Genomic DNA, 95242 nt, shown 5'->3' on the forward strand with positions numbered 1-95242 from the left:
AAGTCTCTTCACCGACATCAATCAGCTCATTCCCATCGTCAACCATTGGCTTCATCTTCTCTCCGCCGTCATCTGGATCGGCGGGCTGGCCTTTCTCGTCATGGCCGTGACGCCGGGCCTGCAGAAGACCGTCCCCAAGGAATACATCAAACCCATCACCGACACGTTCTATAAGCAGTACAAGAAGGTCGCCGGCGCGCTGTTGGTCGTCCTGTTGTTCACCGGCGGCATCAACCTGCACTACGTCAACCAATTGCTGCTGTCGCAGACCGGCCAGGCCGTCAATCACCACGCGAAATATCTCGCGGTCTTCTTCATCAAGCTCTTCCTCGTCCTCTGCCTCCTGACCCTCTTCCTTTACACCGTCATCTTCCAGTCCAACCCGGGCGCCGAAGCCGAGGAAGAAGACAAGGAAGAGGGCTACGAAGCGATCCCTTACCAACGGGCGGCCCTGTGGATCGGCTTCTTCATCATCCTCTGCGCCGCCGCCATGAAGCATCTGCACCAGTAAGCGGGGGACGCATCGGCCTTGCTTGCCTTGAGTTTTCGCCGGCGGCCTGATGCGCTCCCTCTCGGGCTCGCACTCTGATCCGAGGCGTCCATGTCCTCTCAAGCACGTCCGGTCAAACTCACCGTCGAAGACTACATGCTGTTGCCCGACGACGGGAAGCGCCATGAACTGATTGACGGAGACCATTACGCGACCCCTTCGCCGAATACCAAACACCAGATTACATCGTCGAACCTGCGTCGGATGTTGAGCGCTTTCGTACAGGAAAAGAAAATGGGGCGGGTCTTTACCGCTCCGTTCGACGTCATCTTGTCGGATGTCGATGTCGTCCAACCGGACCTGCTGTTCATCTCATCGGCCCGGGCTTCGATCTTGACCGAAGCCAATGCTCAAGGCGCGCCCGATCTAGCAGGTTGTTGAAAAACTATTTCGGCGCCATCGAACCGCAGGACTTCGGCAGATTACAAACAGGATCAGAATAACCAGCAGGATGTTCAAAAAGACCGTCCAGCACGGCCGCAGCGAGCGAAGAGGCGAGGCGTACTCTTCGCGGTACGTTGAGCCTCTGAGCGATTTGAGAACAAAGCTGGCGGACTTTTTCAACATCCTGCCGGTCATAGAGATCGTCTCCGACAGCACAAGGAAGGTCGATGAGATCACCAAGCGGAAGAGCGACGAACACTTCGGCGTTCAGGAATACTGGGTCGTCGACCCGGTGTTGGAGACGGTCAAAGTCTATCGGATGACCGACAAGGGCTATGCGCGGGCGGCCGAGCTGACCAACGAATCCAAGGATTGCCTCACGACGCCCCTCTTGCCCGGACTGCAACTGTCTCTGGCCGAGATCTTCGGATAACGAAGCCGGATCCCGCAGCATCTTTCCTTTAAGCCACCGGCTTTCAGCTCTCAGCTCCCCACTTCCCTTGCCCCTTGCCTCATGCCCCTCGCCCAGCCATTTTTCAGCCTGCAAGAGAAGCCGAAGGCTCACTGGGACTGTATCTATCTAGATAACCCCGGTTATTGGATTCGATACGGTTCACCGGCCCGCTAGGTCTGATCACTCACCGCCGCTGTCCCTCCCGAACGAACCCATCCTTTTGCAAAATCAACGCATTCTTACCCGACGGCAAAATGTCAGGCTTTTGCTGACGCGATGGCACGGTGGTTGCTCAATCCCAAGTGAGTGAGTCGGCGAGAAGATAAGAGCTGACAGCTATTCGCTACCCGCTATGAGCTGCCAGTTCGTCAAACCAGGAGGGACACCACCATGGACATCGCGTGGGGAATCGCAATGGCAGGGTTCTCGTTGTTCGGGATGCTGGCGGTCTGGATCGCGGTCGAAACAATGGAGGACGGCACCTCCGAGACCGCCTCGATGCAGAGACCCCAGGCTCCGGCAGGCATCGCCGAGCGACCGGTCGAACTCAAGAAAGCGGCATAACGTGGAGTCCCTCCGGCGGGGCGCGGAGCCGGCCGATTGCTCGTCGGTTGCAGGCAGACAGCCGCGAGCCCAAGAGAGATCTCTGGACCTGTGCCCATCCAGAGCGACACGACCGCCTCAACGCTCACGCCATCGGGCCGCGACCCTCCCATCACGAGGGCCGCGGCCCACTCTCTTCTGGGGAGATGAAAGCGAATAGCAACCCTCTCCCCCATGTGGGAGAGGGTCAAGGTGGGGAGGGGACTACTCCCGCTCAGAACGAACGGACGCTTCGCACGCAGGGCCGACGCACGAACCGTCCCCGCGAGTCAACACCGGCTCGCCGGCGGGACCGATCAGAATCCGAGAAGTCTCCGTGGATGAGAGACCGTTTGAGGCCGCCAAGGGGCGCCCGTTTCGCAGCCATAGCCGACCCTCCGGGTCCTTCGAAAGCGACAGCCGGTCGCCATAGAAGAAGGTGGCCTCCGGCAGGACGGTCAGGAGCACGCCGCTCGGCTCGGCAGGCGGCGAGGCCGTGTCCGACAGGGCGGTGCATCCCGACGCGAAAGCGACGATCAACAAAACGAGCAAGAACAGAGGGTTACGCCACATACGGATCCTCCTGAAAATGGGTGCTGGTCTCCTATCGGTTCAACTGTCGGGAGACGAAAGAGGGAGCCACGTAAGTAAGTGTAGCAGGCGGTAAAAAATGCGCCGGCAGAAGGAACCGGGAGGGAAACCAAGAGGCCAGGGGAAGAGCGAGGGCAGGGTGAGGAGAGAAACGGCGGGGAGAGCCGACGCCGACGACAGCAGGCCGGTCCAGCCGGTACCCACGAAGCTGACCGGGAAGGCCAAGAGGGAGATTCTCAAGGCGCTGAACGCGGACACCCTCCCTCCGCCGGACGTCATTCACCTGCTGTTGTACCGGAAGACCGGAGGGACAACGGGGACCGCCGTCCCTTCTGCCCAAGAGAAAGCAGATCGTCTGTCTGGTCTGCCTGGTTCGAGCAAGTAGCTCACAGGCCGAGGCGGCGAGAGACCTCATCGAGTGGCAGGAACCGATCCTCTTTGAGGGACTTGGTCAGCAAGACGCTGGAAGTCATCGTACCCCAGGATGACAGCCGTGGGACGCCGCTTTTTCTTCATCACGCGTTTGGTGGAGAAAAAGGATTTGAGACCCGGTTTGGCTCTGGGCTGCTTCATGCGGCGTGACGTCTCTTGAGTCCGTCAGGGAGCGCGAGATGACAATGTCGGGCACCTTTTGTTGCACGCTACCGGTGATGGCGGTGCGTTCGCCAATAGGTTATGGAGGCCCCGATCACGGCAACGATGGCAAGGATGAAGAGATTCCATTCAAACGGAGTCATGGTCATTGCCTCCATCAAGCCAGAAGGCCCAGAAAAAAAGCCCGCAGGTGAAGGCACGGCCACTGTAACACAGGTTGAGGAAGAAACGCGAAAAGCGACCCGGTTTATCCGCTACCGGCTATTCGCTATTCGCTCTGAGCTTTCCCTTCTCCCCTCGGCGGGCGAGGGAAGGCCTCTCTCTTTCCCCTCGCTCCGGGGACCCGTTGCTCTTCAGATGCAATGGGGCAAAGCAACGGGTGATGGAGAGAAAAGGATCTTCATTCATTGAGCCCTCTCCCCTGGAGGGAGAGGGGAAGGGTGAGGGGGAATCCGGTCCTCCCGAACCTGCGGCTGATAGCTGATGGCTCTTGCACCATGCCCAGCGCGGCACCAGAGAACCAGCAACGCGTGGGTCGATGTGAATCATTCAAGCGCGGCGAGACGAGTGCGAGAGAACCGAGGCGGGATGCGGAAAGGCGGAACGCGGGTTGCGGGAAGCGGGCAAATCAATGCCGCACTCTGCCACAGCACGCCGGCGAAAACAAGACCGAGCGCGGGTTGTCTACTGCAACCCCAGAACTCGCTGAATACCGGCTTCGATGTATTCCCAGGATTGAGCAGGAAGAACCCCGATGTGTTTCTTCAATCGCGACTTATGAATAGGCCCCAGCGACTCGCACTTAGCATAGCTGGTCGTTCGCAAGCCGGTGACCTCCGGTTGATCCGGAAGCGGGATGCGGAGCGGACCAGGTTGCGAGGTAATAGGAATCACCAGCACATCGGGACAGAGATCGTTGATGGCATTGATACTGACCACGAGCGCAGGTCTGGGTTTGGGATGGCTTAGGAGCTCGACCGTCCAGATGTCCCCGCGGTTGATTCGTTCCATTGATCCTGCTCCATCGTGCGGAGCCACGCCTCGTGTTCCTCACGGGCCGAAGGAGAGTCGCGATGCCGGGCCAACGCTCGGCGAAGATTCAGGTCCTCTGAAACAGTCTGGAATCGCCGCAAGATCTTTTCCAGTTTCTCTGAGCGAGAACGCCCGGGGAGCGAGTCCAGAAATCGAACCAGCGGCCGGTCGACCGTCACCGACAGTTTCTCTTTCATACAACACCTCCATCGGGAGGATTCACGGTAGGATACCGTATAGGATATGTGAGGAGATTGTCAAGGGCGAAGCCGTTGGGACAGGACACACCAATGCTCCTCGCCACTCTCGCAAGAGAGGAAATGTCTATCTCTCTTCTCCTCCTCGCCTCTGTGGGAGAGGAAAAGGTCTTCATTTTTCGGTCCCTTTCCTCTCGTGGGAGAGGGCAGATCTCTATTTCATCTTCATCCCTCGCCACCATTGAGGGAAGGGTCTTCATTTCTTGAGCCCTCTCCCTTTGTGGGAGAGGAAAAGGTCTTCATTTCAAGTGACCCTCTCCCCTGGAGGGAGAGGGGGAGGGTGAGGGGGAATCCGGTCCTCCCGAACCTGCGGCTGATAGCTGATAACTCTCTTGCTATGCCCAACGCGGCACCAGAACGCGTGGGTCGATGTGAATCATTCAAGCGCGGCGAGACGAGTGCGAGAGAACCGAGGCGGGATGCGGAAAGGCGGAACGCGGGTTGCGGGAAGCGGGCAAATCAACGCCGCACTCTGCCACAGCGCGCCGGCGAAAACAAGACCGAATCGCCATTCGGCCCTGACATATACCCCTAAAGTGGTATTGCTAAAAATCTTACAGAAGCCTAGCTAAGGGGCGTCCGGCGGGAGGAGTTGGGTCATCGTCGCGATCCTGACAAAGGGAATCGCACTGAGAGGAGCCGCAAAGCGGTTAGCATGTATGGCTCATCACGCTTCCCGAAAGAGTCACCGTCCTCATCTTGATCCTCTTCCATCGGCTTCCGAAGCAGAGATGGAAAATACTGCCGGGGCAAAGGTCCTCTCCCCCGCCCATGAGCCTCAGCCGAAATTCGCCGTAACCGTAAACCGAACGAACACATTTCTTTTCACGGCGTGTCTCTTTCTGGCCGGAGCAGACTCCGGATGCAGTTTTCTCCAATGGCCTGCGGAAGAAGAGAAGCTAGATGCTAACCAGGCCTATTGGTTTCACTACGAAGCGTCCAGGCGCGGCGGCTTTCTCGTCATGGCCGACAATAGTACGAGCGGGCCGAAAGTAAAGATGTGCGCGGAACCCCCGCCGGATGTAGCCCTGTCAAGAACGGCCGACCTCGTGGCGAAAGTCGCATACCAGGGAGCATCCGGAGAACTTCAGGGCAAGCTTGCGGAACAACTGGCTCAGCTCGCGGGACGATCGGAAAACGTTCTCATCCTGCGTGAATCTCTGTTTCGACTCTGTGAGTTGTCCATAAATTCCGGCCTGAGCCCTCAAGAGCTTCAGAACCTCTACACAACGGTAATAAATGCGATAGTAGCTCTCACGACAACTGAGGCCACTCGAGCACGCACGGAGCTGAGCAAGGCGCAGACCGAACGCATGATGATTTTTCAGACACTTCCCGAACAATACAAGCAACAATTTGCTCCACCGTAGAAGGTTGCAAACCTTTTGCTGGTGGCAGGAGTTACGCTCTGCAGAAATCGCTCCTGCCTGGAAAATACAAGACAATTATGCAGCCTCGAATAAACAAGGAAATTGATCTCTCTGGCAGCACATTAACGCCAATGCCTCTCACCTTTCAACATAGGCCAAGAACCCCATCGCTTGTGCTTCTCTACATTATTGTTTTGCTGCTGCCGTTCAGTTTCTTCGGTTTCGACTGGTTGTTCAAATGGCCTGATTTGTTTCCGTTCGGCGGGGATATCGTCAGTTTTTACAATACCTGTAATTGTTCAGGTGCGGAAAAGGGGCTCCTGGTCGACGGACAGCGGAACGATGGCCCTTCATTGAACGATGCAATCTACAGGACTACATCTGGCTCAGGCCTTCGGGTTGGCAATTTCATCGCCCCCCCACCCACCCCCGCATTGGGAGAGATTATTGCCTTTGCTGAAGGACACCCTCCGGCGCTCCTTGCACCCCAATCAAGTGATCCGTTTTGGACCTCATCCACAGATAGGAAGAAGATTGTGTTCGAATGCCCCTACCACCTCCCTGTACATGTTTGGATTATTGTGCAGCCTACATTTCCACCTGAAGAATATAAGCGGAGAACTCTGCAAATTTGGGAAAGCGAATACCAGGGAATCGATTTCCTATACTTTAAAACTGATGACCGAACTGATCGAACAACACATCCAGTCGACAACATTGCAATCAACAGTTTTCGATGCGACGGTGCAGCCAATTATGTCAGCGATCTGACAACTGTTGGGTACGACCAAACTGCGTTGAATATTTACTTTGTTAGTGCGGTCATCGATGAAGGGGGTGGTGGCTATCAAACATCAAACGGTATTTGGTGCTATGCACCGGAGGGCTCTCCGAAAAAAGTGATCGTCATGGGGAGAGAGACTGACCCTGGCCTCCTGGCACACGAAATCGGTCACACCTTGGGTCTCGACCATGTCGAGACTGATGCCTTACGGGACAAGTTCAACGGTGAGAACGTCATGCATTCGTACCCTCCGCCTGAGCAGTCTAGGCAATATTTGACGGAAGGGCAGACTTTCCGGGCAGTGTTCGCCCATTTCTCAGCGATCAATCCAAATGTCCTGCCCAATATTCGCTCTGGGCCCATGCGAAATTGCGGGAATGACCTGGTGGATCCCACACGAGATTGGACGTGCCCACCATTGAATTGGAGGATTTGGGCTGATGGAGAGGCGTTTCCTCCCAGCGATGCAACACCGTAAGCGTTAACCGAGGAACGGTCTCATGACAATCAGGACACCGGCTCTCCTGCTTTTTGCCGTGTCACTCATAGGAATCGTGCTGCAGGGAACCCATTCTCTTGCGCAGCACGCGGGAACTTCCCAAGGAGCAACGGCACCAAGCGCGCTACAGCGATATCTGGATATGGACTGCGGCGTAAGAACAGAAGAGGGAAAATCGGCCATCAAAGAGGTCTTAGCGTTTCAGACTGATCTGCTCCCAGAGTTCATTAGAATTCTTTCACAAGGTCCCGACAAGCAAACTATCGAGAATTTAGCGCAACGTTTAGAACGCGAGTGGGCAGAGCGTGAAGAGTTCATAAAAAAGAATCCAAGAAATGTGCTCACGACAGAAGACCTGGCTGCACTACATGCCCTCACAAAAAAAGAATACTTCGAGCGTCATCGTAGACGGCTAGACCGCAAGTATCGAGAAAAAGCGGCCTTTGCGTTGGCGGCCTTCGGTTCTGCTCAGGCCCGCCAAGCCCTGGAAGCGGCGAGGAAAGCGACCGAGGACACCGAACTAAAAAGAATCTTCAACGCTGCGCTCGAACTTATGGGACAGGCTCAGTAGAAAGGAGCGCTCTTACGACTTCTTGAAGGGCGATGCATGAAGCATCTTTCCCAAATTCCTACAAGCTGCGGTGGGCATGGCCCGGACAATTCGAGGTCCGGGCACAACCAACGAGGAGGTATCACAATGAAGCCACGGCTGCTCATTCTTCTGGCACTCGTTTTAACGTGTTCGCCCGGTATAGCTCTGTCTCAAATGCCACCAGCAGCCAGCACGATCAAGGCTGATGTCAATGGAACGCTGAAATCCAACAGCGACCAGCAGTGGCATGTCGAGCTCGCTCCGCAGAACGATACAGGCATCTACTACCCTCCAGGATGTACCGTAAATAGCACCTGTCAGTTTCTTATTAAGCGTGCCACCGGCTGTGCTGATGGTCGCGTTCAAGTCACGGATTCCGGCTCCGATGATCTCCTGGAGTTCAAGTGTCTCATTATTAAAGGCGATAAGGCCAACTTGACGGCTGTGATCCCCTTTTGGACAGAACACGTGTCCGGTCCGGATTCGCCCGCTAATTACGAGGTGCGAATGGAAGGGAAGTTTATCCGGGGAATAGGCGCGGCTAAGGATGACTGGATACGGTTCACAGGCTTTCTCCAATATCCGCCGGCCCAATCTCCTTCGGATGGAATATATGGCACTTGGCTACAACTGGGAGAATTGTACTACTCCGTGCCGGGCACGAGCTTGAGCTATGCTGACTTCAGTCAGATGACAAGCCACCAGCCGTCGAATCTTACTGGGAACCGAATTCTTAAGGGATATTTGGAATTCTATATGAAGAATAGAAATGACGAACTCAGATTACCTGTCGGCTTAAAAGTCCTTGGCGCCTCGCAGGGCGGAGGAAACGGTGGGCCTGTTGGCCCCGTAGACCCGAAGGCTTTAAAGGATCTTTTGGAGGGAATCAAAAATTCCCTAAGAGCAGAGGCGTTAAGAGAACTTCTGAAAGAACTCAACTTGCCTCCGGTTCCGCCCAAACCACAGAATCCACAGTAAAGTGGCGAGATGGATGAGCGTCTTCAGAAGCGTTGGCGAAATCGACCACAGAGGTGCTGGGATGAACGTACCATTGGGATCAAGAGGTGAACGAGCGAGAGCAGTGCTTGCTCGTTGTGCCCTTAGGAGAACAAGGTTTCTGTTTGTCGCTTGCCTTGTAGCCTCCACGACCCTGCACGATATTACTCGAGCGCAGGTTGCAACGAATATTACACCCAGCGGCCTCAACACCGTCGTTACGCCGAACGGCAACGTGTACGAAATCACCGGAGGAACCCGACCAGGAAACGGACCGAACTTGTTTCACAGTTTCGGCGAATTCAGCGTCGGTGCAACGGACATCGCGCGCTTCCAACCAACGCCCTCCACGCTAGGACCAATTTCTCTGGACGCGACGATCGGCAACATCCTCGGGCGGGTCACCGGTGTGAACGGGAATCCGCCTAACATCTCCAGCATCTTCGGCACCATCGACAGCGCCACTTTTTATCCTAAAGCAAATCTGTTTCTGATGAATCCCGCCGGGATCATCTTCGGCCCTAACGCCAGCTTGAATGTGGGCGGCTCGGTCACCTTCACCACGGCCAACTACATTCGCCTCTTTGACGGAGTGAACAGCGCAAACTTCTACGCAGATCCAGCACATGACACGCTGGCGAACAGCATGTTCGCCGTTTCGCCCTTAGTGGACTTTGGGTTTGTGACGCCGGCGGCCTTGGGGTTTCTGAGCGACTCCCCAGCCGGCATGACAGTTCAGGGCAGTACTCTTTCGGTTCCTCTTGCGCAAGCGATCACCTTGGTCGGCGGGGATATTACGATTACGACCGATTCGGAGTCAGGCGCATCAGCCAACCTCTTGGCGCCGAGCGGGGAAATCCGTATCGCCAGTATTGCTTCAGCCGGTGAAGTGTTACTCCCTACGCTCGAGACAGGTTTGAATATCAGCGACCATTCGGTGACGGCATTCGGATCTGTTCGCATAGAGGAAGGAGCCTTTCTCGACGTCACCGACAATGATTTCTCAGGTGACGGACGTGGCGGAGCAATTCGTATCCGTGGCGGACAGTTCATCATGGACAGCGCGACGCTTTCGGCCAATACCCTTGGTGATGTTGATGGCCCATCGCTTGCGATCAGTGTGGACATCACGGGAGGCATCACGCTCGATAATTTCAGCGCGATTTCGGCGGCAACCGTAGGAGCGGGACGGACCGGAGATGTGGAACTTAGGGCTGCTGATGTGCAAGTGCGAGGAGGCTCCGGTATTGGAACCTTTAGTCTAGGGAGCGGTCATGCAGGTGATGTTCGGATAACCGGATCGAATTCTGTCACCATTAGTGGAGAATTCACCAGCGTCACAAGCGACGCCTTCGACATCGGGAACGGCGGCACGATCTCTCTCAACTCCAATACGGTGTTGATCGATGATCTTGCCGAGATCAAGACCGGAACTGATACGGTTGGCCGCGCCGGCGACATCATTCTGGATGTCGGGAACCTGATGGTTTTGCGCGGAGGCAGTATACAGACATTGGCAGGGGTCAGTGGGTCATCAGGTTCCATTGCGATAACAGCTCAAGATACGGTGACCCTGTCAGGCCAAACGAGCACAGGCCTCAATCGCATGACTGACGTGGGAATCACTAGCATCCGCAATCTAAGCAACAGCGATGGCGATAACGGCGGCATCGCAATCAATGCGGATAGGCTTGTTCTCACGAACGACGCGAGCATTAAGAGTGAAACGTTTACCGGAGAGGCCGCCCCGGTGACGATTTCCGCAAACACTGCCGTCACGATTGCGAGCGGAAGTCAAATCATCAGCGAGGGAACGTCGAGCGCGATTGCGCCCATCCACATCTCTGCCCCAACAATTATGCTCGACCAGGGAAGCGTAAGAACCACAACAGTGGGAAGCGGTAACGCAGGGGCCATTACGCTAAACACCACCATAGGCAATCTCATTCTGTCGAACGGCTCGGAGGTTATCAGCTCGACTCAGCAAGGAAGCGGCTTGGGCGGAGCCATCACCCTTTCTTCGGCAGACTCGATCCTGGTATCCGGCAACTCCGTGGTCCAGGCGAGTAGCGGAGTTGATACAGTCGCTGGGCCTCGAGGCAGTGGCGATGCTGGTCCTATCACAGCGACTGCGCAGGATCTCGTGTCACTGTTGGGGGTGGGATCAGGGTTCTTTAGCGAGACCAAAGCGTCCGGTAATGCCGGTGCCATCACCGTCCGGGCCAACGACGTCCAGATCACCGACGGCGCGGTGGTGTCGGCGAAGAGTACCGGATCCGGCGCGGCGGGAAGTGTGACCATCGAAGGCACGGCGAGTCCGGCGCAATCGGTTCTCATCGGCGGGATCGGCAGCGGCGTCTTCACGGAGACTCAAAGCTCCGGGGCGGGTGGCAACATCACTGTGGAATCCCAGCAAGTGCAGTTGGAGGACTCGGCCACGATATCGTCCAAGACCACCGGCTCCGGCAATGCGGGGAATATTTTGGTGAAGACCGACACGTTCAGCATGACCGGAGGTGCGACGATCACCGCCGAAAGCACCGGATCGGGTCAGGCCGGGACGGTCACAATCCAAGGCCTAGACAGTCCGGCTGAATCCATCTTGATCAGCGGCGCGGGCAGCGGCGTTTTCACCACCACTTCGGGCACCGGCGCGGGCGGCGACATCTTCCTCAATGCCAATTCCGTCACGCTCCAGAACGGTGGCACGCTCTCGGCGGCTACGTCCGGCACTGCCGCCTCCGCCATCGGCGGGACGATCACAGTGCACGCGAACACGATCGAGGTCCTGTCCGGAGCCACGATGACCGCGCAATCCACTGGGGCAGGCAGCGCCGGCAGCATTACGGTGCAGGGGTTGGCGAGTCCGGCGCAATCCATCGTGATTGACGGCCCCGGCAGCGGCCTCTTGACCGAGGCGCACGGCACGGGTGATGGCGGGAGCATCACCGTCTCGGCCCACCAGGTGCAACTCACCAATCAGGCGAAACTCTCGGCGACCACCACCGGCGCCGGCGATGCCGGGGATGTTCTCGTCCAGGGCGACACCGTCAGCCTCTTGAGCGGCGCCCGGCTCGAGAGCGGCAGCATCAAGCGAACGCCCACCTCTCCGGCCCCCACAGGCCAAGGCGGCACCGTGACCGTCGAAGGGATTGCCAGCCCGGCTACTTCGATCGTGCTCAGCGGCCCGGGCAGCGGCATCTTCACGACGGCGGAGGGATCCGGCACAGGCGGGAATATCACGATGACCGCGAGCCAGTCCGTCACGCTGACCGACGGGGCAAGCGTCGCCGCCAGCAGCACCGGGCCGGCGAATGCCGGCAACATCGCCATCGACGCCGGCAACTCGTTCTTCGTGCAGGACAGTTCGGTCACAACCAGTGCCACGCAGGCCAGCGGCGGGGATATCTCGGTCCAGGCCAGTTCGATTTTCCGGATGATCAACAGCCAGATGACGGCCTCAGTCCAGCAGGGCTCCAACACCTTTGGCGGGAACATCACCATCGATCCGCAGTTCGTGATCCTCCAGAACCAGAGCCAGATCCTCGCCACCGCCGTGGAGGGCACAGGCGGCAATATCCTGATCGTGACCCCGGTCTTTCTCGCGGATCAGACGAGCATCGTGGACGCCTCTTCGCAGTTCGGCCGGAGCGGGACGGTGACGATCCAGTCACCGACCTCGCAGTTGGCCGGGACCTTGGCGACGCTCCCGCAGTCGGTGCGGCAGGCGGCGGCCCTCAACACGGTGCGCTGTGCCGCGCAGATGGGGGGCCAAGCGAGCAGCTTCATCGTGGCGGGGCGGGATACGCTGCCGGCGGAGCCGGGCGGGTGGATGATGAGTGCCCTCACCCCTCCCCTCTCTCCAGCAGGGAGAGGGGAAACAGTTGAAAGCGCGGGCGCGGGGCAAGAGGCGCGGCGCGACACCCTCACCCCATCCTTCTCCCAGGGGGAGAGGGAGCAGGCCGTGTCATTGCGGCGGATGACGCCGGGCGGGTTCTTGACGCAGGCATTTGCAATTGAGGGGTCGCCAGGCTGCGGCTCGTGACCATCGCGGAGTGAAACCCCGTCGTGAAAACGACGACTGCGAATGATCCGGCGCCTCTTGATTCGACGAGAGAAGTATGCCGATTGAGTGAGTCGAGAGAGTGGCCCATGCGCGGGCGGTCCGCTTTGGTGTTCTTCGTGATCACACTGGCAACCGGAGGGTGCGCCACGATCGATCCGCGGGAATTGGTTGACTGCGTCACGTACGGGCTCGAGGGATTTCGGCCGGTTGCGGCTCAACGCACCGAACGATTTCTAGGCAAGGTGGACAAAGACACCGCTCGCTGTCGGGGCGGGAACAAAGCCGTGGCGGGTCGCGACTTTCCCTGGGTGGACTGGCAGAACTACTGGGCTGCGGGAGATGCCGGTTCCAAGTCGTGGGGCTCCGCGGACGGGAGCGGGCACTTCCCCCCGAATGGACGCGGCATCGACGGGGCCTTGCTCGACCTCGAGTTCCAACGCATGGAGCTGATCAGGTTCAACCTGTTCGACAACAGCGGGACCTACGAGGACTATGTCAAGGGTCGGACGGAGGACGGCAAGCCACAAGACGGACCGACCCTGAAGGTCTGGCAAGAGATGCGGCTTCCGCGCGGGCATCCGCAGTACGAAGTCGTGGGCGGTGATGATCACCAGACCTGCCGCGGCGAGTTGATCCGCTTCCGCACTCTCACCGGCATCTGCAACGACATCCGCAATCCCCTTATGGGCTCCACCGGCCAGCCTTTCGCGCGCAACGTGGAGTTCGAGACCACCTTCCCGGACTTAGGCAAGAACGACATCGTCAAGAACCGCCACGCTGACCGACTGGAGTTGCTCAAGCCCGACCCGCAGATGATCAGTCGCACGCTCTTCATCCGAACACAATCGCAACCCCACACATGCCACGCGGGGCTCGGGTTGCCGGGTAACTCGCCCGAGGCCACCTGCGACTATAAGAAGGCCCCGTTCTTCAACGTCCTGGCCGCCTTCTGGATCCAATTCATGACGCACGATTGGTTCTCTCACCTGGAGGAAGGACACAACCGGGAAGTGAACGGGAAGCCCGACCTCATGCCCGTCGGATGCATGGCTGAGGCCGCCGGCAAGCTCGGATGCCGCCCCGATGACCGGATGGACCGAGCCTCCATCGCGGAGCAGAACGATCCGCCGACCTTCACCCACCAAGGCAAGACCTATCTCACCCGGGCCTATAAGACCACGCGGAATACCGTCACGGCCTGGTGGGATGCGTCGCAGATCTACGGCTATGACGAGCGGTCGCACCAGCGGGTCAAGCGAGATCCGAAAGACCCGGCCAAGCTCCAGATGATCACCGTGGGCCGGCGCGCGGGAGAGGGCGAGAAGCAAGGCTACCTGCCCCAGTTCGATTCAACCGATCCCATCAACCCCGCCTGGGCTGATCAGGAGGCGACGGCGTTCCCGGATAACTGGTCCGTCGGCCTGAGCTTCTTCCACAACGTCTTCGCCCGCGAGCACAACCAGTTTGTGGAGGCGTTCCGCGACCGGCAGCAGAAGACGCCGAACGCCGACAGCGGACTCCGCCATCCCGCCCGGCCCGACGAGGAGATCCCATACAAGAATGTGAGCGACGAAGAACTGTTCCAGATCGCGCGGCTCGTCGTCTCGGCGGAGATCGCCAAGATTCACACCATCGAGTGGACCACGCAACTGCTCTACGACGAGCCGCTCTATCTGGGCATGAACGCCAACTGGCACGGGCTCCTGCGTGGAGAGGGCCCGGTGTCGAGAGCCCTCGAAAAGATCGTGGTGCAATCCTTCGGCAAGTCCCGGGACGCGAAGACAGCCAATCAGTGGTATTCGGTCTTTGCCGCCGGACCGGGGATCTTCGGATTAGGCAGCCGCGTGTATGCCGACGATGCCATCTTCTCCCTCTACGATCCGAAGAAGACAGACATCTGGAGCCTGAAGAATCCCGACCACGTCAACGGGGGCACCAACCACTTCGGCTCGCCGTTCAACTTTCCAGAAGAGTTCATCACCGTCTATCGCCTGCACCCGATGGTACCCGATCTGCTCGAATACCGCGAGCTCAAGAATCCCAACGGCATCGTGGAGAAGATTCCGGTGGTCGAGACGTTCCGCGGCAAAGCCACGCCCGCGATGAGAGACCGGGGCTTGGCCAACTGGGCGCTATCGATGGGACGCCAACGGCTCGGACTGCTCGCGCTCCAGAACCACCCGCAGTTCCTGCAAAACTTGCCGATGCCCGCGTCGCGCACGGGGACCGGCAAACTCGACGTCGCGGCGCTTGACCTCATTCGGGACCGGGAACGTGGCGTGCCGCGATTCAACGAGTTTCGGCGACAGTATGGGCTGAAGACCCTCATGAGCTTTGACGATTTCGTGGACCAGCGGCCTCCCAAGGAGTCGGAAGCACGCAAGGAACAGGAAAAATTAGCGCAGCTTCTGCGCGAGGTCTACGGCCGGCACACTTGCGACGCGTCCAAAATCATCACCACAGCCCAAGTGAACGACGACGGGACGCCGATCAACGACTGCCTCGGACACCCCGACGGCAGCATGGTGGACAATGTCGAAGACGTGGACACCGTCGTGGGCTGGCTGGCGGAGCCAGTCCGGCCCCACGGCTTCGCCATCTCCGAGACCCAGTTCCAGGTCTTTATCCTCAACGCCTCGCGGCGCCTCTTCAGCGACCGGTTCTTCACGTCGAGCTTTCGGCCGGAGTTCTACACGCATCTGGGAGTGGAGTGGGTCACGAACAATGGTCCGGACGGCAAGAAAATGGAACCAAACAAGTCGAACGGCCATGAAGTGGAAGTATCGCCGCTCAAGCGCGTGCTCCAGCGGACCATCCCGGAACTCAAGCCGGAACTCGAACACGTGATCAACGTCTTCGACCCCTGGGCCCGCGACCGTGGGGAATATTACAGCCTGCAGTGGAAGCCGAGGCCAGGTGCGGAGGCGGACGAGGCGTTCAGGTAGCTAGCCTGCGAGGCACAGAAGATTTACTGAAAACTTGCACCCTAGGTCACATTCCAGGGAAATGCCAAGGCATTACTCGCCGCCAAACCAAAGAGGCGGTCAGACGCCCATCAAGTCAGGCAATCGAAGGGCTGCACGGAAATCAGATTCGAACAGGAGGTAGCGGTATGCGTACTCAACACTTTACAAGACTTAGATGGCTTGTTATCGCGGGCGCAACAGTTCTGTTGAGCGGATGTCTGCCTGAGGGCTTTCCCAAGTGTCCTCCTCCTGGCGGGATAGTGAGCACTACGTGTTATTACAAGCTCAAGATTATTGAAAAAGAAACGCCGGAGGCAGGTTTGGTAATAGGCAAGATCTCCGATGACGTCATACAAAAGAACGCAGAGAGACGAAAGCACTGGTTTTCGAGTGGGTTGCTTAGGGAGCTTGTACAGAACGATTACGATCCTAAGGATTATCCCTCCTTTCAATATGCCATCCATGTGAAAGATACAAGCACGATAGAGAAAGGCAACGACTACTATTTTGTGAACGAGCCCAATAGTTACTATCTCAAGCTCTGCGATGCGAAGTGTTTGGAGGATGGGAGGAAAAAGTCGAATGTGGGATCTTAGAGAGGAGGTGCTGTTATGCGCAGGCTCATGGTCGTTCAGGTTCTTACACTGTTGACACTTTGTGGAGGTGGGATCCTATTCGCGGCTGCTCCGGCCCACGCTGAAGAAGTAATCTGCTGTATGTGCAACAGATGCTACTCCTGGTGTGTCTGCCCTGGCGACCACCCGGACTGCGAAACTTGTGCTGTATCAGACCCTAACGTTTCCCAAATCAGCAATGTCGCTCACACGGGAACGCTTGGCATAAGACGGATACACGAGCCGTTGCCTTCCCTTTTCGCCATTGCAAGTGACCCTAATCGACTGACAAGGCTTGCCAGCGCCAAGCCATGTGGCCAGGCTATGGGGAGATTGAAACTATTGAAGGACACTGGCGCTGTTCTGAGCTACGAACACGCTGTCTTGGAAAGCACGGCGGAACAAGACAACGCTGTGGCTTTCCAGGCTACAACCTACAGGAACAGGAAATAGGAACAGACCCGACGCGGAATCAAGGCGTTCGGCCGTGTTCATCCTGGAGGCGGAGGTTATTCACTTCAGGTACAACCGTCGCGACATCAGACCCAAAGGTGAAGGGCAGGCGTCCTCTCATCGAGACACAGGGAGGATGAATCATGAGACGCACATTCCTGTTTCATGACTGGATAACAAGGATACCCGCTGTCTATCAGTACGTTGTGATTCCAGTCCTCAGTGCGGTGTCGTTGTCGCTCCCCTGCCTGTTAGCCTCTGGCCACGCCCAAACACCTATCACGTCGTCCGGACTCAACACGAAGGTCAACTTAAGCACATCAGAGACAGTTCCCGTAGGCAAAGTCCAATACGACATCACTGGCGGGACCAGAGAGGGGACGAACCTGTTTCATAGCTTCGGCGAGTTCAGTGTCCCGACCAACAACATCGCGAATTTTCTCAACACAGGTTCGGTTGATCTGAACGGTAGCCTACTCGCTCCCAATCTACCCACCTCCAACATTCTCGGCCGCGTCACCGGCGGCAACCCCTCCAGCATCTTCGGAACGATTCGGACTACCGACTTCGGCAATGCAAACCTCTTCCTCATGAACCCAGCCGGGATTGTCTTCGGCCCCAACGCCAGTTTGAACGTCGGTGGGTCGGTGACCTTCACCACCGCGAACTATCTACGGCTGGCAGAGGCTGGCGGAACGAATGCGGGAATATTTCACGCCGACCAGGCAATGATGAATAGCGTGCTGACCAGCGCCCCTGTGGCGGCGTTTGGATTCCTGGGGTCAAATCCCGCAGCGATTTCTGTCCAAGGCAGCACCTTGGCGGTTCAACCTGGCCAGTCAATTTCCCTTGTAGGAGGGCACCAAGGATTCTCCTATTCCAACCCGGACACCGGCGTTATGGCTTCCGTGTCAAACGGCATGACCGTCATTGGTGGCAAACTCTCGGCTCCGCGAGGTCAGGTCAACCTAGCCGGCACCGCCTCGCCTGGAGAATTTCTGGCAGGAACCTGGGAGCACGCCGCCAATACCAGTGGCGAATCGTTCGGATCGCTGGGTGCGATCGAGGTCACGCAAAAATCGGCCATCGATGTGAGCGGCGCCGGTGGGGGCACCGTTCGTATTCGCGGCGGCCGCTTCGTGTTGAACGATTCAACGATCTTCGCCAACATCACTGGTCCCGAGGTGGCCGCTCCGGGGGGCGGCATTGACATTGACGTGGCTCAAGATGCGGTGATTCAGAACGGCGCAGTCCTTCAAACCAATGTATCCGGCAATGCCACACCCGGTGTCCAATACGGCGGCGTGACCCTCAAGGCCGATCGCATCGAAATCTTGGGATCCCAGGATTTTCAGAGGCGACCCTCTACAGGAATTGCGTCCGAAGTGGCCCTACGCAGTACGGGAGGCAGCAGTGGTGATATCAACTTGGAAGCCGACTCGATCCTCATCAAAGACTTTGGAACATTCTCGACGCGGATAACTACGCGAACGCGCGGTGTCGGCAACTCGGGCGACATTACGCTGAAGACCACGGGCAACCTCGAAATCGACGGCGTCGTTTTTATTACGACAAACTCATCGTCATCCCCCTCTGGAAATGCCGGGTCCATCGAGTTGATCAGTACCCAGGGAAGTATCTCCATGACGAACGCACCGTTCGTGAGTTCCCAAGCTCTAGCAAGTAGTACTGGAACCGTCGGAAGTATCACGGTTAGCGCACCAGCCGGTGATATTCTCTTGGCTGATGGAGTTCTTTTTACACGCATCGACGGGACCGGGGCGAATGCGGGAAAGGGCGGGATTCAGCTTACCGCACAGAATCTCACCATAGAAAATGCCGGCATCCAAATCGACAATTTTACGCCCTTCCAGCCGGGAGATATGACCGTGAACCTTACCGGCCGCTTGAGCCTGAGCGGCACGTTGTTCCCCTCTACCCTTCTGACGACCACACGGCGATCGGCACGTTCTGCCGATCTCAACATCACGGCTCATGACGTTCTTCTTACCGACGGCAGCCTGGTCGCCACGGAAACGTTCCGAGACGGGGATGCGGGGACTCTCAATTTCTTTACTCAGAACCTCGAGATCACTAACGGCGCGCAAATCAGAAGCAGCAGCCGATTCAATCCGTTTCCTCCTCCGGGCCAGCCACCTGAAATTCCATCCGGTGCAGGGGGAACTATCACCATCCAGGGATTGGCAAGCCCGGCGGAATCTATCCTGATCGACGGTCCCGGCAGCGGCATCTTCACCAACACGGAGGGAAGCGGCGCAGGCGGGAGCATCAGCCTCTTCGCCAATTCCGTCACGGTTCAGAATGGTGGAAAGGTGTCGGCCGCCACCTCGGGTTCGGCGACTTCGGCGACCGGTGGCACAATCACCGTGGAGGGTAGTCAGGTACAACTGGATACCGGCGCGGTCGTCACCGCCGAAACCAGCGGCCCGGCGGACGCGGGCAATATCCTCATCAAGGCCGACACTTTCAGCATGACCGGCGGCGCGACGGTGACGGCGAACTCGACCGGCTCAGGCGCCGCCGGCACCGTGACCATCGAAGGCACGGCGAGCCCGGCGCAGTCGATCGTGATCGACGGAACGGGCAGCGGGATCTTTACTACCACCTCGGGCACCGGCGCGGGCGGCGACATGGACCTGTTCGCCGACACGGTCACACTCCAGAACGGCGGCACGCTGTCGGCCACAAGCACAGGCACCGCGGCGACTGCTGTCGGCGGCACGATCGGCATCACCGCCACGGAGTCGGTGAGCCTGACCGGCGGCGCGTCCATCGCGGCGAGCAGCAGCGGGCCGGCCGACGCGGGGAACATCGCCATCGACGCCGGCAACTCGTTCTTCATGCAGGACAGCTCGGTCACGACCAGTGCCACGCAGGCCAGCGGCGGGGATATCTCGGTCCAGGCCAGTTCGATTTTCCGGATGATCAACAGCCAGATGACGGCCTCAGTCCAGCAGGGCTCCAACACCTTTGGCGGGAACATCACGATCGATCCGCAGTTCGTGATCCTCCAGAACCAGAGCCAGATCCTCGCCACCGCCGTGGAGGGCACAGGCGGCAATATCCTGATCGTGACCCCGGTCTTTCTCGCGGATCAGACGAGCCTGGTGGACGCCTCTTCGCAGTTCGGCCGGAGCGGGACGGTGACGATCCAGTCGCCGACCTCGCAGTTGGCCGGGACCTTGGCGACGCTCCCGCAGTCGGTGCGGCAGGCGGCGGCCCTCAACACGGTGCGCTGTGCCGCGCAGATGGGGGGCCAAGCGAGCAGCTTCATCGTGGCGGGGCGGGATACGCTGCCGGCGGAGCCGGGCGGGTGGATGATGAGTGCCCTCACCCTCACCCCTCCCCTCTCCCTAGCAGGGAGAGGGGAAACAGTTGAAAGCGCGGGCGCGGGGCGAGAGGCGAGGGGCGACACCCTCACCCCATCCCTCTCCCAGGGGGAGAGGGAGCAGACCGTGTCATTGCGGCGGATGACGCCGGGCGGGTTCTTGACGCAGGCATTTGCAATTGAGGGGTCGCCAGGCTGCGGCTCGTAATGACTGTATCGAGGTAGATACGCGGCGTATCTAGGTCGATACGATTAGGCGGCGTGGCAGGCTGGCCTGCTTACCTGCCCCAACAGGAATAGGACGTTTTTCTACGCAGAAGCGCGGAGTTATCCTTCGTGCCCGGTCGAGGGGTCTGGGCTGCTGGTGGGCACGGCAGTTGCGCTCTTCATCGTAGCGGTGAATGGAGCCTATGACCGGTCCGGCGGGCGAGAGGGGGGAGGGAGCGGTTGCTCGGGAGGAGAAAACCCCCTCAATCCACCCCTCACCCTGGCCCTCTCCCGCACGGGGGAGAGGGGATAGAGATCAGGAGGAGGGAAAAAGAGATCGCCCTCGCCCCTTTGGGGAGAGGGGTGGGGTGAGGGGAATTCTCAGGCTTTTTATTTTTATGATGATGGCCACACTGACAGCCTCGCCGGTCTTTACGCAGGTGCTGCCGCCGATCTTTGACCCGACGGGCCGGTCCGGCGAGCCGCCGGCGCCCTTGAAAAAAGAATTCAAGCCGCCGACGCCGCCGCCCAAACCCGCCTTGCCGCCCGTGCCGGTCCCGCCGGAGGGCGGCATTGAAAAACAGATGCCCAAGATCCGCGTCTTCGTCCATGACATCCATGTCGTCGGCAGCACGGTGTTCTCGGACGCCGAGATCGATGAAGTCGTCGCCCCGTTCCGCCAGCGGATGCTCACGACGGAAGATCTGGAGCGCCTGCGCCTCGCGCTCACCTTGATGTACGTGAACAAGGGCTACATCACGTCCGGCGCGATCATTCCAGACCAGGACGTGACGTTCGGCGTGATCACCTACCAGATCATCGAAGGGACATTGACGCGCATCGACGTCGAAGGTAACCGGTGGTTCCGGACGTCCTATCTCCGCGATCGGGTCGCGCGCGGCGTGACGACGCCGGTGACCCTGGCGCCGATCCAGGAGCGCCTGCAACTGCTCCAGCAGGACCCGCGCATCCAGCGGATCAACGCGGAACTGCGGCCCGGCGACCAACGCGGCGAGAGCGTGTTGAATCTGCGCGTGACGGAAGCGAGCCCCTTCAAGGCCTGGCTGGAGTTCAACAACTTTCAGACGCCGGTGGTGGGCGCGGAGCGCGGGCTGGGCACCGTCGCGCATCAAAATCTGACGGGCAACGGCGATCCGTTCAGCTTCACGTACGGGCGGTCGCGCGGGGTCGATCCGATCATCGACACGTTTTACACCTTGCCGCTGAACCGGTATGACACGACGTTCACGGCCTCCTATCGGCGCAACGATTTCCTCGTCATCGAAGCGCCGTTCCGGCCGTTGGACCTGCGGGTGCAGGCGGAGATCATCGGCTTCACCTTGCGGCATCCGGTGGTCCGGACGCTGTCCGACGAATTCGCCGTCGCGATCGTCGGCGAGCGCTTGTACAACAAGGTCACGTCGATCTTCGACGTTCCCGGCGTCGCCTCGCTCTTCATCCCCGGCTCGTCGCCGACCGGCGTGAACACGGTGAGCGCGTTGCGCTTCGTCCAGGAATGGACGCACCGCACGACGAATTCCGTCTTTGCCGCGCGGTCGCGGTTTACGGTCGGCATCGACGTGCTGGAAGCGACCATCAATCACGGGCCGTTGCCCGACAGCCAGTACTTCGCCTGGCTCGGCCAGATGCAGGGCGTGCGGCGCTTCGACGACTGGTGGGGCTTGCAGCTCCTCGGCCGCATGGACCTCCAGGTGGCGAACGACCGGCTGTTTCCCTTGGAGCAGGTGCCGGTGGGCGGTCGGTTCAGCGTACGGGGCTACCGCGAGAATACCCTCGTGCGCGACAACGCGTACCTGGCCTCGATCGAAGCGCGCTGGCCGTTGTGGCGTTCGGCGGCCGGCGAGGACCGCCTCCAGTTCGCGCAGTTCATCGACCTGGGGCGCGCCTGGAACGCGAAGGGCGGGACGCCGGATCCGGAGACGTTGGCCAGCGTGGGCCTCGGCGTCCGGTGGATGGTTCTGCCGCAGGACCGCGCGCGGTTCGAGGTCTATTGGGGCGTGCCGTTGAATCACGTGGAGACGCCGGGGGGCAATTTGCAGGATCACGGGATTCATCTGCAGTTCGTGGTGCAGGCGTTGTGAAAGCCCCTCACCCTTGCCCTCTCCCCGGATAGGGAGAGGGGAGAGAAAATAGACCCCCTCCCTGGAAAATGGAGGGAGAGAGAAAATGGCCCTCTCCCCGGTAGGGAGGGGGAGAGTTTTTTGAATCACCCTCGCCCCTTTGGGGAGAGGGGAGGGTGAGGGGGGATGGAGATGGTTCCTATGCCGCATAGAACGCTTGTCGCCATCATCTTCGTTTGCATCACCCTCGCCTTCGCCTTCCCTGCGTTGGCCGCGGGCTCTGAGCCCGCGCCGCCGGAGGGCCTGATGCAGCAGGGGGCGCAGGCGTTTGCGCGCGGGGCGTTCGATCAGGCGCTCTCGCTCTGGAAACAGGCGGCGCAGGAGTACGAACGGGCCGGGAAGGTGCGGGAACGGAGTGAGGCGCTGGTCCGCGCGGCGCAGGCGGCACACTCGCTCGGCCAGCTCAAACAGGCGTTGCAATCGCTGGAGTTGGCGCTGAACCTGGCTCAGCAGATCGGCGATCCCGTCTGGACGGCGGTCGTGCAGGACGGGATCGGGAAAGTCTACTTTGCGAACCGGCAACCCGAAGCCGCCGCGCACCATTTGTCCGAGGCCCTGGAGATCGCGAAGGCGCAGGAGGCGCGCGGGCTGACCGCCGCGATCCTCAACGACCTGGGCATCGTTCGGTCGTTCCATCAGCAGTACCTCGACGCGCTGGCGGCCTTTACCGAGAGCGATCTATTGGCTCAGGGCGCTGATCAACCGGCGCTGGCGATCCGGGCGCGGCTCAATGCGGCGCGCGTCGCGCTCCGCTTGAAACGCCACCAGGATGCGCGCCTGTGGTTGGACCAGGTGTACGATCAACTGAAGGACCTCCCGGCCTCGCACGACAAGGCGACCGCCCTCATCGCGCTCGGCTTGCTGTACCACGAGCTGCGCGGCGCGTTTCCGGACCTCAGCGATCCGCTCGTGCTGCGCGCCGCGGCGGTCTTGCAGGACGCTGCGGCGACGGCGGAACAGATGGGCGACATCCGCACGTTGTCCTACGCCTGGGGCTACCTTGGTCGTCTTTACGAGACGGACCATCGCTACGACGACGCGCTGACCCTGACGCGCCAGGCGGTCTTCGCGGCCCAGTCGGCGAGCGCCCCGGAATCGCTCTATCGCTGGCAATGGCAGACCGGCCGCATTCTCGCCGCGCAGGGCCGACTCGACGAGGCCATCTCGGCCTACCGCAGCGCCACGGCCACCCTGCAGCCGATCCGTCCGGAGGTGGCGACCGCCTCGCAGGATGCCGGGTCGCCCGGTCAGGGCACCGTGCGCCCGCTCTATTTCGAGTTCGCCGATCTGCTGCTGCAACGCGCCGCGCTGACGGAGGAGGGCCCCGCGTCCCAAGGCTATCTGAGGGCCGCGCGGGACGCGATCGAGGCCTCCAAGGCCGCCGAGCTCCGCGATTATTTCCGCGACGAGTGCGTCGACGCGTTGCAGGCGCACACGACCACGCTGGATGCCATTTCCACGACCACTGCGGTGCTATACCCGATCATTTTCGCCGATCGGACCGAGTTGCTGGTGAGCCTGCCGACCGGGTTGAAGCGGGTGACCGTCCCGGTTCCGTCGACGACGCTGACACAAGAGGTCCGGACCTTCCGGCGCCTGTTGGAGAAGCGGACGACGCGCGAGTACCTGCCCCACGCGCAGCAGCTCTATGAATGGTTGCTGCGACCGCTCGACGCGGACCTGAAGGCTTTCGCCATCGACACGCTGGTGGTGGTGCCGGACGGTCCGCTCCGGACGATCCCCCTCGCCGCCCTGCACGACGGCGCCGAGTTCGTGATCCAGCGCTACGCCATCGCCACTACGCCGGGCCTCAATTTGACCGATCCGCGCCCCCTCAACCGCGAGCGGCTGAAGATGCTGGCCGGCGGCCTCACGCAAGCCGCGCAGGGCTTTCCGCCCCTGCCGCACGTGACCATCGAGCTGCAGGCGATCCGCGCGTTGTACGGCGGCAAGCAACTGGTCAATAAGCAGTTCCTCGTGGCCGGCCTGGAAAAGGAGCTGAAGGAGAAGCCGCTGTCCGTCCTGCACATCGCGTCGCACGGCCGCTTCGAGAAAGACGTGGCGCACTCGTTCGTCCTGACTTACGACGACAAGCTGACGATGGCCAAGCTGGACCAGTACGTGGGGCTCTTCCGGTTCCGGCAGGACCCCCTGGAGCTGCTCACATTGAGCGCCTGCGAGACCGCGGCCGGCGACGATCGCGCCGCGTTGGGCTTGGCCGGCGTGGCGATCAAGGCCGGCGCGCGCAGCGCGCTCGCCACGCTGTGGTCCATCAACGACGAGGCCTCGTCCACGTTGGTGGCCGAGTTCTACAAGCAACTCCGCGATCCGGCCGCGTCCAAGGCCGTGGCGCTCCAGCGCGCCCAACTGAAACTGCTGAGCGATCCCGTGTATCGGCATCCGGCGTATTGGTCGCCGTTCTTGTTATTGAACAACTGGCTGTGACCAGGATGTTGAAAAAACTTTTCGGGACTCGTGTGGGCAGTTCTTCCCCCTCTCCCTTGAGGGGAGAGGGTGCGGGTGAGGGTGGAGGAATCGGGGCTTGGTACGGGGGCGAGGGATATTTCGAAGTCGGGTGCGACGACCTTTTTGAACATCCCGGTTGAGCACCCATAGCCCTGAGCGTAGGAACCATGCTAGACTCTCGGCGTTCCCACCCCATGACATGGCCGGTTCTCGGAGGATCTATGCGCTTCCTCCTGATCCTGACGGCCGCCGCTCTCGCCCTCGGTTTCGGTGCTTCGCCGCCGGGACTCGCCGCCGAGCCCTCCCCGCAGGCCCCGATTGAACAGGTGCAAAACGCCCCCAAGTTCATCGAGCCGACCGTGCCGGTCTACAAACCGCGCAAAGGCAGCGCGCTCCGCGGCCGGGTGGACGGCGGGTTCCGCGGAGGAGACAAAGGCGAGCCCGTCGTCAAGGTCCTCGCGCCCGCCGACCATATCGGCTTCACCATTCGCAAGGCGCCGGCCCTGTATTGGTACCTGTCCCAGGCAACCACCTATCCGATCGAATTCACGCTGGTGGACAACCGGCACTATCAGCCGGAGCTGCAGGTGTCGCTCAAACCTCCCCCCTGCCCCGGCATTCAGATGGTCGGGCTCGCCGAGTACAACAAGACGCTGGAGGAGGAGGTGCAGTATTGGTGGCACATCGCCGTGATCGTCGACCCCGAATCCCGGTCGAAAGACATTCACTCGGCGGGCGCCATCGAACGCATTCCCTACCTGGATGCCCTCGTCGAGGGCAGGACCGCCTGTAAGGACCCGCTGGACGTCTTCTGCCTGTATGTGGAGTCCGGACTCTGGTACGACGCCATCCAGGTGATCTCCGACTTGATTACGGCGCATCCGAAGGATCGGGTTCTGCGCCTGATGCGCGCGTCCCTGTTGGACCAGGTGGGGCTGAACGACGTGGCCGACTATGACCGGATGCAGAACGGCACGCCGTGTCCGGCGCGCAAGGTGGAGGCGGACTCAGCGACCGCGTCCGCGCAACGGTAACCCTATGAACTCTCGAAGGCCGGTCATACGGTGGCTGGCGGTCTGCAGCCTGAGCCTCTCCGGCGGAGTCTTCGCCGCCGTCGCCCCGGCGACGGAATTCCAGCTTGCCCGAGAGGCGGATTCGCCGGCTCCGCTCTACAAACCCCGCGAGCGCGCCACGCCGCGCGCCCGCGTGTTCGGGCCGACCCGCGGGATCGAGGCCGACGCGCCGCAGGCGCTGGCTCTGGTTCCGGATCACATCGGCTTCACCGTGTCCGCGCAACCGACCCTCTACTGGTACCTGTCGAAGACGACCTCCCTGCCCGTCACCTTCACCCTGATCGACACGCGGGTCATCAAGCCGCTGTTTCACGTGACGCTCGCGCCTCCCCGCCGCGCGGGGCTGCAGGCGATCCGGCTGAAGGATTACGGGATCACGCTGGAAGAGCACGTGCAGTATCGCTGGTTCGTCTCTCTGGTCCCCGATCCGAATTCGCCGGCGCGCGATATCGTCACGGGCGGGGTGATCGAGCGTGTGGTGGCCAATGAAGCCGGCTGCGGCCTATCGGTCGCGGCCTCGCTGGATGCGGCCCGGTGTTACGCGGAAGATGGGTTGTGGTACGACATGTTCGCCGCCATCTCCGACCTCATCGCGGCGTCGCCCCAGGACCGGGCCCTTCGCCGAATCCGCGCCTCGTTCCTGCAGCAGGCCGGCTTGCCGGACGTCGCCGCCTGGGACTTGCGCCAAGGTGGGAGTGAGTAGTTTGAAAATACGGGTCCTGTCACCGCCCGGCCGGGTACCCGTTGCTCCGCTCCGGTTGCAACGGGTGAAAGCTCGCACCCCGCCCGGTGTAAGGACCCCGCTGCGCGCGGACGGGCTCCCAGGGCGGTGCCACCCGCATTAGTTGCACCCTCTCCCCTGGAGGGAGAGGGTTAGGGTGATGGGGCGCGTTTTCATACTGCTCGGGTGCGTCAAGAGCACATGGTGACTCACAAGAAGAACGAGGCCTTCCCTCTTCTCCTTCTCCTCAGCGCGGCTCTCCTGGTCGGCGGGTTTGTCGCCGGTGTGCCCGGTGTCGTCGCGGCTCCTGCGCCGGCGGAGCCGGCCGCCGCTCAGATCCGCGAGCCCGCGGCGGCTCCCGACCGGCCGTTGCCAGCGTACAAGCCTCGGAAAGACAGCGTTCCGCGGGCGAGAATCGGCGGGCCGGCGCGTGGCGGCGAGCCCGGTGATCCGGCGCTGGTCGCGTTGGTTCCCGACCATGTGGGCCTGACCTTGAAAAGCGACCCTTCGCTCTGCTGGTTCCTCTCGCGACCGACGACGCAGCCCTTGACCCTCACGATTCTGGATTCCCGCGCGATCAAGCCGATCCTCGAAGCGACGTTGCCGTCGCCCGCCCGTCCGGGCTTGCAGTGCGTGCATCTCAGAGACCACGGCATTACGTTGAAGGAACGGGAACAATACCGGTGGTTCGTCACGCTGGTGCTCGATCCGGACAAACCCTCGCGCGATATCGTGAGCGGCGGCATGATCGAACGGATCCCGTTCAGCGAAGGATGCGCCTTGGGACTCCCCTGTTCCTGGACCTGCGAGTTGGACGCGGTCTATCAGTACGCGGAGAACGGGCTCTGGTACGACGCGATCGCCTGCCTGCTTGAATTGATCAAGGCGGCTCCCGATGATCCGTTACTGCTGAGGGTGCTTGATCACCTGCTGAAGCAATCCGACATTCATCTGCCTCCCGTTCGCCGCGCCGGATAATCACCGCATTGTTTGTGTCCGTTATCGTTTTGGATACGCCCCGCATCGCTTTCGATACACTGTGCCGGCCGTCATCGGCCGGGCTGTCTTCGCTCGGCCTTCCTGTTTTCCTACATGCGGTTGAAAAACTAGGAAGTCCATGGTGGCGCGGTATTACGTGCTTTTCAGAGACACATGGCATGGGTGTTGCTGACTTCATGCTGTGAAAACAGCGAGCAGCGAATAGCTGGTAGCTCATAGCTCTGAGTTGTCGGCGTTTGGCTATTCGCTACCAGCTACTCGCTACTTTCTAGACACAGAGAGTCTGGGTGAGGGGGATTTCAAAGGAGAACCATACCATGGACTGGGACATCGTCACGTGGGGATTGCTCATCGGGATGGCCGGTATGGTGTGGCTGATGGTTCTCGCCACGTGGGGTGCAGATCGACCCCCCGACCGTGCGGCTGAAGCTCATCCTGACGAGTCCGAGGGTTCCGTTGCGCAAGAACCGAGGACCGGCCGCCGACTGGTCGAACGACGCTCCCACGCGGCCTGATCCGCCATGACAAGAGCGAGTAGCTGGTAGCGCACAGCAAACAGACGGGCAGAGAATAGCCGGGAGTTCGTCGCTGTTCGCTATAAGCTGTTCGCTATTCGCCGTGAGCAAATTTGTGATGCGCGAGTGAGCCGAACGCTCATGAAGACTCCAGAACGATCACTCGCCGTGAGATGAAGAGTAACGCCATGCAGCCCGATGTGACCAACCATGGGACGCCTCGAACCGGCCGGGTGAGGAGAGCCAGGCTGTCCGTGAAGCCGGAGAAACGCCGGCTGACCTTGAACTTACCCGCGGATTTGCTGGAGCGATTGCGCAACACGGTCTATTGGAACCCCGGCCTGACGATGGCGAAACTCGTGACAGAAGCCGTCAGCGATGCGCTGGACCGCTTGGAACGCCGCAACGGAGAACCGTTCCCCCAGCGCATGGAGGAACTCAAGCCCGGTCGTCCGCGCACGTGGAAGCCTGTATCTGAACCAATACGCCCCCGTATCCAGACAGATAACCCCGCCGCACGTCTCTAAACGAGTCTGCCCAGGCCCTCTCGGTTCCCTTCCGCAAGTTCTTGGTTTTTCAGTCGTTCCTTCACCAACGTCACGCGCTCGCCATCTGAAAAATAAGCATGCATTTTGCGTTGAGTCACGACCGCTTGCTCCCCTTTCCCCCACGCCTGCCAAAGCCCTTGCGCCTCACCTTTTCCCCTGCGGGAGGGAAGGCCGGGATGGTTGGGAAATTGGGAATGTGGAATGTGGAGTCAGAAGCGAGGATTCAGCGTTTTCGGTCTTGGTAATACTCGACAAGCTTCAGCACCCCAACGGCTGCGATGGCAAAGACACCGAGCGAGATGATCCAAAGGAGGAGGGGATCCATGACTCAGTTCCTTTCCTCGGGTGTGACGACCACCGCGACGGCCAGAAGCACAAAGGCCACAGCGGAACCCGTGAGCGCCGTCCAGCCGGCGATCTTGCTATCGGGCAAAATCGCTCCTACACCGACTACGGTCAACAAATACTTCGCAAGGTCGAACAGCAAACTCGAAACTTTCTCCCGTTTGTTGTGGTGTGCGCCCTTCACTGGAAAGCATTCTATATCCACCGAATGGTCAAGTAAAGCCGGACTCTGGGGCGATGCGTTTGCACTCCCCTGCCGACGACACGGGGAAGCGGAGGTCGCGGTCTCCGCGTTCAACGCGCTGAACGACAAGCACAAGGAGCATCCCCTGGGGGATGAGATCGGCAGCCGCGTGCGGGGATGGGTGACCCTGAAATTTTGAATGAGGAATGTGGAATGTGGAATGAGGAATTCCCCTCACCCTGCCCCTCTCGGGGCGCCCGTTGCTCTTCCAATGCAACGGGCCAAGGGGGAGAGGGGAACGGAGAGGAGAGGTGCGCTTACAGGTCTTCCAACATTTTTTGAAACGCCTCAGGCGTGAGGTCTATCTCGCGCAGAATTTCCCGGATCAAAGGCCAGGCCAGATCACTGCCGGAGGGGTGAGGAACGGTGGTCGTCCGCCCGTCGGGGTGTCGGTAGAATTTATGGCTGCCTTTTTGGCGCGTCACGGAAAAGCCCAAGCGGAGCAGCGCCTTTTCCATCGTCTTGGCGTCAACGATGGGCAGACGGCTCAAACCGAGACCTCAATTTGTTGGAGGCCGACAAATCGAGGGGGATTCTCCGCGAGGTCCCGGTGCTCTTCCAGACAGAGTTCCAGAACCTCCTTGAGGTTTCTCTGCAGCTCATCGAGTGACTTTCCTTGGGTATGGGCGCCCGGGATCCCAGGCACAAAGCCGACATACAGTTTGGTTTCCGGATCCCATTCCAGATACGCGGTGAATGTCTTCACTGGGCACCTCCGTTTCCAGATGTATCCACTACAGAGAAGCGAGCGAAAAGTCAATGCGCGATCGGCAGCCGGGTGCGGGGATGGGTGACACTGAAATTTTGAATGAGGAATGAGGAATTCCCCTCACCCTTCCCCTCTCCCCGATGGGGAGAGGAGACAGAAGAGGGGAACGGGAGAGTCACCCTGAAATTCTGAATGAGGAATGAAGAATGTGGAATGAGGAATGCGGAATGAGAAATGCCCTGACGAACCTACACGACATTTGGGATGAGGAGGCGATGACGAGAAAAAACGTTGTTCAAGAGAAGAGTTTCGCTTTTGCCTTACAGATCGTCAAGCTGAGCCGACGCCTCCGGCTTGACCGGAGAGAATTGATTCCGTCCGGGCAACTCATTCGCTCCGGCATTTCGATCGGGGCGAACATTGAGGAAGCCATAGCCGCACAAAGCAAAAGAGATTTTCTTGCGAAGATGTCCATTGCCATGAAAGAGGCGCGCGAAACCCTTTACTGGTTACGGATCTTCCACGAATCCGGCCTGGCGAATAGTCCGGAAGTCACCATGTTGCTTCAGGAGTGCCGGGAGCTTACGAATCTCCCCAGCAGTATCACGTTGACGACCCGTCAAAACCTCCAGGCGAACAAGCGTGTTTCTTCTCCCGATGCTATGAATTCCTCATTCCACATTCCTCATTCCACATTGGGATAGTGGAGGCAGCTATGACCACCGCAACGGCTGAACACAGCGTGCTCATTGTCGACGATGAAGAGGATATCGTCTTGACGCTGCGGGACCTGCTGGAGCACGACGGGTACCGGGTCGATTTCGCCGGCACCTGCGCCGAGGCCATCGCCCGCGCCGCCGAACGCCATTACAACGCGGTGCTGCTCGACCTGACTCTGCCCGACGGCGACGGGCTCACCGTGTTGAAGGCGCTGCAGGAGCGCGACCCGACGCTGCCGGTCATCGTCCTGACCGCCGACGTCTCGACGGACCGGCGGGTCGATTTGCGGACCCAAGGCGCCTTCGATTATCTGACCAAGCCCTATAACCGCGACGATCTGCGCGCCACGCTGCGCAAGGCGGTCGGGGTCAAAGCCCTTGCCGTGAAGGCGGCCCGGGTGGAACACGCCTTGACCGAGAGCCAGGAACGGTTCCGCTCACTGGTCGAGTCGGCGACGGACGCCATCGTCGTCGCCGACCACCGCGGCCGCATCCTCTCCTGGAACCGGGCGGCCTCGACCTTGTTCGGCTATGCCGAGGCCGAGATTCTGGGCCGGCCGCTGACCGCGCTGATGCCGGCCCGTTACCGGGAGGCGCACCAGAATGGCCTGCAACGCCTCCGCGCCGGCGGCGAGACCCGCCTCATCGGCAGAGTGGTCGAGCTGGAAGGGCTCCGGAAGGACGGCAGCGAGTTTCCGCTGGAACTCTCGCTGGCCACGTGGCGGACGCGGACCGAGACGTTCTTCAGCGGGATCATCCGCGACATCTCCGAACGGAAACGGGTCCAGGCGGCGCTCGGGGTGAGCGAAGAGCGCTTCCGTTCTCTGGTGTCGAACATTCCCGGCGCCGTCTATCGCTGCGCCTGCGATCCCCACTGGACGATGGAGTTCCTGACCGACGGCGTCCAGGATCTCTGCGGGTATCCCGCGTCGGACTTTCTCGGCAACCGCGTCCGGTCGTACGCCAGCGTCATCCATCCGGACGATCGGGCGACGGTCGAGCGACAGGTCCATGAGGCGGTAGCGCAGCGACGGCCGTACGTCATCGAGTATCGGCTGTTGCACAGCAACGGCGACGTCCGATGGGTGTACGAGAAGGGGCAAGGAGTCTTCGAGGACGGCCGGGTGCGCTGGCTCGACGGGGTCATCGTGGACATTACGGACCGCAAGCGGGCCGAAGCGGCGCTCCAGGACAGCGAAGAGCGGTATCGCGCGCTCTACGAAGACAACCCGTCCATGTACTTCATGGTCGATCCCGACGGGAGGATCCTCTCGGTCAATCCTTTCGGCGCCGAACAACTCGGCTACACCGTCGCGGAGCTCCTCGGCCGGCCGGTCCTGTCGGTGTTTCACGCCGAGGACCGCCAGGCCGTGGCCCGGGAACTCGAGATGTGCCTGGAACACTTCGGCCGGGCGATCAGTTGGGAATTGCGTAAGGTCCGGAAGGACGGGGTCGTGATTTGGGTCCGCGAAACGGCCCGGGCGGTGCAAACCGCCGCCCACGGGCCGGTCGTGTTGATCGTCTGCGAGGACATCACCGACCGCAAACGGGCCGAAGATGCGGAGCGGGAAAGCGAAGAGCGGTTCCGCCAGTTGGCCGAACAGATCAGAGAAGTCTTTTGGCTCAGCGATGCCGAGAAAAATCGGATCTATTATGTCAGTCCTGCGTACGAGCAGATCTGGGGCCGCCCCTGCGACGCGCTCTACGCCTCGCCTCGGTCGTGGTTGGACGCCATTCATCCCGACGACCGGCCCCGCGTGCTCGAGGCGGCGCTCACCAAGCAAGTCGGCGGAGAGTACGACGAAGAGTATCGGATCGTGCGGCCGGACGGATCGGAGCGGTGGATTCGGGACCGCGCCTTCCCTGTCCGTGACGCGACCGGCCGAGTGTATCGGATCGCCGGGCTCGCCGAGGACATCACCGACCGCAAACGGATCGAAGCAGCCCTGCGCGACAGCAACGAGCGCCTGGACCTCGCGGTGCGGGGGTCCACCGACGGGCTATGGGACGGCCGCGTCATCCCCGGCGAGCACTGGTCCTCCCCGCGGACGCCGGTCTGGTGGTCGCCCCGCCTCAAAGAGCTGTTGGGGTTTGCCGACGACGAGTTCCCGGACGTGCTGGAGAGTTGGTCCTCCCGCCTCCATCCCGACGATAAGGACCGGGTCTTTGCCGCGCTGACGGCGCACATCGAGCGGAAGGAGCCGTATGACGTGGAATATCGGTTGCTGAACAAGGCGGGCGAATACCGGTGGTTCCGCGCCAGAGGGCAGGCCGTCTGGGACGACCAGGGTCGGCTGGTCCGAATGGCCGGCTCCCTGCAATGCGTCACCGACCGGAAGCGCGCGGAGGAAGCCCTGCGCGCGAGCGAGGAGCGGTTGCGGCTGGCGCTTCGCGCCGCCGACTTGGGGGTGTGGGATTGGGACCTCCGCTCGGGCCGCGTGTATTGGTCCGAGACCGTCGAAGCGTTCTTCGGCCTCCCTTCCGGTTCGTTCCCCGGGACGCATGCCGCGTACCTCGATCTCATTTACCTCGAGGATCGCGGCCTCGTGCTGCAGGCCGTTCAGGACGCCGTCGAGGGACGAGCGGCGTTCGAGATCGAGCATCGGGTGGTCCGGCCGGACGGCACGCTGCATTGGCTGGCCTGGTCGGGCCGGGTCATGCGGGAGACGGACGGAACGGCGATCCGGATCCTCGGCACGGTGCGGGACGTGACGACAGCCAAACAACGCGCGTGAAGGGGAAGAGCAGCTATCAGCTACACCCCTCACCCTCCCCTCTCCCACCACCGGGGGAGAGGAGCAAGGTGAGGGGGATTTTCGACCGGGGCATGAGGAGCCCGACTTGGTGAGGAGACGGTCGTTCGCCACCACCCTGTTCTTCATCTGCCTGCCGATGATGATCGGCGAGGCCGCCGGTTTATTCCCCGCCGCCGCCGCCGAGTTCGCCATTCTCAAATCCTCCAACATCAAGGCGTACAACGACGCCGTCGACGGCTTCAAAGCGGCGGCGCCCAACGGCTCGACCTTCGGGGAATACGATCTGGACGGCGACCTGGACCGGGGCCGCAAGCTCGCGCGCAAGATCCGCGCGTCGGACGCCGCGTTGGTCCTGGCCGTGGGCTTGAAGGCGGCGATAGCCGCCAAACTGGAGATCGTCGATACCCCGGTCATCTACGTGATGGTGCTCGACCCCTCGAAGCATGATCTGACGGCGCCCAACATGACCGGCATCCTTCTGGAGGTGCCGCTCGACCGGCAGCTCGGCACGATCCGGTCGCTCCTGCCCGGCCAACGGCGCGTCGGCGTCATCTACGACCCGAGCAAGACCTCGGCCGTCGTGGAGGAGGCGCGCCGCCAGGCCAAGGCCTACGGCTTGGAACTCGTGGCCGCTCAAGTGTCGAGCGAAAAGGACGTGCCGGCCTCGCTGCGGACTCTGCTGCCGACCGTCGGGGCGCTGTGGCTGGTCCCGGATTCGACGGTCTTGACCGATGAGTCGCTCAGGTACATCCTAAACACGGCCTTGGACCAGAAAGTCCCGGTCATCGGCTTTTCGCCGGAATTCGTCCGGAGCGGCGCGCTGCTCAGTCTCTCGGTGAACTACAGAGACATCGGCCGCCAGGCGGGCGGTCTGGCCCGTCGGATTCTGGACGGCCACGTCAGCCTGCCGCTCAAGGCGGTTCCGGCCGACCGGATCAAGATGACCCTGAATTTGAAAACGGCGCGGTTCCTGGGCATCGACATTCCCAAGGAGATCGAAGCCCGCGCCGATGAAACGTATTGAGCCCCGAACTCTGAGGCAGCCGATGGATCGCCATCCGCATCAACGTTTCGTCAGTCTGCGGACGAAGTTCGTGGCGCTCTCCGGCCTGATCATCGTGGCGACCACCTCGAGCGTGAGTTGGTATTTCGTCCAGGACAAGCGCGCGGCGATGACCGAGCGGTTGACCGGTCTGGGCTCCGTGCTGGTCAAAAATCTGGAACATACGGCCCATTATTCCATCATCAGCGAGGACCGGCCGACGCTGGCGACGTACACGGACGGCGTCATGGAAGTGGACGAAGTCGTGTACGTGGTGATCACGGGCTCGGACGGCACCGTCCTGGCGGCCAAGAGCAAGGGCCATCTCACCGGGCGGCCGGATTTTTCCCGCTCTGCCGACCAGCCGCTGTATCCGGATCCGTCCTTGGCGCGCCGCCTGATCGAGACGCCCTCGCCCGAGCCGCGGATCATGCATCTGCGGGACCCGGACGGAGAATCGTTCTACGATTTCGCCCTGCCGGTCGTGCAGTCCAGCCGGGAAAAGTTGCGCTCCCAAGCGTTGGCGCTGCAGTTGGAGGAAAGCTTCAAGGAGCAGGGTGCGCCGAAGGAGCCGGTCTACGGCGTGATCCAGATCGGCCTGACCGAGGCGAAACTCCAGCGCGCCCTGACCGACATCGTCAAGAACATCGTGCTGATCACGTCGGCGATTATCGCGGCCGGCATTCTGGGGACGCTTCTGCTCACCGCGCGGATCATCACGCCGCTGCGCAGCCTGGCGGCGATGGCGCGGCGGGTAGCCGAGGGGGATCTGGCCGCCTCGGCGACGCCCACGACCCGGGACGAAGTCGGCCAGCTCACGCTGTTGTTCAACCAGATGACGGAATCGCTGAAAGAGCGCGACCAGGCGATCTCCGCCAATCTGGAAACCATCCGGCGGCAGGTGAACCAGTTGACCACCCTGAACCAAGCCAGCGCGGCCATCACCTCGACGCTCGATCTCGACAAACTGCTGACGACCGTCCTTCATCTGCTGCTCGACAACCTGGGCTTCGCCCGGACGATCCTGATCCTCTACGACAGCGAGCGGGGAATCGCCTACACGGGTCGCGTCGCGGGCGTTCCGCCCGACGTGGAACGGAAAGCCCGGTCGCTGGAAATTCCGGTGCAGGACGACGGAAGCCTCGACGCGGATCTGCTGCTTCACGGCAAGCCGGTGCTCGCGCTCAACATCGAGACGGTGGCGCAGCGCATGCATCCCGACATGAAGTCACTCGCCATGGAGGTCGGCATCATCTCGTTCGTCGCCGTGCCCCTCCGCAGCAAGCAGCGCGTCCTTGGCTACCTGGCGGCGGACCGGGGCAGCCCCCGCTGCACGCAAGAGGACCTCGAACTGCTGATGACGGTCGCCAGCCACGTCGCGGTGGCGCTGGACAACGCTCGCGCCTACCTCGAACTGGAACTGCTCACACAGACGCTCGAAAAGCGCGTGCAGGAGCGGACGCAGGAATTGCGGGCGGCGAACGAGGCGCTCGAAGAGCAGGACAAGCGCCGCGCGGCGTTCATCAAGGTCGCCTCACACCAAATGCGCACGCCCATGGCGGTGATCAGCGGCAGCGTGGACAACATGTTGGATGGTTTGACCGGAGCGTTGACGGAGAAACAGTCGACATACCTGCTCCGAATGAAGAAAAACGTGGCCGACCTCACGGACCTCATCAACCGGCTGTTGAGCTGGATGGAGATCGACCCCCGGCGCGCGCAACTGACGCTCACGCGGTGTTCGCTGTGGGAGATCATTACGGATTTGGTCGAGAGCCTACAGATGATGGCGGAGAAAGAGGGGGTCAAGCTGGTGGTCAAGCCCGCGCCCAACCTCCCCCCGATCATGGCCGATCGGAGTTGGATCAGGGAGGTGTTCTCCAATCTCATCAACAACGCCATTAAGTTCACGCCGCCCGGGGGCCAGGTCGCGATCGAGTTTCTCGTCCGGGACGACGGGTTCCTCCAAACCTGCATCACCGACACGGGCTGCGGCATCGATGCGCAGGAATTGCCTAAGCTCTTCCACGAATTCGTCAAAATCATATCGAGTCGTCCCGACAAACAGGGGTCCCGTCTCGGCCTGGCCATCTGCAAGCAAGCTATCGAGCTTCACGGCGGGACGATTTGGGTGGAAAGCCGGCTCGGCGAAGGCAGCCGCTTCTTCTTTACACTCCCGCTCGACGCACGGGTGACCTGACCCGGGCCGCGTTCCGCATCCCGCATCCATAATTCCTCATTCATCATTCCTCATTCCTAATTTTTCTCAGCCAGGTGTATCCCATCCGATACCGTTTCGTATTGCATTCGATACCCCCGGCTCCGCCGATCTCCGGAAAAACCCTGTATTCTCTGCAACTCGTCTCCCCATCTTTCCCATAGAATCAAGGGGTTCTTGCGGACCTTCTCGGCCCGTGAATGACCGGCGTCGTGGCACGCCGGTTGCTCCTTCCCTGCCTAGAATATGCCCCCTCACCCTCCCCTCTCCCCCAGGATGGGGGGAGGATAAAGGTGAGGGGTGAGCCAAGGGCTCATGAAGACTGTGTCACAAGCTGAACCGGCGATGGTTTCGGATCCCGAGAGCGAACGAAGGAACTCCGCCATGCCCGCTCCCTCGGTCCTCATTGTGGACGACAACCCCGACATCCGCGATTCACTCAGCGATATGTTGATCCACGAAGGGTACGCCGTCGAGAGCGTCGGGTACGGCGCCGACGCCATCCAGCACATCAAGCAGAAGCGGTACGGGGCGGCCATCCTCGACATGCAACTCCCCGACCTGGACGGCCTGTCGGTGCTCAAGGTCATCACGGAGCTGGACCCGAACTTGCCTATCGTGGTCATTACGGCGTACGGCACCAACGAGAACCGGTCGGGGTCGCTGACCCGCGGCGCGTTCGCCTACCTGACCAAGCCGTACGATTCCGGAGAGGTCAAGGCGATCCTGCGGCGGGCCTTCTCCGTCAAAGGTCTCGAGGTGCGGGCTGAGCACGTCGAGCAGGCGTTGCGGGCCAGCGAGGCGCGATTCCGCACGCTGGTCGAATCCGCCACCGACGCCATCGTGCTCGCCGATCACCGGGGGCACATCATCTCCTGGAACCAGGCGGCGGAGCGCCTGTTCGGCTATAGCAAGCAGGACGCGCTGGGCCGGCCGGTGACGATCCTCATGCCCGCGCGCTACCGACCGTCCAACGAGGCGGCCCTGGCGCGGCTGGAACGCACCGGCCAGTCCACGCTGGTCGGGAAAACCCTGGAATTCACGGGCCTCACGAAATCCGGGCAGGAGTTTCCCCTGGAACTGTCGCTCGCGTCGTGGACCACGAAGGACGGCACCTATTACAGCGGCATCATCCGCGACATCAGCGAGCGCAAGCGGGCCGAGGACGCGCTGCGCCGGCTCAGCCGCCACAACCAACTCCTGCTCGATTCGGCCGGCGACGGCATCTACGGCCTCGACCTCGAAGGACGCACCACGTTCGTCAACCCGGCCGCGGCCCGCATGCTGGGCTGGGAGATCGCCGATCTGCTCGGCCGGCCCATGCACGATTTCGTCCACCACGCGCATGGCGACGGCAGTCCCTACCCGCCGGAAGCCTGCCCGATTTATGCCGCGCTCAAGGACGGCGCCGTCCACCAGGTGCACAACGAGGTCTTCTGGAGGAAGGACGGCACCGGCTTTCCGGTCGAGTACGTGAGCACGCCCATCCACGAAGAGGGCGCGCTCGTCGGCGCCGTCGTGGTCTTCAAGGACATCAGCGAGCGGAAACGGGCCGAAAGCCTTCAGCAAACCCAGTTGGCGATCAGCCACGTCCTGGCGGCGGCGGACACCCTCGAGGACGCGGCGCCGCACATTCTGCAAGCGGTCTGCGACACCGCCGGATGGGAACTGGGGGTCCTGTGGCTCATGGATCACGGCGCCCGCGCGCTGCGGTGCGAGACCATCTGGCAGAAGCCGGACGCCGGTCTGGACGAATTCGCGGCGCTCAGCCGCGCGACGACGCTGCCGCCCGGCGTCGGGTTGCCGGGCCGTGTGTGGTCCGCCGGCGACGCCGCCTGGATCCTCGACGTCGTCAACGATCCGAATTTCCCGCGGGCGCCGGCCGCCGCCCGCGTCGGCCTGCACGCCGCCTTCGCCTTTCCCATTCGCGTGGGTGGTCACCTCCACGGGGTCATCGAATTCTTCAGCCGCGCCGTTCGCGAGCTGGACGGCACGTTGCTCAAGATGATGGCCGACATCGGCATGAAGATCGGCCAATTCGTCGAGCGGAAGCAGGCCGCCCAGGCGCTGGTGCGGGCGTACGAAGAAACCGAAAAGATTCTCGCCAGCCTCCCCGGCGCCATCCTGATCGTCGACAGCCGGGAGGAGATCGTGTACGCCAACGCGCTGGCCGTGCAGTATTTCGGAGGGTACGACCGCGCGACACTGGTCCGGCGTCGCCTGCATGACGCGCTCAAGCTCCCGCCGCCCGCCCGCGAACGACTCGAGCGCGAGCTGGCCGCCGTCCGCGCGGGCAACCCCCGGCCGCCGGACCCCGAGTTCGAGGCGGACAAGCGGGTCTATCGGTACCGCCTGTTTCCCCTGATGCTGCGCGCCGGCGAGCCGCCGCGGACGGGCATGATCATCTGGGACGTGACGGAGGAACGGCAGCTCCAGGATCACTTGCTGCAGACCGAAAAGCTGGCCAGCCTCGGCACGATGGTCTCCGGCATGGCCCATGAGATCAACAATCCCGCCCAGGCCATCCTGGGCATGGCGGAACTGCTGCTGGAAGAACGGGACCTGGAGAGGGTTCGCGAGTACGCCGCGGATATCATCGCCTACGCGAAACACGTCTCCGGCGTCGCCCGCGACTTCGCCGGCTATACCCGCTTGACGTCCCGAGACGGAGAATGCGAGGTGGACCTCCGTGAGCGGTTGGCCGAGGGGGTCAAGATGGTGCGGCGCGGCCCGCATTTCGGGTATGTCGAGGTCGTGACGACCTTCGAGCCCGTTCCGTTGCTCCGCGCCCGCAAGGCGGAGATCGACCAGCTCTTCATCAATCTGATCAACAACGCCGTCCAGGCGATGAACGGCCGCGGCCGCCTGACCCTTTCCACGGCGGTCGAACAGGAGCAGATCATCGTCCGCGTCGACGACACCGGGTGCGGCATCCCGAAGGCGATGCTGCATAAAATTTTCGATCCGTTTTTCACCACCAAAGAGCCGGGAAAAGGCACGGGCTTGGGATTGAGCATCGTGTACCGCATCGTCGCCAAATACGGGGGGACGCTCGGCGTCGAGAGCGAAGAAGGAAAAGGCACCCGATTCATCATCAGGTTTCCGCTCCATGGCGGGTAACGGCCGGCAGCGAATAGCTCAGAGCTGCCCGCTGCTCGCTACTTGTTACTCGCCGCCATGCAAGTGCCCCCTCACCTTTCTCCTCTCCCCCCGGGGACCCGTTGCTCTGCAAGTTGCAACGGGTGATGGGGAGAGGGATGGGGTGAGGGGGAAGCTGATGACTGAGAGCTGACGGCTATTTCTGAAACAGGAGGACTTTATGCACGCGCAGTCCGAAGATTCGCCGACCGGACGGCTCGGCCGCGTCCTGGTCGTCGACGACGAGGCGTCGGTCCGGAAGCCGATCACCCTGTCGTTGCAAAAGGCCGGCTATGAAGTGATCGAAGCGGAGAACGGCGAGCAGGCAATCGAGACGTTGAACGCGGGGGACAACCCGCTTTTGGTGGACACGATTCTATGCGACATCCGCATGCCGAAGATCAACGGGATCGACGCCATCGCGTATTTTCGGTCGCAATATCCTTCGATTCCGGTGGTCGTGCTGACCGGCTATCCGGATGCCGAGCTGGCCGTGTCGCTGATGAAGGCGGGCGTGCGGGATTACCTGGTCAAACCGGCCACGAAAGACGACCTGCTCCGGATCATCCGGCACGCGGTCGAGCACCACGAGCTGTTCAAGGATCAGTTCGTCGCATAACGAGCGAACAGCGCATAGCTGGTAGCTCGGAGCGATTCGCTACCGGCTTTCTGCTCTCGACTATGAGCGATCAGCTATTCGCTGCTCGCTACTCGCGGCTTGCTTCCCCGCGTGAAGACGGTCCGCAGCCCGAAGTAGCCGAAGGCGTCCTTCAGGTTGGAATAGATCCGTTTGAAGGGCCCCATCTCCGGGTTGGTCACATACTCCATCGTCAGGACGATCCGCTCCTCGCCCTCGGCCAGCGGCGTGACCGCGTGCCAGAGCTTGTCCCCGTTGAAGATGACCAGGTCGCCGGGCTCGGTCTTCAGCTCGAGATGCCGGGGGGTTTTGCCCGGAACATCTTTATAGAGCTCGCACACCAGCCGGCAGTGGTCGGACCGATCCACCAGCCCCATCAGGATCGTGTAGCGGGCGCCTTTGTAGTAAGACGTGTCGTAGTGAAATCCGATATGGTCTCCGGGCTCCGTGTAGTAGTAGAGGGCGCAGGAATGGGGATCGTGGTCCGGACAGAGCGTCACCCGGGCGTCGACCAGCCGGTCGAGAAAATTCATGAACGCCGGTGAGCGGTACAGATCGAGAAAGCGGGGCGCCTTCTCGATGACCGTGAAGTAGCTGACGCTGCCCCCTTTCTTCCGGCCCGGGATGTAATTGCGGTTCAGCTCCGATTTGACGGATTGGGCCTGCGGCACCAGGAGCGCCTCGACCACCGCCCGAGGCAGGAACTCCTTGAGATAGACGAACTCATTCTGATCCCAGTACTCCTTCTTCACCCGCTCGAAATCAAGCGCGGCCACCGCCTGCTCGACGGCCTCGGCAACGAGCCCAGTCGTTATCTGCATCTTTTCATCCTTTCCTAGCCCTGATCCGAAATTCTTTCCAATCTTGAGTCCCCTACTCTCCTCACGCTCCCTTGGGGGAGAAGCTGCCGTGAGGCGGTTCTTCTCGAACCTACCCTCACCTGTCTCCTCTCCCTCCCTCGGGAGGGAGAGGATCCTTTCGGGAAACGGAGAAAGGCATCTTTTTCGAGACAACTATTTTCGGATCAGGGCTAGTTCTGAGTGCTGAGTTCTATGTTCTGAGTGTATAGACTGCGTCTCACCTCCTGGTTACTCACTCGGAACTCAACACTCAGAACTCACAACTACCCGCCTACGGCGGGCTCAGCGCCGGCGCTTTGACCACTTCGACGCCGGGCGGCACCTGGAATTCAAACACCGCGTCCTTCAAGCCCGTGTTCGGCTTGAGCCCGTTGAATTCGAAGGTCGCGACGTTCCCGCTGATCTCGTGTAGCGAGAGGCTCTTGATGAAATACGTCTTCGGTTGGACCTCCATTACGATCCGGTCCAGCGTGCGGACCGCTTCCGAATCCCTCCGCTTGGGCAGCAGCGTGACGAGCGGCAGCCCTCCCGCCCCGCGAGCTTTGCCGGGCGTCGGTTCGATGACGAACTGCTCCTCCAGCTTGGCCGCCCCCTGCAGCAGTTCCAACGGCGCCTTCGAGGCCGCCATCTGCGTCAACTTGCCGACCAGCACTTGCTTGTGCTCGGGCACGTACATCTTCACGTCGTCGTGGTTGACGTAAATCTCCTCGACGGACGGCTCCACGTAATCCCACCGCAGCCGCCCCGGCTTCTTGATATACACCCGGCCGGAGGACGCGATCGCCGTTGCAAAGCCTTCGATCCTGGTTTTCTGGGTAAACTCCGCCTGCAGGTCCTTCGTCTGCTCATACCGCGCCTGCACCTTCTTCACAACCTCTCTGACTTCCCTGAGCGCCTTGTCCTCCGTCCCCTCCTCAGCCGCGCGGGCCGGTAGAACCGACCAAAAGGAAAAGGCCAGCAAGCAAGACACAAAGCTCAAGAGGGTGCGGCAGCATGGAAAGCAAGGTCGCGGAGGAGCCGGTACCAGACCACATCTACTGGGAGTGATGGGGGTTGCGTCGCGAATTGCGCGCAGGCTCGGGCCCCGCACTTGCCGACCAGATGCGGTACGCCTTGGCGGACGGCGAGCACTGTTCGAAGTTCCGTTTAAGCGGAACTTTAAACGGAACAAGTTGCGCAGCCGGGCAGATGGGAGGCTTAGTGCGGTCGAGCCGGAGCGCCTGAGCAGAGCAGCCCCCATCGCTCCACGACCTTGGCACATTTCGCTCAAACAACTTCTCAAACTTCTTCCCCCACCGGCCCGCGCCTTCCCAACACCTCGCGCCGCCCATCCCGCGCCGGCGCGCTCACCAACCCCTCCTGCTCCATCCGTTCGATCATCCGCGCCGCCCGCGGGTACCCGACGCGCAGCCGGCGTTGGATCAGCGAGGCCGACGCCTGCCCGGAGGACAACACGATCTCTTTGGCCTGCTCGTACACTTCGTCCTGCTGCTCCTCCTCGGCCGCTTCTTCTTGGCGCAGCGCCTGCAGTTCCTCGCTGTAGGTCGGCGCGGCCTGCTGCTTGACGAACTCGACCACGCGCCGGACGTCGTCGTCGGCCACAAAGGAGCCGTGGAGGCGGGTGATCCGTCCCGTGCCGGAGGCGAGATACAGCATATCGCCTTTTCCCAGCAGCGCCTCCGCACCGTTCGCGTCGAGAATGGTCCGCGAGTCGGTCTTCGAGGACACCTGGAACGCGATCCGCGCCGGGAAGTTGGCCTTGATCAGTCCCGTGATGACATCCACCGAGGGACGCTGGGTCGCCAGCACGAGATGAATGCCGGCCGCGCGGGCCATCTGCGCCAGCCGCGCGATCTTGTCCTCCACGTCTTTCGGCGCCACCATCATGAGATCGGCCAGTTCGTCGATCATGACGACGATGTACGGCAACGGCTCCGGCGGAGTCTGCGGCGGCGTAGCCGCCCCGGCCGCGCTCCCCTCGGGAGCGGCGCTCTCGCCGGCGGACAGCCTCTCTTCTTCGGACAGAAAACGGATCGGCAACTCGGTCTGCTCCGGAGCGCCGGCCGACTTGCCTTCCGGCAGCACGCCCTGAGCCGCGGCGACCCGCCGGTTGTAGGCGTCGATATTGCGCACCCCCGCCTCGGCCAACAGTTTGTAGCGGCGCTCCATCTCCTGCACGACCCAGCCGAGTCCCCGGGCCGCCGACTTGGGATCGGTGATCACGGGCCGCAGCAAATGCGGAATGCCGTCGTAGGACTGCAACTCCAGCATCTTCGGGTCGATCAAGAGCAGCTTGACTTCGTCCGGCCTGGCGGAAAACAAAATGCTCAGCAGCATCGTGTTGAGGCTGACGCTCTTGCCGGCTCCCGTCGCGCCGGCGACCAGGAGATGCGGCATGGCTTTCAGATCGGCGGTGACGGGCACGCCGAAAATGTCTTTGCCCAGCGCCAACGTCAGCTTGGACCGTGATCGCGTGAAGGCGTCGCTCGTGACCACTTCTTTGAACGACACGGTTTCGCGGTAGCGGTTCGGCACCTCGATCCCGACCACCGATTTGCCGGGCAAGGGCGCGACGATCCGCAGGCTCATCGCTTTCAGGGCCAGGGCCAGGTCGTCGGCCAGGTTCACGATGCGGGCGACCTTGACGCCGGGCGCCGGCTCGAATTCGTACATCGTCACCACCGGTCCCGGATGAACTTCCGTGACCTTGCCCTCGATGCCGAAACTCAAGAGCGCGCGCGTCAGCACATCGGACTGCGCCTTCAGCTCCTCCTCGGTCATGCGCGCCAACGGGCCGGAAGGATCGCTCAAGAGTTCGTTCGGATCCGGCAGCACGTAGCCAGTGGACACGACCCTCGGCGGCGTCACGTCGGGCTCCGGGTCCGCCTCCTCCGCGGGCTTGGGGACGGGCTTGGCGCCGGTGCGAATGCGCGGCAGCTCCGGCATCGCCGGGAGTTCAAGCTCTTCTTCCTCGTCGATCTCGTCGGCCCCGGTAGCCCGGTTCATCCGCGCCGTCTTGGGCTTGGCTCTCCGCCCGGCCTCTTCTCGCTCTTCGCCCCCGGATCGTTCGGGCATCAGCGCCGACGCCGCTTCTTTTACGGACCCCCACCACGCCGGCACCCGTCGAGACAGGCCCAGCAGCGACACCGGCACCACGCCCAACAACGACACCACCAGACCGGCCAGGATGATGATGTGGGCGCCGGTGCTGGCGAAATACGCGCGCAGGCCGTCCGCGATGAACCGGCCGCAGACCCCGCCCGCCATCCCGCGGGAGACCAACCCGCTCGACCAGGTCGGCACGCCGACGACCTCCAGATGGAACAAAGCGCTCAACAGCAGCAGGAACGCCAGCGAGCTGATCGCGCCGCGAACCGTCACCCCGACCCACCCTTGCGTGAAGCAGCGGACCCCCAAGAGCCCCAAGGCGAACGGGAAGACGTAGGCGGCGGCGCCGATGACGTGAAACAACACGGCCGCCAGGAACGCGCCGGCCGTGCCGATAAGGTTGTGCGCGGGTGTCTCGGCGGACGATCCCGCCCCGACCGACTGGACATCTCCGGGCACGAAGGAGACGAGACTCAGCAACGTCAGGAGACTCAGCGCGATGAGCAGGACGCCGATGATCTCGCGCTGGAGATGGGAAGAACGGGAAGAAGCACTGCGGGCGTCACCGCGCTTTGCCGTGGTGGATACACCCATATCGCGCGGATGGTAACACCTTGACCGGCACGGGGCAAGAGGCGGCGCGCTGGTGGCGCGCCGGACGGCGCGAATGAGGAATGTGGAATGTGGAATGGTCAGGATTACGTGACGACTCCGAGCTCCGCATTCCGCATTCCGCATTCCTTATTCCGCATTCCGCATTCCGCATTCCCTCGAGCGGAATGCTCTGGCGAGCGCCACGTACTCATCGAGTGAGAGGGTCTCCGCGCGACGGGAGGGGTCGATGCCGCACTGCTTCAGCGCATGAACGATCAGTTCCTGCGGAATCCCTTCGTCCCGGAGCGAGTTGGACAGCGTCTTGCGCCGATGGGCGAAGGCGGCCTTGACGATCCGCCTGAAGCCAGCCTCCTCTTCCTTTCCTAGTCGGCCGGTGGGCCTTATCGCGAAACCGACCACGGCGGAGGCGACGTCCGGACGCGGGCGAAAACACTCGGCCGACACGTGAAAGGCCGGGCGCACGTCGGCGGCGTAGCTGGCCAGCACGGACAGGACCCCGTAATCCTTGGTGCCCGGTTGGGCGACCAGCCGATCGGCCACCTCGGCCTGCAGCATCAGCGTCATGCGGGCGATCCGGTCGCGGGCATCGAGGAGCCGGAACAGCAACGGGGTCGAAACGTAATAGGGCAGATTCGCCACGACGACCGTTCGAAGCGGCAGCGACTCATACGGAAACTCCAACGCGTCCCTCAGGCGCAGATCGAGATTGGCGCGTCCGCGAAATGCCTCCGCCAGATACGCGTGCAGTTTCGGGTCGAGCTCGACGGCGATCACCCGCCCGGCCGCTTCGCAGAGCAGGTGCGTCAGAATCCCCCGCCCCGGTCCGATCTCCAGCACGGTCTCGTCGGCCCGCGGGGCGGCAAGCGAGACGATTTTGCGGGCGATGTTCTGATCGACCAGGAAATGCTGGCCCAGACGTTTGAGGGCCGGTGGGAGAGGAAGCGTCATAGAATCTTCAACCCAGGAACAAGACAATCATCCCGCGCCGGTCGGCGGCACCTTGCTCTTCACATCCTTGACGAGGGCCAGCAGGACATTCCGGTAGAACTCGATTTCATCGTTGAACTCTTCGAACAGATCATAGGTGAAGGACGGCCCCGGTTGCTTCCCGGCAAATTGCTGGGCTTCTTTCCGCCCGACATATTGCTCGATCAGCGGCACCGTCTTGGCTTTCCATTTCACAATGCGCTCCTTCCCTGCGACCGCGTTCAAGTCCTCCGCCGTCTGCTTCGAAATTCCTTCCAGTTCCTTGAGCTGCTGCTGAAGCATGGTCAGAGCTGCGTTGAGCTGATCGGTCATGTCTTCGCTCCTCTGTCTGTAGCGAATAGCTGGAAGCCAATAGCGAGCAGCTTTGTGCTGTTCACTCTCTGTGTGGCTTTTCTGCTGTTCGCTGCCTGCTATTCGCTGTTCGCTGAGATGCCAGCTTGGCAGCGAGCTTGACCGCTTCGAGCAGGCTCCCAGGGTCCGCGACCCCCTTCCCCGCAATGTCGTACGCTGTCCCGTGATCCACGGACGTGCGGATGATCGGGAGCCCTACCGTGACATTCACACATTTCCCGAACGCCACCAGCTTCAGCGGGATCAGCCCTTGATCGTGGTACATGGCCACAACGCCGTCATAGTCTCCGCGGACCGCCTTCCCGAACAACGTATCCGCCGGCAACGGATCGCTGGCCTGAATGCCGGCCTTCCGAGCCCGCCGCACCGCCGGTCCGATGCTGCGCACCTCTTCATCGCCGAACAAGCCGCTTTCGCCGGCATGGGGATTCAACGCCGCGACGCCGATCTTGGGCTTGCGGACGCCGAAATACTCCCGCAAGCCCTTGTCGGCGAGACGGATCGCCTTCTCGATGCGTGCCGGCGTGAGCGCGGCGGAGAGGTCGCGGACGGCCACATGCGTCGTGACGAACATGATCCTGAGCGGCCCGCCGACGATCATCATGCCCGCTTCCTGACTGCGGGTGAGATCGGCCAGCAGTTCGGTGTGTCCGGGATAATGGCAGCCGGCCAGGTTGATCGCCTCTTTATTGATCGGCGCCGTCACGATGCCGTCGATACACCCGACTTCGGCCAACGCGACCGCTTTCTTGATGAACGCCACGGCCGCGACGCCCGTCTCGACGCTCGCCTCGCCCATCCGGTATCGGCCGAGCGGTTTCTTCAACGGATCCGATACCGCGACCTGACCGGGACGACCGATCGGCTGCTCATGCCCTGCAACCGTGACCGTGTTCAACGGCAGCTTCAGCCACCGGATCGTCCGCGCCATGACGGGCAATGAACCGATCACGAGGGGCCTACACAGACGGTACAGTTCACGGCTGGCCAGCGCCTTCGCCACCACCTCCGGCCCGATCCCCGCCGGATCGCCCATGGTGATTCCCAGCAGCGGGCGCCTGTCCGCATCTCTTGCCCGACTCTTCCCCATTGCCTCTCGCCCCTCGCCTGCTGTCCACCACGCGTCACGCATCACGCTTCACGCATCACGCCGTCACGATCCGTACAGATACACCGTATATCCGATATACAGCAGCGCGCTGCCGCCTAACAACCAGGGCCGCCAATGGCCGCCCCACAGCAGTTGCCCCAAGCTGAGCCCGACCGCCGCCACCGCCAGCAACATGGTGATGAGCGCCGACGGCGCCAGCGCCCATTCCGTGCCGATCAGTCCGACCGACACCGGAAAGGTCCCTTGAAACACCATCGCCCCGGTAACGTTGCCGACGGCAAGCCGGTCTTTCTTCCGATACAGCCAGAGAAAACTATTGGACATCTCCGGCAGCTCGGTGGCCAGCGGCGCAATCAGCAGCGCCAACAGCAACGGCGAGACGCTCAATTCGGCGGCGATGGACTTAGCCGCGGTCACGAACAGGTGCGCGCCGATAACCAGCCCGGCAAGCCCCGCCAGTCCTTGCAGCGCAATCACGGTATACGCGGGCTTCGCGGCCTGTCTCGCAAAGAGCAACGGTTCGATATCGGCTCCCCCCTCGTCTTCCGCCGGAGCCGTAAACTTGATCTTCATATAATAGAGGTACATCCCCACCAACAGCAGCGCCGCCGCGTAATGCAGCGCCCGGGACGGCACGTAGGCGCAGACGACGGCCACCCCATAGCCGAGGAGGAAGAATTGGAGATCGACCCGCACCTCCCGATAATCCAGCTTGAAGGACGCCGTCCGCTTCCCGAGCCCGGCGTAGAGGAGCAGCAGGCCGGCCAGGATGGGCAGCACCAATGTGCTCAGCATGAACGGGGCGCCGAGGATCGCGCCGAGGCCGACTTCGGTCCGCTCCTGGCCGCTCCCGAAGAAGATGGCGATGATCGGGATCGACGTCTCGGGCAACGTGGTCCCGACGGCGGCGAAAATGCTCCCCACCGCGCCTTCCGAGACTTTCATGCGCTTACCGAGCCATTCGATCCCGTTGGTAAAGAGCGCGCAGCCGCCTAATGTGATGACGACCGAGAGCACGAACAGCGCGACATAGGCCAGAACGGTCAAGCAAGGCCTCGCAGCGAGACGAACGCGTCGTTCGTGAAGCGTGATGCGTGATGCGTTGGACCGAAGAGAAAACCCGTTTCGTCCTTCACTCCTTACCCCTTTACCCCTTCCCTCTGCCCTCTTGCCCCTTACCCCTCACCCTTTACCCCTTACTTTTCCTGTTACTTTCAGCTTCCGGTAGGCCTGCATCGCCTCGTCCAGCACCTCTCGCACCGGCCGGCCGGTTTGTTCGGCGATCCGCTTGCAGTCGAGATATTCCGGCGCCGCTTTCGTCTGGCCCGGTTCGATGTCCGCCACCTTGATTCTGACCTCTCCGCCCCGGGTGCGCACCGGAACGAACCGGCGCGCCAGCACCCTCCGCATGACTTCCTGGACGCGCACGCCGAGGGCCGAAGTCTCGCGGAAGATCACGCCGATCACCGATTCCGCTTTCTCGCGGGCTGTGACGACGCCGAGCACGATCCCCGGCCGCCCCCGCTTCATAATGACCGGCGTGAGCGTCACATCCAAGGCCCCGGCACCGAACAGGCGCTCGATGACCGCCTCATAGGCCTGGGGGTTCAGATCGTCGAGATTGGTCTCGACCTGCACGACCGAGTCGGTCAGGCCCGCGCTCGACTCCGACATGTCGCCGAGGAAGACGCGCAGGACGTTCGGCCACTCGCGTGGGTCGGCCGTGCCGGCGCCATATCCGATCGACGACGGACGCATGAGCGGCAGCGGACCATAGTCCTCAACCAGCGTACGCAGCAGCGCCATGCCGGTGGGCGTCGTCAACTCCTGCGGCGGCCCCGAGCTGTAGACCGGCACGCCGGCCGCCAGCGCCGCCACCGCCGGCCCCGGCACGGGCAATCGGCCGTGCGCGGTCTGGATCGTACCCGCGCCCAGGTTCACGGCCGAGGCGGTGACGCGCCTCACACCCAACAGATGGCACCCCAGGAGACTTCCCGCCACATCCACCAGTGAATCGATCACGCCCAGCTCGTGAAACTCGACGTCGGAGGGCTTGACGCGATGCGCGATCCCCTCGGCTTTCGCCAACCGATCGAACACCTCGCGGCTTCGTTCCTTGACGGATGGAGGCAGGGCGCTGGCCGACAGAATCCGCTGGATGCGCGAGAGTGACAGCGGGGAGCGGAACCCCCGGTGAATCACCACGTCCACCTTGGTGGCGTGGAGCCCTCCGCGCAAGACCCGCTTCGCCGCCAAGGTAAACCCGTCGACCCGCAGCGCCTTCAGACCTTTTTCAAGGTCCTTCACGGACAGACCGGCATCCACCAATGCGCCGAGGACCATGTCTCCGCTGATGCCGGAGAAACAATCGAAATACAGGTGACGTCCCACGTCCGCCTCACATCACCGCGTCCGCGCGACCCATCTTACCGAAGCGCTTTCCGCGCGGCAATGCGGAATCAATTGAAAGACAACGGCTCTAGCCCGCATTATTCATGAGCACTTCTGCTGCAATCGCCGATCCGCTGCTGGGCACCCATTGCTCCAAGATTGCAATGGGTCCCGGCCTGGCCGCGGCGTTGGGGCGGCCAGGCGGGCGGGCTCGCCGCTCAGTCCCTCCACGTACTGTTTCAAGTACGCGTCGGTCCTTCGCGGCTCCACGCGCCCGTCTCGCGACGCGGCTCAGCGATCTCGCGACGAACCGTCATGAATAATGCGGGCTGGGTGACAGGCAAGAGGCCATAGGTGAAACGATCCGAAACGATGAATCGAGAATTGCTCCGTCATTCGTCATTCCCAATTCCTAATTCATAATTCACAATTGCTCCGCCCTTGCCCCTCGCCCCTTGCCTCGTGCCCCGCGCCTTGGCCTCGTATGATTGACAGTCCCGCCCCGCTGTGTTATCCCCCTCTGCGTTTTGTCGTGTTCCAGGAGAACGCGCCCAATTCGGCGGCACGATTACATGGCTTCTTCCGTCTTTTGTCCGGTGTTCCGCCGAGCTTTCGGCCGCCTTCTCGTGGCCGTCCTGCTGGGATGCGCAGTGCTCGCCGGAGCCGATGAGGGCTCGGCCAAGAGCAAGCGCAAACCCGTCCCGCAGAAGGAACCGGATCTCAAAATCATCCACGTCGCCGTCGCTCCTGTGCCCTATTCCCCGGCCCATGGACCGCTGGCGTTTACGGTGACCGTCGATCTGCCGAAAGACCTCGACGGCGCGAACCTTCTGGAAGTGTCCTCCCTCGTCAGCTCTCCCTCCAAGACGTCTCTTCGATTTCTGTCCACCCGGCAACCCGTCGAGCCGCGACAAAACTCCGACAACCCGGATCAAAACGATCCGCCCCCGCGCATGTCCGTGACCTTGTCGTGGGATGGAACCGATCACAACAAGCAGGTCGTCTCGACCGGCTCTTATCACTACGAAATCCGCGCGAAGTTGCTGACGGTCGGAGAGAAAGGTCCTCGGACCTCCATGACGGCGTGGCCGAAACGGGGAACGGTGGAGGTGAAATGAATCTCAGCGTGGCATGCGGGACAAGCGGGACCGGCGAGACAAGCAGGAATCGGCAATTTTCTTCTCTTACCTATTCCCGCTTTTTCGCGCCTTTCTCGCCCGTTTCGCCCAATACGTTGATCCGATGCGCCAGACAGCCGGCGCCGAAGCCGTTGTCGATGTTCATCACGCCGACGCCGGCCGCGCAGCTATTGAGCATCGTGAGCAACGCGGCGACTCCGCCCAAACTCGCCCCATAGCCCCGGCTGGTGGGCACCGCAATGACCGGCCGATCCACGAGGCCGCCGACGACGCTCGGCAGCACCCCGTCCATTCCGGCCACTACGATGATCGCGCGAGCCCGCAGCAGCCGATCATGTCGGCCCAACACCCGGTGGATGCCGGCGACCCCGACGTCGTAGATCGTTTCGACGTAACTGCCCATCACCTCGGCCGTCACCTTCGCTTCTTCGGCCACCGGGATGTCGGCGGTCCCGGCCGTCATCACCAGCACATCGCCTTTAAGTGTGCGTGTCGAGTTCCGGATGGTCACCACCCGCGCCAGATCGTGATAGACCGCCCGACCATCCAGGCGTCGTAACGCCTGGGCCACGTCCGGCTCCACCCGGGTCGCCATGAACGGTCCGCCTTTTTTCAGCAGGCCTCGCGCGATCGCCACGACGTGGTCCTTGGTCTTCCCTTCACAAAAAATCACTTCGGGAAATCCTTGACGGATCGAGCGATGATGATCCACCGACGCGAAGCCGAGATCTTCAAACGGCAAGCTGCGAAGCCGTTCGATGGCCGCATCGACACCGGTCTTGCCTGCTCTGACCGCGCGGAGCAATCTTCTCAACGAATCGTGGTTCATACTCACAAAAAGGCGAGCGGCAAGGGGCGAGCGGCGAGCGGATGTGGGGAATAGTCTTCTTTCGACTTCTTGCCCATAGCCTCTCGCCCCGTGCCTCGCACCCAAATGAAGCACAGGCCAACCGAATCTACAGTCAATCGCCCGAATTTCATGAGCGGCTCTTTTCTTCTTTCGGGCCGCGCTCCATCAAATCTCCGACCGCCTGGCGGCAGGGCTTGCCCTCGAACAGCACGGCGTTGACTTCCCGCACGATCGGCATCTCGACCCCGTGCCGGTCAGCCAGGCCCAACGCCGCCCGCGCCGTGCGCACCCCTTCCGCCACCGCGTGCATGCCGCTCAGAATGCTCTCCAGTTTCTCCCCTTTCCCCAACCGCACGCCCACCGTATGGTTCCGGCTGAGAGGTCCCGTGCAGGTAAGCACCAGATCGCCGACTCCCGAGAGCCCGTAGAACGTGCGCGGGTCCGCTCCCATCGCCACGCCGAGTCGCACCATCTCCGCCAGCCCGCGAGTAATCAACGCCGCCCGCGCATTGTGGCCGAGCCCCAGGCCGTCGACCACTCCGGCTGCGAGCGCCATCACGTTCTTGAGCGCCCCGCCCAGTTGCACGCCGATCAGATCGTGGTCGGCATAGACCCGGAACGTCGGGGCCATCAGGAGCGATTGATAGGTCTTGACCGTCTCCACATTCCGGCCGGCCAGACAGACCGCCGTCGGCTGCCCGCGGCTGACCTCGGCGGCGAAGCTCGGCCCGGAGAGGACCATCAGCTCAGGGATCGGCGCCGGCAGAACGTCGGTCATGACGTCGGTCATCAATTTGAGCGTGTCTTCTTCGATGCCTTTCGTCGCGCTGATGATCCGCATCGAGCCGGACACGAGCGGCGCCAGGTGCCGCAACACCGAACGGGCCGCGTGGGAGGGCACCGCAAACACGATGCCCTCGACGCCACGAACGGCTTCCGCCAGCGAATTGGTGGCCATCACGTCCACGGGCAGCTTGACGCCCGGCAGGAAGATCGTGTTCTCGTGCTTCGTCCTGATCGCTTCGACCACTTCCGACTCGTACGCCCACAGCCGGACGGAGACGCCCTTCTGCGCCACGTGTCGTGCCAGCGCCGTCCCCCACGCACCGGCGCCGATGACGCCGATGGTGGGCGCGCGCTCTTTTGAGCCTGTTGTGGTTGTGACGGTCACGACTCTCTGTCAGAACGCGCTGACTGCTTTGAGAATAGCTGTCAGATCTCAGCCGTCAGCTCACAGCGAACAGCCAATAGCGAATAGCTCAGAGCTGTTAGCTGCTCGCTCCGGGCTACTCGCTATTTTGAAGACGCCGCGCGGATTATAGGAACGGGCTGCGAAGGCTGTCAACGAAAGAGACTTCGTTTGCCGGAACAGCTCAACGGAGAAAGGCAGGTGAATTTCTTAAGGAGCAAACCGGCGACGAAATGGAACGGCGACGGATCTGTGTTGTTCATTGATGTGCGCGCACCGGGAGGCAGGTCCCGGGTCGGCGCATGCCAAGAATGGGAAATGATTGGGAGGAGAGCGGATCTCCCTGTTATACGCTTGGATGGCATAGGGATTGCTCAACCGTATTCGGCTCCGGATTGATCGCTCCGGCCTCATCTTGTGGAGCAGACGGACGGGGAAACCGTCAAGGAAGGACGGATTCTCCCCCTAAATGACCCGAAAACGCGGGGATTCACACCATGGTCACTCACTGCGGCCGGCACGCCCGATGGATTCCAATCGGGCTGGTCATGCTTTTCGTATGCGCCATTCTTCCGTCGCTTGCGTATGGAGAATCCTACATCGCCGGCCAATTTGGGGTCACCTTTCCGCAGAGCTTGAGCGACGGCAAAATCACCACTCCTGGATTTGCGGTCCTATCGATCTCGGATCAGGCGTTGAAGAGTTCTCTCATGGGTGGAGTCAAGCTGGGGTTCTATCTCCCCCAAATCCGCTGGTTCGGATTCGAGACGGAAGTCTTTTATACGACCCCTCATATCAAGCAACAACCCATCACGTTCAAGGGACCGGGCGGAAGCGCCACCGCCGACTTTCAGGGTCTCTACAACCGAGTGATCACCTGGGCGCCCGTCAATTTGATGTTCCGATACCACAGGACCCGTCTCCAACCTTACGTTGGTATCGGTCCCGGCATTTTCTTCGCCCGCATCAAAGACCCATCCGTGACGTCGGGAGACAATACGCAATCGAGCAACTGGAGAATCGGCGTCAACGCACAGGCCGGTCTTCGGTACTACATCACGAGACACTGGACCATGTTCGGCGAATACAAATTTAACTATTCCCGCTTCGACTACAAGGACACGCCCAATCTGTTCGGCTTCAAGGCCGACTACACCGCCCACATCGTCGCCCTCGGCCTGAGCTACCATTTCTGACCCTCCCCTCACCTTGCCCCCTCCCCGCCGGGGGGAGGGAGCACAGGGGGTTCGGACTGGCGCTTCAAGACATCTTCCGTGTAGGCTGTGGGCCGGTCACTTCCGAGGCGGGGACTCGATGAAGACCTGCGGTTCCTGCGGTCACCAGCTTCCGGAGATCAGCCGATTCTGCACCCAGTGCGGCGCACCGCTCGACGGCTCACCCGCCGCGGGCACCTCCTCTTCGCCTGTATCCGTCAAAGAAGAGCTGAATATTCAGATCCTCTACGCAATGGTGGCGTTGCTGCTCCTCGCGCTCGTGTTTCCGCCGTGGGAAACTCCGCCGAGCCGGCCGCCCGAATTCCTGGGCTTCCACTTCCTTCTCTCCCCGCCCGAACCCGAAGCCGTCGTGAGCCGCCTGTTGATGACGATCGAACTCGTCACGATCGCGATCGCGGGGCTGTATTTTTCGTGGTTATTCAGGAAGCGAGCAAACGGCGAATAGCAAATAGCGGATAGCGAGAAACGCCGACTCATTCTACGCTTTTTCTTCCAGGAGCTCCTTGCTGCCGGCTACTCGCTATTCGCTAATCCAAGGCCAGCGTCAGACACTTCGCCGCCCCGCCGGATTTCATGAACTCGTCGAGGGGAACGGGATGAGGCTCGTAGCCGCGGTCGCGGAGGAGCGCCATCGTCTCCGGACAACCGGCCGGCAACACGACATGCTTGTCGACGCACACGGCGTTACAGGCGAATTTCAACGCTTCGCCTTCCGGCACGACGAGCCGGCGTTCCGGCGCGATCCGCTCGGCGATCGCCGCCCGCCCGTACCGGTCGAACGCCGGCGGGTAATAGAGCAGCTCGCCGCCGCTCAACGGACAGAAGCACGTGTCGAGGTGATAGAACCGGCTATCGACGAGCTCGACGGGAATAATCTCCCGCCCGAAGATCTCGCTCAAGCGGGAATAGCAGCGGATATCCGACCGCTGGCGGTAGCCGCCGAACCAGCCGTCCGGGAATCCCAGCAGATCGCCCCCGCCCTCGAAGTAGAGGCCCGGCTCCAGCGTGATGACCTCGTACCCGTGCTCGCGGAACCACGCTTCGAAATGGACTTCCTCCCGCTGTCGTTCGGGATGCCGGAATCGGCTCGGCACCGCCCGTTTGCCGACCACGACTCCCGCATTGGCGGTAAACACCAGGTCCGGCAGTCCGGGCACCGGCGTCATCCGCTCGAGGGTCGCACCGGCGTCTTTCTCCAACACCGCCATCAGCTCGTGCCATTGCCGGTAGGCCCGCTCGCCGTCCACTGTGTTCGTCCGGCGCATCCAGGGATTGATTTCGTACTCGATCCGGAAATAATCCGGAGGGCAGACCAACAGCCGGCTCATCGGTGATCACCCTACATCGTTAGTCTTTATCCCGCCGCCTCACGCCTAGCCCTGCTTGTGAAAACGCGGGTGGCGCTGACCTGGGAGCCCGGCCGCGCGCAGCGGGGTCCCTACACCGGGCGGGGTGCGAGCACGGACGGGCTGGTCGGCGACGGGACCCGCATTTTCACAACAGGCTACCCCTTCCATCCCAACTCCCGCGCCAGTTCGCGCAGGAACGACGCGGCGTCCATCACCAGCCCGACGGCCTGAAAACTGCCCCGATCGGCCAGCTTCGTCGGCACCGCCGGGTTCACATCCACGCAGACGGTCGGGACGGTGGCGGGAAGGAGATTCCCCGTCGCCACCGCGTGCAACGTGGACGCGACCAAGAGCGCCAGGCCGACGCCGGGAATGGCCGCCCGCATCGCGGCCTGGGCGGCGACCGAGTCCGTGATCACGTCGGGCAGCGGGCCGTCGTCTCGAATCGTGCCCGCCATGACCACCTGGACGCCCTGCTTGACGCAGGCCGCCATGATCCCGCCGGAGATCACGCCCGACTCGACCGCCGCTTTGATGCTCCCGATCGCGCGGATGCGATTGATGGTCCGCAAATGATGCTCGTGGCCGTGCGGCACCGCCCGGCCGGCCGACAACGCGTAGCCCAGGGTCGTGCCGAAGAGATGCGCTTCCATGTCGTGCGCGGCCAGCGCGTTGCCGCAAAAGAGCACGTGGATGAAGCCCGACTCGATCAGCCAGGTGAGGGCATCGCGGCCGCCCGCATGGATGATCGCCGGCCCTCCGGCGAGCAAGACCTTGCACCCGTCGCGGCCGCTCCTCATCTCCTCGCGCAACATCTCCATCCGCCGCGCCACGTCGCGGATGATATGGCCGTGCGGCCGCTCCGCCGAGACCTGCGCCTCCATGAACCCGAACACGTCGCGCTCTTTCGGCCTCGCGAGCGGGATGACCCGCACGCCCTCGCGTCCCGTGACGATGAGATCCCCCTTCTTCACGTCGGCCATCGGGACCGTGCGGGCCCGCGTCTTGGCGGCATCGACACGGATACCCAGATCCATTTCGATGGCCTCGACGTCGATCCACGCGCCGTGCAGTCGGACCTGCGTCGGCAGATGCGTCGTCGCGTAGAAGGTCTCGGGGAAGATCCCGTCGGCCGGAGCCGGCTCCAGCGTGCAGTCCGATTCCCGCTCGACCGCCGCGCCGTGCGGCTGGATCGCCTCGAGAATCTCGGTCAGCAACTTGGCGGACGGCGCCTTGACCAGAATCCTCGCGCGGGACGGCTCCTCGCGCGTCTTGCCGATCCGGACTTCTTCCAGATCGAAGGTTCCGCCCATCATCAGGATCGTGTCCAGCACCTTGGCCAGGATCAGCGAATCGATGATGTGGCCCTGTAAAACGACCGTCTCTTGAACCTGTGCCATAGAGAACTCCACGGCTAGGGGGTCAGGACTCAACGCAATCATAACATGCCTAGATCACCGCCGAATCTTCCTCTTCAACACGTCCGAATTCTTGCATCTCTCATCCTTCTACCCTCTCCGCGATCCGTACTCCGCAATCCATCCCCTCTCACCCCTCATGCCTCCCCCCTTACCCTTTACCCCTTACTCCTCACCCCCTTGCCTCTAGCCTGTCTTCATCAACTCTCTTAAGACATTCGTGGCATAGGCGCCGGGCGGCAGCGCGAAAGAGAGGGTGAGATCGCCGTCCGTCAGCGACCACTCCGGATCCATCAGCTTGACCCGTAGCGGCCGGCGCTCGCCGCGGAACCCGCAGGCTTTCGCCGCCTCGACGAGCGCTTCCGGCGTCGTCCCTTCCGCCTCGACCACGGCCCGTTCGATGACGCCCGGTTCACCCGACGCCCAGGGCGCACGCGACCCGAAGAGCGGCCCGGTCGGGCTGATCTCAAAGCGATCCGCTCGGGGCTGCTCCGCCGCGGCGTCTTCGACCGGAAAACAGGCGCCGTTGTCGAGCTTCATCGCCCAGTCGCCCGCCATGACGTGATCGAGCCGATCGAGACGGCGGGCCAGCACCCGGTTGAAGAGATGGGATTGATAGGCGTGCAGATACCACAGGCGCTTGGAGCGGCCCATCTTGGCCCGCCGCGCGACGTCAACCAACAGGGCGGCGCCCAGTTCGTGGTTGAGGCCGGCTTTGCCTTGTCGTTGCGGGCCGAAGTAATTCGGCACGCCGCGGCGCGACAGCTCTTCCAGCACCGACGGCACGGTCGTTTCGGCGTGAGGAAGGACGCCGCGGATGACGAGTCGAAAGCTGTTGCCCGCGTGATGTCCTGTCCGCAATCGATTCCGATGTCGGCCGAGCACCTCCACCGAGAGCACGTGTTCGTCCGGCTTGATTCGCGCAATCGACTCGGGCGTGACACCGTGGATCGAGACCATCTGGGTCGTGACGGCCCTGGCGTCTTTGAGCCCGGCCACGCCGATCGCCCGCGCTTTGACTCCGAGCACGGAAGAGAAACGCAGAACAAGCTCGGGGGTAGAGAGGCCGCGTTTGGTCACCCGGAGATAGAGGTGCTCGCCTTCGCCGCACGGGAGATACAGCGGCCGTTCGTCGACGCGAAAATCTTCCGGCGCCGTCCGAATTCTCCCGCCGATTCCGGGGTACGCACTCGTCAGATAGGGCGAATCGCTCTGACTCTTGATGGTGCTCGTCATCTCTTCTCAACCGCGTGGAACCGATCGCGCCGGGGCGTTCCAGAAATTCCCTGCGAACATCGAGCGGCCCGGTGGTATACTCTGGGCAAGCCGTTCCATCTTCACCTCGAACCGCCTGACCCCCATGTCCGGATCGCCGACGACCGCGCCCCGTTCAGCGTTCATCCTATCACTGGCGATGAGCCTCGGGATACTTTCTCTCGCCGCCCCTTCGGCCCGGGCTGAAGACGTGTTTGCCCTGTTCACCCAGCATATCCGGCGTCAGGTGACCATCGACAAGCAGGCCTTCGCCATCGCCAGCACCTGCACCCAGTGGTTCTACCGGCGCGAGCGGCAGAAACCGCCTCCCTCTCCGGTGCAAGGCGTGGCCTGGCGGCGTGGTCCGCGGCCCGAGGCGGCCCGGACCGCCCGCGTGTTCTCGCCGGCCGATTGCGAGAGCCGCTATCCCGGGGGATTGGGATCCGTGCGGGAAGACTTCAGCCGCACCCAATCGTCTCTGTCGCTGAGCCTCACATTCTACGAATTCGCCCTGGTGGGCGACCGGGACGATGACGGGCACTACAACGCGACCGAACTCCAGGACGTGCTGCAATCGCTCAAGCTCGCGTTCGATCCCTCGTCCACCGCGGCCGCGCACGCAGCGGCGCTCACGGCGATGTTCGATACGCTCCACAAGGCGGGCGGGATGGAAGGGCTCATGGCCGGCATGGGACTCCTCTATGAAAGCGGATATCGCCTCACCGCGTCCGATCAGGCCGCATTGAACCGGGTGATGGAATGACCTCGCGATTGATGCGCTGGCAAGAGCGGGCGCGGATGGTCATCGGGCATGTGGTCAGCCGCCCGTCCCACCATCTCTTTAACCTTGTTCCGCAGTGGGAAATCGGACTGGCCCAGGCGCAGGTCTCCCGGCTGCCTGTCCTCCATGGGCCTCTCGCCGGCCGGCGGGCCGTGCAGATCAGCGATCTTCACCTTGACCGCTATCGACCGCGTCACGACTCGATCGTCCGGACGATCGCCGGATTGCGTCCCGATTGGATCTTCATCACCGGCGATTTGCTGAATGTTCCGGACGGCCTTCCGCACCTCTTCCGCTTTCTGTGCCGACTCAGGGACCTGGCGCCCGTGTACATGACGCTGGGCAACCATGACCATTACAGCGGCGTCCCGGCCGACCGGTTCGCGGAACTCGCGGACCGGCACAAAATCTCGCTGCTGGTCAATCAGACCGCGTTTGTCGCCGCGGGGTCGGGGGAACTGGCCGTCGTCGGCGTGGACGACCCATCCTTGCACCGGGCCGACCTGCAGTGCCTTCCTCCTCCGGTCGAGGGCCGCTTCATTCTGTTGTTGGCGCACGCGCCCAATATTCTGGATCAGCTCCGGCCTCATCACCGGATCGACCTGGCGCTGTGCGGCCATAGCCACGGAGGACAGTGGCGGGTGCCGTTCGTGCCGCCGTTCTGGCTCCCACCGGGTTGCAACGGCCGCCTGCATGGCGTGTACGTGCGCAACGGCCATCGCCTCTACGTCAATCGCGGCCTCGGCTGGTCGGTCCTGCCGGCCCGATGGAACTGTCCGCCCGAAATCCTCCTGCTCGAATGGACCGACCGGGAAGCAGGTCGAGGTCAAGGTTGAGTCAGCCCAGCCGCTCCCAGGCCTCCCGGGCCCGGCTTCGCACCGTCTGATCCCAGTCTTCTTTCATCACCTCGGCCAACTTGTCTCTGGCCTCGACGGCGCGCAGCCGTCCCAATCCCAGCGCCGCACAGCTCCGCACGTACGCATGGTCGTCCTCCAGCGCTTTGAGGAGCAGCGGGACCACCGACTTGTCCTGCAGGACGCCGAGATGGCTGGCCGCCATCCCTCTGATCTTATGCTGCTTGTCGCCGAGCGCCTTCTGCAGGGTGGTGGCGAACACTTCCTTCAACGCCGGAGCCACGGGCTCCAACCCTTCCAGCCGATAGTCATTGACCTCGACCAGCGCAAAGGCCAAGTCGAGGCGTTTGTCCGGCGAGGTCTCGCGCTGGAAGGCCGCCATGAGGCGTTCCCGCTCGCGCCGCCGGCGGCGCCGCCTCCGGATCGGGCGAATCGTCGCCCACAGGGCCGCCGCGGCGGCCAGCCCCAGCAGCGTGATGGGAACGGCCTGTTCGACCAGGAAGTCCTGCGTTTCGGGAGAAAGCCGCTTCCAGATCCAGACGAGGGTGACGATCACTCCGACGACAATCAGGATCGCCGTCAGGTTCGCTTGGCCGGTTTGGCACCGCCGGATCATGACGCCGCATCATAGGAGGGCGCCTCGGATCGCGTCAACGCGCCGCGCCGGTCGCCCGTGCCGGTCAACTTGACAATCATACTAACTAGAACTATCATGCCGGTCAACATGGATCTTCCCGATCTCAAAGACGATCCCTATCTCAAAGTGGTGCGCCCGCTGGTCGAAGCCTATCTGGCGTTTTGGCGGGCCGACAACCGCCATATCCGCTCCCTGCGGCTGACGCCGTCCCAATTCGACGTGATCGCCACGCTCGGCGACACGGACGGCATGACCTGCTCGGAGCTCAGCGAGGCCACCTTGACCACCAAAGGCACGCTGACCGGCGTCCTCGACCGGCTGGCGGCGAAAGGGTTGATCAGAAGAGACGACGTCGCCGGCGATCGCCGCTGCATCAAGATTCGGTTGACCGACAAGGGCGATGCGCTGTTCCGGAAGACGTTCGCCGCCCATATCGCCTTTCTGCGCCCGTATTTCGAACGGGCCTTGACCCGCAAGGAAGCGGACCAATTGTGCACGCTGTTGTCGCGCATCAGAGACAGCTTTGAACAGGACCGGCGATGAGGCCCCGCCGGCCCATCGCCCTCTCGTCCGGGAGTCGATGATGGAAAAACCTGCCGACACCGCTCATCCGATCCACGACCTGCTGAAGCGCCGGTGGAGTCCGCGCGCGTTCTCCGACAAGCCGGTCGAACCGGAGACCTTGCGCAGTCTCTGGGAAGCCGCCCGTTGGGCGCCTTCCTGTTTCAATGAACAGCCCTGGTATTTCCTCGTCGCGACGAAGCAGGACCTGGCGGAATACGATCGGCTGCTGGCGTGTTTGAACGAGGGGAATGCCGCTTGGGCCGGGCGCGCGCCCGTGCTCATGGTGTCGGTCGCGCGGACGGCGTTTCAGGACGACGGCGAGCCGAACCGGCATGCGCTGCACGACGTCGGGCAGGCCGTCGCCAACCTGACCCTGCAGGCCACCGCGCTCGGCCTGTTCGTGCACCAGATGGCCGGTTTTTCTCCGGAGAAAGTCCGGCAGGCGTTCGCCGTGCCGGAGGGGTTCGAGCCCGTCGCCGCGATCGCGCTCGGCTATCCGGGCGATCCGACCGCGCTGCCCGAGAAGCTCCGGCAACGCGAACTGGCCCCGCGCAGCCGAAAGCCGCTGGCGGACTTTGTCTTTTCAGGGCGGTGGGGCCGCACGTCGCCGTTGGTATCGGGGTCCTGATGCGCCTGACGATTCTCGGCAGCGGCACGAACGTCCACCCCAAACGGGCCGCCGCCGGCTATCTCGTGCGGACCGACCACACGCTGCTCCTCGATTTCGGTCCCCGTACCCTGGCAAACCTGATGAAGACCGGAGTCGATCGTCATCGGATCACGCACGTGCTGTTTTCCCATTTCCACGCCGACCACTTCTCGGACTTCATCACCTTCTTCTTCGACGCCGTGATCCACTCCAAGCTCGTCGCCCGTCGTCCCGACCTCACCATCATCGGACCGCGCGGCACCGGCCGATTGTTCCGCACGATCTTCGCGACGTTCCCAAGTTTCGACCCTCCGGGCTTTCGCGTCCGTATCCAGGAAGTCGCCGACCGCAGTTTTCTGATAGGGGAGACCCGCATTACCCCGGGCACCGTGCTCCACGTCCCCCGGCTCCATTGCGTCGGCTACCGCATCGAACACGGAGGCAGAACCCTGGCCTATTCCGGCGACTCCCAGTATTGCGAGAGTCTCGTCCGCCTCTGCCGTAAAGCCGACGTGGCGGTGCTCGATTGCTCCTTTCCCGCGAACCGGCCGGGACCGGGCCATATGCACGCCGGCGACTGCGGCCGGGTCGCCAGAGACGCAGGCCTCGATAGGCTGATTCTGTCGCACTTCTACCCGATCGCCGAACGATTCAACGTCAAGCGTCAGGCGGCGCGTCACTTTCGGGGGCCTATCCGGATGGGGAGGGATCTCTTGTCGGTGACGGTGTGAAGGGAGGAGCCGGGTCGCACCCTATGATCTCCACGAAGCGGGACAGCCGGGCCTTCTTTACCGGGTCGTCGAGCTTGCTGTAGATCGCGAGCAGGTTTTTGAGCATCCGGATCAGCACGGCGCGCGGCTGACTCTTCTGCAGATACCGTTCGTCGAACCCGTATCCGGCTTCGGTGAGAAAGCGCGCGCAGTTCCGTTCCGTCAGCAGCGCGCCCCCGTTGAAACAGTCCACGAACACCTTGTATCGGTCCGACTCGTACTTGACGAGAAAGTGTCCCGGCATGCCGATGCCGTAAACCGGCAGTCCCAGGCGTTTGCCGATGAACAAATAGACGGCGGAGAGACTGATGGGGATGCCCGTCCGCCGATCCAGCACGCGGTTCAGATAACTGTTGTCGACCTCGTAGTAGTTCCTGGTGTTGCCCCGGAATCCCTGCTCCACGAACAAATAGCGGTTCAACGTCTTGACGGTCTCTTCGCCGGAGGCCCGAGGCCCGATGCGGTCGCGCACTTCCCCGGCCATCTCATCCAACTGGCGGGTATAGGTGCAGACATCCAGCGTCGGGTAGGCGTAACGCGCGATCAGGAACGCGCCGGCCTCCAGGTCGATCCGGTCCTCGGGCTGCGCGGTCCACTCCCGCAACTCGTCTTCCAGCCGCCGGCCCCGGATCTCTTCCAGAATCCGCGCGATCCGCTCAGCCATCTCCGGCTGTTCGATCTCGGCCTCCTGCAGCAGCGGCACGGCGGAGGGCCCGAGATCGATCAGCTTGCCGCTGATCGTCTTGACGATCCGTTCGTCCTCGTCGGACAGCAGCCGGATCAGCGCCCGAATCTGGCTTTCGCCTATCGCCATCGTGTGAGAGCGTATTTCGTATCTCGTAGATCGTATCTCGCCGGGGAACGGGGTAAGGGGTAAACGGGGTACTGTGATAAAACTCCTCCGGTCCTTCCAGTAGTACGTTACCCCGGTATCCCGTTACCGCACTTTTCCGCGCTTCACGTCCGAACTATCCCATCGCCTTCCGGAACGCGCGCGCGCCGCCGTACAAACACAGCGCGTCGAACACCGCCATGACGATAAGGACCATCGCGACCTTCGGCAGCGCCTCCGCCCAGCCGGACAGGATCAGGGGGCGCACCGCGTCGATGGCCCAGGTCATCGGATTGAACCGCGCCAGGAAGCCCATCCAGGCGGGCATGGCCGACAGAGGCACGAGGGCGGAGCTCAGAAAAATCATCGGCAGCGAGAGAAAACCCAGGACGGAGAAGAAGTCGCCGTGACTTTTCACCGAGAAGGCCATTCCCAGCGAGATGGCCGTCAGTCCGACCCCGAACAACATGCCGATCAGCAGAATGACCGCCACGCCGAGCAGACCGGTCGCCGGCCGGACCCCGAACAGATACGCGACGCCCAGGATCACGAGGACCTGCAGGGACGTGATCCCCATCACGAAGAGGAACCGGCTCAGGATCACGGAAGTCCGGTGGATGGGCGTGGACATGAGCCGTTCGAGGAACCCGTTCTCCTTGTCGAAGAGCAGATCGACGCCGCCGGCCAGTCCGTTGTTCAACACCGTCATCACCACCACGCCGGCGGCGAGGAAACTGATGTAGTTCGGCGCCTGCACCACCTGGGTGTCGGCCGCCCGCTGGAAGAGGTTGCCGAAGAAGATGAGCCAGAACAGCATGGGTTGGACGAGCGTGAACAACATGCTGAACTTCTCGCGGCTCAACCGCCGCACCCAGCGCATCGTCAGCGCACTGATTTCCTGCCAATAGGCTCGCATAGCTTCGCCAATGAGGAATGAGAAATTAGAAATGAGGAATGGTCACGAAAACGGTCCAATTCCATTGATTGACGGCTACTGAACAATTCCACATTTCACATTCCTCATTTCACATTCCTCATTCCTCATTCCTCATTTTCCCCAGGGAATTCTTCCCGAATCGCGTGGCCGGTGTGGGCGACGAACACGTCGTCCAGCCGCGGACGGTGATAGTCGATGAACTCCAGACCGCAGTTCAGCCGATTCGCGGCGTCGAGAATCGCCGGCAGGGCTTTCTCGGGAGACTCCACCCGGATATCGAGCCCCCTCGGCGTCGTGCTCACGGCCCGGATGGACGGCAACCCTTTCAAGGCGGCGGCCAACGGCTCGATCCGGTCGGTCTCCTTCACCGTCAGCGAGACGATGTCGCCGCCCAGTCCGACTTTCAGTTCGGTCGGCGAGCCCAGCGCCTTGATCCGTCCGGCGTCGATGATCGCCAGCCGGTCGCAGAGCTGATCGGCTTCGTCCAAATAGTTGGTCGTCATCACGACGGTCATGCCCCGCTCGCGGAGCCCGCGCACGTAGTCCCAGATGCGCAGGCGGCTTTGCACATCCAGGCCCAGCGTAGGCTCGTCCAGAAAAAGGATCTTCGGATCCGGCAGCAGCCCGCAGGCGATGTCCAGTTTCCGCTTCATCCCGCCGGAATAGGTCTTGGCGACCCGGTCCGCGTGCCGCTCCAGTTCCACCAGCCTCAGCAGATCGTCGATCCGGCGCCGGGCTTCGTCTTTGGGCAGATGGTACAGATTGGCGAGGAGGTCCAGATGTTCGCGCCCCGTGAGGAATCGGTCGATCGCCCGTTCCTGCGGCACATATCCGATGAGCCGGCGCACCTGCTCCGGTTCGCGCGCCACGTCGTGGCCCAACACGACGGCGGACCCCGACGTCGGCCGCAGCAAGCCGATCAGAATCCGGAGCGTGGTGCTCTTTCCCGCGCCGTTGGGGCCCAGCAGACCGAAGATCTCGCCCTGAAAGACCTGAAAGGACAGGTCCTCGACGGCCTTCACGCCATCATGATAGGCTTTGCCCAGCCGGGACACCTCGATGGTGACCGCCCGTTCCATCAGCCCCAGCCCTTTGCTCCGTCCTGCTCGTGTACTTTGAACTGGATCAGGTCGATGAGCCGCCGAGCCTGTTGTTGAAGCGAGTCCGCTTCGAGGAGAAATTGTTTTTCGAGTGGAGTGCAGTCGAAGTGGGTCGAGAGGGTGTTCACGAGGATGTCATCGTTCACGTCCTCGCGGAAGAAGTTCTGCCAATGGGGATGATCCTCGTGGGCGTGAAGATAGTCCCCGAGCACCTTGATCAGATAGGCCCGCACCGCCGGATCGAGCGACGACTTCGACGCCCGCGGTTTCAGCGCAATCGCCGCTTCGCGATAACTCTTATCGTGGAACTCCTGCCGCACCTCGTACCGTTCCAGACCCTGCAGCAGGATGTTCGACCGGCCGTCCGGTAGGGGCTGGACGCTGACGAGACGACCGACGCACCCCATCTCGAAGATCGGAGGATCGCCGTAATAATTCGCTTCCCAGCCTTCCTTGAGCAATGCCATCCCGATGCACTGGCCTCCGGCGGCCGCGTCGGCGACCATTTGCCGATAGCGCGGTTCGAAGATGTGCAACGGCAGGTAGGTCTTGGGAAAGAAGACGACGTTGGGCAGCGCGAACACAGGGATGCGTTCCGGAATCCGGAACGACGCCGCCTTTTCGCGCGGGTCGCGGCCCTGATGATCGCGCTCTCGATCGGTTTGCATGCCTCACGATAGCCGATGCTCTCGGAAGTTGTCAACCGAGCGGCAGGTTCGCGTCGCCGCCGACGACGACGAGAAAACCCTCGCCAATACTGGCGATTTGCACGGCGAGGGACGGAGTGTTATAAGCCATTCCGTCATGCGCACCCGATCCCGCACGGCGACGTCGTTGCTGGTTGGTGCACTGGCGCTGGGGTCTGTTTCTCAGGCCGCCCGCGACGGCGCCGCGACCGACGGCGGGTTCCGTCTCGCCCTTCCGGGCTATCAGTACCGCTTCCCGCAGGACCACGGATCGCACGACGCATTTCGGACGGAATGGTGGTATTACACCGGTCACCTCACCGCCCGGAACGGCCGCCGTTTCGGCTTTCAATTGACCTTCTTCCGGCGCGGCGTCGCGCCGGAGCGCCTCAGTACCGAGCCGTCCCGCTGGACGATCCGACACCTGTACCTGGCCCACTTTGCGCTCTCCGATCTGGACAACGGCCGGTTCTCTATGGCCGAGAAGATCAGCCGGGCCGGGTTGGGCAAAGCCGGCGCGGACGCCGACCGCCTCCGCGTGTGGATCGATCGGTGGAGCGTCGAACGGCTGTCCGGGGACCCCGATCGCCATCGCCTGCGCGCGGCCGCCGACGGATTCGCCGTGGATCTGACGGTCACCTCGCTCAAACCGCCGGTCGTGCACGGCACGGACGGCGTGAGCCGCAAAGGCGACCGTCGAGGACAGGCGTCCCATTATTACTCGCTCACGAGGCTGGCGACCGAAGGGAGCGTGACGGTGCACGGGGAGCAGCTCGCGGTCGCGGGCACGAGTTGGATGGATCATGAGTTCGGTTCCGCGGACCTTGGTCGCGACGTGGTCGGCTGGGATTGGTTCAGCGTCCAGCTCAGCAACAACTCCGAGCTCATGGTCTATCGCCTCCGACGCGCAGACGGCTCGCCCGATCCGGCTTCCAGCGGCACGCTGATTCTCGCCGACGGGCGCTCTCAGCACCTGCCCGGGAACAGTCTTCGTCTGGAGCCTCTCACCTACTGGACCAGTCCGTCGAGCGGCGCGCGCTACCCTCAACGCTGGCGGCTGTCCTGCACCTCGCCGGAGTTCTCGCTCGAGCTGACCCCGTCGCTCGCGGATCAGGAATTGATCACCCGCCGGAGCACCCAGGTGACCTACTGGGAAGGCGCCGTGCAGGCGACGGGGACATGGCGCGGGGCGGCGGTGTCGGGACAGGGCTATGTGGAGATGACCGGGTACGCCGAACGCGTCACGCACCGCCTGTAAGCGCGATACGGTCTCGGCCCGTCGTTCGTTATCGACGTGCTCCGGCGGCCGCTTGCCGGCGGCCGCTTGCCTTGACATCCCTAAAACCCGGTTTCTACAATGAGCCTTCTCCGCCATTCCAACCGGAGTTTCAACGCGATGCGTGAAGACATCGTGATCGTGGGCGGCGGGCTCGCCGGCTCCGAAGCGGCCTGGCAAGCAGCCAACCGCGGAGCTCGGGTCACGCTCTACGAGATGCGGCCCAAGGAGCCCACGAAAGCCCATAAAACCGGGCTGCTCGCCGAGCTCGTCTGCTCCAACTCGCTGGGCTCCGGCGACATCCTGAGCGCGCCCGGCATCCTCAAGGAAGAAATGCGCCGGCTCAATTCGCTGATCGTCCGCGTCGCCGACGAAGTGCGGGTGCCGGCCGGCTCGGCGCTGGCGGTGGACCGGGACTTGTTCGCCCGGAAGGTCACGGAGGCGCTGGAAGCGCATCCCGACGTGCGGATCATTCGGGAGGAGATCACAGCCATCCCGACCGACTGCGTGTGCATCATCGCGACCGGACCGTTGACCTCAGACCGCCTGTCGCAGGCGATCGCCAACTTGACCCACGCCAAACATCTGTACTTTTACGACGCGATCTCGCCGATCATCGACGCCGACTCGATCAACATGAATGTGGTATTTCGGGCTTCGCGCTACGACAAAGGCGGAGACGATTACCTGAACTGTCCGATGGACGAGGAGACGTACAACACATTTTACGAAGCGCTGCTGGCGGCCGAAAAGGTCCAACCCAAGGACTTCGAGAAGATTCCCTATTTCGAAGGCTGCATTCCCATCGAGGTCATGGCGGAGCGGGGGCGCCAAACCATGCAGTTCGGTCCGCTCAAGCCGGTGGGCCTTGAAGATCCGCGGACCGGCGCGCGGCCGTACGCCGTCGTGCAGCTTCGGGCGGAAAACGCCCACGGGACGTGTTACAACATGGTCGGGTTTCAGACAAAGCTGACCTACCCGGAGCAGAAGCGGGTGTTCCGCATGATCCCCGGCTTGGAGAACGCGGAGTTCCTCCGCTACGGCAGCTTGCACCGGAATACGTTCATCAACTCGCCGCTGTTGCTCCGGGCGACGTTGCAACTCAAGGCGCGCGGCACGGTGTTCTTCGCGGGGCAGATCGTCGGCGTGGAGGGGTACACGGAGTCCGCGGCGATGGGCGGCCTGGCCGGCATCAACGCCGCCCGCGGCCTGGCCGGGCTCCCGCTGGTGACGCCGCCGGCGACGACGGCGCACGGCAGCCTGCTCTCATATATCACGACCTGCGAGCCGCGACATTTCCAACCGATCAACACCAATTTCGGTCTGTTCCCGCCTCTGCCGAGCAGGATCCGAGACAAGGAACAGAAACGGCGCCTCATCGGCCAACGCGCGCTAGAGGATCTCGAGGCATGGAAGACGCGATCCGGGCTTTCGTGACGTTTCTTGACGCGGAGCAGGGAGCGTCCCGCGAGACCATTCGCAGCTATCAGGCCGACCTTCGCCAGTTCCATGCGTTTCTGAAAAATTCCGGACAGGCGAACGACGACCGCCGGCCCGGCGAGATCGAGGCGGCCATGATCCGGAACTATCTGGCGTGGCTGGACCGGAAAGGGGAGAAAAAAAGTTCGTTGGCGCGCAAGCTGGCGACGCTCCGGAGCTTCTATCGCTTCCTCATGAGGGAAGGGGTGGTCACGCGGAGCCCCGCCGAGGACATCAGAACGCCCAAACAGCCGAAGCCGCTCCCTCGCGCGCTGACGAAAGAGGACGCGGACGCTTTGATGGAACTGCCGAACGCCGAGACGCTGCTGGCGCGCCGCGACCGGGCCATACTCGAAACGCTGTACTCGACCGGCGCCCGCGTGAGCGAACTGGTCGGGATGAATGTGGGCGATCTTCACGCCGCCGAAGGATTGGTGCGACTGCGCGGCAAAGGCCGCAAGGAGCGGATCGTCCCGATCGGGGACGTGGCGCTGGAGGCCATCAGGGACTACCACGATGCGTTATCCCGTCACGCATCACGCATCACGCATCACGCCCTTGAGCCCGTCTTCCGGAACAGCCGCGGCGGCCGGCTCACGTCCCGGAGCGTCGCCCGCATCGTGACGAAATATTCCCGCAGCCTGCCGGGCGGACGGGTCAGCCCGCACGCGCTGCGCCATTCGTTTGCGACCCATCTGCTGGACGAAGGGGCGGACTTGCGCGCGATTCAGGAAATGTTGGGCCACGCGTCGCTCAATACGACCCAGAAATACACCCACCTGGCGCCGAGCCAACTCATGGCCGTGTACGACAAGGCTCATCCCCGGGCGAGGCTGCAATCCCCCGTTCAGGACAAGGAGGACGCCGGACGGTCATGACGATTCGCTCCACCACGATCCTGTGCGTGAGACGGGACGGCAATGTCGCGATGGGCTGCGACGGCCAGGTGACCGTCGGCACCACCGTGATGAAGCACAATGCGAAAAAACTCCGGCGCATGCACCACGACCACGTCCTGGCCGGCTTTGCCGGAGCCACCGCCGACGCCTTTACGTTGTTCGAAAAGTTCGAGGCCAAGCTGGAAGAATATCGCGGGAACCTGACCAGGGCGGCCGTCGAGCTGGCGAAGGACTGGCGGACCGACCGGATCCTCCGGCGATTGGAAGCGCTGCTCGCCGTCGCCGACCTGGACCACTCGTTCGTGATCTCGGGCACCGGCGACGTGGTGGAGCCGGAAGACGGCATCCTGGCGATCGGGTCCGGCGGGCCCTATGCGCTGGCGGCCGCGCGCGCGTTGCTCGGCCATTCGACCTTGGACGCGCGCCGGATCGTCGAGGAATCCATGGCGATCGCCGGCGGCATCGACATCTACACCAACCAGCAGATCCTGATCGAAGAACTCAAACGGTGAGCCCCGCGACGTCATGATGTCGGACCAACAGCCGGCCCTGCCCAATCTCAACAACCTCACACCCAGGCAGATCGTCGAGGAATTGGACCGCTACGTGATCGGCCAGCGCGACGCGAAGCGCATGGTCGCCATCGCCCTGCGCAACCGCTGGCGGCGGCAGCAGTTGACGCCCGACCTGCGCGACGAAGTGATGCCGAAAAACATCATCATGATCGGCCCGACCGGCGTCGGCAAAACAGAGATCGCGCGCCGGCTCGCCAAGCTGGCTCAGGCGCCGTTCCTCAAAGTCGAGGCGTCGAAGTTTACCGAGGTCGGGTACGTCGGGCGGGACGTGGAGTCCATCATCCGGGACCTCACGGAGCTCGCCGTCAACATGGTCAAGGCGAAACATCTGGACGACGTGCAGCACAAGGCGGAGCGGCTCGGGGAGGAGCGGCTGCTCGATCTTTTGCTGCCCCCCGCCACGCCGCGTCCCGGCTTCTTCGAAGAGATAGGCCGGCCGGACGCCGCGCAACCGGGCGCGGAGTCGTACGAAGCCACTCGCTCGAAGCTGCGTCTCCAATTGCGGGAAGGCAAGCTCGATCACCGGACCGTCGAACTGGAAGTCAAGGACCGGGCGCTGCCGATCGGCGTCATCTCGAACGTCGGCGGGCTGGAGGAGCTGGAAAGCGGCCTGCGCGAGATGCTCGGGGGCATGTTCCAGGGCAAAAAGAAAAAGCGCTTGATGAAAGTGCCGGAGGCGCTGAAACATCTCACCCAGGAAGAAGCACAGAAGCTGATCGACATGGACGAAGTGGTGCGGGAGGCGATCGCCAAGGTCGAGCAGGCCGGCATCGTCTTCTTGGACGAGATCGACAAGATCGCCGGGCGCGAGCGGAGCGTCGGCCCCGATGTGTCGCGGGAGGGCGTGCAGCGCGACCTGCTGCCGATCGTCGAGGGTTCGACCGTGAATACGAAGTACGGCCCGGTCCAGACGGACCACATCCTGTTCATCGCCGCGGGCGCGTTCCACGTCGCCAAGCCCTCGGACCTGATTCCCGAATTGCAGGGCCGGTTCCCCATCCGGGTCGAGTTGAGCCCGCTGACCAAAGAGGACTTCATCCGGATCCTGACCGAACCGAAGGGCGCGCTGGTCCGGCAATACCAGGCGCTCCTCGCGACCGAAGGCCTCACGCTGGACTTCACGAAGGACGGAGTGGAGGAGGTCGCCGCGACGGCCGTGCAGGTGAACGACCGGACGGAAAACATCGGGGCCCGCCGCCTGTTCACGATCATGGAACGGCTGCTGGAACAGGTGTCGTTCGAAGGGCCCGAGTGGCCCGACAAGAAGGTCGTCATCGACGCGCAGTACGTCAAAGACCGCCTGCGCGACATCGTGAAGGATCAGGACCTGAGCCGGTTTATCCTTTGAGCGAGACTGGCGCGACGGGCCACTGGCGCGAAACGGCTTTCGCACCTCTCGCCTGTCTCGCGCTTCGCGCGCATCTCGCAGCAGGAGCCTGCAATGAACAAACTCATCAGAAAAGCCAACATTCTCGTCGAGGCCCTGCCGTACATCCGCACGTTCGCCGGCAAGACCATCGTGATCAAGTACGGCGGCAAGGCCATGACGGAGGATGCGCTGAAGGATCGCTTTGCGCTGGACGTCGTCCTGTTCAAATACGTCGGCCTCAACCCGGTCATCGTGCACGGCGGCGGGCCGCAGATCAACAAGATGCTGGATACGCTGGGGCTGGAAGCCAGGTTCCGGCACGGCGTGCGGATCACCGACCGGGCGACGATGGACATCGTGGAGATGGTGTTGGGCGGCAAGATCAACAAGGAAATCGTCGCGCTCATCAATCAACACGGCGGGCGGGCCGTCGGGCTGACCGGCAAGGACGGCGATCTCATCCACGCGAAGCCCTTGACCATGAAAGCCTGGGCGGAAAGCATCGGGACGGAACACGACGGCTCGCCGGAGGAGGACTTCGGCCTGGTGGGGGACATCCAATCGGTCAATCCGCGCGTCATCGAAAAGCTCCAGCAGGAGAACTTCATCCCGGTCATCGCGCCGATCGGGACCGACCGCGCCGGCAACACGTACAACATCAACGCCGATCTGGTGGCCGGGGCAGTCGCCGGCGCGCTCAAAGCCGAAAAGCTGCTGGTACTGACCGACGTCAAGGGCATCCGCGACGCGAAAGGCCGGCACGTCTCCACCCTGTCGCGCAAAGATATGCAGCGGATGGTGAAGAAGGGCACGATCGGCGAGGGCATGTTGCCCAAAGTCCATGCCTGTCTGATGGCGCTCGACGGGGGTGTCCGCAAGGCGCACATCATCGACGGCCGCATGCCCCACGCGATCCTGCTCGAAGTGTTCACGGACAAAGGCATCGGGACGGAGATCGTGGCATGAGCGACAACCGGCGTGAACCGTTCATCGTTATTCGCTGAACGGAGGAGACATGTTCCGCTTTCCACACGTTTAACGGTTAACGATTGACGCATGTCTTCTCACGAGAGTTTGTACGCCCACCTCCAGGCCCTCGTCGGCGAGCGCCATCCCCAGACCTCACCTGCCGCGTTGCTCCAAGCCGAACACTATCTCCGAGACCAATTCGCCGCGCTGGGTTACGAGGTCGCTACGCACGAGTTCGAGGCGCTCGGCGGGACGTATCGGAACGTGATCGCAACGCGCCTCCCACTGACTGCATCAGCCAGAGGCGGACCGCCGCTCATCCTCGCGGCCCACTTCGACACGGTGATGGGCTCGCCCGGCGCCGACGACAACGCCAGCGGGGTGGCGGTGCTGCTGGAAGTCGCGCGTCGGCTTCGCGACCTTCCGCTGGGTCGGCCTGTGCGATTCATCGCCTTCAATCTGGAAGAGGAAGACCTGCCTGCAGAAAGGCAAGGCCTGCTCGGTAGCCTGGCCTATGCCGCACATCTGCGAGCGACCGACCAGAACATTCTTGGCGCGATCGTCCTGGAATGTGTCGGCTATGCGCGCTCTGAGGAAGGAACGCAGCAGGTCCCGCCGGGCGTCCCGATCGCCGTGCCTTCAACGGGCAACTTCCTAGGCGTCATCGGCAACGCCGCCTCGGCGGCCCTCACCGCCTCTGTCGAACAGGCGGCAAAGCCGCACGTGCCGGTCGTGTCGCTGGTGGTCCCCGGCAACGGGGAACTCCTCCCCGACACCAGACGCAGCGACCACGCTTCCTTCTGGCACTACGGCTCCCCCGCCGTCATGCTCACCGACACGGCCAACTTCCGCAATCCCCACTACCACCAGCCGACGGATACCATCGAGACGGTGAACATGGAGTTCCTGAGCAAGGTCGCTTCGGCCGTCACTGCGTCGGCGTTAGAGCTTGCCGGTAGGCCACATTCATAACAGTCAAAGAAGCGATTGCTAGATCCGGAAAGACTACGGGCACCTTCCTGAAAGGCACGTAGAGTGCTGAAGCCGGAATTTGATTTGAGCCGATTCAGCAGCGACTCGAGCTTCAGGTCCTCGAAGAAAGGGGTCGTCGTCTCGAAGAAAGGGGTCGGGAGTCGTTTCAGGCTGCTCCTTTTCTGACCGCTTCTTTCCTGGACCGCTTTCAGCAAGAAAGACTCCCGACCCCGTTTTTGCCCGACCTGAAACGGTCTCTTCGACTTCGCCGCCCGCAGTCGCCTCGATGACCTCTTCCAGCCTTCCTCCGCCGCAACATCCGAAAGGAGTTACAGTGTGGGGCATCTCGACCCTTCTTCTTTGTGGGCTTTGGATCAGCGGTTTGCTATAATCCGCCGCGGAGAGGTTCAGGATGACGTTCTATCACTTCGAGATCGTGGTGGAGAAGGAGTCGGACGATCAGGGCTATTCAGCCTACAGCCCAACGCTGCCAGGCTGTTTCAGCAATGGCAAGACGATCGAGGAGGCCAGGCGGAATATCCGCGAAGCCATCCAGCAGCACATTGCCTCCCTCCTGGCCCACGGCCAGCCGGTCCCGCAGAATGAGAACCTTGTGCATGTGGAGGAGTTGACGGTTGGGGTTCCGTAATGAGTCGGATGCCCCAGGTCACTGCCCAAGACCTTGTCCGCTTCCTTAAGACTCAGGGTTTCATAGAAGATCGTCAATCTGGTAGCCACTGACGCTCTGGCACGAAGCCCGTCAGGTTTCCGTGACGATTCCGATCCATACCGGCTGTGATCTTGGGCGAGGCCTGGCGCTGCGCATCCTGAAGGACGCCGGATTTTCCGTGGACGACTATCTACGGCTTCGGTGATCTGCCGCTGACCTGCTTCCTACCTCGCCCGCACGGTGTCCTTTCTGCTGAAGCGGCGTGAGAGCCGTACCCATCCCTGACTCACCACTTGACTTAAACGTGACTCACTGTCTCCTGTGAAATCTCCATCATGAGAAGCACCAAGCGCCGCCTCCGTTCCACAACCTTCCGCACCATCCGCCGCATCTTTGACGCGCTCGACTACTCCACCCTCGGCAGCGTGTACTGCGACGAGGGCGGGGATGCGTTTTGGAAAGTCAAGCGCGGGCCGTGCCGGCGGTTGGGGATCAAGCTGGCCGAGGCGCTGATGGCGCGGCTCAAGCCGGACGGGCGGAGTCTCTACGTCGGCGCGGGGGTGGCGGAGATCCCCTTGCTGGCGATGGAAACGCTGGAACTCGGCCGGGAGGTGACGGCCTATAACCTGCGGGCCGACGAGGTGGCGGTGCTGAACCAGGCCTGCAAGGGGTTGCCTTTTGAGTTCGCGGCTGCTGACGCGGGGACGGCGCCGGGCGTTTTCGATCATCTCTGGATCGTCAGCGTGTTGAACGATCCGGAACGGTTTCCCGATCTGGCCGCGCTTTCCTATGGCCGGGCCGATCCTGTCACATTCGATCCGAAGAAGTTTGCAGGCGAGCGCCGCATTGTGAGGATTCTGGCTGACCGGTGCCTGCGTAAGCTCGCGCTTCCCGCGCTGGTCACGACCTCGACGGAGGAATTGGTCTGGATCGCCGAATGGTGCCACCGGCGAGGCATTCCCTATCGCGTGGGAGATGAGCGGTACCCCACCGCGACCGTCGGGGACCCGGTGTGTTTTGTGCGGATCGGCTCCACCCCTCACCCTTCCCTCTCCCCTCGGGTGAGGGGAGAGGATGAAACGACCGGCCTCACACTTTGAATCCGGTCTTTGATTTTGCCGGATCGGCCAGGTATTGGCGGGCGTAGTTGACGTAGTTCTGAGCCGACTCTCTGATCCAGGCCAACTCCTCGTCGGTCACCGGCCGCCTCACTCGCGCCGGCGCGCCCAGGATCACGCTCTTGGGCGGCACGACCGTGCCCTCGGTGACCAGCGCGCCGGCGCCGACGACCGAATCCTCGCCGATCACCGCGCCGTCCATGATGATCGCGCCCATGCCGACGAGCACGCGATCCTTGATCGTGCAGCCGTGCAGGACCACGTGGTGGCCGATCGTCACGTCGTCGCCGATGACGAGCGGCGCCGTGTCATGGGTGACGTGGAGCACACAGAGGTCCTGGACGTTGGTCCGGTGCCCGATGCGGACGTAGTTCACATCGCCCCGGATCACGGCGTGGAACCAGGCGCTCGAGTCCTCGCCGAAGACCACGTCGCCGATGACGACGGCCGTCTCCTCGATGAAGCAGGACTTCGGAATCGTCGGCTTGATGCCTTGGAAGGTGCGGATCATAGCGCCGTCATCTTCAAGAAAGTAAAGTCACTGTACCATCATTGTCATGGTAGTAAAGGGCCATTATAATGCGCGGTCGATATTCCTCCCTAGTTCTTAGGAGACTACCTTGAGGCTCTTTTTTCTGGACGAATCGGGAGAAGCTTTTGGCACGACACCGATTATGGTGGTAGGTGGGCTCATTGTAAATGCGGCAGATTGGCCAGTTCTTAGGGACGGACTCGCTGCAGTTAAAACTTCCTGCAATATCGGAGCCGATGTAGAAGTGAAGTGGCGACACACTCGCCATCAAGGGGGACATACAAATCCCTTGAGGAGCTTAACTGCTCAAGAAAGGGGGGCTTTTGCCAGGCAAGTGCTTGGGTTAATCAGAAAATGCGAAAAGGCTAGGGTAATTGGTTCTGTCATCGACGTTCAGAAAGCTCGTAGCTTGGGTAAAGATTCTTCACAGTTTTACGACTTTGCCGTAACCTTCTGTATCGAAAGATATCAGTACTACCTTCGGGCTGCTCGGGACCAAGGTATTGTTGTTCAGGATCGTCGCCACGAAAGACAGGATATGCGGCTTAGGGCTTTTTATGACCGACTGATGTCACGTGGCAGTTACTGGACGACCTTTACCAATATAATTGAAGGAGTGTTCCTGACGCCGTCGGAATATAGCGTTGGAATTCAGCTTGCTGACTTTGTGGTTGGTGCATTATACGTTGCCCACAGAAACCCCACTCCCGAAGAAGCTTTTTACAATATCATAAGAGGTAAGATTACAGGTGACCCACGTACTGGGAAGAGACACGGATTGAAGTTTTGGCCATAAAAAAACGCTGAGCGACCCCCAGTGAAGGGATCAACGCACGTCAGAACGTGCTCTCAGCGCGCCTTCTACATTACAAGCTACACTCTCTCCTCGTCAACAACTTTAATGACCACGACAATCTCTTGTTTTCCAACAACATATGATGCATCACACCCTCTCTCTGTACATACCCGCTGATTGACAGTCTTCTCAAACCTCCCGTAGACTCACCTTGCTATGTCGTCACGACTCAATCAGCCCAAGTCTGTGGGTTTGTGGAAACCGAAGATCGGCTTCGTGAACCTGGGCTGCTCCAAGAACCAGGTGGATTCCGAGATCATGCTCGGGTCGCTCCTCACGAACGGCTTCGAGCTGACCGCCGACGCGGAGAAGGCCGAGGTGGTGATTATCAACACCTGCGGTTTCATCGAAGAGGCCAAACAGGAATCCATCGACGCCATCATCGAGCACGGCGAATTGAAACAGTCGGGGTCCTGCAAAGTCCTGATCGCCGCCGGCTGCCTGGCCCAGCGATATCAGGGCGAATTGCTGAAGGAACTGCCGGAGTTGGACGCGGTCGTGGGGACCGGCGAGTTCGGCCGGATCGCCGAGATCTGCCGGGCGCTCTTGCGACCGAAACGGACCGCCCGGCGCATGTGGTTCAGCCCCCCGCCTTATCTCTACGACGAACTGGCGCCGCGCGTCCGGTTGGGGAAGGCCCACAGCGCCTATGTGAAGATCGCCGAGGGTTGTAACCGGAACTGCGCCTTCTGCGCGATCCCGCTCATGCGCGGCAAACAGCGGAGCCGGCCGGTGGAGTCGATCGTCGCGGAAGCGCGACGGCTGGCAGCGGAAGGGGTCAAAGAGATCAATCTCATTTCCCAGGACACGATCAACTACGGCATCGATCTGGGTTTGCGCCAGGGGTTCGTGAGCCTGCTCCGTGAGCTGCTCAAGGTGAAGGAGCTCCGCTGGATCAGGCCGTTCTATCTCTATCCGCAGCAGGTCACGGATGAACTGCTCGATCTGTACGCCGGCGAGGAAAAGATCGCCACGTACATCGACATGCCGTTGCAACACATCAACGACACAATGCTGAAGCGCATGCACCGTCTGGGCGATCAGGCGTATCTCACCGCCCTGGTCGAGCGGATGCGGGCTCGAATTCCCGGCGTCACGTTCCGCACCGCCTTCATCGTGGGGTTCCCCGGAGAAACGGACGCGGCGTTCGCGGAACTCAAACGGTTCGTGAGCGAGATGGAATTCGACCGGGTGGCGGTGTTTCTCTATTCCGACGAAGAAGGCACGCCGGCGGTTGAACTCGACAACAAAGTCGATCGCGCCGTGATGGAAGAACGGCGCAACGAATTGCTGGCCATTCAGGAGTCGATCGCCTCGGCCAAAAGCCGAGAGCAGATCGGCCGCACGCTGGAGGTGCTGGTGGACGGGCCGTCGGAAGAAACCGATCTCCTCTTGGAGGGCCGGCACGAAGGCCAGGCGCCGGACATCGACGGCGTGGTGTACATCAACGACGTGGCCGGCGATCCCACCAGCCCGCCGCGGGCCGGCCGAGACCGGCCCGACTGTCTCGCCCGCCCAGCCCAGGCCGGCCGAGACCGGCCCGACTTTCTCACCCGCCCAGCCCAGGCCGGCCGAGACCGGCCTTTCCCTGGGGCCGGCGACTTCGTCACGGTCCAAATCACCGAAGCCGCGACGTACGATCTGGTCGGGCGGATCGTGGGTTGAGGCCTCCCGCGCGAGACCGGCGAGACTCGCGCGACCTGCGCGATGCGACGCGGTAAAAGCCTGCCTTGACAGGCGACTGCGGATTTCGCATGATGCCCGCCGGCTGAAGCGAGAACGCATGCGCGACGTCTTAGTGGCGGTCTGTGGGCTCACTCCTCAAGTCGTCACCGAAACGCTCTGGGCGCTGCATCACCGCACCCCGCCGATTCATCCGACTCAGATCTGGATTCTCACCACCCTAGCCGGTCGCGACCAGTGCCTCCGCGCGCTCCTCGGGTTAAAGGGCGCGCTGGCTCGCTACATCAGTGAGTACCGGCCTAAACCCGTTCCCCGTTGCGGGCCGAACTCCATCATCCTCTTGGAAACAGCCGACGGCGAGCCGCTGGACGACGTCCGCACCGAACGGGACAACCGAGCGATTGCCGACCAGATCGCCGAGTTCATCCGTAAGCAGACGAGCCGAGCCGATACCCGCCTCCACTGCTCCGTTGCCGGCGGCCGCAAGACGATGGGGGTGCTCCTGGCCGCCGCGTTGCAATTGTACGGGCGGCCGGACGACCGGCTGTATCACGTGCTGGTCCCGCCGGAGTTCGAATCGCATCCGGAATTTTATTATCCGCCGAAACGCTCACGGAGGCTGGTGCTCCGCGATGGACGCCGATTGGATGCCCGGACGGCCACGATCGAACTGGCGGAATTGCCTTATGTCCGGTTGCGCGGCCTCCTGGCCGCGGAGCACCTGGCCACTGAGGCAACGCTGAGCGGGATTGCGGCAACCGCCCAACGGCGGCTTCAATTCCTCGTCGATCCGGAGCCGGTTCGGGTTCATCCGAGGGACAACGTCCTACGCATCGGCGCGAGCCGGATCGCGCTCTCCCCGGCGGGCATGACCGTCTACCGCGCGTTGGCCAGGACGAAGATGTCCCACTGCGCCCGCCCCGATCTGGAAACCTGCGGCGACTGCATGGAGTGTTACGTCCGGTTTACCAAGGACACATGGGCGCAGACAAAGACGATTCTCGCAGAGCGCGGCGGCGGGATGCCGATCCTGACGAATGCGACGGACGACAAAGACATCGCCAATCAATTCCGATCCTTGATTCGGAAGGTCAACAGCAGACTGGAACGGTCGCTCGGGATGGGGCCGGATGAGAACCCTTATCGAATCCGCTCCGGTGGAACACGTGGCGAGACCGTCTACGGCCTTGCGCTCGATAAAACCAAGATACGGGAGGAAGGCTAACCGGACAGCAACGTTGCGGCAATATTTCCAGAGTGGACGCGAGAGGCATCTCTGTTTATGCTGCCGCCAGGCATGAGGACATGCCCGTAGGACACGAAAGGAATCGCCATGACGCCGAGCCAAATCACCTGTCCGAAGTGCGGAGAGCCGATTGCGCTCTCGGACGCGCTGCTCGCGCAGGTGCGCGCCTCAGTCGAGACCGATCTCAAACAGCGCTATGACGCGCAGCTCCTGGCCGCCGTGCGGCAAGCGGAGACCCGCGCGAGGGAGCAGGGCGAGCAAGACCTCCGCCTGTTGCGCGAGCAATTAGCCGAGCAGCAGCGCAAGACCCGCGAGGCCCAGGAAGCCGAGCTGGCACTGCGCAAGGAGAAACTCGCGCTCGAAGAGCGGGCCCGCGAGCTGGACCTGGAAGTGGCACGCCGCGTGGACGCCGAAAAGCAGAAGCTGGAAGAGCAGATCCGCCGGGCGGCGACCGAGGAGCAGGCGCTCAAGCTCAAGGAGAAGGACAAGCAGATCGAGGACCTCAAGGCGCTGCTCGAGGAAGCTCGCCGCAAGAGCGAGCAGGGCTCCCAGGAGCGGCAGGGCGAAGTGTTGGAACTCGACCTGGAAACCGTGCTGGCGCGGACGTTCCCCCAGGACGAGATCCGTCCGGTGTCCAAGGGCATACGCGGTGCGGATGTGATCCAGGAGGTGCGGGATGGGCAACTTCGTCCCTGCGGGACAATCATCTGGGAGGCCAAGAACACCAAGACCTGGAGTCCAGCCTGGCTCACCAAGCTCAAGGATGACCAGCGGGCCGTGGGAGCGAGTGTCGCGGTCCTGGTGTCCGTCACCTTGCCCGACGACGTGCGGACCTTCGGCCTGGTGGACGGCGTGTGGGTGACGAGCCTGGCCTGCTATCTCCCGCTCGCCGCCGCCCTGCGTGAGCAGCTCGTTCGCGTGGCATTCGCCCGCCAAGCCGCCGAGGGCATGCAGGAGAAGATGGCCGCCCTCTACCGGTACCTCTCCGGAGACGAGTTCCGCCACCGTGTGGAGGCGCTGGTCGAGACGTTCAAGGCGATGGAAGACCAATTGGCGAAGGAGCGACGGGCGATGGAGAAACTCTGGAGCGAGCGCGCCAAGCAGATCGAGCGGCTCATGACGAACACCGTGGGGATGTACGGCGCGATCCGTGGCGCCATCGGCAACCAATTACCGGAGATCCCGGCGCTGGACCTCGGCGCTCTGCCGGAACCGGAGGACCCGACATGAGCGATGTGGCGCTGCCTGAGTTTTTGCGGCCGTATTTCTGGGACACAGATTTCGATTGGTTGGATCCCGTCGCACACGAACAGTTCATCGCCGAGCGGCTCATGGAGAAAACCACGCCCGAGACGTTTCAGTGGCTCTTGGCCCATTACCGGCCGGAGCGGCTGCGCGAGATCGCTCACCAGAGCCGACGGTTGCCGGAGCGGGACCGAAATTTCTGGAGGCTGTACCTTGCTGCGGCTTGACGCGCTGACGCCGGACGCGCGCGAGCTGGCGCCGGACCTCTGCGCGAGCTCGGCGGGCACGGACTTCGTCCTCGCCGGCGGCACCGGACTCGCACTGCAACTCGGCCACCGGGTCTCCGTGGATTTCGACTGGTTCTGCCGCTCGGACGCCTTCCCACCCGGACTGCCACAGAGACTCAGCGAGCTCGGGCGACCGATGACGATGATCCAAGAGCGGACCGAGACCGTCGAATGTCTGGTCGGGACCGTGCGGTGCACCTTCCTCGCCTTCCGCCCGGCCTTTGGTCCTCCCACGGACCGTTTGCAGTGGTCGCCCGCTGGCACCGATCGGGGAAATTGGCGCGAGGAAGCTCATCACAGTGAGCCAACACAGCGCCAAGAAGGATTTCTACGACCTGTATACGATCCTGCAAGAACGGCTGCTGCGCCGGATCGTCGAACGGCTCCGGGCGATGTACACCGATCCGCGGCCCAACCCGGCCCATATCGCCAAGTCCCTGGCGTATTTCGACGATGCCGCAAGGGACCCGGAGCCGCGCCTCCTTTCGGCTCCGGCGCGGGACACGGTCGTCCGGTTCTTCATGGACCAGGTGAAAGAACATACCGCCATTCTGCTGGAGGGGCTTGGCTGACGGCCTCAGATGTTCCCCCCTCGCCCCTTCCGGGGGGAGAGGCGAAGGTGAGGGGGAACGTTGCGAAGCCGCGCGTTGCGCGACAGGAGCACACCATGACGACACTTGAGTACACCGTCCGGTTTCTCACCCCGGCGTTTGTCGGGGACGCCGACGAGTTCGCCGGGGCGTGAATGAACCGCAAGAAGTTACTCAAGCGACTGGCCCAGGGAGCGGTCCACAATGTCGCCTTCGCGGACATGGTGAAACTCATCGAGGGATTTCAGTTCAGACTCGCGCGGGTGAGCGGGAGTCATCACATCTTCGCGCATCCGGCAACTCGCCGAGTTGGTCAATCTTCAGGAGGTTGACGGAGAAGCCAAGCCCTACCAGATCCGCCAATTCTTGCGACTAGTGGAACGATACAATCTCCGGCTGGAGGACGAACCATGAGCGATTACCACATCAACATTTTTTTCAGCGAGGAGGACGGCGGGTACATCGCGGACATTCCGGACCTGGAATCCTGCTCGGCCTTCGGCCGTACGCCGGAAGAAGCGCTGGCGCAGGTCGAGCGGGCTAAGGCTGCATGGCTGGAGGCCGCGAAAGCGGCCGGGAAACCGATCCCCGTCCCACGCTATCGCCCGGCCATCTACCAGGCCACTCGGTAGCGCGGATGAGCGATCCGTCTCTTGATTGTTGTCCCTCGCCCCCATCGGGGGAGAGGCGACGGTGAGGGGGAACGTTGCGAAGCAGCGCATCGCGCTGTAGGAGCGCACGATGACGAAGATCGAGTACACCGTCCGGTTCCTCACCCCGGCCTTTCTGGGGAACGCCGAGCAGAGCGGCCAGTGGCGGACGCCGCCGTTCAAGGCGCTGCTGAGGCAATGGTGGCGGGTGGTGTACGCTGCCGAACACAGCTTCAGGGCCAACGCCGCAGAGATGCGACAGGAAGAGGGCAAGCTCTTCGGCCATGCCTGGCTCGACGAGGATCGTGATAGCCATGGGCAAAAGGTCGCAGCGCGCAAGAGTCTCGTGCGCATCCGACTCGATCGATGGGATGAAGGGAAGCTGAAATCTTGGCAGCCGCTGACCACCGTTAAGCACCCCGAGGTTCGGTTCCCTGTAGGCAGCGATCTTTATCTGGGATACGGACCGGTGACGCTACCACGTGGCGCCAATCAGCCGAAGCTCAAGGCCAATGCGGCAATCCAGGCCGATGAATCAGCCACGCTCTCGCTAGCAGTGCCAGAAGAAGAGGCTCCGCGCATCCGGCGCGCCCTCTGGCTCATGGACCGCTACGGCACGTTGGGCGGGAGAAGCCGGAACGGCTGGGGTTCGTTCTCGATGGTCCCTCTCCCCCTGGAAGAGGGGAAGGGTGATGGCAGAGTACCCACGGGCGGGGTACCGCTCCGCGATTGGAACAAGTGCCTCGACCGCGACTGGCCCCATGCGATCGGTAAGGACGACCGTGGTCCTCTGATCTGGCAGACCGCCAAGGCCTATGAAGACTGGAAGACCCTCATGCGCGACCTCGCAATCATCAAGATCGGGCTGCGGACGCAGTTTGTATTTCCTAGCGTTCAGCCGCCGCATGCGACCGTGGAGCCCCGCCATTGGTTGTCCTATCCCACCACGACTCACAAGGTCCGTGACTGGCAGAAAAAGAAACTGCGACTTTCCAACAGCCTGCGCTTCAAGGTGCGCCCTGACGAAGGAAGTCCCAAGAAACTGCGCGGGGTGATTTTTCACGTGCCTTGCCTGCCGCCGCCGGAGTTCAATCCGAACCCGAATCGGTACGCGATCGAGGCCACCTGGCAAACTGTTCATGCCCTGCTTGATGAGCTGTGCAAGCCAGGCGGCCGGACGTACGGCATGATTTCCCATCAGGACCGACGGAGTAAGCTGAAGCCGGATCTGGATAAAGTCACGCTCGAACGGGTCAAGGAGTAGCACATGAGCAACGATCTTGTCTGGCAAACCAAACTCCATGCCCGGCTCCACGACCCGGCCGAAAAGGCGCTGGTGCTTCTGCGCGATCCGGCAGGTCACGAGGGCGGAACGAGCCGGGCACTACATCGGGACTTGGGCTTCCACACGTTGCCCGTAAAGGACTGGCTCGACCCTGATAATGCCCAAGTGCTCGATACGGTTCTCTTCAAGAAGGGCATCCCGATCACGATGTACAAAACCGTCAAGCGCGCTGACTGGTGGGCAGCGGGTGCCGATCGCCCGCAGTGGCCGGTCGAGGCGATAACAGCGCAGACGGGCAACGGCGAGATAGTCCAGGTGAAAGACTGGGCTCGTGTACGCTGGACCGAACGGCCCGTGTTGATCCATCCGCTGACAGGGCAAGAATTTGACCTGGGCGATCTCGGCGAGACCGATATTGGAGACATCAAAACACAGAGTTTCAACCATTTCTCCAGCCTTATCCTTAAAGAGGGGGAACAGGTCGACTGGCAGCGAACCCTCCTCGCCTTCTGGCGCTTTGGGCCTGAGTTGCGGGAGGATGAAGCTGGTGGAAAGCTCGGCCATCTCTGGCCGCTGCTCCCTGCCGATACACGGGTGCCGGATCACTCGATCTGGGATCACTTGGACCTGACATCAGCCTTCGCTGGGGCCTTTGCAGCCGATCCTCAAGGCGAGGCGGCCCTGTTAACGCTCTCTATCGGCCCGGTGCAGTCCTTTATTGCCGCGGCACGTTCCACGTCCGACCTCTGGGCCGGATCTCACCTGCTTTCACGCTTGTCGTGGGAAGCGATGAAGGTCGTCTGTGAGCGGCTTGGGCCTGATGCGATTGTGTTTCCACGACTACGCGGCGTTCCACAGGTGGATGTGTGGTTGCGAGATGAGATGTGCCTGCCGGCCCAGTGGTTCGACGGCAGTCAATGGGCAAAGAGGATGACCGACGCCAATCCCTTGTTCGCCGCGGCGCTCCCCAATCGCTTCGTCGCGGTGGTGCCGGCTTCGGAGGCTCAAGATATTGCTCACTCGGTGATGACCAAGGTCCGCACCTGGATCCAAGAGCTTGGGAAAAAAGTTGTGGATCGCCTGCTAAGAACAGCAGGGTTAACTGACGACACGGAAAAGCACTGCCATGTGCAGATGCGGGATCAGCTTAGAGGCTTTCCCGAGGTCCATTGGGCGGTCGTTCCGTTTTCACTGATTCGCTCAAACAGCCAGGACAAGCAAACCGGTCTCGACGTCACGCGGTTGTCCGAGGCGATGGCGCCCTTCTTCGGGGTGGCGGCAGGGCAAGCCTGCGGTTTTCTTGCGACCGCAGCATGGCAGGTGTTGCAGAAGGAGGCGAAGTTCGCTGATGGGATCACCTTCTTCTCCCCCAAGCCTGGCGTATTCTATCCGGCGGTGTACGACCTGGCCGAACGCGTGCTGGCTTCGGCGAAGAGTGCCCGGCCGTTCGACCAACAGAAACAGATGGGCTGGCGTGATTCATTGACCGGCGAGAACGAATGGCTTACGGACGACCCTGATCTTTTGACCGTGCAGGCTGGCAAGCGAAAGAGTCCGAGGGATAAAAGTTTCAAACCGGGCGAGCACGTCGAAACGCTATGGGCGAAAATTGCCGACGAGAAACCCGCATGGGCGAAGAAGGGCGAGCATTTGGGAGGCTTGTCGGCCATCAAGCGGCTGTGGCCCACCCTGTTTGCAGAGGAGGTGGCGCAAGTCACCGGTCAACAAGCGGGTCAGGTACCGCGCTTTGTCGTCTCCACCCATACCATGGCGCTGGCGCACCAGCTCGATGAGTGGCTCGATGCCGGCGCGCCGATGAGTGCAGAGCTTCGAGATCGGCTCACAGGACTCGATCCGGTCCCCTTGCCCCGAAAGCTTGCTGGGAAGCACAGCAGGCGAGACAGCTTTGAATTCGCCAAACAGTTGCCTGCCTTGCTTGATGCAGCGCGTGAAGACGGAAACGAACACGAGCTGCGTCAAGTGGTGTCCCTTATCAAAAAGGCGTTCGCTCAGGCGGATGGCGCTCAAGAGTTGCCAGGTCTCGAAACGTACTATGCCCTCCTGCTGATGGATGGCGATCACATGGGCCGCATCCTTTCCGGCGACCCCTCCTATGCCATTTCTTATTTTGAAAGTTTCCATCCCACCGTCCGTCAGGGGTTCGAGGAGCGAGCGCTTCACAACAATGGGCTCAAAGCGTACGGCTCGCAACAGCGAGCCTTGTCCCCCAACCGCCATCTGGCCGTTTCCGGTGCCCTGAACGACTTTGCCTTGCATGTGGTCCCAGAGATCATCGAGAACGAACATCTAGGCCGTGTGCTCTATGCCGGGGGCGACGATGTGTTGGCGATGCTCCCCGTAGCCGATGTGCTGTCGGCCATGCGGCGATTACGTTGTGCCTATAGCGGAGACGACCCTTCACAGGCTCATGTGGACTGGAGGGACGTGCGCCGCCACTCCAAAGAGCGAACGCTGGTGTGCAAGAAGGGATACGCTTATGTCGATGGACGGCTCATGCGGATGATGGGCACCAAGGCCACGGCCTCCTGTGGCGCGGTCATCGCCCATCATCAGGCGCCGTTAGCCATGGTGCTGCGCGAGCTGCGACTGGCCGAGAAGCGGGCCAAAACGGAAGGGGGGCGTGATGCCTTTTCCATCACCGTCATCAAACGATCCGGCGGACTGCTTGAATTCACCGCCAAGTGGGGCGAACCGCTCAACGTGCTGTTGGAGCTGCGCGACTTTCTGGCCGATCCGGCGGTCTCGCGCCGCGCGGTGTACAACAGCCTCCTGTGGGTGACGGATCTCCCACCCAACGCTTCGCAAGACATGGTAGGGAACCTGCTCGCGTACCAATTCCGGCGGCAGACCTCCAGCGATCAGGCGTGGACCAGGCACGAGGGCGACAAGCTCTCGAACCGGATCGCGGCGCTGGCCTGCACCGTCACTGAAAAAGAACGGTTCGAGTGGCTCTCGCGCCTGCTGGGGGTGGCGGAGTTTCTCGCACGCGAAGCACGAGTAGGAACGGATGTGGGAGAAGCGGTGCCGGCGGCGACGAGCCGATAAGAGGAGGAACCCGAGTCCATGGTGGCGACTGCAACGCGACAGACCCTGTTCATCGAACCGCTGGATGTGCTGGTCCTGCGCGGCAATAAGCTCTTCGGCGATCCGGGGAGCTTCGGCGATTCGCTCGTGCCGCCTTGGCCCTCGGTGGCAGCGGGGGCGATCCGGTCAGCGCTTTTGGCCCACAAGGGGGTGGACTTTCGGGAATTTGCTGCCGGGCGCGTGTCGGATCCGGAGATCGGAACGCCCCAGCAACCTGGTCCATTCCGTGTCAGGGACTTCCGACTCGCGCGCCGGTTCACCGATGGACGGATCGAGCCGCTCTACGCCCCGCCGGCGGATCTCGTCATCCGGCGTAAAGGTGACGGGACGCTCGAATGTGCGCGGACGACACCTAGAGCCTTGCCGGCCGGGATTCACTCCTCCGCCATGACCCGGCTGCTTGCTGTCCTGCCTGAGCAGGAGCGCAGCAAGCCAGAAAGCGGCTATTGGCTCACGCACGAAGGATGGGTGGCCTATCTGAAGGGGCTGGATCTCGATCCCGACACCATGTTGGTCAAAAGTGCCGATCTGTGGAAGCTCGAGACTCGCGTCGGTGTCGGGCTCGATCCAGAGAAGCGGAGCGCAGCCGAAGGCAAGCTCTTCACCCTGCAAGCCGTCGCGATGCACACGCGCCACCATGCGCATGGCAAGGACTATGACGTGGGGTTTCTTGCCGACATTGAGGGCGCGACCGTTCCGTCTGAATTGATGTTACGGTTCGGCGGAGATGGGCACGCAGCCCGAGCGAGTCTGGTGGCTGACGTGCCGAGCGAGCCGGATCTGACCGAGCAGATTATCGAGGCCCGCCGGTGCCGCCTTATCCTCACTAGCCCGGGCCTTTTTCCCGGCGGCTGGCTACCCACAGGCATGAGCGACCATGGCGCGGGCATGATCCGCTTCGACCTGCATGGCGTCGAGGCCCGGCTCGCCTGCGCCGCCGTCCCCCGCGCGGAAGTGATCTCCGGATGGGATCTGGCCAAGTGGCATCCGAAGCCCGCCCAGCGGGTGGTGCCGGTGGGATCAGTTTATTGGTTCGAAGAGGTCGAGGCCACGGCACAGCAGCTTCGAGACCTTGTGAGTGTTGGACTCTGGACGAACCCGCCGGAAGATGCCGCACGGCGCGCCGAGGGTTTCAACCGGTTTGCCTGGGGTCTGTGGCCATGAGGCTGTCACCACAACGACGCCGCGCTGACATACACCATATTGGCCGGATCCTGAATAGCGTCTCGGGACGAGGAAGACAATGCCGGGTCGTCTGTGAGGAGCCAAAGAAAGGTGCAGGTATCCAGCAGAAGGTTCACAGACCTTGCCCCTCGAATGAGGCGATGATCCCCTCTGGCAGCGGTGCAAAGAAGCTAGGGAGAATCGAGATAGTCCCCTTCGCCAATCCGATCGGGCGTCGTTCAGCCAAGCCGGAAGGACGAACCGGCTTCAACTCGGCCACCGGTTTGTTGCGGCGGCAGATGATGACGGTTTCCCCGGTCTCGACACGATCGAGCAGCTCGGAGAGATGGGCCTTCGCCTCATAGAGGTTGACGGTATGAGTCATGGTCAGAGCATAGGTTAAGCACCGGGTCAAGTCAAGGAGAGCGGACGATGTTTGAAAAACGAGCCATTCTGTTTCTCTACGCTGTGAGCCCCGTCCACATGGGTGCGGGTCAAGCGATCGGGGTCATCGACAATCCCATCCAACGCGAGCGGCACACCGGGCATCCGTGCTTTGCCGGGAGCGGCATCAAGGGGGCCGTGCGGCATGGGTTCGAGGTCTTGGCCAATGGGAAGGTGCAGGATCGCCCGCGGAACGAACTCATTACGGTGTTGTTTGGCCCGGATGCTGGAGACAGCAACCTGCACGCCGGGGCCGTCAGCTTCGGCGATGCGCAACTCGTGGTCTTTCCCGTGCGGAGCCTCAAGGGCGGCTATGTCTATGCCACCTGCCCGCAGGCCCTAGCACGCGCCCGACGCCTCATGGAAGCCGTCGGCCTCGGGGTCAACTGGCCAGCGATCCTGCCAGTCAATGAGGGTGAGTGCCTCGTCGCGAATCCCTCGTTGCTTTCTCGGCGACAGATTAACGGCCAGCCGGCCGACGTGCTGCACCTGGAGGCGTTCGAGTATACCGCGAAGGACAAGCAGAACGAGGCGATCAAGAAGATCGCCCATGACTTGGCCGCTCGGGCCATCCCAACGGGTGACGCCTATACCTTCTTCCGCGACAAGCTGAAGACCGACCTGGTGGTGCTGTCCGATACCGATTTCGGGTACTTTGCTCAGCATGCCACCCTCGTCGAACCGCATGTGCGGATCAAGCCCGACACCGGGACAGCCGACAGTGGCGGCCTGTTTTATACCGAAAATCTGCCGCCCGAGTCGCTCCTCATCGCGCCGGTCCTCGCCAGTCAAGTGCGCAATGGCACCAAGAAGGGGGAGACGGATTTTATGGATGCGGCGAACGTGATGTTGAAGCTCACCACTGTGATCAATGGACAGCTCTTACAAATCGGCGGCGACGCCACCACCGGCCGTGGGCTCGTGGTGACCCGCATTGTGGAGGGAAGGTAGATGGCCTCTGGAACCGAAACGAAACAGCCAGCCCGGCTCACCCTGGAGCAGCAGCGCGCGCAGGACGCGTGGCGATGTGCGGGTCAATACAAAAATGACAAAGAGCCTGTGATTGTGGCGAAGAGCCTGCCGGCCTTGATCATGAACAGCGGCCTGATGCAGGTGTTGGCATTCTGCCACGAAAAGGGTGGCGCCTACGAAGTGGTCGCCCAACAACTCCGTGCATGGCTCAACAAGCAGGTCAACGGTGTGGATCGAGATCCTGGCTTTGAGATCTTCATGCAAGACCTCATGAACGCACCCCCCCGTCACTATCAAGCGATCACCGCCGAGGCGTTCGCCTGGCTCAAGTGGTTGCGGCAGATGGCCTCTGCGCGGAAAGGAAGTGACTGATATGCCGATCGCTGCGGTGCCCTCGTATCTAGGCAACGACTTCACGGAGGCCTCGCCAGCCTTACGCTTTGGTTTGCTGTTGCCGATCTGGACAACCAGGTCTGATCAGGAAAAGGAGGTCCGGAAGCGTGCACAGGCAAGAAGTCCTGAGGGGCGGACAATAGCGGACTTGCTGAACCGGCAAGGCATGGATGGGACTATTCATGCGCTTCGTGAGAGACAGCGAAATCCTCTCCCGGGCCTGTGGGCCAAGAACGACTTTGCTGCCCGAGAAGCCTGGGCCAAGGTCAAGAGCTTCACCAAGGCGGACAATGATCGGATGAACGCTCTCTCGAAACGGCAGGACATGCTCTCGCATACGATACCGAATCTTTTCCGTCTCAGCGGCGAAGCGATCTCCCCCTTCACCACCGGCTTGGGGAACGAACATCCGCTTGAAAACGGATTTGCTTTCCTGAATCCCTACGGCCTGCCCTATCTCCCGGGCAGCGGGGTGAAGGGCGTTTTGCGACAGGCCGCGCGAGAATTAGCGAGTGGACAGTGGGGTGACACGCAAGGCTGGAGTGAGCACAAGGGGTATCGCATCAACGTGGGCACACACCGAGAGCCGCACTGGCTGGAACTCTCCATGCTCGATGTTTTGTTCGGCCGCGAGACGCCTTCTGGCGACGCCGATCATGTTCGCGGCGCCCTCTCGTTCTGGGACGTGATCCCGCAGATCCAGGGCGACAGCCTCCTGGTCGAGATCATGACGCCACATCAGACCCACTATTATCAGCAAAGCGCGCAGGCCGGCAGCAGGACCCCCCACGACTCTGGTCAACCTAACCCTATCAGCTTCCTCACCGTCCCGCCCGGGTCCACTTTCACGTTCCACGTGGTCTGCGATGTGGCCCACCTGAGGAGGGTCACCAAGGAGAAGGCACCGACCGCGCCCGACCTGCTTGCCGAGGGCGAGAGTCACTGGACAACGCTGCTCAGGGCCGCATTCCGGCACGCCTTCCACTGGCTGGGCTTCGGTGCCAAGACAGCAGTGGGCTACGGGGCGATGAAGGAGCCAGCGGCACCATCAAATGCTGACAAGCCAGGACGAGTAGCGGTGCCTACCCCCCGCTCTCGCTGGGTGGATGACAAACTCAGAGAGTTATGCAGCAAGCCCGGCATCAAGCCCGACGACGCCCTTCGTGGATCAGCCCTCGCCGAAGCCGTACGGGCGATCGAAGATCCCGCGTTGCGCGCTCAAGCGCTGGACGATATTGTTGCGCGGTGGAAGGAGAAAGGCTGGTGGGACACCCCCACCGGCGGAGCTGCGAAAAAAGCCAAGGCGATCTACGAGGAATTGGTCGGCCGGGGACCGACTGCGGAGCGAGGCCCGGTGATTGACTTGTAGCCACAAAGCGACCACAATGACGCCACAAGGGAGGGAACCATGGCACAAGTCGGTGTGCGGGAATTACGAGACCACCTCAGTTGGTACCTCAAGAAAGTGCGGGCGGGAGAGGAATTGGAGGTCGCGGACCGAGGGCGGGTGATTGCCCGAGTCGTGCCGGCCGGATATCGGCGGGTGCCGGCCGGGGTCGGAGCTCTCGTGCGCGAAGGCCTGGCCACCTGGAGCGGCGGCAAGCCCCGTGGGGCAAAGCGGCCGCTCGTGCTGCCCGGCCGGTCGGTGTCGGATCTGGTCGTCGCGGATCGCCGATGATCCTCTATTGCGACACCAGCGCACTGGTCAAGCTCTATGTGGAAGAAGCCGGCTCGTCATGGGTGCGGCACTGGGTGAATGCCTCCGAAGTGGTGGGGATTGCCGCCATCGGGTATGTGGAGGCCAAAGCCGCCTTCGCGCGGGCTGTTCACGGCGGCCGGGTGGTTCGTCGGCGGCATCGAGCCATCGCGGCAGATTTCGAACAAGATTGGCACCGGTATCTCGTGCTGGACATGAGCGAGCAGATGATCCGGCATGCCGGTCGGCTAGCCGAAGTGCATCGGCTGCGTGCGTATGATGCGGTTCACTTGGCTGCAGCGCTGCAAATTCGGGCTCGCACCTCCGAGGAGCTCACCTTCCTCGGATTCGACGAGGAGCTTAACCGGGCCGCCAGGGCGGAAGGCCTGGCGCTGGTACCGCCTCCGCCCTGAACAGGTCGGCGCATGGCCGGTGGAGGCGTGCAATCCCTTGAAGTCCTGCCATGCTCATCCACGTCGCCATCGTGTCGGACCAGTTGCTGCCGACGGTGATTCCCTGCCTCATGCACCGGCCGGACCGGGTGGTGCTGGTGGCCTCGCAACCTATGGCGGCAAAGGCAGATCGGCTGCGTCGCCTGCTTGAGCAAGCGGGGAGCCAGGTGGCGATTCGAGACAAGGCGCCGGATGCGGGATTGGACCGCATCCGTGCCTATGCGGCGAAGCTGGCGGACGAACTTGTCGCAAAGGTATCTGGTACGGAGGTGGTCTTCAATGCGACCGGCGGCAATAAACTGATGACCTTGGGCTTTGTCGAAGTCTTTCGCGAGCGGGCCGACCGGATCATCTATACCGACACAGCTCATGGGCGGATCGAGGTGATCTACGATCGGCACACCATGAGGCCGCAGCCGGAACCGATGCCGGACGTGCTGGATGTGCCGCGCTATTTGGCTGTCCAGGGGTTTCGGTACCAGACGAGTGTCGGCGATGACCCGGCCTGGCTGGCGCGGATTGACGCACGACGGGAGGTGGCCGCCGTACTCGCTCGTGAAGCCGTACGCCGCAGTGGACTCATCGGGTTCATCAATGGGCTGGCCCATCGGGCCGTGGACAAACAGGGGCGCGAGCTGGTGCAGCCGGTGCACCGGCTCGAGCACGCGTGGCATGGGAAGTGGCGACGGCTCTTCGACCAGTTCGCGCACGCGGGGCTGCTCACGCCCGAAGGGACCGGCGTGGTGCGCTTCAACGACCTGGACGCTGCCCGGTTTCTCGGCGGAGGATGGTTGGAGGAATACGCCTTCGTGGTGGCACGCGAGGCTGGCCTCTGCGACGTGCGGATGGGCGTGAGGGGGCTGTGGGAGGGCGCGGAATCGGCCCGCAACGAGTTCGATGTCCTGGCCTGCCACCGTAACCGGCTGTTGTTCATCGAATGCAAGACCCTGCGGTTCAAGGGCGATGAGAACGACAACGACCTCGCCTACAAGGTAACAAGCTTGGGTGACGATGCTCGGGGGTTGCTCGGAGACACCTGGGTGCTGGCCGCCCAGGAGCCGACGCCGGTGTTGCGCGATCGGGCTAAGCAGGCAGGTTTTCAGCTCATCGGTCCAACGCAGTTGGGCAACGTGAAGGGCTGGCTCAGCTTGTGGAAACAAGGGCGGTCTCCAGGCTGAAGGGGGGTGAACAAGACTTGTTCCAGAGACATGACGGCAAATCTTGCGCAAGCGATCTCCGAAGTTATGGAAGTTGCGAGGCTTTGTAATGGGGGGCGGATGGGATTCCGACCTGAAGAAAAAGGGATTAAGACAGGAACTCATCGTAGGGCTTCTTCGCTTGTTCCCGGATGGGATTCCGACCTGAAGAAAAAGGGATTAAGACCATTGCGACAGCGAAATCGCGTGCGGCGCGCTGCTTCGGATGGGATTCCGACCTGAAGAAAAAGGGATTAAGACCGGCGAGGAACTCATCGTAGGGCTTCTTCGCTGATGGGATTCCGACCTGAAGAAAAAGGGATTAAGACCCCCACCCCGAACACCTGATGATTGAAGATGCGCCGGATGGGATTCCGACCTGAAGAAAAAGGGATTAAGACACGTAGGATTGAGATAGATTGTCATAGCCCCCTCCTGATGGGATTCCGACCTGAAGAAAAAGGGATTAAGACGCATACAACCTCTCTAGTAGCTTTTGGGCCTTGAGATGGGATTCCGACCTGAAGAAAAAGGGATTAAGACAGCGGTCCGGCAGGAAGGCGTGGCGCAGCGCGGATGGGATTCCGACCTGAAGAAAAAGGGATTAAGACCTGCCAGACGCGATTGAGTTCCTTCCGGTGGCCCGGATGGGATTCCGACCTGAAGAAAAAGGGATTAAGACGGGGTTCCTGTCGGGAACCCATCTTTCTTGACCGGATGGGATTCCGACCTGAAGAAAAAGGGATTAAGACCAAGGGGTTGCGTACCCCTTGGCCCTTCGGTCAGATGGGATTCCGACCTGAAGAAAAAGGGATTAAGACGGTCATGTCGGTCCATTTTTTCGCACTCATACTGTGATGGGATTCCGACCTGAAGAAAAAGGGATTAAGACAGGGGTTGCGTACCCCTTGGCCCTTCGGTCAAGGGATGGGATTCCGACCTGAAGAAAAAGGGATTAAGACGGCCTACGGGTCACTCCGTAGGTGACTCCCCCCGCAGCGGATGGGATTCCGACCTGAAGAAAAAGGGATTAAGACCTCGAGGTCGGCAACGGCAGCCCGATTGCCGACCCTAAGGATGGGATTCCGACCTGAAGAAAAAGGGATTAAGACTGCCTGACCGCCAGGACGCCCTCCCCAACGAGGGGGATGGGATTCCGACCTGAAGAAAAAGGGATTAAGACGGCGGCAAGGGGCCAGGTCGGAGATCCTGGAGCGGATGGGATTCCGACCTGAAGAAAAAGGGATTAAGACGCGGGAGAGACACCACCCCCCAGGGCAGCGGCCAGATGGGATTCCGACCTGAAGAAAAAGGGATTAAGACGGTAAGCATGGTCTGTCCCCACTCAATAGGCGATGATGGGATTCCGACCTGAAGAAAAAGGGATTAAGACTCGAGGTCGGCAATCGGGTTGCCGTTGCCGAGATGGGATTCCGACCTGAAGAAAAAGGGATTAAGACTTCCCGTTGCCGACCCTCAAGGTCACGCTCATCTTATTGATGGGATTCCGACCTGAAGAAAAAGGGATTAAGACCCGCTTGCCCGAGGTCAAAGTTATCCCCTGGTAGGGGATGGGATTCCGACCTGAAGAAAAAGGGATTAAGGAGAAGGAAAAGGGGTCGGGAGTCTTTTGTTGTTGTGGGGTCAGAGGCTGGCTTCGGCTACCGCCTGGAAAGATTGTCGTTTTGGGGCTGAGGAGAAGGAAAAGGGGTCGAGGAGAAGGAAAAGGGGTCGGGAGTCTTTTGTTGTTGTGGGGTCAGAGGCTGGCTTCGGCTACCGCCTGGAAAGATTGTCGTTTTGGGGCTGTGAAGTAGAGGGGGTTGCGACCGACGCCACCGTCT

General features: G+C 62.0%; 87 protein-coding genes, 1 pseudogene and 1 CRISPR repeat array (1 of these 89 running past the window's edge). Of the genes and pseudogenes, 63 read left to right on the top strand and 25 right to left on the bottom strand.

The window, feature by feature from the left end:
* The 4 genes from AB1555_02605 to AB1555_02620 all read left to right on the top strand — a co-directional run.
* Positions 1-511 carry the 3' portion of a hypothetical protein gene (locus AB1555_02605; protein ID MEW6245582.1) on the top strand. Its footprint begins 14 nt before the window's first position, so 511 of the gene's 525 nt are visible here — the last part of the coding sequence; its start codon lies beyond the left edge, outside the window; its stop codon occupies positions 509-511.
* 90 nt (positions 512-601) lie between these two features.
* The gene (locus tag AB1555_02610) at positions 602-931 is read left to right on the top strand and encodes a Uma2 family endonuclease (protein MEW6245583.1); all 330 of its coding nucleotides are present in this window, start codon (positions 602-604) and stop codon (positions 929-931) included.
* A gap of 70 nt (positions 932-1001) precedes the next feature.
* The gene (locus AB1555_02615; protein MEW6245584.1) at positions 1002-1367 is read left to right on the top strand and encodes a Uma2 family endonuclease; all 366 of its coding nucleotides are present in this window, start codon (positions 1002-1004) and stop codon (positions 1365-1367) included.
* 411 nt (positions 1368-1778) lie between these two features.
* Complete coding sequence (locus AB1555_02620) at positions 1779-1952, top strand: hypothetical protein (protein ID MEW6245585.1); 174 nt, start codon at positions 1779-1781, stop codon at positions 1950-1952.
* Positions 1953-2195: 243 nt separating this feature from the next.
* On the opposite strand, the gene AB1555_02625 is transcribed toward AB1555_02620, so the two are convergent.
* Complete coding sequence (locus AB1555_02625) at positions 2196-2543, bottom strand: hypothetical protein (GenBank protein ID MEW6245586.1); 348 nt, start codon at positions 2541-2543, stop codon at positions 2196-2198.
* Positions 2544-2700: 157 nt separating this feature from the next.
* Here AB1555_02625 and AB1555_02630 point away from each other — a divergent pair, with 157 nt between their 5' ends.
* Positions 2701-2946: a hypothetical protein gene (locus AB1555_02630; protein ID MEW6245587.1), complete on the top strand. Its 246-nt coding sequence runs from the start codon at positions 2701-2703 to the stop codon at positions 2944-2946.
* Positions 2947-3839: 893 nt separating this feature from the next.
* On the opposite strand, the gene AB1555_02635 is transcribed toward AB1555_02630, so the two are convergent.
* Both AB1555_02635 and AB1555_02640 read right to left on the bottom strand, forming a co-directional pair.
* A complete protein-coding gene (locus tag AB1555_02635) occupies positions 3840-4166 on the bottom strand; it encodes a type II toxin-antitoxin system PemK/MazF family toxin (GenBank protein MEW6245588.1) in 327 nt (108 codons plus the stop codon).
* A gap of 214 nt (positions 4167-4380) precedes the next feature.
* A complete protein-coding gene (locus AB1555_02640; protein MEW6245589.1) occupies positions 4381-4644 on the bottom strand; it encodes a hypothetical protein in 264 nt (87 codons plus the stop codon).
* A gap of 531 nt (positions 4645-5175) precedes the next feature.
* On the opposite strand from AB1555_02640, the gene AB1555_02645 reads away from it, so the two are divergent.
* From AB1555_02645 to AB1555_02720, 16 genes are all read left to right on the top strand, one after another.
* A complete protein-coding gene (locus AB1555_02645) occupies positions 5176-5814 on the top strand; it encodes a hypothetical protein (protein MEW6245590.1) in 639 nt (212 codons plus the stop codon).
* 173 nt (positions 5815-5987) lie between these two features.
* Positions 5988-7076, top strand: coding sequence for a hypothetical protein (locus tag AB1555_02650; GenBank protein MEW6245591.1), 1089 nt, complete (start codon positions 5988-5990; stop codon positions 7074-7076).
* Between the two features lie 22 nt (positions 7077-7098).
* Positions 7099-7668, top strand: a complete 570-nt coding sequence (locus AB1555_02655; GenBank protein MEW6245592.1) for a hypothetical protein — start codon at positions 7099-7101, stop codon at positions 7666-7668.
* Positions 7669-7794: 126 nt separating this feature from the next.
* The gene (locus tag AB1555_02660) at positions 7795-8667 is read left to right on the top strand and encodes a hypothetical protein (protein MEW6245593.1); all 873 of its coding nucleotides are present in this window, start codon (positions 7795-7797) and stop codon (positions 8665-8667) included.
* Between the two features lie 61 nt (positions 8668-8728).
* Positions 8729-12730 (top strand): filamentous hemagglutinin N-terminal domain-containing protein, encoded by a 4002-nt coding sequence (locus AB1555_02665; GenBank protein MEW6245594.1) that lies wholly within the window; start codon positions 8729-8731, stop codon positions 12728-12730.
* Positions 12731-12837: 107 nt separating this feature from the next.
* Positions 12838-15696 carry a peroxidase family protein gene (locus tag AB1555_02670; GenBank protein MEW6245595.1) on the top strand — a complete coding sequence of 953 codons (2859 nt, stop codon included), beginning with the start codon at positions 12838-12840 and terminating at the stop codon, positions 15694-15696.
* A 167-nt stretch (positions 15697-15863) separates the two neighbouring features.
* A complete protein-coding gene (locus AB1555_02675; protein ID MEW6245596.1) occupies positions 15864-16313 on the top strand; it encodes a hypothetical protein in 450 nt (149 codons plus the stop codon).
* 614 nt (positions 16314-16927) lie between these two features.
* Positions 16928-20341 (top strand): filamentous hemagglutinin N-terminal domain-containing protein, encoded by a 3414-nt coding sequence (locus tag AB1555_02680; GenBank protein ID MEW6245597.1) that lies wholly within the window; start codon positions 16928-16930, stop codon positions 20339-20341.
* Positions 20342-20738: 397 nt separating this feature from the next.
* Positions 20739-22442: a ShlB/FhaC/HecB family hemolysin secretion/activation protein gene (locus AB1555_02685; protein ID MEW6245598.1), complete on the top strand. Its 1704-nt coding sequence runs from the start codon at positions 20739-20741 to the stop codon at positions 22440-22442.
* Positions 22443-22622: 180 nt separating this feature from the next.
* On the top strand, positions 22623-24926 hold the full coding sequence (locus AB1555_02690) for a CHAT domain-containing protein (GenBank protein MEW6245599.1): 2304 nt from the start codon (positions 22623-22625) through the stop codon (positions 24924-24926).
* A 242-nt stretch (positions 24927-25168) separates the two neighbouring features.
* Entirely contained in the window at positions 25169-25981 is an 813-nt protein-coding gene (locus AB1555_02695) for a DUF928 domain-containing protein (GenBank protein MEW6245600.1), read from the top strand.
* Positions 25982-25985: 4 nt separating this feature from the next.
* Complete coding sequence (locus AB1555_02700) at positions 25986-26723, top strand: DUF928 domain-containing protein (GenBank protein ID MEW6245601.1); 738 nt, start codon at positions 25986-25988, stop codon at positions 26721-26723.
* A gap of 219 nt (positions 26724-26942) precedes the next feature.
* Entirely contained in the window at positions 26943-27719 is a 777-nt protein-coding gene (locus AB1555_02705; protein MEW6245602.1) for a DUF928 domain-containing protein, read from the top strand.
* Positions 27720-28057: 338 nt separating this feature from the next.
* Positions 28058-28255 carry a hypothetical protein gene (locus AB1555_02710; GenBank protein ID MEW6245603.1) on the top strand — a complete coding sequence of 66 codons (198 nt, stop codon included), beginning with the start codon at positions 28058-28060 and terminating at the stop codon, positions 28253-28255.
* A 173-nt stretch (positions 28256-28428) separates the two neighbouring features.
* Positions 28429-28782 carry a hypothetical protein gene (locus AB1555_02715; protein MEW6245604.1) on the top strand — a complete coding sequence of 118 codons (354 nt, stop codon included), beginning with the start codon at positions 28429-28431 and terminating at the stop codon, positions 28780-28782.
* A 344-nt stretch (positions 28783-29126) separates the two neighbouring features.
* Positions 29127-29531 (top strand): hypothetical protein, encoded by a 405-nt coding sequence (locus AB1555_02720; GenBank protein MEW6245605.1) that lies wholly within the window; start codon positions 29127-29129, stop codon positions 29529-29531.
* Positions 29532-29649: 118 nt separating this feature from the next.
* On the opposite strand, the gene AB1555_02725 is transcribed toward AB1555_02720, so the two are convergent.
* Both AB1555_02725 and AB1555_02730 read right to left on the bottom strand, forming a co-directional pair.
* A complete protein-coding gene (locus AB1555_02725; protein MEW6245606.1) occupies positions 29650-29883 on the bottom strand; it encodes a type II toxin-antitoxin system HicA family toxin in 234 nt (77 codons plus the stop codon).
* On the bottom strand, positions 29880-30098 hold the full coding sequence (locus tag AB1555_02730) for a type II toxin-antitoxin system HicB family antitoxin (protein MEW6245607.1): 219 nt from the start codon (positions 30096-30098) through the stop codon (positions 29880-29882). Before AB1555_02730 ends, AB1555_02725 begins: the two co-directional genes overlap by 4 nt.
* Before the next feature lie 209 nt (positions 30099-30307).
* Between AB1555_02730 and AB1555_02735 the strand changes: the two genes are divergently transcribed.
* The 6 genes from AB1555_02735 to AB1555_02760 all read left to right on the top strand — a co-directional run bounded on the left by AB1555_02735 (position 30308) and on the right by AB1555_02760 (position 40593).
* Positions 30308-30805 (top strand): four helix bundle protein, encoded by a 498-nt coding sequence (locus tag AB1555_02735; GenBank protein ID MEW6245608.1) that lies wholly within the window; start codon positions 30308-30310, stop codon positions 30803-30805.
* 11 nt (positions 30806-30816) lie between these two features.
* Positions 30817-33555 carry a PAS domain S-box protein gene (locus AB1555_02740; protein MEW6245609.1) on the top strand — a complete coding sequence of 913 codons (2739 nt, stop codon included), beginning with the start codon at positions 30817-30819 and terminating at the stop codon, positions 33553-33555.
* A gap of 109 nt (positions 33556-33664) precedes the next feature.
* Complete coding sequence (locus AB1555_02745; GenBank protein ID MEW6245610.1) at positions 33665-34600, top strand: ABC transporter substrate-binding protein; 936 nt, start codon at positions 33665-33667, stop codon at positions 34598-34600.
* Positions 34601-34622: 22 nt separating this feature from the next.
* The gene (locus AB1555_02750) at positions 34623-36818 is read left to right on the top strand and encodes an ATP-binding protein (protein ID MEW6245611.1); all 2196 of its coding nucleotides are present in this window, start codon (positions 34623-34625) and stop codon (positions 36816-36818) included.
* Between the two features lie 402 nt (positions 36819-37220).
* A complete protein-coding gene (locus tag AB1555_02755; protein MEW6245612.1) occupies positions 37221-39956 on the top strand; it encodes a PAS domain S-box protein in 2736 nt (911 codons plus the stop codon).
* Between the two features lie 199 nt (positions 39957-40155).
* The gene (locus AB1555_02760) at positions 40156-40593 is read left to right on the top strand and encodes a response regulator (protein MEW6245613.1); all 438 of its coding nucleotides are present in this window, start codon (positions 40156-40158) and stop codon (positions 40591-40593) included.
* A 74-nt stretch (positions 40594-40667) separates the two neighbouring features.
* On the opposite strand, the gene AB1555_02765 is transcribed toward AB1555_02760, so the two are convergent.
* From AB1555_02765 to larC, 8 genes are all read right to left on the bottom strand, one after another.
* Positions 40668-41432, bottom strand: coding sequence for a 2OG-Fe(II) oxygenase (locus AB1555_02765; GenBank protein MEW6245614.1), 765 nt, complete (start codon positions 41430-41432; stop codon positions 40668-40670).
* A gap of 310 nt (positions 41433-41742) precedes the next feature.
* Complete coding sequence (locus tag AB1555_02770) at positions 41743-42441, bottom strand: outer membrane lipoprotein carrier protein LolA (GenBank protein MEW6245615.1); 699 nt, start codon at positions 42439-42441, stop codon at positions 41743-41745.
* A gap of 308 nt (positions 42442-42749) precedes the next feature.
* Positions 42750-45173 (bottom strand): DNA translocase FtsK 4TM domain-containing protein, encoded by a 2424-nt coding sequence (locus tag AB1555_02775; GenBank protein ID MEW6245616.1) that lies wholly within the window; start codon positions 45171-45173, stop codon positions 42750-42752.
* Between the two features lie 147 nt (positions 45174-45320).
* Entirely contained in the window at positions 45321-46142 is an 822-nt protein-coding gene (rsmA, locus tag AB1555_02780) for a 16S rRNA (adenine(1518)-N(6)/adenine(1519)-N(6))-dimethyltransferase RsmA (protein MEW6245617.1), read from the bottom strand.
* A 27-nt stretch (positions 46143-46169) separates the two neighbouring features.
* Entirely contained in the window at positions 46170-46493 is a 324-nt protein-coding gene (locus AB1555_02785) for a hypothetical protein (protein MEW6245618.1), read from the bottom strand.
* A gap of 61 nt (positions 46494-46554) precedes the next feature.
* On the bottom strand, positions 46555-47622 hold the full coding sequence (pdxA, locus tag AB1555_02790) for a 4-hydroxythreonine-4-phosphate dehydrogenase PdxA (GenBank protein ID MEW6245619.1): 1068 nt from the start codon (positions 47620-47622) through the stop codon (positions 46555-46557).
* 63 nt (positions 47623-47685) lie between these two features.
* Positions 47686-48690 carry a sodium:calcium antiporter gene (locus tag AB1555_02795; GenBank protein ID MEW6245620.1) on the bottom strand — a complete coding sequence of 335 codons (1005 nt, stop codon included), beginning with the start codon at positions 48688-48690 and terminating at the stop codon, positions 47686-47688.
* A 135-nt stretch (positions 48691-48825) separates the two neighbouring features.
* Positions 48826-50034 carry a nickel pincer cofactor biosynthesis protein LarC gene (gene larC, locus AB1555_02800; GenBank protein MEW6245621.1) on the bottom strand — a complete coding sequence of 403 codons (1209 nt, stop codon included), beginning with the start codon at positions 50032-50034 and terminating at the stop codon, positions 48826-48828.
* Positions 50035-50606: 572 nt separating this feature from the next.
* Between larC and AB1555_02805 the strand changes: the two genes are divergently transcribed.
* Positions 50607-51152 carry a hypothetical protein gene (locus AB1555_02805; GenBank protein MEW6245622.1) on the top strand — a complete coding sequence of 182 codons (546 nt, stop codon included), beginning with the start codon at positions 50607-50609 and terminating at the stop codon, positions 51150-51152.
* Between the two features lie 70 nt (positions 51153-51222).
* Here the strand turns inward: AB1555_02805 and larB are convergent, their stop codons facing one another.
* Both larB and AB1555_02815 read right to left on the bottom strand, forming a co-directional pair.
* Positions 51223-52002, bottom strand: a complete 780-nt coding sequence (gene larB / locus AB1555_02810; GenBank protein ID MEW6245623.1) for a nickel pincer cofactor biosynthesis protein LarB — start codon at positions 52000-52002, stop codon at positions 51223-51225.
* Between the two features lie 148 nt (positions 52003-52150).
* On the bottom strand, positions 52151-53149 hold the full coding sequence (locus AB1555_02815) for an NAD(P)H-dependent glycerol-3-phosphate dehydrogenase (protein MEW6245624.1): 999 nt from the start codon (positions 53147-53149) through the stop codon (positions 52151-52153).
* A gap of 560 nt (positions 53150-53709) precedes the next feature.
* Here AB1555_02815 and AB1555_02820 point away from each other — a divergent pair.
* Together AB1555_02820 and AB1555_02825 are read left to right on the top strand one after the other, a co-directional pair.
* Positions 53710-54408, top strand: a complete 699-nt coding sequence (locus AB1555_02820) for an outer membrane beta-barrel protein (protein ID MEW6245625.1) — start codon at positions 53710-53712, stop codon at positions 54406-54408.
* Positions 54409-54526: 118 nt separating this feature from the next.
* Positions 54527-54892, top strand: a complete 366-nt coding sequence (locus AB1555_02825) for a zinc ribbon domain-containing protein (protein ID MEW6245626.1) — start codon at positions 54527-54529, stop codon at positions 54890-54892.
* Between the two features lie 82 nt (positions 54893-54974).
* Here the strand turns inward: AB1555_02825 and AB1555_02830 are convergent, their stop codons facing one another.
* From AB1555_02830 to AB1555_02840, 3 genes are all read right to left on the bottom strand, one after another.
* Positions 54975-55775 (bottom strand): arginine deiminase-related protein, encoded by an 801-nt coding sequence (locus AB1555_02830; protein MEW6245627.1) that lies wholly within the window; start codon positions 55773-55775, stop codon positions 54975-54977.
* Between the two features lie 176 nt (positions 55776-55951).
* Complete coding sequence (locus AB1555_02835) at positions 55952-57196, bottom strand: TIGR00300 family protein (GenBank protein ID MEW6245628.1); 1245 nt, start codon at positions 57194-57196, stop codon at positions 55952-55954.
* A gap of 204 nt (positions 57197-57400) precedes the next feature.
* A complete protein-coding gene (locus tag AB1555_02840) occupies positions 57401-58450 on the bottom strand; it encodes a tRNA pseudouridine(13) synthase TruD (GenBank protein ID MEW6245629.1) in 1050 nt (349 codons plus the stop codon).
* Between the two features lie 178 nt (positions 58451-58628).
* On the opposite strand from AB1555_02840, the gene AB1555_02845 reads away from it, so the two are divergent.
* Positions 58629-59231, top strand: a complete 603-nt coding sequence (locus tag AB1555_02845) for a hypothetical protein (protein ID MEW6245630.1) — start codon at positions 58629-58631, stop codon at positions 59229-59231.
* Entirely contained in the window at positions 59228-60085 is an 858-nt protein-coding gene (locus AB1555_02850) for a metallophosphoesterase (protein MEW6245631.1), read from the top strand. The genes AB1555_02845 and AB1555_02850 overlap by 4 nt, the downstream gene beginning before the upstream one ends.
* A 1-nt stretch (position 60086) precedes the next feature.
* Here AB1555_02850 and AB1555_02855 read toward each other — a convergent pair whose 3' ends face one another.
* Complete coding sequence (locus AB1555_02855) at positions 60087-60719, bottom strand: HEAT repeat domain-containing protein (GenBank protein ID MEW6245632.1); 633 nt, start codon at positions 60717-60719, stop codon at positions 60087-60089.
* A gap of 96 nt (positions 60720-60815) precedes the next feature.
* On the opposite strand from AB1555_02855, the gene AB1555_02860 reads away from it, so the two are divergent.
* The 3 genes from AB1555_02860 to AB1555_02870 are packed head-to-tail and all read left to right on the top strand — an operon-like array spanning position 60816 to position 62684.
* Positions 60816-61283, top strand: coding sequence for a MarR family transcriptional regulator (locus tag AB1555_02860; GenBank protein ID MEW6245633.1), 468 nt, complete (start codon positions 60816-60818; stop codon positions 61281-61283).
* A gap of 40 nt (positions 61284-61323) precedes the next feature.
* A complete protein-coding gene (locus AB1555_02865) occupies positions 61324-61932 on the top strand; it encodes a nitroreductase family protein (GenBank protein ID MEW6245634.1) in 609 nt (202 codons plus the stop codon).
* Positions 61932-62684 (top strand): ribonuclease Z, encoded by a 753-nt coding sequence (locus AB1555_02870; GenBank protein ID MEW6245635.1) that lies wholly within the window; start codon positions 61932-61934, stop codon positions 62682-62684. The genes AB1555_02865 and AB1555_02870 overlap by 1 nt, the downstream gene beginning before the upstream one ends.
* On the opposite strand, the gene AB1555_02875 is transcribed toward AB1555_02870, so the two are convergent.
* The 4 genes from AB1555_02875 to AB1555_02890 all read right to left on the bottom strand — a co-directional run bounded on the left by AB1555_02875 (position 62644) and on the right by AB1555_02890 (position 66260).
* Entirely contained in the window at positions 62644-63537 is an 894-nt protein-coding gene (locus AB1555_02875) for a transglutaminase-like domain-containing protein (GenBank protein MEW6245636.1), read from the bottom strand. The genes AB1555_02870 and AB1555_02875 overlap by 41 nt on opposite strands.
* A gap of 154 nt (positions 63538-63691) precedes the next feature.
* Positions 63692-64471, bottom strand: coding sequence for an ABC transporter permease (locus tag AB1555_02880; protein ID MEW6245637.1), 780 nt, complete (start codon positions 64469-64471; stop codon positions 63692-63694).
* Positions 64472-64596: 125 nt separating this feature from the next.
* Positions 64597-65571: an ATP-binding cassette domain-containing protein gene (locus tag AB1555_02885; protein MEW6245638.1), complete on the bottom strand. Its 975-nt coding sequence runs from the start codon at positions 65569-65571 to the stop codon at positions 64597-64599.
* Positions 65571-66260: an LON peptidase substrate-binding domain-containing protein gene (locus AB1555_02890; protein MEW6245639.1), complete on the bottom strand. Its 690-nt coding sequence runs from the start codon at positions 66258-66260 to the stop codon at positions 65571-65573. The genes AB1555_02885 and AB1555_02890 overlap by 1 nt, the downstream gene beginning before the upstream one ends.
* A gap of 136 nt (positions 66261-66396) precedes the next feature.
* Here AB1555_02890 and AB1555_02895 point away from each other — a divergent pair, with 136 nt between their 5' ends.
* The 10 genes from AB1555_02895 (at position 66397) to AB1555_02940 (ending at position 75587) form a co-directional block, all read left to right on the top strand.
* Positions 66397-67536 (top strand): lipocalin-like domain-containing protein, encoded by a 1140-nt coding sequence (locus AB1555_02895; protein MEW6245640.1) that lies wholly within the window; start codon positions 66397-66399, stop codon positions 67534-67536.
* 138 nt (positions 67537-67674) lie between these two features.
* The gene (trmFO, locus tag AB1555_02900; GenBank protein MEW6245641.1) at positions 67675-68991 is read left to right on the top strand and encodes a methylenetetrahydrofolate--tRNA-(uracil(54)-C(5))-methyltransferase (FADH(2)-oxidizing) TrmFO; all 1317 of its coding nucleotides are present in this window, start codon (positions 67675-67677) and stop codon (positions 68989-68991) included.
* Positions 68964-69911 carry a tyrosine recombinase XerC gene (gene xerC / locus AB1555_02905; GenBank protein MEW6245642.1) on the top strand — a complete coding sequence of 316 codons (948 nt, stop codon included), beginning with the start codon at positions 68964-68966 and terminating at the stop codon, positions 69909-69911. The genes trmFO and xerC overlap by 28 nt, the downstream gene beginning before the upstream one ends.
* Positions 69908-70444 carry an ATP-dependent protease subunit HslV gene (gene hslV, locus AB1555_02910; protein ID MEW6245643.1) on the top strand — a complete coding sequence of 179 codons (537 nt, stop codon included), beginning with the start codon at positions 69908-69910 and terminating at the stop codon, positions 70442-70444. Before xerC ends, hslV begins: the two co-directional genes overlap by 4 nt.
* Before the next feature lie 13 nt (positions 70445-70457).
* Positions 70458-71855 (top strand): ATP-dependent protease ATPase subunit HslU, encoded by a 1398-nt coding sequence (gene hslU, locus AB1555_02915; protein MEW6245644.1) that lies wholly within the window; start codon positions 70458-70460, stop codon positions 71853-71855.
* A 93-nt stretch (positions 71856-71948) separates the two neighbouring features.
* On the top strand, positions 71949-72842 hold the full coding sequence (gene argB / locus AB1555_02920; protein MEW6245645.1) for an acetylglutamate kinase: 894 nt from the start codon (positions 71949-71951) through the stop codon (positions 72840-72842).
* A gap of 90 nt (positions 72843-72932) precedes the next feature.
* A complete protein-coding gene (locus tag AB1555_02925) occupies positions 72933-73817 on the top strand; it encodes a M28 family peptidase (protein MEW6245646.1) in 885 nt (294 codons plus the stop codon).
* Between the two features lie 412 nt (positions 73818-74229).
* A complete protein-coding gene (locus AB1555_02930; GenBank protein MEW6245647.1) occupies positions 74230-74466 on the top strand; it encodes a type II toxin-antitoxin system HicB family antitoxin in 237 nt (78 codons plus the stop codon).
* A gap of 121 nt (positions 74467-74587) precedes the next feature.
* Entirely contained in the window at positions 74588-74692 is a 105-nt protein-coding gene (locus AB1555_02935) for a type II toxin-antitoxin system HicA family toxin (GenBank protein MEW6245648.1), read from the top strand.
* Between the two features lie 130 nt (positions 74693-74822).
* Entirely contained in the window at positions 74823-75587 is a 765-nt protein-coding gene (locus tag AB1555_02940; GenBank protein ID MEW6245649.1) for a hypothetical protein, read from the top strand.
* Here AB1555_02940 and AB1555_02945 read toward each other — a convergent pair.
* On the bottom strand, positions 75577-76116 hold the full coding sequence (locus AB1555_02945) for a gamma carbonic anhydrase family protein (protein MEW6245650.1): 540 nt from the start codon (positions 76114-76116) through the stop codon (positions 75577-75579). The two genes, AB1555_02940 and AB1555_02945, sit on opposite strands and share 11 nt — an antisense overlap.
* 109 nt (positions 76117-76225) lie before the next feature.
* On the opposite strand from AB1555_02945, the gene AB1555_02950 reads away from it, so the two are divergent.
* The 12 genes and pseudogenes from AB1555_02950 (at position 76226) to AB1555_03005 (ending at position 88248) form a co-directional block, all read left to right on the top strand.
* Positions 76226-76933: a DUF3800 domain-containing protein gene (locus tag AB1555_02950; protein MEW6245651.1), complete on the top strand. Its 708-nt coding sequence runs from the start codon at positions 76226-76228 to the stop codon at positions 76931-76933.
* A gap of 246 nt (positions 76934-77179) precedes the next feature.
* The gene (rimO, locus tag AB1555_02955; protein ID MEW6245652.1) at positions 77180-78658 is read left to right on the top strand and encodes a 30S ribosomal protein S12 methylthiotransferase RimO; all 1479 of its coding nucleotides are present in this window, start codon (positions 77180-77182) and stop codon (positions 78656-78658) included.
* Between the two features lie 118 nt (positions 78659-78776).
* Complete coding sequence (gene csm6, locus AB1555_02960; protein MEW6245653.1) at positions 78777-79901, top strand: CRISPR-associated ring nuclease Csm6; 1125 nt, start codon at positions 78777-78779, stop codon at positions 79899-79901.
* 108 nt (positions 79902-80009) lie between these two features.
* Positions 80010-81152, top strand: a complete 1143-nt coding sequence (locus AB1555_02965; protein ID MEW6245654.1) for a DUF2130 domain-containing protein — start codon at positions 80010-80012, stop codon at positions 81150-81152.
* Positions 81149-81394, top strand: coding sequence for a hypothetical protein (locus AB1555_02970; protein ID MEW6245655.1), 246 nt, complete (start codon positions 81149-81151; stop codon positions 81392-81394). The genes AB1555_02965 and AB1555_02970 overlap by 4 nt, the downstream gene beginning before the upstream one ends.
* Positions 81381-81569, top strand: a pseudogene (locus tag AB1555_02975) (nucleotidyl transferase AbiEii/AbiGii toxin family protein). The gene AB1555_02970 and the pseudogene AB1555_02975 overlap by 14 nt, the downstream one beginning before the upstream one ends.
* Positions 81570-81675: 106 nt before the next feature.
* Positions 81676-82026 carry a nucleotidyl transferase AbiEii/AbiGii toxin family protein gene (locus AB1555_02980; GenBank protein ID MEW6245656.1) on the top strand — a complete coding sequence of 117 codons (351 nt, stop codon included), beginning with the start codon at positions 81676-81678 and terminating at the stop codon, positions 82024-82026.
* A gap of 239 nt (positions 82027-82265) precedes the next feature.
* Positions 82266-82376: a type II toxin-antitoxin system HicA family toxin gene (locus AB1555_02985; GenBank protein ID MEW6245657.1), complete on the top strand. Its 111-nt coding sequence runs from the start codon at positions 82266-82268 to the stop codon at positions 82374-82376.
* Positions 82377-82454: 78 nt separating this feature from the next.
* On the top strand, positions 82455-82676 hold the full coding sequence (locus tag AB1555_02990; protein ID MEW6245658.1) for a type II toxin-antitoxin system HicB family antitoxin: 222 nt from the start codon (positions 82455-82457) through the stop codon (positions 82674-82676).
* A 109-nt stretch (positions 82677-82785) separates the two neighbouring features.
* The gene (locus AB1555_02995) at positions 82786-83958 is read left to right on the top strand and encodes an RAMP superfamily CRISPR-associated protein (protein MEW6245659.1); all 1173 of its coding nucleotides are present in this window, start codon (positions 82786-82788) and stop codon (positions 83956-83958) included.
* A gap of 3 nt (positions 83959-83961) precedes the next feature.
* Complete coding sequence (gene cas10, locus AB1555_03000) at positions 83962-87045, top strand: type III-B CRISPR-associated protein Cas10/Cmr2 (GenBank protein MEW6245660.1); 3084 nt, start codon at positions 83962-83964, stop codon at positions 87043-87045.
* Between the two features lie 18 nt (positions 87046-87063).
* Positions 87064-88248 (top strand): type III-B CRISPR module-associated Cmr3 family protein, encoded by a 1185-nt coding sequence (locus AB1555_03005; GenBank protein MEW6245661.1) that lies wholly within the window; start codon positions 87064-87066, stop codon positions 88246-88248.
* A gap of 133 nt (positions 88249-88381) precedes the next feature.
* Here the strand turns inward: AB1555_03005 and AB1555_03010 are convergent, their stop codons facing one another.
* On the bottom strand, positions 88382-88633 hold the full coding sequence (locus tag AB1555_03010; GenBank protein MEW6245662.1) for a type II toxin-antitoxin system prevent-host-death family antitoxin: 252 nt from the start codon (positions 88631-88633) through the stop codon (positions 88382-88384).
* 47 nt (positions 88634-88680) lie between these two features.
* On the opposite strand from AB1555_03010, the gene cmr4 reads away from it, so the two are divergent.
* Genes cmr4 through AB1555_03040 form a run of 6 tightly spaced genes read left to right on the top strand, consistent with a single transcriptional unit; the run spans position 88681 to position 93383 of the window.
* Positions 88681-89643: a type III-B CRISPR module RAMP protein Cmr4 gene (gene cmr4 / locus AB1555_03015; GenBank protein ID MEW6245663.1), complete on the top strand. Its 963-nt coding sequence runs from the start codon at positions 88681-88683 to the stop codon at positions 89641-89643.
* Positions 89644-90036, top strand: coding sequence for a type III-B CRISPR module-associated protein Cmr5 (cmr5, locus tag AB1555_03020; GenBank protein ID MEW6245664.1), 393 nt, complete (start codon positions 89644-89646; stop codon positions 90034-90036).
* A 1-nt stretch (position 90037) separates the two neighbouring features.
* A complete protein-coding gene (gene cmr6, locus AB1555_03025; protein ID MEW6245665.1) occupies positions 90038-91426 on the top strand; it encodes a type III-B CRISPR module RAMP protein Cmr6 in 1389 nt (462 codons plus the stop codon).
* Between the two features lie 39 nt (positions 91427-91465).
* Positions 91466-91735, top strand: a complete 270-nt coding sequence (locus tag AB1555_03030) for a type II toxin-antitoxin system prevent-host-death family antitoxin (GenBank protein MEW6245666.1) — start codon at positions 91466-91468, stop codon at positions 91733-91735.
* Complete coding sequence (locus AB1555_03035; GenBank protein MEW6245667.1) at positions 91732-92166, top strand: type II toxin-antitoxin system VapC family toxin; 435 nt, start codon at positions 91732-91734, stop codon at positions 92164-92166. Before AB1555_03030 ends, AB1555_03035 begins: the two co-directional genes overlap by 4 nt.
* Before the next feature lie 50 nt (positions 92167-92216).
* Positions 92217-93383, top strand: a complete 1167-nt coding sequence (locus AB1555_03040; protein ID MEW6245668.1) for a DUF1887 family CARF protein — start codon at positions 92217-92219, stop codon at positions 93381-93383.
* A 98-nt stretch (positions 93384-93481) separates the two neighbouring features.
* A CRISPR array of direct repeats spans positions 93482-95007; the repeat unit is 36 nt; unit sequence GATGGGATTCCGACCTGAAGAAAAAGGGATTAAGAC.
* Positions 95008-95242 lie beyond the last annotated feature (235 nt).

It is taken from the genome of Nitrospirota bacterium (assembly GCA_040755395.1).
In the GTDB taxonomy this organism is placed as follows: Bacteria; Nitrospirota; Nitrospiria; order Nitrospirales; family Nitrospiraceae; genus DATLZU01.

Coding starts and splice junctions, on each gene's coding strand:
- AB1555_02610 (MEW6245583.1), top strand. CDS start 602: ATGTCCTCTCAAGCACGTCCGGTCAAACTCACCGTCGAAGACTACATG.
- AB1555_02615 (MEW6245584.1), top strand. CDS start 1,002: ATGTTCAAAAAGACCGTCCAGCACGGCCGCAGCGAGCGAAGAGGCGAG.
- AB1555_02620 (MEW6245585.1), top strand. CDS start 1,779: ATGGACATCGCGTGGGGAATCGCAATGGCAGGGTTCTCGTTGTTCGGG.
- AB1555_02625 (MEW6245586.1), bottom strand. CDS start 2,543: ATGTGGCGTAACCCTCTGTTCTTGCTCGTTTTGTTGATCGTCGCTTTC.
- AB1555_02635 (MEW6245588.1), bottom strand. CDS start 4,166: ATGGAACGAATCAACCGCGGGGACATCTGGACGGTCGAGCTCCTAAGC.
- AB1555_02640 (MEW6245589.1), bottom strand. CDS start 4,644: ATGAAGACCCTTCCCTCAATGGTGGCGAGGGATGAAGATGAAATAGAG.
- AB1555_02645 (MEW6245590.1), top strand. CDS start 5,176: ATGGAAAATACTGCCGGGGCAAAGGTCCTCTCCCCCGCCCATGAGCCT.
- AB1555_02655 (MEW6245592.1), top strand. CDS start 7,099: ATGACAATCAGGACACCGGCTCTCCTGCTTTTTGCCGTGTCACTCATA.
- AB1555_02660 (MEW6245593.1), top strand. CDS start 7,795: ATGAAGCCACGGCTGCTCATTCTTCTGGCACTCGTTTTAACGTGTTCG.
- AB1555_02665 (MEW6245594.1), top strand. CDS start 8,729: ATGAACGTACCATTGGGATCAAGAGGTGAACGAGCGAGAGCAGTGCTT.
- AB1555_02670 (MEW6245595.1), top strand. CDS start 12,838: ATGCGCGGGCGGTCCGCTTTGGTGTTCTTCGTGATCACACTGGCAACC.
- AB1555_02675 (MEW6245596.1), top strand. CDS start 15,864: ATGCGTACTCAACACTTTACAAGACTTAGATGGCTTGTTATCGCGGGC.
- AB1555_02680 (MEW6245597.1), top strand. CDS start 16,928: ATGAGACGCACATTCCTGTTTCATGACTGGATAACAAGGATACCCGCT.
- AB1555_02685 (MEW6245598.1), top strand. CDS start 20,739: ATGATGATGGCCACACTGACAGCCTCGCCGGTCTTTACGCAGGTGCTG.
- AB1555_02690 (MEW6245599.1), top strand. CDS start 22,623: ATGCCGCATAGAACGCTTGTCGCCATCATCTTCGTTTGCATCACCCTC.
- AB1555_02695 (MEW6245600.1), top strand. CDS start 25,169: ATGCGCTTCCTCCTGATCCTGACGGCCGCCGCTCTCGCCCTCGGTTTC.
- AB1555_02700 (MEW6245601.1), top strand. CDS start 25,986: ATGAACTCTCGAAGGCCGGTCATACGGTGGCTGGCGGTCTGCAGCCTG.
- AB1555_02705 (MEW6245602.1), top strand. CDS start 26,943: ATGGTGACTCACAAGAAGAACGAGGCCTTCCCTCTTCTCCTTCTCCTC.
- AB1555_02710 (MEW6245603.1), top strand. CDS start 28,058: ATGGACTGGGACATCGTCACGTGGGGATTGCTCATCGGGATGGCCGGT.
- AB1555_02715 (MEW6245604.1), top strand. CDS start 28,429: ATGAAGAGTAACGCCATGCAGCCCGATGTGACCAACCATGGGACGCCT.
- AB1555_02720 (MEW6245605.1), top strand. CDS start 29,127: ATGACTCAGTTCCTTTCCTCGGGTGTGACGACCACCGCGACGGCCAGA.
- AB1555_02735 (MEW6245608.1), top strand. CDS start 30,308: ATGTGGAATGAGGAATGCGGAATGAGAAATGCCCTGACGAACCTACAC.
- AB1555_02740 (MEW6245609.1), top strand. CDS start 30,817: ATGACCACCGCAACGGCTGAACACAGCGTGCTCATTGTCGACGATGAA.
- AB1555_02750 (MEW6245611.1), top strand. CDS start 34,623: ATGGATCGCCATCCGCATCAACGTTTCGTCAGTCTGCGGACGAAGTTC.
- AB1555_02755 (MEW6245612.1), top strand. CDS start 37,221: ATGCCCGCTCCCTCGGTCCTCATTGTGGACGACAACCCCGACATCCGC.
- AB1555_02760 (MEW6245613.1), top strand. CDS start 40,156: ATGCACGCGCAGTCCGAAGATTCGCCGACCGGACGGCTCGGCCGCGTC.
- AB1555_02765 (MEW6245614.1), bottom strand. CDS start 41,432: ATGCAGATAACGACTGGGCTCGTTGCCGAGGCCGTCGAGCAGGCGGTG.
- AB1555_02775 (MEW6245616.1), bottom strand. CDS start 45,173: ATGGGTGTATCCACCACGGCAAAGCGCGGTGACGCCCGCAGTGCTTCT.
- rsmA (MEW6245617.1), bottom strand. CDS start 46,142: ATGACGCTTCCTCTCCCACCGGCCCTCAAACGTCTGGGCCAGCATTTC.
- AB1555_02785 (MEW6245618.1), bottom strand. CDS start 46,493: ATGACCGATCAGCTCAACGCAGCTCTGACCATGCTTCAGCAGCAGCTC.
- pdxA (MEW6245619.1), bottom strand. CDS start 47,622: ATGGGGAAGAGTCGGGCAAGAGATGCGGACAGGCGCCCGCTGCTGGGA.
- AB1555_02805 (MEW6245622.1), top strand. CDS start 50,607: ATGGCTTCTTCCGTCTTTTGTCCGGTGTTCCGCCGAGCTTTCGGCCGC.
- larB (MEW6245623.1), bottom strand. CDS start 52,002: ATGAACCACGATTCGTTGAGAAGATTGCTCCGCGCGGTCAGAGCAGGC.
- AB1555_02820 (MEW6245625.1), top strand. CDS start 53,710: ATGGTCACTCACTGCGGCCGGCACGCCCGATGGATTCCAATCGGGCTG.
- AB1555_02825 (MEW6245626.1), top strand. CDS start 54,527: ATGAAGACCTGCGGTTCCTGCGGTCACCAGCTTCCGGAGATCAGCCGA.
- AB1555_02830 (MEW6245627.1), bottom strand. CDS start 55,775: ATGAGCCGGCTGTTGGTCTGCCCTCCGGATTATTTCCGGATCGAGTAC.
- AB1555_02835 (MEW6245628.1), bottom strand. CDS start 57,196: ATGGCACAGGTTCAAGAGACGGTCGTTTTACAGGGCCACATCATCGAT.
- AB1555_02840 (MEW6245629.1), bottom strand. CDS start 58,450: ATGACGAGCACCATCAAGAGTCAGAGCGATTCGCCCTATCTGACGAGT.
- AB1555_02845 (MEW6245630.1), top strand. CDS start 58,629: ATGAGCCTCGGGATACTTTCTCTCGCCGCCCCTTCGGCCCGGGCTGAA.
- AB1555_02850 (MEW6245631.1), top strand. CDS start 59,228: ATGACCTCGCGATTGATGCGCTGGCAAGAGCGGGCGCGGATGGTCATC.
- AB1555_02855 (MEW6245632.1), bottom strand. CDS start 60,719: ATGATCCGGCGGTGCCAAACCGGCCAAGCGAACCTGACGGCGATCCTG.
- AB1555_02860 (MEW6245633.1), top strand. CDS start 60,816: ATGCCGGTCAACATGGATCTTCCCGATCTCAAAGACGATCCCTATCTC.
- AB1555_02865 (MEW6245634.1), top strand. CDS start 61,324: ATGGAAAAACCTGCCGACACCGCTCATCCGATCCACGACCTGCTGAAG.
- AB1555_02870 (MEW6245635.1), top strand. CDS start 61,932: ATGCGCCTGACGATTCTCGGCAGCGGCACGAACGTCCACCCCAAACGG.
- AB1555_02875 (MEW6245636.1), bottom strand. CDS start 63,537: ATGGCGATAGGCGAAAGCCAGATTCGGGCGCTGATCCGGCTGCTGTCC.
- AB1555_02880 (MEW6245637.1), bottom strand. CDS start 64,471: ATGCGAGCCTATTGGCAGGAAATCAGTGCGCTGACGATGCGCTGGGTG.
- AB1555_02885 (MEW6245638.1), bottom strand. CDS start 65,571: ATGGAACGGGCGGTCACCATCGAGGTGTCCCGGCTGGGCAAAGCCTAT.
- AB1555_02890 (MEW6245639.1), bottom strand. CDS start 66,260: ATGCAAACCGATCGAGAGCGCGATCATCAGGGCCGCGACCCGCGCGAA.
- AB1555_02895 (MEW6245640.1), top strand. CDS start 66,397: ATGCGCACCCGATCCCGCACGGCGACGTCGTTGCTGGTTGGTGCACTG.
- trmFO (MEW6245641.1), top strand. CDS start 67,675: ATGCGTGAAGACATCGTGATCGTGGGCGGCGGGCTCGCCGGCTCCGAA.
- xerC (MEW6245642.1), top strand. CDS start 68,964: ATGGAAGACGCGATCCGGGCTTTCGTGACGTTTCTTGACGCGGAGCAG.
- hslV (MEW6245643.1), top strand. CDS start 69,908: ATGACGATTCGCTCCACCACGATCCTGTGCGTGAGACGGGACGGCAAT.
- hslU (MEW6245644.1), top strand. CDS start 70,458: ATGATGTCGGACCAACAGCCGGCCCTGCCCAATCTCAACAACCTCACA.
- argB (MEW6245645.1), top strand. CDS start 71,949: ATGAACAAACTCATCAGAAAAGCCAACATTCTCGTCGAGGCCCTGCCG.
- AB1555_02925 (MEW6245646.1), top strand. CDS start 72,933: ATGTCTTCTCACGAGAGTTTGTACGCCCACCTCCAGGCCCTCGTCGGC.
- AB1555_02930 (MEW6245647.1), top strand. CDS start 74,230: ATGACGTTCTATCACTTCGAGATCGTGGTGGAGAAGGAGTCGGACGAT.
- AB1555_02940 (MEW6245649.1), top strand. CDS start 74,823: ATGAGAAGCACCAAGCGCCGCCTCCGTTCCACAACCTTCCGCACCATC.
- AB1555_02945 (MEW6245650.1), bottom strand. CDS start 76,116: ATGATCCGCACCTTCCAAGGCATCAAGCCGACGATTCCGAAGTCCTGC.
- csm6 (MEW6245653.1), top strand. CDS start 78,777: ATGCGCGACGTCTTAGTGGCGGTCTGTGGGCTCACTCCTCAAGTCGTC.
- AB1555_02965 (MEW6245654.1), top strand. CDS start 80,010: ATGACGCCGAGCCAAATCACCTGTCCGAAGTGCGGAGAGCCGATTGCG.
- AB1555_02970 (MEW6245655.1), top strand. CDS start 81,149: ATGAGCGATGTGGCGCTGCCTGAGTTTTTGCGGCCGTATTTCTGGGAC.
- AB1555_02985 (MEW6245657.1), top strand. CDS start 82,266: ATGGTGAAACTCATCGAGGGATTTCAGTTCAGACTCGCGCGGGTGAGC.
- AB1555_02990 (MEW6245658.1), top strand. CDS start 82,455: ATGAGCGATTACCACATCAACATTTTTTTCAGCGAGGAGGACGGCGGG.
- AB1555_02995 (MEW6245659.1), top strand. CDS start 82,786: ATGACGAAGATCGAGTACACCGTCCGGTTCCTCACCCCGGCCTTTCTG.
- cas10 (MEW6245660.1), top strand. CDS start 83,962: ATGAGCAACGATCTTGTCTGGCAAACCAAACTCCATGCCCGGCTCCAC.
- AB1555_03005 (MEW6245661.1), top strand. CDS start 87,064: ATGGTGGCGACTGCAACGCGACAGACCCTGTTCATCGAACCGCTGGAT.
- AB1555_03010 (MEW6245662.1), bottom strand. CDS start 88,633: ATGACTCATACCGTCAACCTCTATGAGGCGAAGGCCCATCTCTCCGAG.
- cmr4 (MEW6245663.1), top strand. CDS start 88,681: ATGTTTGAAAAACGAGCCATTCTGTTTCTCTACGCTGTGAGCCCCGTC.
- cmr5 (MEW6245664.1), top strand. CDS start 89,644: ATGGCCTCTGGAACCGAAACGAAACAGCCAGCCCGGCTCACCCTGGAG.
- cmr6 (MEW6245665.1), top strand. CDS start 90,038: ATGCCGATCGCTGCGGTGCCCTCGTATCTAGGCAACGACTTCACGGAG.
- AB1555_03030 (MEW6245666.1), top strand. CDS start 91,466: ATGGCACAAGTCGGTGTGCGGGAATTACGAGACCACCTCAGTTGGTAC.
- AB1555_03035 (MEW6245667.1), top strand. CDS start 91,732: ATGATCCTCTATTGCGACACCAGCGCACTGGTCAAGCTCTATGTGGAA.
- AB1555_03040 (MEW6245668.1), top strand. CDS start 92,217: ATGCTCATCCACGTCGCCATCGTGTCGGACCAGTTGCTGCCGACGGTG.